At 74.1% G+C, this 115343-nt stretch carries 99 protein-coding genes, 1 pseudogene and 1 riboswitch (2 of these 101 running past the window's edge); of the genes and pseudogenes, 44 read left to right on the top strand and 56 right to left on the bottom strand.

All coding sequences use genetic code 11. The features are described 5' to 3' along the window. Window positions 1-54, top strand: the end of a protein-coding gene (locus tag O7628_RS15845) for a helix-turn-helix transcriptional regulator (protein ID WP_278131495.1). It extends 795 nt beyond the left edge of the window; the window shows 54 of its 849 coding nt (coding positions 796-849); its start codon lies beyond the left edge, outside the window; the stop codon is at window positions 52-54. Between the two features lie 157 nt (window positions 55-211). On the opposite strand, the gene O7628_RS15840 is transcribed toward O7628_RS15845, so the two are convergent. Next, complete coding sequence (locus O7628_RS15840) at window positions 212-1120, bottom strand: trypsin-like serine protease (RefSeq protein WP_278131493.1); 909 nt, start codon at window positions 1118-1120, stop codon at window positions 212-214. 183 nt (window positions 1121-1303) lie between these two features. Between O7628_RS15840 and O7628_RS15835 the strand changes: the two genes are divergently transcribed. Next, the gene (locus O7628_RS15835; protein WP_278131491.1) at window positions 1304-1963 is read left to right on the top strand and encodes a response regulator transcription factor; all 660 of its coding nucleotides are present in this window, start codon (window positions 1304-1306) and stop codon (window positions 1961-1963) included. Next, the gene (locus O7628_RS15830) at window positions 1960-3072 is read left to right on the top strand and encodes an ATP-binding protein (protein ID WP_278131489.1); all 1113 of its coding nucleotides are present in this window, start codon (window positions 1960-1962) and stop codon (window positions 3070-3072) included. Before O7628_RS15835 ends, O7628_RS15830 begins: the two co-directional genes overlap by 4 nt. Before the next feature lie 38 nt (window positions 3073-3110). Here the strand turns inward: O7628_RS15830 and O7628_RS15825 are convergent, their stop codons facing one another. From O7628_RS15825 to O7628_RS15815, 3 genes are all read right to left on the bottom strand, one after another. Continuing rightward, window positions 3111-4286 carry a metallophosphoesterase gene (locus O7628_RS15825; protein ID WP_278131488.1) on the bottom strand — a complete coding sequence of 392 codons (1176 nt, stop codon included), beginning with the start codon at window positions 4284-4286 and terminating at the stop codon, window positions 3111-3113. 188 nt (window positions 4287-4474) lie between these two features. Then, complete coding sequence (locus O7628_RS15820; protein ID WP_278131486.1) at window positions 4475-6070, bottom strand: cellulase family glycosylhydrolase; 1596 nt, start codon at window positions 6068-6070, stop codon at window positions 4475-4477. 273 nt (window positions 6071-6343) lie between these two features. Further along, the gene (locus O7628_RS15815) at window positions 6344-7693 is read right to left on the bottom strand and encodes a hypothetical protein (RefSeq protein ID WP_278131484.1); all 1350 of its coding nucleotides are present in this window, start codon (window positions 7691-7693) and stop codon (window positions 6344-6346) included. Between the two features lie 337 nt (window positions 7694-8030). Here O7628_RS15815 and O7628_RS15810 point away from each other — a divergent pair, with 337 nt between their 5' ends. The 9 genes from O7628_RS15810 (at window position 8031) to O7628_RS15770 (ending at window position 19452) form a co-directional block, all read left to right on the top strand. Beyond that, entirely contained in the window at window positions 8031-9503 is a 1473-nt protein-coding gene (locus tag O7628_RS15810) for an amidase family protein (protein WP_278131482.1), read from the top strand. Between the two features lie 296 nt (window positions 9504-9799). Further along, window positions 9800-10540 (top strand): nucleotidyltransferase family protein, encoded by a 741-nt coding sequence (locus tag O7628_RS15805; RefSeq protein WP_278131480.1) that lies wholly within the window; start codon window positions 9800-9802, stop codon window positions 10538-10540. After that, the gene (locus tag O7628_RS15800; protein ID WP_278131479.1) at window positions 10530-12080 is read left to right on the top strand and encodes a fatty acid--CoA ligase family protein; all 1551 of its coding nucleotides are present in this window, start codon (window positions 10530-10532) and stop codon (window positions 12078-12080) included. The genes O7628_RS15805 and O7628_RS15800 overlap by 11 nt, the downstream gene beginning before the upstream one ends. After that, entirely contained in the window at window positions 12077-13387 is a 1311-nt protein-coding gene (locus tag O7628_RS15795; protein WP_278131477.1) for a nucleotide sugar dehydrogenase, read from the top strand. The genes O7628_RS15800 and O7628_RS15795 overlap by 4 nt, the downstream gene beginning before the upstream one ends. Then, window positions 13380-14339 carry an NAD-dependent epimerase/dehydratase family protein gene (locus O7628_RS15790; RefSeq protein WP_278131475.1) on the top strand — a complete coding sequence of 320 codons (960 nt, stop codon included), beginning with the start codon at window positions 13380-13382 and terminating at the stop codon, window positions 14337-14339. The genes O7628_RS15795 and O7628_RS15790 overlap by 8 nt, the downstream gene beginning before the upstream one ends. Beyond that, window positions 14336-15379 (top strand): glycosyltransferase family 4 protein, encoded by a 1044-nt coding sequence (locus O7628_RS15785; protein ID WP_278131472.1) that lies wholly within the window; start codon window positions 14336-14338, stop codon window positions 15377-15379. The genes O7628_RS15790 and O7628_RS15785 overlap by 4 nt, the downstream gene beginning before the upstream one ends. After that, entirely contained in the window at window positions 15376-16545 is a 1170-nt protein-coding gene (locus O7628_RS15780) for a DegT/DnrJ/EryC1/StrS family aminotransferase (protein ID WP_278131470.1), read from the top strand. Before O7628_RS15785 ends, O7628_RS15780 begins: the two co-directional genes overlap by 4 nt. A gap of 4 nt (window positions 16546-16549) precedes the next feature. Continuing rightward, complete coding sequence (locus tag O7628_RS15775; protein ID WP_278131467.1) at window positions 16550-18406, top strand: cellulase family glycosylhydrolase; 1857 nt, start codon at window positions 16550-16552, stop codon at window positions 18404-18406. Continuing rightward, a complete protein-coding gene (locus O7628_RS15770; RefSeq protein ID WP_278131466.1) occupies window positions 18403-19452 on the top strand; it encodes an alcohol dehydrogenase catalytic domain-containing protein in 1050 nt (349 codons plus the stop codon). The genes O7628_RS15775 and O7628_RS15770 overlap by 4 nt, the downstream gene beginning before the upstream one ends. Here O7628_RS15770 and O7628_RS15765 read toward each other — a convergent pair whose 3' ends face one another. The 3 genes from O7628_RS15765 to O7628_RS15755 all read right to left on the bottom strand — a co-directional run bounded on the left by O7628_RS15765 (window position 19453) and on the right by O7628_RS15755 (window position 22600). Next, the gene (locus tag O7628_RS15765; protein WP_278131465.1) at window positions 19453-20127 is read right to left on the bottom strand and encodes a LuxR C-terminal-related transcriptional regulator; all 675 of its coding nucleotides are present in this window, start codon (window positions 20125-20127) and stop codon (window positions 19453-19455) included. It abuts the gene before it with no gap. A gap of 142 nt (window positions 20128-20269) precedes the next feature. Next, complete coding sequence (locus O7628_RS15760; RefSeq protein ID WP_278131463.1) at window positions 20270-21130, bottom strand: transglutaminase domain-containing protein; 861 nt, start codon at window positions 21128-21130, stop codon at window positions 20270-20272. Between the two features lie 102 nt (window positions 21131-21232). Then, entirely contained in the window at window positions 21233-22600 is a 1368-nt protein-coding gene (locus tag O7628_RS15755) for an aldehyde dehydrogenase family protein (RefSeq protein ID WP_278131460.1), read from the bottom strand. A 672-nt stretch (window positions 22601-23272) separates the two neighbouring features. On the opposite strand from O7628_RS15755, the gene O7628_RS15750 reads away from it, so the two are divergent. Further along, a complete protein-coding gene (locus tag O7628_RS15750; protein ID WP_278131459.1) occupies window positions 23273-25978 on the top strand; it encodes an excinuclease ABC subunit UvrA in 2706 nt (901 codons plus the stop codon). Here O7628_RS15750 and O7628_RS15745 read toward each other — a convergent pair. The 10 genes from O7628_RS15745 to O7628_RS15700 are packed head-to-tail and all read right to left on the bottom strand — an operon-like array spanning window position 25975 to window position 35318. Next, complete coding sequence (locus O7628_RS15745) at window positions 25975-26940, bottom strand: transglutaminase domain-containing protein (RefSeq protein ID WP_278131457.1); 966 nt, start codon at window positions 26938-26940, stop codon at window positions 25975-25977. The two genes, O7628_RS15750 and O7628_RS15745, sit on opposite strands and share 4 nt — an antisense overlap. Continuing rightward, window positions 26937-27221 (bottom strand): phosphopantetheine-binding protein, encoded by a 285-nt coding sequence (locus tag O7628_RS15740; protein ID WP_074475146.1) that lies wholly within the window; start codon window positions 27219-27221, stop codon window positions 26937-26939. Before O7628_RS15740 ends, O7628_RS15745 begins: the two co-directional genes overlap by 4 nt. A 37-nt stretch (window positions 27222-27258) precedes the next feature. Beyond that, entirely contained in the window at window positions 27259-28449 is a 1191-nt protein-coding gene (locus O7628_RS15735) for an acyl-CoA dehydrogenase family protein (protein ID WP_178063150.1), read from the bottom strand. Next, window positions 28446-29135, bottom strand: coding sequence for a hypothetical protein (locus O7628_RS15730; protein WP_278131453.1), 690 nt, complete (start codon window positions 29133-29135; stop codon window positions 28446-28448). Before O7628_RS15730 ends, O7628_RS15735 begins: the two co-directional genes overlap by 4 nt. After that, window positions 29132-30049, bottom strand: coding sequence for a hypothetical protein (locus tag O7628_RS15725; protein WP_278131452.1), 918 nt, complete (start codon window positions 30047-30049; stop codon window positions 29132-29134). The genes O7628_RS15730 and O7628_RS15725 overlap by 4 nt, the downstream gene beginning before the upstream one ends. A 52-nt stretch (window positions 30050-30101) precedes the next feature. Next, window positions 30102-31037, bottom strand: a complete 936-nt coding sequence (locus O7628_RS15720) for a 3-oxoacyl-[acyl-carrier-protein] synthase III C-terminal domain-containing protein (RefSeq protein ID WP_074475150.1) — start codon at window positions 31035-31037, stop codon at window positions 30102-30104. Further along, window positions 31034-32401 (bottom strand): MATE family efflux transporter, encoded by a 1368-nt coding sequence (locus O7628_RS15715; protein ID WP_278131450.1) that lies wholly within the window; start codon window positions 32399-32401, stop codon window positions 31034-31036. Before O7628_RS15715 ends, O7628_RS15720 begins: the two co-directional genes overlap by 4 nt. 1 nt (window position 32402) lies before the next feature. Then, window positions 32403-32675: an acyl carrier protein gene (locus O7628_RS15710; RefSeq protein ID WP_074475152.1), complete on the bottom strand. Its 273-nt coding sequence runs from the start codon at window positions 32673-32675 to the stop codon at window positions 32403-32405. A gap of 25 nt (window positions 32676-32700) precedes the next feature. Beyond that, window positions 32701-33990 carry a type III PLP-dependent enzyme gene (locus tag O7628_RS15705; RefSeq protein ID WP_278131447.1) on the bottom strand — a complete coding sequence of 430 codons (1290 nt, stop codon included), beginning with the start codon at window positions 33988-33990 and terminating at the stop codon, window positions 32701-32703. Further along, window positions 33987-35318, bottom strand: coding sequence for an ATP-grasp domain-containing protein (locus tag O7628_RS15700; protein WP_278131445.1), 1332 nt, complete (start codon window positions 35316-35318; stop codon window positions 33987-33989). The genes O7628_RS15705 and O7628_RS15700 overlap by 4 nt, the downstream gene beginning before the upstream one ends. Before the next feature lie 561 nt (window positions 35319-35879). Here O7628_RS15700 and O7628_RS15695 point away from each other — a divergent pair. The 4 genes from O7628_RS15695 to O7628_RS15680 all read left to right on the top strand — a co-directional run bounded on the left by O7628_RS15695 (window position 35880) and on the right by O7628_RS15680 (window position 40576). Further along, on the top strand, window positions 35880-36887 hold the full coding sequence (locus O7628_RS15695; RefSeq protein ID WP_278131443.1) for a hypothetical protein: 1008 nt from the start codon (window positions 35880-35882) through the stop codon (window positions 36885-36887). A 706-nt stretch (window positions 36888-37593) separates the two neighbouring features. After that, the gene (locus O7628_RS15690; protein ID WP_278131441.1) at window positions 37594-38265 is read left to right on the top strand and encodes a response regulator transcription factor; all 672 of its coding nucleotides are present in this window, start codon (window positions 37594-37596) and stop codon (window positions 38263-38265) included. A gap of 522 nt (window positions 38266-38787) precedes the next feature. Beyond that, complete coding sequence (locus O7628_RS15685) at window positions 38788-39864, top strand: hypothetical protein (protein ID WP_278131440.1); 1077 nt, start codon at window positions 38788-38790, stop codon at window positions 39862-39864. A gap of 34 nt (window positions 39865-39898) precedes the next feature. After that, window positions 39899-40576: an NPCBM/NEW2 domain-containing protein gene (locus O7628_RS15680; protein ID WP_278131438.1), complete on the top strand. Its 678-nt coding sequence runs from the start codon at window positions 39899-39901 to the stop codon at window positions 40574-40576. Window positions 40577-40584: 8 nt separating this feature from the next. Here O7628_RS15680 and O7628_RS15675 read toward each other — a convergent pair whose 3' ends face one another. Genes O7628_RS15675 through O7628_RS15655 form a run of 5 tightly spaced genes read right to left on the bottom strand, consistent with a single transcriptional unit; the run spans window position 40585 to window position 45775 of the window. Further along, complete coding sequence (locus O7628_RS15675; RefSeq protein WP_278131435.1) at window positions 40585-41280, bottom strand: dipeptide/oligopeptide/nickel ABC transporter ATP-binding protein; 696 nt, start codon at window positions 41278-41280, stop codon at window positions 40585-40587. Beyond that, a complete protein-coding gene (locus O7628_RS15670; protein WP_278131433.1) occupies window positions 41277-42272 on the bottom strand; it encodes an ABC transporter ATP-binding protein in 996 nt (331 codons plus the stop codon). The genes O7628_RS15675 and O7628_RS15670 overlap by 4 nt, the downstream gene beginning before the upstream one ends. Next, window positions 42269-43168: an ABC transporter permease gene (locus tag O7628_RS15665; protein WP_278131431.1), complete on the bottom strand. Its 900-nt coding sequence runs from the start codon at window positions 43166-43168 to the stop codon at window positions 42269-42271. The genes O7628_RS15670 and O7628_RS15665 overlap by 4 nt, the downstream gene beginning before the upstream one ends. A gap of 10 nt (window positions 43169-43178) precedes the next feature. Next, a complete protein-coding gene (locus tag O7628_RS15660) occupies window positions 43179-44183 on the bottom strand; it encodes an ABC transporter permease (protein ID WP_278131429.1) in 1005 nt (334 codons plus the stop codon). Next, complete coding sequence (locus tag O7628_RS15655; protein WP_278131427.1) at window positions 44180-45775, bottom strand: ABC transporter substrate-binding protein; 1596 nt, start codon at window positions 45773-45775, stop codon at window positions 44180-44182. Before O7628_RS15655 ends, O7628_RS15660 begins: the two co-directional genes overlap by 4 nt. Before the next feature lie 270 nt (window positions 45776-46045). On the opposite strand from O7628_RS15655, the gene O7628_RS15650 reads away from it, so the two are divergent. Continuing rightward, window positions 46046-47281, top strand: coding sequence for a hypothetical protein (locus tag O7628_RS15650; protein WP_278131426.1), 1236 nt, complete (start codon window positions 46046-46048; stop codon window positions 47279-47281). 136 nt (window positions 47282-47417) lie between these two features. Here the strand turns inward: O7628_RS15650 and O7628_RS15645 are convergent, their stop codons facing one another. The 3 genes from O7628_RS15645 to O7628_RS15635 all read right to left on the bottom strand — a co-directional run bounded on the left by O7628_RS15645 (window position 47418) and on the right by O7628_RS15635 (window position 50866). After that, window positions 47418-48758: a ricin-type beta-trefoil lectin domain protein gene (locus O7628_RS15645; protein WP_278131424.1), complete on the bottom strand. Its 1341-nt coding sequence runs from the start codon at window positions 48756-48758 to the stop codon at window positions 47418-47420. A 370-nt stretch (window positions 48759-49128) separates the two neighbouring features. Then, entirely contained in the window at window positions 49129-50346 is a 1218-nt protein-coding gene (locus O7628_RS15640; protein WP_278131422.1) for a hypothetical protein, read from the bottom strand. Next, window positions 50333-50866 carry a SigE family RNA polymerase sigma factor gene (locus O7628_RS15635; RefSeq protein ID WP_278131420.1) on the bottom strand — a complete coding sequence of 178 codons (534 nt, stop codon included), beginning with the start codon at window positions 50864-50866 and terminating at the stop codon, window positions 50333-50335. The genes O7628_RS15640 and O7628_RS15635 overlap by 14 nt, the downstream gene beginning before the upstream one ends. 386 nt (window positions 50867-51252) lie before the next feature. Here O7628_RS15635 and O7628_RS15630 point away from each other — a divergent pair, with 386 nt between their 5' ends. Next, complete coding sequence (locus O7628_RS15630) at window positions 51253-52563, top strand: cellulose binding domain-containing protein (protein WP_278131418.1); 1311 nt, start codon at window positions 51253-51255, stop codon at window positions 52561-52563. A gap of 50 nt (window positions 52564-52613) precedes the next feature. Here the strand turns inward: O7628_RS15630 and O7628_RS15625 are convergent, their stop codons facing one another. After that, window positions 52614-54203, bottom strand: a complete 1590-nt coding sequence (locus O7628_RS15625) for a glycoside hydrolase family 43 protein (protein WP_278131416.1) — start codon at window positions 54201-54203, stop codon at window positions 52614-52616. A 474-nt stretch (window positions 54204-54677) separates the two neighbouring features. Here O7628_RS15625 and O7628_RS15620 point away from each other — a divergent pair, with 474 nt between their 5' ends. The 6 genes from O7628_RS15620 (at window position 54678) to O7628_RS15595 (ending at window position 63478) form a co-directional block, all read left to right on the top strand. After that, on the top strand, window positions 54678-57614 hold the full coding sequence (locus O7628_RS15620) for a family 43 glycosylhydrolase (protein WP_278131414.1): 2937 nt from the start codon (window positions 54678-54680) through the stop codon (window positions 57612-57614). Between the two features lie 67 nt (window positions 57615-57681). Further along, window positions 57682-60108: a family 43 glycosylhydrolase gene (locus O7628_RS15615; RefSeq protein ID WP_278131412.1), complete on the top strand. Its 2427-nt coding sequence runs from the start codon at window positions 57682-57684 to the stop codon at window positions 60106-60108. Window positions 60109-60148: 40 nt separating this feature from the next. Next, complete coding sequence (locus tag O7628_RS15610; protein ID WP_074475170.1) at window positions 60149-60775, top strand: hypothetical protein; 627 nt, start codon at window positions 60149-60151, stop codon at window positions 60773-60775. 60 nt (window positions 60776-60835) lie between these two features. Beyond that, window positions 60836-61879, top strand: a complete 1044-nt coding sequence (locus O7628_RS15605) for a hypothetical protein (protein ID WP_278131409.1) — start codon at window positions 60836-60838, stop codon at window positions 61877-61879. Window positions 61880-62066: 187 nt separating this feature from the next. Then, window positions 62067-62261 carry a hypothetical protein gene (locus tag O7628_RS15600; protein WP_278131408.1) on the top strand — a complete coding sequence of 65 codons (195 nt, stop codon included), beginning with the start codon at window positions 62067-62069 and terminating at the stop codon, window positions 62259-62261. A gap of 89 nt (window positions 62262-62350) precedes the next feature. Then, window positions 62351-63478 (top strand): glycosyl hydrolase 53 family protein, encoded by a 1128-nt coding sequence (locus O7628_RS15595; protein ID WP_278131405.1) that lies wholly within the window; start codon window positions 62351-62353, stop codon window positions 63476-63478. Between the two features lie 36 nt (window positions 63479-63514). On the opposite strand, the gene O7628_RS15590 is transcribed toward O7628_RS15595, so the two are convergent. Then, window positions 63515-64885 carry a permease prefix domain 1-containing protein gene (locus tag O7628_RS15590; RefSeq protein WP_278131404.1) on the bottom strand — a complete coding sequence of 457 codons (1371 nt, stop codon included), beginning with the start codon at window positions 64883-64885 and terminating at the stop codon, window positions 63515-63517. Beyond that, a complete protein-coding gene (locus O7628_RS15585; protein ID WP_278131402.1) occupies window positions 64882-65256 on the bottom strand; it encodes a PadR family transcriptional regulator in 375 nt (124 codons plus the stop codon). Before O7628_RS15585 ends, O7628_RS15590 begins: the two co-directional genes overlap by 4 nt. A gap of 173 nt (window positions 65257-65429) precedes the next feature. Between O7628_RS15585 and O7628_RS15580 the strand changes: the two genes are divergently transcribed. Then, a complete protein-coding gene (locus O7628_RS15580; protein WP_278131400.1) occupies window positions 65430-67010 on the top strand; it encodes a bifunctional NAD(P)/FAD-dependent oxidoreductase/class I SAM-dependent methyltransferase in 1581 nt (526 codons plus the stop codon). 72 nt (window positions 67011-67082) lie between these two features. Here the strand turns inward: O7628_RS15580 and O7628_RS15575 are convergent, their stop codons facing one another. Next, window positions 67083-68729 carry a cellulose binding domain-containing protein gene (locus O7628_RS15575; RefSeq protein WP_278131398.1) on the bottom strand — a complete coding sequence of 549 codons (1647 nt, stop codon included), beginning with the start codon at window positions 68727-68729 and terminating at the stop codon, window positions 67083-67085. A 270-nt stretch (window positions 68730-68999) separates the two neighbouring features. Here O7628_RS15575 and O7628_RS15570 point away from each other — a divergent pair, with 270 nt between their 5' ends. The 5 genes from O7628_RS15570 to O7628_RS15550 all read left to right on the top strand — a co-directional run bounded on the left by O7628_RS15570 (window position 69000) and on the right by O7628_RS15550 (window position 73237). Beyond that, on the top strand, window positions 69000-69551 hold the full coding sequence (locus O7628_RS15570) for an RNA polymerase sigma factor (protein WP_278131395.1): 552 nt from the start codon (window positions 69000-69002) through the stop codon (window positions 69549-69551). Beyond that, window positions 69548-70351 carry a hypothetical protein gene (locus O7628_RS15565; protein ID WP_278131393.1) on the top strand — a complete coding sequence of 268 codons (804 nt, stop codon included), beginning with the start codon at window positions 69548-69550 and terminating at the stop codon, window positions 70349-70351. Before O7628_RS15570 ends, O7628_RS15565 begins: the two co-directional genes overlap by 4 nt. A gap of 95 nt (window positions 70352-70446) precedes the next feature. Beyond that, window positions 70447-71250 carry an ABC transporter ATP-binding protein gene (locus O7628_RS15560; RefSeq protein WP_278131391.1) on the top strand — a complete coding sequence of 268 codons (804 nt, stop codon included), beginning with the start codon at window positions 70447-70449 and terminating at the stop codon, window positions 71248-71250. Further along, a complete protein-coding gene (locus tag O7628_RS15555; protein ID WP_278131389.1) occupies window positions 71247-72626 on the top strand; it encodes a hypothetical protein in 1380 nt (459 codons plus the stop codon). Before O7628_RS15560 ends, O7628_RS15555 begins: the two co-directional genes overlap by 4 nt. Further along, window positions 72623-73237, top strand: a complete 615-nt coding sequence (locus tag O7628_RS15550) for a hypothetical protein (protein ID WP_278131387.1) — start codon at window positions 72623-72625, stop codon at window positions 73235-73237. Before O7628_RS15555 ends, O7628_RS15550 begins: the two co-directional genes overlap by 4 nt. 93 nt (window positions 73238-73330) lie before the next feature. Here the strand turns inward: O7628_RS15550 and O7628_RS15545 are convergent, their stop codons facing one another. The 3 genes from O7628_RS15545 to O7628_RS15535 form a co-directional block, all read right to left on the bottom strand. After that, window positions 73331-76489: an Ig-like domain-containing protein gene (locus O7628_RS15545; protein WP_278131385.1), complete on the bottom strand. Its 3159-nt coding sequence runs from the start codon at window positions 76487-76489 to the stop codon at window positions 73331-73333. 248 nt (window positions 76490-76737) lie between these two features. Continuing rightward, complete coding sequence (locus tag O7628_RS15540) at window positions 76738-77523, bottom strand: FkbM family methyltransferase (RefSeq protein ID WP_278131383.1); 786 nt, start codon at window positions 77521-77523, stop codon at window positions 76738-76740. 210 nt (window positions 77524-77733) lie between these two features. Then, window positions 77734-79275 (bottom strand): glycosyltransferase family 2 protein, encoded by a 1542-nt coding sequence (locus tag O7628_RS15535; RefSeq protein WP_278131381.1) that lies wholly within the window; start codon window positions 79273-79275, stop codon window positions 77734-77736. Between the two features lie 315 nt (window positions 79276-79590). Between O7628_RS15535 and O7628_RS15530 the strand changes: the two genes are divergently transcribed. The 3 genes from O7628_RS15530 to O7628_RS15520 all read left to right on the top strand — a co-directional run bounded on the left by O7628_RS15530 (window position 79591) and on the right by O7628_RS15520 (window position 81910). Next, complete coding sequence (locus O7628_RS15530) at window positions 79591-80490, top strand: SDR family oxidoreductase (RefSeq protein ID WP_278131380.1); 900 nt, start codon at window positions 79591-79593, stop codon at window positions 80488-80490. A gap of 86 nt (window positions 80491-80576) precedes the next feature. After that, a complete protein-coding gene (locus O7628_RS15525) occupies window positions 80577-81032 on the top strand; it encodes an ATP-binding protein (RefSeq protein ID WP_278131378.1) in 456 nt (151 codons plus the stop codon). 110 nt (window positions 81033-81142) lie between these two features. Then, the gene (locus O7628_RS15520) at window positions 81143-81910 is read left to right on the top strand and encodes a GAF and ANTAR domain-containing protein (protein ID WP_278131376.1); all 768 of its coding nucleotides are present in this window, start codon (window positions 81143-81145) and stop codon (window positions 81908-81910) included. A gap of 15 nt (window positions 81911-81925) precedes the next feature. Here O7628_RS15520 and O7628_RS15515 read toward each other — a convergent pair whose 3' ends face one another. Both O7628_RS15515 and O7628_RS15510 read right to left on the bottom strand, forming a co-directional pair. Further along, a complete protein-coding gene (locus tag O7628_RS15515; RefSeq protein ID WP_278131375.1) occupies window positions 81926-82225 on the bottom strand; it encodes an STAS domain-containing protein in 300 nt (99 codons plus the stop codon). 250 nt (window positions 82226-82475) lie between these two features. Then, window positions 82476-83387 carry a DUF3152 domain-containing protein gene (locus tag O7628_RS15510; protein WP_278131373.1) on the bottom strand — a complete coding sequence of 304 codons (912 nt, stop codon included), beginning with the start codon at window positions 83385-83387 and terminating at the stop codon, window positions 82476-82478. 199 nt (window positions 83388-83586) lie between these two features. On the opposite strand from O7628_RS15510, the gene O7628_RS15505 reads away from it, so the two are divergent. Next, complete coding sequence (locus O7628_RS15505) at window positions 83587-84891, top strand: DUF2786 domain-containing protein (protein WP_278131371.1); 1305 nt, start codon at window positions 83587-83589, stop codon at window positions 84889-84891. Between the two features lie 66 nt (window positions 84892-84957). Here O7628_RS15505 and O7628_RS15500 read toward each other — a convergent pair whose 3' ends face one another. The 7 genes from O7628_RS15500 to O7628_RS15470 all read right to left on the bottom strand — a co-directional run bounded on the left by O7628_RS15500 (window position 84958) and on the right by O7628_RS15470 (window position 90313). Next, a complete protein-coding gene (locus O7628_RS15500; protein WP_278131369.1) occupies window positions 84958-85377 on the bottom strand; it encodes a hypothetical protein in 420 nt (139 codons plus the stop codon). A 23-nt stretch (window positions 85378-85400) separates the two neighbouring features. Next, window positions 85401-85730, bottom strand: a complete 330-nt coding sequence (locus O7628_RS15495) for a helix-turn-helix transcriptional regulator (RefSeq protein WP_278131367.1) — start codon at window positions 85728-85730, stop codon at window positions 85401-85403. A gap of 81 nt (window positions 85731-85811) precedes the next feature. Further along, window positions 85812-86327 (bottom strand): hypothetical protein, encoded by a 516-nt coding sequence (locus O7628_RS15490; protein WP_278131365.1) that lies wholly within the window; start codon window positions 86325-86327, stop codon window positions 85812-85814. A gap of 152 nt (window positions 86328-86479) precedes the next feature. Next, on the bottom strand, window positions 86480-86653 hold the full coding sequence (locus O7628_RS15485) for a CsbD family protein (protein WP_043961622.1): 174 nt from the start codon (window positions 86651-86653) through the stop codon (window positions 86480-86482). 74 nt (window positions 86654-86727) lie between these two features. Continuing rightward, window positions 86728-88986, bottom strand: coding sequence for a heavy metal translocating P-type ATPase (locus O7628_RS15480; protein ID WP_278131363.1), 2259 nt, complete (start codon window positions 88984-88986; stop codon window positions 86728-86730). A gap of 12 nt (window positions 88987-88998) precedes the next feature. Further along, on the bottom strand, window positions 88999-90072 hold the full coding sequence (locus O7628_RS15475) for a hypothetical protein (RefSeq protein WP_278131361.1): 1074 nt from the start codon (window positions 90070-90072) through the stop codon (window positions 88999-89001). 31 nt (window positions 90073-90103) lie between these two features. Further along, on the bottom strand, window positions 90104-90313 hold the full coding sequence (locus tag O7628_RS15470; protein ID WP_178063103.1) for a heavy-metal-associated domain-containing protein: 210 nt from the start codon (window positions 90311-90313) through the stop codon (window positions 90104-90106). Between the two features lie 149 nt (window positions 90314-90462). Here O7628_RS15470 and O7628_RS15465 point away from each other — a divergent pair, with 149 nt between their 5' ends. After that, window positions 90463-90765, top strand: a complete 303-nt coding sequence (locus tag O7628_RS15465) for a metal-sensitive transcriptional regulator (RefSeq protein ID WP_278131358.1) — start codon at window positions 90463-90465, stop codon at window positions 90763-90765. A 209-nt stretch (window positions 90766-90974) separates the two neighbouring features. Here the strand turns inward: O7628_RS15465 and O7628_RS15460 are convergent, their stop codons facing one another. From O7628_RS15460 to O7628_RS15450, 3 genes are all read right to left on the bottom strand, one after another. Continuing rightward, window positions 90975-91664, bottom strand: a complete 690-nt coding sequence (locus O7628_RS15460; protein ID WP_278131356.1) for a DUF305 domain-containing protein — start codon at window positions 91662-91664, stop codon at window positions 90975-90977. 84 nt (window positions 91665-91748) lie between these two features. Then, entirely contained in the window at window positions 91749-92417 is a 669-nt protein-coding gene (locus O7628_RS15455; RefSeq protein WP_278131353.1) for a hypothetical protein, read from the bottom strand. Between the two features lie 143 nt (window positions 92418-92560). Beyond that, on the bottom strand, window positions 92561-94519 hold the full coding sequence (locus O7628_RS15450; RefSeq protein WP_347405236.1) for a heavy metal translocating P-type ATPase: 1959 nt from the start codon (window positions 94517-94519) through the stop codon (window positions 92561-92563). A gap of 462 nt (window positions 94520-94981) precedes the next feature. Here O7628_RS15450 and O7628_RS15445 point away from each other — a divergent pair, with 462 nt between their 5' ends. Both O7628_RS15445 and O7628_RS15440 read left to right on the top strand, forming a co-directional pair. Continuing rightward, window positions 94982-96418: a YibE/F family protein gene (locus tag O7628_RS15445; protein ID WP_278131349.1), complete on the top strand. Its 1437-nt coding sequence runs from the start codon at window positions 94982-94984 to the stop codon at window positions 96416-96418. 166 nt (window positions 96419-96584) lie between these two features. Further along, window positions 96585-96715, top strand: a riboswitch (cyclic di-AMP (ydaO/yuaA leader). A gap of 4 nt (window positions 96716-96719) precedes the next feature. After that, window positions 96720-97745: a hypothetical protein gene (locus tag O7628_RS15440; RefSeq protein WP_178063098.1), complete on the top strand. Its 1026-nt coding sequence runs from the start codon at window positions 96720-96722 to the stop codon at window positions 97743-97745. Window positions 97746-97805: 60 nt separating this feature from the next. Here O7628_RS15440 and O7628_RS15435 read toward each other — a convergent pair whose 3' ends face one another. Beyond that, window positions 97806-98546, bottom strand: coding sequence for a carbonic anhydrase (locus tag O7628_RS15435; protein ID WP_278131345.1), 741 nt, complete (start codon window positions 98544-98546; stop codon window positions 97806-97808). Window positions 98547-98718: 172 nt separating this feature from the next. Between O7628_RS15435 and O7628_RS15430 the strand changes: the two are divergent. Next, window positions 98719-99027 (top strand): annotated as a pseudogene (locus tag O7628_RS15430) (helix-turn-helix domain-containing protein); the annotation flags it as partial. Between the two features lie 134 nt (window positions 99028-99161). Continuing rightward, window positions 99162-100358 (top strand): type VII secretion-associated serine protease mycosin, encoded by a 1197-nt coding sequence (gene mycP / locus O7628_RS15425; RefSeq protein ID WP_278131343.1) that lies wholly within the window; start codon window positions 99162-99164, stop codon window positions 100356-100358. Between the two features lie 19 nt (window positions 100359-100377). On the opposite strand, the gene O7628_RS15420 is transcribed toward mycP, so the two are convergent. The 10 genes from O7628_RS15420 to eccCa form a co-directional block, all read right to left on the bottom strand. Continuing rightward, window positions 100378-101691, bottom strand: coding sequence for a hypothetical protein (locus O7628_RS15420; RefSeq protein ID WP_278131341.1), 1314 nt, complete (start codon window positions 101689-101691; stop codon window positions 100378-100380). 17 nt (window positions 101692-101708) lie between these two features. Next, window positions 101709-102248 carry a hypothetical protein gene (locus tag O7628_RS15415; protein ID WP_278131340.1) on the bottom strand — a complete coding sequence of 180 codons (540 nt, stop codon included), beginning with the start codon at window positions 102246-102248 and terminating at the stop codon, window positions 101709-101711. Window positions 102249-102285: 37 nt separating this feature from the next. Further along, window positions 102286-103635, bottom strand: a complete 1350-nt coding sequence (locus O7628_RS15410) for a S8 family serine peptidase (protein WP_278131339.1) — start codon at window positions 103633-103635, stop codon at window positions 102286-102288. Window positions 103636-103716: 81 nt separating this feature from the next. Next, the gene (locus O7628_RS15405) at window positions 103717-103998 is read right to left on the bottom strand and encodes a WXG100 family type VII secretion target (RefSeq protein WP_074475200.1); all 282 of its coding nucleotides are present in this window, start codon (window positions 103996-103998) and stop codon (window positions 103717-103719) included. Window positions 103999-104026: 28 nt separating this feature from the next. Next, complete coding sequence (locus O7628_RS15400) at window positions 104027-104335, bottom strand: WXG100 family type VII secretion target (protein WP_043961610.1); 309 nt, start codon at window positions 104333-104335, stop codon at window positions 104027-104029. 221 nt (window positions 104336-104556) lie between these two features. Then, window positions 104557-104823, bottom strand: a complete 267-nt coding sequence (locus O7628_RS15395) for a hypothetical protein (RefSeq protein ID WP_278131337.1) — start codon at window positions 104821-104823, stop codon at window positions 104557-104559. A gap of 3 nt (window positions 104824-104826) precedes the next feature. Then, a complete protein-coding gene (locus tag O7628_RS15390) occupies window positions 104827-105552 on the bottom strand; it encodes a hypothetical protein (protein WP_278131335.1) in 726 nt (241 codons plus the stop codon). A gap of 31 nt (window positions 105553-105583) precedes the next feature. Further along, window positions 105584-105877 carry a hypothetical protein gene (locus tag O7628_RS15385; RefSeq protein ID WP_074475203.1) on the bottom strand — a complete coding sequence of 98 codons (294 nt, stop codon included), beginning with the start codon at window positions 105875-105877 and terminating at the stop codon, window positions 105584-105586. A gap of 18 nt (window positions 105878-105895) precedes the next feature. After that, window positions 105896-106315, bottom strand: a complete 420-nt coding sequence (locus O7628_RS15380) for a YbaB/EbfC family nucleoid-associated protein (protein ID WP_178067059.1) — start codon at window positions 106313-106315, stop codon at window positions 105896-105898. Between the two features lie 88 nt (window positions 106316-106403). Then, window positions 106404-110366 (bottom strand): type VII secretion protein EccCa, encoded by a 3963-nt coding sequence (gene eccCa, locus O7628_RS15375; RefSeq protein ID WP_278131332.1) that lies wholly within the window; start codon window positions 110364-110366, stop codon window positions 106404-106406. Between the two features lie 202 nt (window positions 110367-110568). Here eccCa and eccD point away from each other — a divergent pair, with 202 nt between their 5' ends. Continuing rightward, window positions 110569-111966, top strand: a complete 1398-nt coding sequence (eccD, locus tag O7628_RS15370; RefSeq protein WP_278131330.1) for a type VII secretion integral membrane protein EccD — start codon at window positions 110569-110571, stop codon at window positions 111964-111966. Window positions 111967-111978: 12 nt separating this feature from the next. Here eccD and O7628_RS15365 read toward each other — a convergent pair whose 3' ends face one another. Next, a complete protein-coding gene (locus tag O7628_RS15365; protein WP_278131328.1) occupies window positions 111979-113172 on the bottom strand; it encodes a type VII secretion protein EccE in 1194 nt (397 codons plus the stop codon). Window positions 113173-113394: 222 nt separating this feature from the next. Between O7628_RS15365 and eccB the strand changes: the two genes are divergently transcribed. From eccB to O7628_RS15350, 3 genes are all read left to right on the top strand, one after another. After that, the gene (eccB, locus tag O7628_RS15360; protein ID WP_278131326.1) at window positions 113395-114807 is read left to right on the top strand and encodes a type VII secretion protein EccB; all 1413 of its coding nucleotides are present in this window, start codon (window positions 113395-113397) and stop codon (window positions 114805-114807) included. A 160-nt stretch (window positions 114808-114967) separates the two neighbouring features. Further along, window positions 114968-115336, top strand: coding sequence for a hypothetical protein (locus tag O7628_RS15355; RefSeq protein ID WP_278131325.1), 369 nt, complete (start codon window positions 114968-114970; stop codon window positions 115334-115336). After that, window positions 115329-115343: the start of a WXG100 family type VII secretion target gene (locus O7628_RS15350; protein ID WP_278131324.1), read on the top strand. Its footprint extends 1197 nt past the window's final position; 15 of the gene's 1212 nt are visible here — the first part of the coding sequence; it begins with the start codon at window positions 115329-115331; its stop codon lies beyond the right edge, outside the window. Before O7628_RS15355 ends, O7628_RS15350 begins: the two co-directional genes overlap by 8 nt.

Genomic DNA, 115343 nt, shown 5'->3' with positions numbered 1-115343 from the left:
AACGACGACGGAAGCCGCCCGGGTAAGGGCCTGCGGGTCACGAACTCGTCATGAGCCGGGCGCTGCCGAGCTCCGGCAGTCGGTCACCGCGACCTGCCCGGGCGACCAGGGCAGGGGGCCGCGACGCCGGTCGGGCCGGCCCCTGCCCCGGGCTCCCGGCGTCGGGCTCAGCTCGGCGGCACGTCGCCTCCGGCAGGTGTCGGAGCCGCCGTCATGTTCGCCGGCCAGCGCAGGTCGACCCCGCGTCGGCCCCGACCTGCGCGATCGACGGTCGGCGGCGGCCACCCGCGCGGCGGCGACGCCACACCAGGGCCACCGCCAGCAGCGCCACCCCCGCGCCGACGCCGGCCGGCAGCCACCGGGCCGGCCCCGGGGACGGGGCGACCGTGTCGGCGATCCACTCCCCGAGAACGTCGATGCGGGCGCTGAAGTCGGGACCCGGGTGCGGGCATCCCGGGCCGGTGCTGACCACGGCGACCAGGACGGGCGTTCCGTGCGCAGGCTCCCGGAAGTAGGGACCGCCGGAGTCGTGCGGACACGGACTGGTGTCCGCCCGGGGCCGCCGGCCGGACGTCTCGATGACGTCGGCACCTACCCGGCCGACGATGAACTCGCCGGTCCGGAGCCGCTGCGGCGGCGCGGCGGCGTCGGCGGCGGTCAGGCCGTACCCGGTCAACCGGAGGACCTCGCCGGCCACCGGCGGCACGTCGGCGAGGCGCAGCGGCACCACACCGGTGACCGCGGTGTCGAGTTCGACGAGGGCCACGTCGACGCCGTCCGCCTGACGGACCGCGACGACGTCGGCCTCGTGACCGTCCCGGCCGTCGAGGTCCACCCGCCCGACCGTGACGCTGGTCCGCTCCGCCACCACCCGGCTGACCCGCCGGCCGTCCGGGGTACGGAAGCAGTGGCCGGCGGTGATCACCCAACGCGGGGCGATCAGCGCGCCGGAGCACCAACTGTCCCGGGTGCCGCCACCGGCCACCGGCAGACCCGTCATGGTCAGCCGGGCCGAGAACCGGTACGCGCCGTCCGCCGCGTCCTCACCGTGGGCGATCGCCGACGCCGGCCGGGCCCCGAGGGGAACGACGGCAACCGCCGTGGCCGTCAGGGCGGCCATGACACACTGTGTGGCGAGTCGGAGCACGGGTTCACCAGCCTGAACGCAGGGGAGCAGGAACGCACCGATGCTGAGGTACCGGCCGTCCGGGCAGCGTCAGCGGCATCCTTATCGGTTCTTTATGCAGCGGGTGCCAGCCTCGCGGGCGGCCCCGGGCACGGGGAACGACGGAGAGGGGACGGCGTGCGGGTGCTGATGGCCGACGACGAGCGGGTGCTGGCCGACATGGTGGCCGAGGGGCTGCGCCGGTTGTCCATGGCCGTCGACGTGGTCTACGACGGCGACAGCGCCCTGGAACGACTCGCCGTCAACCGATACGACGTGGCCGTCCTCGACCGGGACATGCCCGGTCAGACCGGCGACGACGTGTGCCGGTGGATCGCCCGCTCCGACACCGGCACCCGGGTGCTGCTGTTGACCGCCGCCGCCGGTATCCGGCAACGCGTCGAGGGCCTGGGCCTGGGCGCGGACGACTACCTGACCAAGCCGTTCGCCTTCGCCGAGCTCGTCGCCCGGTTGCAGGCGCTGTCCCGGCGCTCGGCCCCGGCGCTGCCCCCGGTGCTGGAGCAGGACGGCATCGTGCTGGACGTCACCCGGCACACGGCCACCCGCGACGGCATGCCGCTGTCGCTGTCCCCCAAGGAATACGCCGTCCTGCACGTGCTGATGCGCGCCAGCGGCCGGGTGGTCAGCGCCGAGGACCTCCTGGAACAGGCATGGGACGAACACGCCGACCCGTTCACCAACACGGTACGGACCACCGTGATGACGCTGCGCCGCAAGCTCGGGGACCCGCCGGTGATCCACACCGTGCCCCGCGTCGGCTACCGGCTCGGGGCATGAACCTGCCCTCACCGGCCCGGCGGATGCTCCTGGTCGTCGCGGCGCTCCTGCTCGTCGCCCCGTTCGTGCCGACGGCCGCCGACCTGCTGCTCGGGCTGTGGCGGGAGTTCGGCCCGTCCTGGTGCGCCACCCCCGCGTTGCGGGCCCCGGCCGACGACGCCCCGTTCCTCTGCGTCCAGGTGTTCCGGCGGCCGAGCATCCCCCTGGTGATCGCCGTGACGGTCGTGCTGCTGGCCCTGCTGGCCGCCGCCTACCCGGCCGTACGCTGGTGCCTGCGTCCGCTGCGGGACCTCGTCCCGGTGATCGCCGACGTCGGGCCGCAGAACCTGGGCCACCGGCTCAGGCCCGGCCCCGGCCGCGACGAGCTGGCCGTGCTGGGTCGCACCATCGACGAGATGATGGACCGGATCGCGGTCGGGTACGAGGCCCAGCGCCGGTTCGCCGCCGACGCATCCCACGAACTGCGGACCCCGCTCGCCGTGCAGCGCACCCTGATCGAGGTCGGCCTGGCCCGCACCCTCAACGAGGACCAGCTCACGCTGCTCACCGCGCAACTGCTGGAGACCAACGAACGCAACGAGCGCCTGATCGAGGGGCTGCTGGTGCTCAGCGAGAGCGACCGTGGCCTGCTGACCCGCACCCCGCTGCGGCTCGACCGGACAGTCGCCACGGTGCTCGACGCGTACCGCGGCCGGGCCGGGGAAGCCGGCGTCACGATCGTCAGCCGGCTGAGCCCTCGGCTGGTCCTCGGTGAGCAGGTGCTGCTGGAACGGCTGGTCGTCAACCTGGTGCAGAACGGCCTGAAGTACAACCGGCGGGGCGGCACCCTCACGGTGCGGGTGGGCACCGATCCGGCGCTCGTCGTCGAGAACACCGGTGACGACGTCCCCCCGGACGAGGTCGCCGCCCTGTTCGAGCCGTTCCGACGCCGGACCGGCAGACGCATCGACCACAGCGGCGGCGCGGGGCTCGGGCTGGCGATCGTCCGCTCGATCACCCGGGCGCACGAGGGCATCGTCACCGCCTCCTCCACCGGGAAGGACGGGCTGCGGGTGCAGGTCACGTTCCCGACCGTGAACGTCGGCGTGACCGGGACGGACGACGGCTGAACCGGCGGGCCGGCCCCGTGGTTGACGGCCCGTCCGCGCTAACCCGCCCGGAGGGTGAGCAGGGTGATCTCGCTCGGCGCGAAGATCCGGAACGGCGGACCCCAGAACCCGGTCCCCCGGCTCGTGTAGAGCTGGGTCCTGCCGTGCCGGCTCAGCCCCTGCACGACCGGCTGGTCGAGTCGGACCAGGTAGTGGAACGGCCACATCTGGCCACCGTGGGTGTGCCCGGACAGTTGCAGGTCCGCGCCGGCCGCCACCGCGTCGTCGATCTGCTTCGGCTGGTGCGCCAGCAGCAGCACGGGCAGCTGCGGGTCGGCGCCGGCCAGCGCCGCCGCGTGGTCGGCGCGGTGACCGGCGACGCCGGACGAGGCGGCGGTCACGTCGTCCACCCCGGCGACGACGAGCCGGTCGCCACCCCGCTCCACCACGAGATGCCGGTTGTGCAGGGGCTCCCAGCCGAGGGTCCGCATGTGGTCGACCCAGCCCTGTGCCTGGCCGTAGTACTCGTGGTTGCCCGTCACGTACACCCGGGCCAGCCGCGCCTGCACAGCACCCAGCGGCGCCGCCTGCGCCCGACGCTGGTCGACCGTGCCGTCAGCGATGTCGCCCGTGTGGCAGACGATGTCCGGGTCCAAGCCGTTGACCACCTCGACCGTGCGGGCCGACCAGCGGGCCCGGTCGATCGGGCCGTAGTGGGTGTCGGTCAGCAACACCACCCGGACGCCGTCGAGACCCGCTCCCAGCCGGTCGATGGTGACGTCCACCCGCCGGACCCGGGGCACCCGCATCGCCTCGACGTAGCCCCAGACGGCCAGGACGACCGAGACGACCGCCGCGCCGGCCGCCACGTATCGCGACCGCACCGGGTCGGCGACCCCCGCCGCGGCCAGCGGGAGCCGGGCCACATTGCCGATCAGCGCCCAGACGAACAGGATCCACACCAGGCCGAGCAGGGTGTCCCCCGCGCGGGCCGCCGCGTCCAGCCGCCGGCGGCCGTGCCCGAGATACATCAGAACGGGCAACGCGACCAGCGCGACGACGAACACGCTCGTGCCGGCCGCCACCACCGGCGCCGGCCACCGCGCCGCCACCGTCAACGTCCACCACGGCAGGCCGAACAGCAACACCAGGACCGCGACCAGCGTCGCCCCGGACACCAGCGGTCGCAGCGACCGTCGCGCCGGCCTGACCTGTACGGCATCGCCAGCAGTCATCGCCGTCCTCCCGTCGGGTCCCGTGCAGCATGACACGATCCGGGCCGGATCGACCACGCCCGGGAACCGGGACCCACGCCGGGCGCTGGGTGCGACTGGGACGAAGCGCGCCGGCTGGCAGCGGTCGGCCGCCGTGGGGGGCCGGGGCCGGGCGTCCGTGACGCCCGGCCCGCTGGCTCACGCCCTGCTCAGCTCGCCGTGCAGGACAACGACGGCACGGCGTTGGTGCCGCCCGACGAGCCCAGGAAGCCGAAGGTCGTGCTGCCGCCGGCGCTGAGCGAACCGTTGTAGCTGACGTTGCGGGCGGTGACCGTGGCGCCGCTGGTGGTCAGCGTCGCGCTCCACGCCTGCGACACCTGCTGTCCGTTCGCGAACGTCCAGGTCACCGTCCAACCGCTGATCGCCGAGCCGCCGGCGGTCACCCGCACCTCGGCCTGGAAGCCGCCCTGCCACTGACCGGTGACCGTGTACGACGCCGCGCAGGACCGGCTGCCCGTCGGCGGCGGGGTCGTCGGCGGGGCGGTGGTCGGCGGAGCGGTGGTCGGGGGCGGCGTGGTGGTCGGCGGCGTGGTCGGGGTGGTGCTGCCGATGGCGCTCATGATGGCGTCGATGATGCCCTGCTGGGTGACCGTGGCGCTGCTGCGGTTGAACAGCCCGAACCCGTACGCCCCGTTGTAGCCGTTGTCCCAGTAGGCGGTGGCCGCCCCGTATTTCTTGGCGGTGGACACCAGGGTGCGCGCGTAGTCCGCGCGGTACCTGTTGTTCGTCGAGTCGGCCGACGTCTTGTCGACCGAACCGTACTCACCGACGAACACCGGGTATCCGCGCGAGACGAAGGTGTCGCGCACCTTCTTCAGTTGCCCGTCCATGAAGTCCTGCTGTCCCCAGGTCGACTTCCGGGCCGGGTTGGTGGCGGCCGGCCCCCACTGCGTGATGGTGCCGTTCTCCTCGCCGGCGAAGTCCCAGGGGTCGTAGTAGTGCACGGAGATCATGAGTCGCTGCTCGTTGGCGGGGATGGACGACGACCGGTACTGGTCGGTCGGCAGCACGAAGCCGTAGTTGCCCACGGTGTAGTCGATGTTGGTGTTCCAGCCGGGGACGAGCAGCCAGCGCGAGGCGTTGTTCCCGCCGGTCCGCCGGACGGTGTCCACGAAGATCTGGTTGTAGGCGTTGATGTTCGAGTAGCACGGCTGGGTGGGATTGCCGTACTGGCCGTCGAACTCCTCGTTCATGGATTCGAGGATGAGGCGCTCGCCGTAGCTCTGGAACCTGGTCGCGATCTGCTGCCAGACCTTCTGGTACTTGTCCCTGATCGTCGTCTGGTTCGACGAGTCGCAGATCAACCACGAACCGGTGATGGTCTTGTAACCGTCGCCGTGCATGTTGATCAGCACGTACAGGCCGCGCCCGTAGGCGTAGTCCACGATCTCCTGGATCCGGTTCAGCCAGGCGGAGTTGATCGTGTAGTTCGGGGCGGACCCGATGTTTCCCAGATAGGAGACCGGGATGCGGATCGTCTTGAATCCGGCCGCCTTCACCCGGTCGATGAAGGCCTGGGTCACGACCGGGTTGCCCCATGCCGTCTCGCTGGGGATCCCGTTGGCGTTGGCCTCCAGGGCGTTCCCCAGATTCCAGCCCGCCCCCAGGTCGGCGACGAGCTGGGTGGCGTTGAGCTGGGCCATGCTGTCGGCCGACGCGGAACTCGGCAGCACGGCTGCGGTTCCGGCCAGCGCCAGCACGCCGGAGAGCATGGCGAACTGGACCTTCCTGAGGGTGGATCTCACGAGCATCTCCCGTCTTCGAGCCAACCATCACGCTGGGTTGTCGAAGCGATTCGACGACATTCGATTGCCGGCACTGGCAGCCGATGGGCCGCCAAAGGATAGATGCATATTTATCGATGGGGCAAGGTCGCCACCAGCGCTCCCCCACCGAGGGCCCGGGGGCCAGCGGCGGCGACCGGTCGCAGCGACCGCCACCGGCCCGCCGAGGAATCCCGATCGGGGACGCTCCGCCGGCCTCGGGGCGGCGCGGTGGGCCACCCCGGGTGCTCGCGCTCAGGTCAGGTCGAGGTCCCGCAGCCGCGCCACCGGCACGTCGAGATCGTCGACGGCCAGGTCGAGCATCCGCTCGACGTGCGCGATGTAGTCGCGCATGCGGGCGTCGGCGTAACGCCGCCGGTCCCACTTCACCTTCAGCAGCGCCTGATCCATCAGGGTGGACGTGTTGACCTCCATGCCGGCCCCGCCCGCTCCGGCCGGCATGCTGGCCCACTCGTAGTGGTCCGACTGCACCGCGTGCTCCTCGGCGGGCTTGCGGGCGGTGTCCCAGTCCGTCGTCGGCGACTCCCAGTGGCTGAAGGTGAACACCGGGCGTCCGCCGATGCCCGCGGCGTCGAACTCCTCCTCGGCCCGGCGCGGGTCGAACCGGCCGTGCCGCAGGCTCTGCGCGAGGCGCAGCGTGAGCCGGTCGCGCACGGTGCGCAGGGAGTCCTCGGGCCGCAGGGTCTCGCTGAGCGCACCCCACTGCATGGCCAGGCCGACGAAGGACTCCGCCTCGGGGGTCGCCCGGTTGCCGACGACGATGGTGACCCACGCGCCGTCGGTCCCCCGGACCCGGCAGAACGCGATCAGCGCCAGGGCCAGGACGAGCGCGGCGCGGGCCAGGCGGGAGTCCGGTCGGCTGCGGGCCAGGGCCCGCAGGAGCTTGCGGCTGCGCAGCCGGCAGCCGTCCACTGTCGGCTCCGGGGCCGTCCCGCGCGGGTCGCTCAGGCCCCGCTCCTCGGCGCGGCGTGCGGTGGAGACGAGATAGCGGACGTTGCGCGCGGACAGCTCCGCGCCGCGCTCGCCGCGCTCGAACTCGAGGATGTCGTAGCAGGTCCGCTGGATCGGCGCGCCCTGCTGACCGCGCAAAACGGCCAGGAAGGCGGCGACCAGTGCGCCGGCCCCGCTGGCGTCGACGAAGGCGTGCGCGACCGAGATCTCGACGTCGCCACCGGTGTCCACGGGCGGCACCACGATCATCAGGTTCCCCGCGTCGGGGTCGGTCACGAACTGGCCGATCCGCCGGCCGGCGTCGAACAGCGCGTCGGTCACGAAGTCGAAGCACCACACCCCGAGCCGCTGCACCCCGTCCAGCACCACCGGGTCGTCGGGCGCCAACACCTCCTGCCGTAGCTGCCCGTCGACGCCGCGGCGCAGCCGCGACCGCAGCGGCGGGTAGCGGCGCACCAGTTCGCCGGCCACCGCCACCGTGTCGGGCACCGTGAGGCCGGGCCCGACGGGCACCGGGAGGCTGAGCTCGTAGCGCCAGGCGTCGTTCTCGTCCAGCGGCGGCGGACCGGCCATCCACTGCTGCTGGGCCCAGGTCAGCGGGAACTCCCCCGTGCCGGCGTCCGATGGCGACATGTCTGACGACCTCCTGTGTGGGTCGGTGGACCAGGGCGGGGGAAGCGGCCGGCGACCTGTGGCTGGCGCCCGACCAGCACCCGCACCCGGCTCACCGCCCGCGCCCGCCGGTGGGCGGCCCGGCCGCAGTCGTCGCGCCATCTCCCGGACAGTAATCGGCGGTCAGGGCTCAGGTCAGTGCGCAAACGGCCATGCCCGTTCTTCCGGCTCATCTGTCGTGGGACTCCGGCGCAGAACGGTGCACAATTCGCCGGGACCAATGTCGACGGGCGGGTGAAACGGCCGGGAATGCGTCGGGCGTCGCGCACCGACTCGCCGCGGACCGAGCCGAGGTGTGATGGACGACGAGCTGTGCTGGTGGCCGGCCCGACAGGTGGCGCGGGCGATCGCCGACGGGCAGCTCTCCGCCCGGGAGTACCTGCGCGCGCTGCTGGCCCGGATCGACCGCTACGACGGCGCGCTCGGGCTCGTGGTGACCCGCAACGAACGCGCCGAGGCCGAGGCGGCCGCGGCCGACGAGGCGGTGGTGCGCGGCGACCCGCTGCCGCCGCTGCACGGCGTGGCGATGACGGTCAAGGACAGCTTCGCCACCGCCGGGCTGCGTACCACCGGCGGCCTGCTGCCCGACTTCGTCCCCGACGAGGACGCGGCCGCGGTGGCCGGGGCCCGGCGCGCGGGCGCGATCATCCTCGGCAAGACCAACCTCCCCCGCGCCTCGCGCGACCTGCAGGCCTACAACGAGCTGTTCGGCACCGCCCGCAACCCGTGGGACCCGACGCTGACCACCAGCGGCTCCTCCGGTGGGGCCGCGGGCGCGCTGGCGGCCGGGTTCACGCCGCTGGAGATCGGCTCGGACGTCGCCGGGTCCATCCGGATCCCGGCCGGGTTCTGCGGCGTCACCGGTCTCAAGCCGACCTTCGGCACGGTCTCGATGTACGGCCACGTGCCGCCGATGCCGTTCAACCGGGCCCTGCCCGACATCGCCATGGTCGGGCCGCTGGCCAGGGACGTCGACGACCTGGAGATCCTGTTCGACGCGATCAGCGGCCCGGACCCCTGGGACCGGGCCGCCTGGCGGCTGAGCCTGCCCCCGGCCAGCCGGCCGCGCCGGGTGGCGGCCTGGTTCGACGACCCCTACTGCCCGGTGGACGGCGAGGTGCGGGCGGCTGTGGAACAGGCCGCCGACGCCCTCGCCGGGACGGGGGTCGCCGTGCGGGCCACCAGCCCGCTGGGGATCCGGCTCGAGCAGAGCGACCAGATCTTCCGCAAGCTCATCGCGGGCACCGCGATCGACGACATCTCCGGCGAGGAGGCCGAGCTGATCGCCGCCGGCATGCGGCCGCCCACCGGCGTGCTCGGCGGCGAGCACGTCCACCAGAGCCACCGCGACTGGGTCGTCGCCAACGAGCTGCGCACCCGGATGGGCCTGCGCTGGCGGGCGTTCTTCAGTCGCTACGACGCCCTGCTGCTGCCGGTCGCGCCGAACACCGCGCCGGCCCACGACCACCGCCCGTTCGCCCAGCGCACCATCACCGTCGACGGCCGGCCGCGGCCGTACTGGGACCAGCTGGTGTGGGCCGGCGTGACCGGCATGTGCTACCTGCCGTCGGTCGTCGTCCCGGTCCGCCTGGACGCGCGCGGCGTGCCGATCGGGGTCGCGGTGGCCGGCCCCCGCCTGGGGGACCGGACGGTGCTGGAGACCGCCCGGGTGCTGGCCCGGGCGCTGGGTCCGATCGGCCGTCCGGCCCTGGGGTCGGGACCGTCCGCGACGCCACCGGAGGGTGCGCGCCGCGAGCTGACGGCCGGCTGAGCCGCCGTACCATCGCCTGTTCCCCGCCCGCCGACGGGCCGGTCCACCGTGCCCGTCGCGCGGCGCGCCCGGCCGCGTCGACCGCGGCCGGTGTCCTGTCAAGCCCGGTCGGCCGGATCGCCGGCGCACCTTCGGCTATGGCTGGGATGTGCGGTTGTTGGCGCGCCCGGACGAGCATTTCGGGCCGACCGCAGCCGATCGAAAATTGCGTTCGTGCCGAGGCTCGGAAGAACTGCCGACGATCGCTTGCGCTGATCGTCGCCGATTCCCGGCCGACCCGATGAGTGGGAGTTGATGTGCGCGCAATCATCTTCGCCGGGGGCAAGGCGCGGCGCCTGCTGCCGCTCACCGCGGAGCGACCGAAGATCCTGATGGACATCGGGGGCCGGCCGCTGCTCGACATCCTCCTGCGGCAGTTGCGCGGTTGCGGGGTCGAGCGGGTCACGCTCTGTGTGTCGCACCTGCAGACGGCCATCCGCGAGCACCTGTTCGGGGCGATCCCGGCGGGCATGGTGGTCGACTTCTCGGTGGACGCCCAGCCCCGGGGCACCGCCGGCCCGCTGCTGCTGGTCGCGGACTGGGACGAGCCGGCCCTGGTGCTCAACGGCGACGTGCTCACCACCCTGGACTTCGCCGACGTGCACCGGGTGCACCGGAGCAGCGGCTGCGCGATGACGATCGCCTGTCGGCAGACCGAGGTGCCGATCGACTCCGGTGCCCTCGAGATCGCCGACGACCGGGTGTGCCGGGTGACCGAGAAGCCCCGGGTCCGGGTCGACGTCAGCATGGGTGTCTACGTCGTCGACCCGTCCGTGCGCTCGTTCATCGCCGCGGAGTCGGTGGTCGACATGCCCGACCTGATCACCTCGCTGATCGGCGCGGGCCGGCCGGTCGGGGCCTACCGGTTCACCGGCAGCTGGCACGACATCGGCACCCCGGGCCGCTACGAGCGGGCGGTGGCCGAGTTCACCGACACCCCCGAGGTCTACCTGCCCGGCGTCGACCGGGACGAGTTCCGGGTCTCGCATGCCAACTGACCGCCGCCCGGCGTACGCGCCGCACGCCGACCACGACGCCGTCGCCGCGCTGCGGGAGCGGCTGACGGCCCACGCCGACGAGCGCCCGGACGCCCCGGCCGTCCGCTGGCGTACCGCCGCCGGCTGGTCCGGGACGACCTGGCGGGAGCTGGCCGCGACCGCGCGGCGGGTGGCCGCCCGCGCGACCGCCGAGCTGCCCGCCGGCCGCGCGGTCGTGGTGGCGACGGTCAACACCGGCGCGCACGCGGCCGTGCTGCTCGGCCTGCTGGCCGCCGGGTTCGACGTCGTCCTGGTCGAGCACGACAGCTCCTACCTGGCCGACCCGTTGTCCGCGGTGTACGCGGCCCGACCGGGCGCGGTGGTGGCGGCGGTGGACGGCCCGCGGCCCGCGGCGACGGGGGAACTGCGCCGGCTGGCCGTCGAGGACCTGGTCGCCGGCGCGCCGCAGGCGCAGTGGCCGGACCGGACGCCCGGTGCGGCGACCGTGCTGCAACTGACCTCCGGATCGACCGGCGAACCCCGGGTGGCCGCGGTCCCGCTGGGAGCGGCGTTGCGCGGGGGCGCACTCTACCGGGACCTGTTCGGCCTGGACGAGCGGGACACGATCCTGGCCGCCGTGCCGCTCGCGCACTCGTTCGGGTTCGTCGGGGCGCTGTGCGCCGCGGTGCTGTCCGGCGGCACGCTCGCGCTGCTGGTGCGGTTCACCGGGCGCGGCCTGGTCGAGGGGCTCGACGCGGGCGCGACCGCGCTGCTGGCCACGCCGTTCGTGTACGGCCTGGTCCCGGACCTCCTGCACGGGCGGGTCCGGCCGGACCGGCTGCGGGTCGCCCTGTGCTCGGGCGGGCCGCTCACCCCGGCGGCGGCCGGGGCGGCCGGCGGTCGCCTCGGCTGCCCGGTCCGCCAGATCTACGGCTCGACCGAGACCGGGCTGATCGCCTGCCAGTCCGGCCGGTCCCGGCCGTGGCCGGCCGAGGGGGTCGGCGGCTTCGTCCCCGGCGTGCGGTGGCGGGTCGAGCCGGTCCGGGGCTCCGCCGCCGGGCGTCTGCTAGTGCGGACCTCGACGATGTTCACCGGCTACGTCGGCCGGGGCGGGGCCGAGGCGGTGCGCCCGGACGGCTACTACGACACCGGCGACCTGGTCGACGTCGACGACGCCGGAGACGTGACGATCGTCGGCCGCAAGGCGACCTTCATCAACGTCGGCGGCCGCAAGGTCAATCCGCGCAGGCTGGAGCGGCTGATCGGTGAGCTGCCCGGCGTGCGCGCGGTGCACGTCTGCGGGCTGCCGGACGCCCGCGGCAACGAGGAGATCCACGCCGTCGTCGAGCTGACGCCCGGCACCGACCCGGCGGCGGTGGTCGCCGGCTGCCGACAGCGGCTGACCGCCTACGAGGTCCCGCACCACGTCCATGCCGTCGACCGGCTGCCGCGCACCGCGCTCGGCAAGGTCGCCGCCCCCGCGCTGCGGGACCTGATCGCCGGTCGGGGCGCCGGTGCGCCGGGCGGCACCACCGCCACGAGGAGGAGTACCCGAACATGACCACACCCCCGCCAGAGGTCGCCGTCGTCGGACTCGGCTACGTCGGGCTGCCGCTCGCGGTCGCCCTGGCCCGCGCCGGAGTCCGCGTCGTCGGAGTGGACGTCAACCCCGACGTCCGGGACGCCGTGACGCGCGCCCGGCCGCCGTTCTTCGAACCGGGGCTGGCCGAGGCGCTGGCCGCGCTGGACGACGGCGCGCTCACCGTGGCCGACCGGCTGCCCGACGCGACGCCCGACGCGGTGATCATCTGCGTGGGCACCGCGGTCGACCCGGCCACCGGCCGCTGCGACCTGGGCCCGCTGCGGGCCGCCGTCACCGCCGCCACCGCGCGGATCACCCCGGACACACTGCTCGTGGTACGCAGCACCGTGCCCGTCGGCACCTGCCGCGATCTCGTCGAGCCGGCCATGCGACGGGTCACGGCCTCCCCGCTGCTGGCCTTCTGCCCCGAACGGATCATCCAGGGCTCGGCGATGGCCGAGCTGGCCTCGCTCCCGCAGATCATCGGGGGCCTGGACGACGCCTCGGCCAAGCGCGCCGAGGCCCTGTTCGCGGCGGTCTGCCCGGACCGGGTGCTGGTGTCCTCGCTGGAGGCCGCCGAGATGATCAAGCTGATCTGCAACGCGCACACCGACCTGATCTACGGGTTCGGCAACGAGGTGGCGCTGGCCGCCACGGCCTTCGGCCTGGACGCCACCGAGCTGATCGCCTCCGCCAACCTCCGCTACCCCCGGCCCGACCTGTCCCGACCCGGCTTCGTCGGCGGAAGCTGCCTGACGAAGGACCCGTACCTGCTGATGCACAGCGCGGCCACGGCCGGCCACAACGAGATGCCGATGGTCGCCGCGGCCCGGCGGACCAACGAACGCGTGCCCGGCCACGCGGTCGAGCGGGTGGTCGCGGCCCTGACCGACCCGGACCCCGGCCGGCTCGCCGACGCCAAGGTCCTGGTGTGTGGCATCGCCTACAAGGGCCGCCCGGAGACCGACGACGTGCGCGGCAGCGCCGCCACCGAGGTCGCCGCCCTGCTGCGCGGCCGGGTACGCACGCTGGCCGGCCACGACCCGATCGTCCGCCCGGAGCGGATCGCCGAGCTCGGCTACCGACCGGTCGGGCTGGACGAGGGGGTGGCCGACGCCGACGCGGTCGTGCTGCTGTCCGACCACCCCGGCTACGCCACGCTCACCGCGGACAGGCTGCTGGGCCGGATGCGCGGCCGCGGTGTCGTGTTCGACATGTGGGGCCTGCTCGACGCCGAGCTCACCGGCGTCGAGGGCCTCACCTACCTGCGGCTCGGCCGTGGCTGACCGCGCCCTGGTCACCGGCGGGGCCGGATTCATCGGCCTGCACCTGGTGCGACGACTGCTCGACGAGGGCGTGCAGGTCACCGTCCTGGACGACTTCTCCCGCGGCGCCGACGACCCCGAGTTGCGCGCACTCGCCGGCGACGTGCAGCTGGTCCGCCACGACCTGACCACACCGCTGCCCGCGGACCTCGACCGGTGCGACGCCGTCTACCACCTGGCCGGGGTGGTCGGCGTGCAGCGGGTCACCGACCGGCCGGTGCACACCATGCGCACCAACGTGCTGGCCACCGTCTCGCTGCTCGACTGGTGCGCCCGGACCCAGCCGAGCGTGCTGTTCCTCAGCTCCACCAGCGAGGTCGGCGACGGCGCCGCGACCGCGGGGCTGGCCGAGCTGCCGGTCCCGGAGGACGCGCCGTTCGTGCTGGGCGAGCCGCGATCGCCGCGCACGTCCTACGCGTTGAGCAAGCTCGTCGCCGAGTACCTGTTCCTGCACGCCGGCCCGCCGGGCCGGGTGCGGGTGGCCCGCTTCTACAACGTCTACGGCCCACGGATGGGCAACGAGCACGTGGTGCCGCAGCTGATCGAGCGGGCCCTGGCCGGCACCGACCCGTTCCCGCTCTACGGCGGGCAGCAGACCAGGGCGTTCTGCCACGTCGACGACGCGGTCGAGGCGGTGCTGCGGCTGTGCGCGTTGCCTGAGCCGGATCCGCTGGTCGTCAACATCGGCAACGACCGGGAGGAGGTCGAGATCCTCGACCTCGCCCGACGGATCTGCGCCCTCGCCGGGCTGCGCCCCGAGTTCGCCGTGCGGCCGGTCCCCGGCGGCCCGCGCCGCCGGCTGCCCGACCTGACCCGGCTGCGTGGGCTGACCGGCTACGAGCCGGCCGTCACCCTCGACGCCGGGCTGCGGGCGACGTTCGACTGGTACGCGGCGCACCGGAGCGCGTCGTGAGCCGGGTCCTGATCGCCTTCGGCGGCTACGGCGGCGAGTGGAGCGGGGCCGAGCGGATGGCCTGGAAGACCGCCGAGCACCTCGCGGTGCACGGACACACGGGTGCCGTGCTGACCGACTCGCTGCCACCGCAGCCGCCGGACGCCGGCCCGTGGCCGCGCATCGCCGACCCGCGCGAGTTCGGCCGCCCGGACGTGGTCCACGCCTTCGACCTCGCCCGCCCGAAGCAGGTGGCGGTGGCGCTGAGCACCGCCACCGACCTCGGGTGCCCGTTCGTGCTCACCCCGGCGACCGCCGTGGAGCTCTGGCCCGATCCCGAGCTGGGGCGGGCGGCCTGCCGGGCGGCCGCCGCGGTCTACGTGCTGACCAGGGCCGAGGCCGACAACGTCGTCGCCGCCGGAGCGGACCCGGCGGCGATCCGGTACGTCCCGCAGGCCCCGCACCTGGACGGGGCGGTGGACCCGAGCGGGCTGCGGGCCCGCTTCGCGGGGGCCACCGGAACCGTGCTGTTCCTGAGCCGCCGGACCGCGTTCAAGGGCTACCCGGTGCTGCTGGCGGCCGCGCCGCTGGTCCGGCGCAGCCGCCCGGGGACGGCGTTCTGGCTGGCCGGACCGGGTGCGGACGGCCCGGCCACCTCGGCCGCCGACGGGCTGCACGACTTCGGCGTCGTCGACGCCACGGTCAAGCACGAGCTGCTGGCCGCCGCGGACCTGCTCTGCCTGCCCTCGACCTCCGACGTGTACCCGCTGGTCTTCGTCGAGGCCTGGGCCTGCGGCACGCCGGTGGTCAGCGGCCCGTTCCAGGGCGCGCGCGAGGTGGTGCGGCACGGCGTGGACGGCCTGGTGGTCGACGCCGAACCCGGCGCGCTGGCGGAGGCGCTGGTCGGCCTGCTGGCCGACGAGCCGAGACGCCGCGCGATGGGCGCGGCGGGCCGCCGGCGCGTCGGACGGGAGAACACCTGGGCGCAGGTGGCGGCCGCGGTGGCGGCGGGCTACCCGACGGAGTCCGCGCGGCTCCCGGTCTCCGGCGGTGAGCGGTGACGGCGGCGGCGGGCACCGCGACGGATGCCGCGGTGCGGCTGGCCGACCCGGTGATCGGTCAGGAGGAGATCGACGCCGTGGTCGCCGTGCTGCGCTCCGGCTGGCTGTCGGCCGGGCCGGTGACCGAGGCGTTCGAGCAGGAGTTCGCCGCGGCCCACGACGCCCCGCAGGCGGTGGCGGTGAGCAGCGGGACCGCCGCGCTGCACCTGGCCGTCGCCGCGCTCGACCTGGGCCCGGGCGACGAGGTGATCATCCCTGCGCTGGGCTTCGTCGCCGCCGCCGAGGTCGTCGCCCTGCACCGGGCCACGCCGGTGTTCGCCGACGTGCGCGCGGCCGGGGACCCGGTGCTGACCGCGGCCGAGGTGGAACGGCTGATCACCCCCCGGACCCGGGCGGTGATCACCGTGCACTACGCCGGCTACCAGGCCGACATCGCCGCGCTGGCGCAGCTGTGCCGGGCCGGTCGACTGCGGTTGATCGAGGACAGCGCGCACGCGCCGGGCGTGTGCGTGGCCGGCCGGATGCTGGGCACCTGGGGCGACGTCGGCTGCTTCAGCTTCCACGCCACCAAGAACGTCACCGCGGGCGAGGGCGGCATGGTGCTGGCCCGCGACCCCGCGCTGCTCGACCGGATCCGCCGGATGCGCTCGCACTCCATCGGCACCTCGCCGCAGCAGCGGATGACCGGCGGGTCCGGTGGCTACGACGTCGCCGACCTCGGGCTGAACTACCGGCCGACCGACCTGACCTCGGCGATCGGCCGGGTCCAGCTGGGCCGGCTCGGCGTCGACCGCCGGATCCGACGGGCGCTCACCGCCGGCTACCGCGACCTGCTCGGCGCGCTGCCCGGGCTGGTCGTGCCGTTCGCCGACCGGGGGGCCGAGGATTCCGCGCACCACCTGATGCCGGTCGTGCTGCCCGCCGGGACCGACCGCGGGCCGGTACGCGCCGCGCTGCTCGCCGCGGGCGTGCAGACATCGGTGCACTACCCGCCGATGCACCGGCTCAGCTACTACGCCGCCGCGGCCGGCCCGTTGCCGGTCACCGACGCCATCGCCGACCGGCTGCTGTCGCTGCCGCTGCATCGCGGGATGGGTGAGGACGACGTGCGGCGGGTCGTGCACACCCTGGCGGCCGCGCTGCGCACCCCCGCGCGGGAGGGCTGACGCGATGACGTTCCGCCTGCACGAGGGCCGTCTGCTGCGTGACGGCGAGCCGTTCACCGCCCTCGGGGTCACCTACTTCCCGGTGCGTGCCGGCTGCCGGCTGTGGGTCGACTGGGATCCCGACGTCGTCGCGGCCGACCTGCGCCGGATCGCCGACGCCGGCCTCAACACCGTCCGGGTGTTCGTCTTCTGGCGCGACTTCCACCCGGAGCCCGGGCGCGTCGACGCGCAGGCGCTGGCCCGGCTGCGCCGACTGGTCGAGCTGGCCGACGCCGCCGGGCTGAGCTGCGTGCTGTCGGTGTTGACCCTGTTCATGAACGGCCAACTGCTGGACCTGCCGTGGCGGGGCGGGCGCAGCCTGTGGCGCGACCCGGAGATGCTGGCGGCCCAGGAGACGTTCGTGCGAGCGGTGGCCGCCACGGTCGCCGACCGCGCGAACGTCCTCGCGCTCGACCTGGGCGACGAGATCTCCAACGTCGACCCGGGCGAGGCCGCGACGCTGACGTCGGCCGAGGTCGCCCACTGGTACGGACGGCTGGTCGGCGCGATCCGGCAGGTGGCCCCCGAGGTGCTGGTCTGCCAGGCCAACAACGCGCTGACCGTGCTCGGCGGGTCGGCCTTCGGGCCGGCCACCGGCCGGGTCCTCGACCTGCTGGCGGTGCACGGGTTCCCGCTCTGGTCACCCGGGCACATCGAGTCCACGCTGTCGCCGAAGGCCACCCAGCTGCCGGCGTTCCTGGCCCGGCTGGCCGGCGCGTACGGGGTGGCCCTGGTCGACGAGCTCGGGACCTACGGCGCGGGCGACGAGGTCGCCGCGGCGTACCTGCGCGCCTCGGCCGCCTCGGTGCTGGCCAACGGCGCGGCCGGGGTGATCGTGTGGTGCTGGCAGGACAGCACCTCCACCGCCGAGCCCTACGACCGACGCCCGGCCGAGCGCATGGTCGGGCTGCACCGCGCCGACGGGACGCCCAAGCCGGCCATGGCGGCCTACCGGCAGGTCGTCGACGCCGCGCCGGCGCTGGTCCGCACGGCCGGACCGGCCAGGGTCGCGGTGTGGCCGGTGACCGGGCGGCCCGCCGGCGGCGGGTCCTACCTGGACCCCCACCGCGACGCCGTCTCGCCGTTCTTCGCCTACCTGTTGCTCAACCGCCTGCACGTGGACGCGGACGTGGTGGCGGCTCCGGCCGCCGGGCACCGCCTGCTGGTCTGCCCCTCGGTCGACCAGGTGACGCTTGCCGACCTGGAGCACCTGCGGGCCGCCCTGCACCGGGGCACCACCGTGTACTACTCGCTGGGTGACCACCTCCACGGCTTCCCGGGGGCGGAGCTGGTCGGCGCCGAGATCGTCGACTACGACCTGACCGGCCGGGACCGGCAGGAGATCCGCTGGGACGGCGAGGTGCTGCCGGTGGACTGGGCCGTCGCGGGCGCGGTGCCCACCACGCTCCGGGCGACCTCCGGCCGGGTGCTGGCCGCGTACCCGGACGGCACGCCCGCCGTCGTGGTCAACGCCGTCGGCGCGGGCCGGCTGGTGTTCACCAACGTCCCGTTCGAACGCCAGCTCGACGCGGCCGGGCGGTTCGCGCTCGCCCCGTGGGAACGGTTCTACCGGCGGCTCACCGAGCTGGCCGGGGTCGGTCCCGTCGTGCGCTGCTCGGACCCGGAGGTCGAGGTCGTGCCGGTCGACGGCGGCGTCGCCCTGGTCAACCACCGCGACCGCGCGGTGACCGTGCGGGTCGGCCGCGACGGCGACGACCCCGACGCGGATCTGGTCGTCGACCTCATCGAGAAGGGCTGGACCGTGGCACGACTCCCGATGACCCCCCGCAGGGCGGCCTCGACCACGGTGGGCATGGCGTGAGGGGGGTCGTCTACCGCGGCCCACGGCACGTCGAGGTCGTCGACGACCTGCCGATGCCCCGGCTGGAGTCCGAACGCGACGCCGTCGTGCGGGTCACCCGCGCCGCGATCTGCGGCAGCGACCTGCACCCCTACCGCGGCGAGATGCCCGGCTTCGCCCCGGGCACCGTGCTCGGGCACGAATTCGCCGGGGTGGTCACCGAGCGTGGGTCGCAGGTGCCGTTCGCGGTCGGCGAGCGGGTCGTCGCCTCGTACCTCATCGGCTGCGGCCGGTGTCCGCGGTGCGCGCGCGGCTGGCACTACCACTGCCCGTCGGCGACGCTGTTCGGCTACTCCACAGTCGTCGGCGCCGCCGTCGCCGGCGGGCAGGCCGAATACGTCCGGGTGCCGTTCGCCGACGTCGTGCTGGGGCCGGTGCCGGCGGCGGTCACCGACGAGCAGGCGCTGTTCGCCGGGGACGTCCTGGCCACCGCCCACGCCGCGGTCACCGACGCGCACGTCGGGCCGGGCCGCCTCGTCGGGGTCGTCGGGGCCGGGCCGGTCGGGCTGATGGCCGCCCTGTGCGCCGCCGAACTGGGCGCCACGGTCGTGGTCTGCGACGTCGACCCGGCCCGGCGGGAGCGGGCCGGCGCGCTGGTGCCGGCGGTGGTGGAGCCCGAACGGCTCGCCGCGACGATGCAGCGGATGCGCGGCCGGGACGAGGCTGCGGTCGTCATCGAGGCGGTCGGTTCCGGGGCGGCGCTGGCCTGCGCGGTCGACGCGGCGGGGCCGCACGGCACGGTGCTGGTCGTCGGCGCGCACGGCGCCGACGACGTCGCCTTCCCGGCCGGCCGGGCGTTCGTCCAGGAGCTCACCCTGCGGTTCGCGGTGGGGAACCCGATCCGCTCCCGCGACCCGGTGATGGCGCTGCTGCGCGCCGGTCGGGTCGACCCGAGCGCCCTGGTCTCGCACCGGCTGCCGCTGGCCGAGGCGGCCCTCGGCTACGAGCTGTTCGACACGCGGGTCGCCGACAAGGTCATCCTGCTGCCGTCGGCGGACCCGTTCTGATCACCGGACCAGCCCGGACTTGATCGCGTTGACCACGGCCGCGGTGCGGTTCGGCGAGCCGAGCTTGAGCATCAGGCTGGCCACCAGCCGCTTGGCCCCGTGGCTGGAGATGCCCAGGCGTCCGGCGATCTGCTTGTTGCTCATGCCCTCGGCCATCAGCCCCATCGCCTCGCTCTCCCGGGCGGTGAGCCGCGCCGGGTGCGTCGGCGTCGACAGCTCCACCCGGGCCTGGTCCATCAGCTCGCGGGCCAGCCGGTCGGGCACGTGGGTCTGCCCGGTCGCGGTCCGGTGCAGCGCCTCGCCCAGCCCGTCCGGCGTCAGGTCGGCCAGCAGCACGATGCCGTCGGGCGGGCGCGCCGCGACGCCGAACAGCTCCTGGACGCCGCTGCCGTCGTCGACCAGGACCAGGACCCTGGCCCCGCCCCCGGCCACCGACAGCGCCGCCCTGCCGGCCGAGCTGGTGACCAGCAGGACGTCGACCCGTCCGGTCGCGAGCGCAGCCTGGGCCTCGGCCACACCCAGGTGGTAGGAGACCTCGGCGACCCCCGGCAGGTCGGTCAGGATCGACTCGAGACCCCGTCGGGTGACCTCGTTGCCGACCAGCACGGCCACCCCGATCGGGGCCGGGACGTCGGCGGGCCGTACCGTTTGATTGATCGAGTCCGCATTCGCCATGTGACCGTCTCCCGAATCGTGTCGCTCCGGCTTCGACTCATGATCCCGTGACCAGGGTCGCTCTCCGGGCGGCCAACCGGAAGATCCGGACGAGCGCACGGATGACCCTGCGCGAACGGCTATGGCGTCGACCGTCGACGGTTCAGCGCAGCCGGACCACGCGGGGCGGCTGGCCGTAGGGGGAGTACTGGGTGACGGCGTCGCCGGGGTGCAGGCGCGGGTCGTCGCGGTAGCGCCGGGCCAGCTCACGCTCGGCGATGTCGTCGCCGGCGTCGGCCCGCACGAGCAGCTCGGCCAGCTCGTCGACCAGCGGGTCGTCGACCTGGTGCGCCGCGTCGCCCCAGGCGTCCCAGAGCAGCAGCTCGTCCTTCTGCCGGTGGGCGAGCTCGGTGACCACGCAGTCGCGGACGAACCCTGGCCCACCCAGCTCCGACTCCGGGGACACCCGGTACAGCTCGGCGTCGGTCTCCCCCGACCGGTGGGCCAGCCAGACCTGGGCCGCCGTCCGGAACGGTGCGCCCGGCCCGGTGGGCATGTCCTCGACGTCGAACTCGACCGAGCCGGGGGCGAACTCGGGGTCGACGCGACGCCACCGGTCGCCGGCCCGGTACTCCGCGACGACGTGGTCCAGGAAGTAGCCTTCGGCCAGGTAGGAGGCGAACCCGACGCGGCTGCGCGCCGCCACGCCACGGTCGCGCAGCGCGCCGACGACGAACAGCACGTGGTCGCGGCAGCAGCCGGCGACCTTCTCCGCGGTCGCCCTCGGCGTCGTCAGCGGCCCCGGGTGGCGCTCCTGGTCGAGCTCCAGGATGGCCTCCAACCAGCGGCTGTGAATCTCGTCGTGCCGCGCCGGGGGCAGCTCGGGCAGCTCGATGCGATAGTGCGCGATGACGTTGCGCGCGGCCGCGCAGATGCGCGGCACCTCGCCGCGCAGCTCCGCGAACAGCGCCCGGTGGCGGCCGGGATCGGAGTAGACGCTGTGCACGGACCAGCTGCTTGACATGCACGTCCTCGGTCGGCGCGGGTGTTCGGGCGGGCGGGAGCCGCCCCGCCAGGGTAGCGGCCCCACCGCAGCCGAGCCGCCGGTGTCGGATGCGGAGGGGAGTCACCCTCCCGGATGAAGCTCGTGGACGACCTTGATCCGCGTGTATTCGAGCAGCCCCCACCAGCCGTACTCGACACCGGCCCCGGAGCTGCGCACCCCACCGAACGGGGTGTCGTGGCGCAGCGCCCCGTGCGTGTTGATCCAGACGGTGCCGCAGGTCAGCCGGCCCGCCAGCGCACGGGCACGCCCGGCGTCACCCCAGAGCGACGCGCCGAGCCCGTAGCGCGTGCCGTTGGCCCGGGCGATCGCCTCGTCGAGGTCGTCGTAGGCGATCACCGGGATCACCGGGCCGAACTGCTCCTCCAGCTCCAGGTCGGTGCCGGGCGGGAGGTCGGTGACGATGGTCGGCGGATAGAACCAGCCGGGCCGGGGCAGCCGGGCGCCGCCGGTCACCACCCGCGCGCCGGCAGCGGCGGCCTCGTCCACCAGCGCGCTGACGCGGTCGAGCTGGGCCCGGCTCACCAGCGGGCCGTACTCGGTGGCCGGGTCGCCGCCGTCGCCGACGACCGCCGCCGCGGCCAGCTTCGCCAACGCGGTGACCAGCTCGCCGGCCTGCGCGCCGCTGACGTAGATCCGCTTGACGGCCGCGCAGAACTGGCCGCTGTTGACCATCGCACCGGCGAACAGCGCCGGGGCCAGCGCCGTCACGTCGGCGTCGGGCAGCACCACCGCGGCGTCGTTGCCCCCCAGCTCGAGCACCACCGGCAGGAAGCGGCCCGCGGCCTGCTCGGCGATCGCCTGCCCGGTGCCCACCGAGCCGGTGAACGACACCATGTCGATGCCCGGGTGCGTGGTCAGCGCCTTTCCGAGCGCGTGGTCGCCGGAGACGACCGACAGCACGCCGGGGGGCAGGTGCGGCGCGAGCAGCTCGCCCGTCCGCAGCGTGGCGAGCGGCGTCTCCGGCGACGGCTTGAGCACCACCGCGTTGCCCGCCAGCAGCGCCGGTGCCACCTTGCACACCGCCAGGATGATCGGGAAGTTCGAGGGGGCGATCGCGGCCACCACACCGTGCGGCACCCGGCCGATCATGATCGACGCGGCGGGGCCCGCGGCCACCACCTCGTCGGTGCCGGGCAGATCGGCGGTGTGCCCGAACCAGCCGGCGGACAGGTCCACCTCGGCGCGCGCGGCGGCCAGCGGCTTGCCCTGCTCGCGGCTGAGCAGCGCGGCGACCTCCTCGGCGGCGTCGGCGAGCGCCGCCCCGCAGGCACGCAGCCGGGCGCGGCGCTCATCGAGCGGGAGCGCGGCCCACCCGGGAGCGGCCGCCGCAGCGGCGGCGACCGCGGCGTCGAGCTCGGCCGTGGTGCAGGCCGGCGCGGAGGCGAAGACGGCACCGGTGGCCGGGTCCACCACGTCGAGCGCGCTCACGCCGGGCCGTCCCCGGTCACGCCCGCCGCCACGGGACGCCCCGGGCTCAGCCGGCCCTGCTCCCCGGCATCCGCCGCGACGCGTCGCGCCTCGGCCGCATCTCGGTCGTCCATTGCGAGACCTCCCCGCTTTCCGGAGCAGTGGTGAAGTGGGCCGCCGCGCCGGACGCGACGCGCGATTTCGAGATCGTCGGGCCCGGCGCCGCGGTCGGCTCGCTGCTCGCGCGGAGCAGCGCGGCGTCGCCGTCGGCACCGGCACGTCGTGCTCATCGCGCGGAGTGATCGCACGGGACCCCGGAGCTCGCAGAGCTCCTGCGGTGGCCGGCGCAGGGCGTCCGGAGCAGTGCCCGGCAACCGTATCAGGCGTGTCGGGACGGCACGAGGTCGTCAGACCGGCCGGCCCGGGCCCCGATGTGGCAGGCCGGAGGGTATCCCCGAATAGGCACTCGCCAATCGGATCGGCCTCACCTAGGGTTTCCCGATGAGCGCTCGCAGTTCCTTTGTGGACCGTCGGCGGTGACCTCCACGCGCGACGGTGTCGACGGCGGCGGCGACCTCCGCGGCCGTTGCGTGCCCGCCGCCCGGGTGGCGGCAGGGTGACCGTCGCCCGCCCCCGCCCCGCGATGTGCCGGGTGGCCGAGAACGCCCCGCGCAGCACCGGAAAGGACAGGCGATGGGTGAACACGTGCGGGACCCCGGGCGCATCGTGCTCCGCGGCGTCCGCCAGCACAACCTGCGGATCGGGGAGTTGTCGCTGCCCCGGGGCGGCCTGACCGTCCTCACCGGAGTCTCCGGCAGCGGCAAGTCGTCGCTGGCGTTCGACACGATCTACGCCGAGGGACATCGGCAGTACCTCGACAGCCTCTCCGCGCACGTGCGGCGCAGGCTGCCGAAGGTCGCCAGACCCACGGTCGACTGGGTCAGCGGCCTGAGCCCGACCGTGGCGATCGAGCAGCGGACGATCAGCCGCAACCCGCGGTCGAACGTCGGCACGATCACCGAGATCTCCGACCGCCTGCGCCTGCTCTTCGCCCGTGCCGGACGGCACGACTGCCGCAAGTGCGGCACCGGGGTCGCGCCGCTGGACACCGCCGCGCACCTCGCCGCGCTGGCCGAGGCGGCGGCCGAGGAGCCGGTACGGCTGGTGGCCACCGAGCCGGACGGCGGCGAGACCGAGGTGCTGCGGCTGGCGGCCACCCCCGACGCCGACACGCTGGCCGACGCCGGGCTCCTCGTCGAACGGGAGCTGCGGGCCGAGCGGCGGCTGACCGTGCTGCGGGACCGGACGCCGGTGCGGCACCTCGCGGCCGGCTGGGTCTGCCCGCACTGCGGCACCGAGGTGCACGCGACGTCGTCGGACTGGTTCACGCCGAACTCGCCGGCCGGGATGTGCGACCACTGCCAAGGGCTCGGCTTCACCTACCGGGTCGACACCGCGCGGCTCGTCGGCGACGCCCGCGAGTCGGTCCGCTCCGGAGCGCTCACCTTCTACGGCGACCGCCGCCGGGGCAAGAAGACCTGGTGGCCGCAGCGGGACCTGCCGGACCTGCTGGCCGAGGCGGGGGCGGGCCTGGACACCCCCTGGGAGGACCTGCCCGCCGCGGCCGCCGACCGGATCCTGGGCGAGCTGACCGAGCACATCGAGCGGCTGTTCAAGGACGCCGACTCGCCCGAGCGCAAGGCGTTCTACCAGGGCTTCATGGTCCAGCGGCAGTGCGGCTCCTGCGGCGGCACCCGGCACTGCGCGGAGGCGCTCGCCGTGCGCCTGGCCGGCCGCAACATCGCGGAGGTCAACGGGCTGGCGATCTCGCGGCTGCGGGACTGGGTCGGCGAGGTCCGCGCCGAACTGGCCGGCAACTACCTGGCCGCGCTCTCCGCCGAACTGCTCGACCAGGTCGACGCCCGGGTCGAGTTCCTCCTTGAGGTGGGCCTGCACTATCTCTCGCTCGACCGCGCCGCGCCCACGCTCTCGGCCGGCGAGGGCCAGCGGCTCCGGCTGGCCCGGCAACTCGGCTCGGGTCTGGTCGGCGTCGTCTACGTGTTGGACGAGCCGTCGATCGGCCTGCACGCGCGGGACAACGGGCGGCTGATCGGGATGCTGCGCCGGCTGGCCGACGCGGGCAACACGGTGCTCGTCGTCGAGCACGACAGGGAGACGATGGAGGCGGCCGACCACCTGGTCGACATGGGGCCGGGCGCCGGGACGCGCGGCGGCCTGGTCGTCGCGTCCGGTCCGACCGCCGAGGTCGTCGCCCACGGCACGTCGGCCACCAGCGCGTACCTTCGCAACGAGCGGGCGGTGGTCTCGCCCCGGCCGGAGCGCCGCCGCCCGGACGACCGCAGGCTGGAACTGACCGGCGCCCGGCTGAACAACCTGCGCGGCGTCGATCTCACCATCCCGATCGGGGTACTGACCTGCGTCACCGGCGTGAGCGGGAGCGGCAAGAGCTCCCTGATCACCCGGACGCTCCAGCCGGCCGTCGACGCCGCGGTGCGGTGGCGGCGCACCCCCGTCGGCCCGTTCGACCGGCTCCGCGGCGCGGAGCACGTCCGCCGGGTGACGACCGTGACGCAGGACTCGATCGGCGGCTCGTCCCGGTCGACGCCCGCGACCTACCTGGGGGTGTTCGACGAGATCCGCAAGTTGTTCGCCGGCACCGACGAGGCCGTGCGGCGCGGGTACTCCACGGCGATGTTCAGCTTCAACACCGAGGCGGGCGGGCGCTGCGACCGCTGCGCGGGCAAGGGCGCGGTGCGGATCGAGATGCTGTTCCTCGCCGACGTCTCGGTGCGCTGCCCGTCCTGCGACGGCCTGCGGTACTCGGCGCGGGTCCTGGAGATCACCCACCGGGGACGCACGATCGCCGAGACCCTCGCCCTGGAGGTCGGAGAGGCGATCGAGCTCTACGCCGACGCACCGGCGATCTCCGGTCCGCTCCGCACGCTGTCCCAGGTGGGGCTCGGCTATCTGCGGCTCGGGCAGGACACCTGCACCCTCAGCGGCGGGGAGGCGCAACGGCTGAAGCTCGCCCGCGAGCTGCTCCGGCGCGACGAGGGCGGGACCCTCTACCTGATCGACGAGCCCACCACCGGCCTGCACTTCTCCGACGTCCAGGTGCTGCTCGACGTCCTGCACGACCTGGTCGACCGGGACAACACGGTGGTCGTCATCGAGCACAGCGTGGAGTTCGCTGCCGCGAGCGACTGGCTCGTCGATCTCGGACCGGGCGGCGGCGAGGACGGGGGCCGGCTGGTCGCGGCCGGCCCGCCGGAGCTGCTCGCTACCCATCCGGACAGCGCGATCGCGCCCTACCTGGCCCGTCAGCTCGCGCTGACCGCGGCCCGCCGGCCCGCCCCGGAGACGTCGGGGCGTCGCTAGCCGCCCAGTCCGCCGACCAGCTCCACCTCGACGGGGGTCGGCGCGGACGGGCTGTAGCTGAGCACCCGCCGGGGCACGGTGAGCAGCTCGGGCTCCCCCGCGTACAGCCGTCTGGCCTCGTCGAAGGGGACCTCCGGGGTGGTCACCGCGGCCACCCGGTCGAGCAGCGCGGCGTCCGCGGCGCTGATCTCGCCGCGGCGGGTCATGCCCCAGTAGTCCCAGCGCAGCATCTCCACCTTGTTCAGCCCGGCCAGGTCGTCGACCAGGTTGTGCCGCAGGAACGGCCAGCCCTTCGTGAGCCCGTCCTCGAAGTCGGGGTCGACGACGAACGACATCGGGTCGGCCAGGCCGCTGCGGCAGCGCCGCCAGGCGTCGCCGGCGACGATGAAGCGGTCGGGCGGGACGTCCGACGAGCTGAAGCTCACCCCGTCGGTCTCGTCGACGTGCACGTCGGGCAGCTCGACGTCGACCCGACGCCAGCGGCGCTGCCCGGCGTCCCACACCTCGACGAGCTCGTGGTCGATGGTGCAGCCCGGGATGATGTACGAGGCGAAGCCGGCCCGCGCCCTGGCCGGCACACCGGCGTGGCGCAGCAGGGTCAGGTAGAGCACCGCGTAGTCGCGGCAGCTGCCGACCATCCGCCGGTTGGGCGGGCGCTCCTCGACGATCGGCCGGTCGTCGAGCTCGACGATGCGCCGCAGCATCGCCTCGGAGTAGCGCAGGTCGACCTCGGCCAGCCGGCCGGCCGGGATGCCGAGGGCGGCCAGGTCGGTGGAGCGGAAGTGGGTGAACAGCCCGCGTACCACGGCGCGCACGGCCAGCGGGTCGGCCGGCAGGTCGACCAGGCGGGCGGCCTGCGGTCCCGGGTCGGTGACCGGGCTCTGCGCGGCGTAGTAGGCGAGCTCGTCGATCGCGGCGGGTCCGGCCCCGGCCGCCACGTCGTCGCGCGGGGCCGCCGTCACGTCTCCACCTCGACGCCACGGTGGTCGACGATGACCGAGGCCAGCGCGGCGGGGCTGGCGTCGTCGAAGATCGCCGTGAGGAGCTCGGAGCGGAGCCGCTCGACGGCGTCCTCGCCCACCGGCTCATAGCGCTCGATCAGCCGGGAGAGCACCTCGACGGCCCGCATCGAGTCGCCGCCGCAGTCGAAGAAGTCCTCGGTCGGCGCCAGCGGCGCACGCAGCAGCACGTCGCCCATCGTGTGCGCGACGACCGACATCAGCTCGCCGATGTCGTCGGTCATTGTCCCCACCTGTCCTCCGCGGTCGGCATGGGTCGGATCAGCTCTCGGTCGGCAGCCGGGCGGCCTGCAACGGCGGGAAGGCGCCACGCAGCAGGCCGCCGAAGACGCCCAGCCGCTGGATGTTGCTGGTGCCCTCCATGTACTCCACCGAGCCGGCGTCGCGGACCAGCTTGTCCAGCAGCGGGTGTTCCAGCCGGGCCCCGGGGCCGAAGAAGTCGAGGGCCGCCAGCGTCACGCGTTCGGCCAGCCGCGCCGAGGTGGCCTTCGCCGCCGACGCGAGATGCCCGGCGGACGGGTCGTGGTCGACCGCGGCGGCCGCGGCGCGCAGCATCCGCCGGGTGGTGGCGATGGCCCGCTCCATCCGCTCCAGGCGCAGCCGCTCGGCGACCCGCAACGAGCTGCGCTCGGCCAGCACGTACTCGTAGGCGGCGCGGGCGACGCCGACCCCCATGACCGCCACCGCGGGGCGCAGCAGGTTGAACGTGCGCAGCCAGGCGGCCATCCCGCGCCGGCTGGGCCGCAGGTGGGCGCCGAGCACCCGGTCCGGCGTCAGCTCGACGTCGTCGAGGGTGATCTCGCCGAGCCCGGCGCCGCGTACGCCGATGGTCCGCACCGGGGTGGTGGCGAACCCCGGTGCGGTCGCATCGACGAGCACGGCCGCGAACCCCAGCGGACCGGGCCCGGTCCGGGCGAAGACGACGCCGAACTCGGCCCGGCCCGCGTTGCCCACGTAACGCTTGACGCCGTTGAGCCGGGCCGGGCCGTCCGGGTCGGCGGACGGCGTCAGCCTGGTCGCCATGTTCGCGGCGTCCGAGCCGTGCTCGGGCTCGGAGAGGGCGAAGAACGTCCAGGTCGGACGCAGCAGCAGCCGACCGTAGAACCACTCCTTCTGCTCCTGGCTGCCCAGCGCGTCCACCACGACGCCGCTCATGGGACCGCCCGGCGAGCCGAGCATCATGCCCAGGTCGGCGCACGCCCCCTCCTCGAAGAAGACGACCCGCTCGGACGCGCTCATGAGGTAGTAGGTCTGGTCGCCGAGCACCAGCGGCTCCGGGTTGAACTCCGGCGGGATCTGGAGGGCGGCCACCCGGGCCAGCGCCGGCAGGTGCGCCACCCGGGTGACCGCGTCCGGGTCCCGGTCCACCTCGAGGGCGTACGGACGCATCTCCGCGGCCCATTCCCGGGCCTGGGCCTGCAACCGGCGGAGCCGCGGTTCGAGCTCGGTCATTCGTCGAACCCCCCTGGCATCGACCCGGTCCCGGCGCGGTAGGCGTCGGCGAGCAGCTCGGACACGTACACCGTGCTGCCCGGACCGCCCTCGACGTAGCCGTGCGCGCCGAGCAGCCGGACCCCGGCCCGGTCGACGGCGGTGATCTGCGCGTGCAGGTCGGCGACGGCCGGGGCGTCGAGGCCCTCGGGCCCGGCGCCGTCGAGCGCGCAGCGCACCTGCAACTGCTCCATGACGACGTCGGCGACGGCGCTCTTCACCACGCTGTGCTGCAACAGCACCACGTCCCCGGTGTACCGCCGGTCGAGGTAGCGCAGCGCGCCTTCGAGCAGCCGGTAGGACAGGCCGAGGCGCAGCCCGGCCAGCGCGGTGGTCCACGAGCGCGCCTCCGGCACCCGGACGGCGGTCACCGGCCGGCGGGCCCGCAACCCGGTCAGGCCGGGCACGCCGGTGTCCAGGCGCTCGACGGTGTCGGCCGCGGCCCACTCCCACTCGCCCTGGCGCAGCCGGTCCGCGGTCGCGGCCAGCTCGTCGGGCGCCAGCCCGTGACCGGCCGGGCCGAGGACCACGACCCCCGGATCGACGGCGGCGTGCAGCGCCGTGAGCGCCGCCGACCAGCCGCTCGCGTGCGCGACGGCGAGCATCGACGGCCACGCCGCGCCGAGGGCCGTGCCTGTCCTGGTCATCGCAGCTTCTCCTGCTCCTCGGGGTCGACGACGTGCCCGTCGGCACCGGGCTCGACGGGGCCGGCCTCGACGGTGATCGCGCAGTGGGCGAACTGACCCAGCCCGGGGTCGTAGTCGGCGAGCAGCACCCGGCGGCCCGTGCGACGCCAGCCGTCCCACTCGGCGGCGAGCACGGACCAGATGCCGCTGGCCGGGCGTCCGGCGGGCACCGCGACGGTGCCCGCCGGGAGCCGGTCGCCGCAGGCGGCCACCAGGCCGGGCCCGGCCAGCGCGGTGACCGCTGCGGGTCGCTCCCCGGCCAGCAGCGCCGACCAGCGGGCCGCCACCTCGTCGGGCGGCACGGGATACGGTTGCGCCGTCTCGACCCGGTGCGCCGCGTCGGCGTCCAGGACCAGCACGGTCACCGCGTCCTCGGCGACCCGCAGGTGCGCCGGCACCGGTTCGGAGTGCAGCACGCTGGCCTGGTCCAGGGCGAACACCAGGATCCGGCGGGCGTCCAGCCGGCTGCGGTTCTCGGCCAGCCACAGCGCGGTGAACACCCCGAGCAGGCCCAGGTCGGCGACGCCGAAGACCAGCCCGACGTCCGGGACGGCCGAGTCGAGGAAGCACATCGGGAAGCCGGGCTCGGCGTCCGGCGCCGCGCTGGCCATGACGGCGAGGTCGAACCGGTCGCCGTGGCCCTTCAGGTCGGGCAGCACGGCCTCGACCAGGTCGGTGAACGACACCCGCCCGGCCGCCAGCCCCTCCTGGTCGGCCGCCAGCCCGAAGGTGCCGTACAGGTCGCGGAAGTAGTCGTGGTCCTGCGGGCGGAACTCGCGCCGGTCGATCCCGGTGCGCTGGGCGACCGCGGCCAGGCGCAGATCCCGCGGCCCGGCCCGGCCGTTGTCGGCCGGTCGGGAAACCGTGATGTACATGCCGGTGGCTCCTCCTGCGGGCTCGATCGGGTCGGTGCGGCGGCAACCGGGCTCAGTGCTCGAGGACCATGGCCGAGAAGGTCGCTCCCAGCCCCACCGAGGTCATCAGGTAGCGGTCGCCGGGCCGCAGCCGTCCGGCGTCGACCGCGGTCCGGTAGTTGATGAAGCTGTCGGCCCCGAAGCAGTGCCCGCAGCCGGCCAGGTTGTCCATGAACAGCCGATCGGCGCCGCGCACGCCGAGCAGCCGCAGCACCCGCAGCCACGACATCCGGTTGACGTTGTGCGGCAGGATCAGCGCGATGTCGTCGAGGTCGAGCCCGGCGCTGCGCACCGCGGCGTCGATCACCTCGGCAAGCAGCGCCGGGTACTCGTCGTGGAAGGCCGCGGTCAGTTCCTCGTCGAGCCAGGCGCCGCGGTGGAACTTCCCGCAGGTGCGGGTCGCGTAGGCCAGCATCCGGTCCCGGTCACCACCGGCGGCGACCAGGACGGCGGCGGCGCCCTCGCCCATGACGCCGGTGTCGGCCAACACCTTGCCCGCCGTGGTGAACGCCTTCTCCCCGGCCACCAGCAGGGCCAGCGCCTGCGGATCGGGGTCGGCGGCCAGCAGCTCGCCGGCCACCTCGACGGCCAGCAGTCCGGAGGCGCAGGCGTGCTGGGTGAGGCAGATCGCGGTGGCGCCCTCCAGCCCCAGCCGCCGGCACGCCTCGGCGAGCGGGTTGACCGGGTGCGGGGCGACCACCGGCATGGTTCGCGCCTGGATCACGTAGCGGATCCGCGGCCGGTACGCGGCGAAGTCGGGCAGCCCGTTCGCCGCCGCGACCAGCAGGTCGGCCGGGCCGGCCGCCGGGTCGAGCGGGATCCGGTCGAACCCGAAGAACCGCTCGTACATCCGTACCCGCGGCTCGGGGATGCCGTGCTCGCGCAGGAACGCGGCCACCGGCACCGTCGCCTCCGGGATGTGGCTCGCCACCGCGACCAGCGACGTCATCGCGTACCGCCGGCGAGCGGGGCCTCGACCATGGCCACCGGGCGCATCCGGCGCACCCGTCGTACGGCGATCACCACCACGACCAGGCCGACCACGTTGCCCACGGCGGCGGTCGCGTAGAGCGCCGTCGGGTCGTCGAGGGCCCGCGCCAGCACCCCGCCGACGACGACGATCTCGGCGAAGTAGACGACGTTGAGCAGCAGGGCGAGCGTGCCGTTGCCGATGTGCTCCAGGAAGGTCAGCGAGGCCAGCACCGGGCCCTGCGCCAGGTAGGTCAGGGCGACCACGCCGATGTAGAGCCCGACCGCGGCGACCACCCGCGGGTCGTCGGAGACGATCCGCCCGACCGTGTCGCGCAGCAGCCAGATGACCGCCGCCACCACCGCGTAGAAGACGAAGGTCAGCTCCAGGCCGGCGCGCAGGATCTCCCCCGCCCCGTCCACCGAGCCCGCACCGCGCCGTTGGTTGATCACGATCGCGGTCGCCCCGCCGAGCTGGATGCCCGGGATGATGATCAGCGCCTGGAGCGTGGACGCCGCGGCGTAGCCCGAGATCGTGTCCGGGCCGAAGGGCGTCAGCACCCACAGCATGCCCACGTTGAACAGGGAGATCAGCACGTAGGACAGGGCGACCGGCAGCCCGACGCCCCGCAGGAAGCCGGCGACCTCGCCGCGCACCGGCACTCCGGTGAGGCGACCCCACAGCCGGTGGCGACGCATGAACCACATGCCGGGGACCGCCGCGGCCGCGCTCGCCACCGCGGTCGCGATCGGCACGCTGAACAGCCCCAGCCCGGCGCCGAAGCCGAGCAGGCCGACGAGCGCGAACTCGACCGCCGCGCTGGTGAGGGTGACCACCGCGGCCGCCCGGGCGTGCCCGAAGCCGCGCAGCGCCGCCGAGCACAGCGCCGGCAGCACCACGGTCAGGCTGGCCAGTGACGTCCAGCGCAGGAACCGGACGAACTCGGCCCGCTCGGCCGCCGGCACGTCCAGCAACGCGCCCAGCGCGGGGCCACCGAGGTAGAGCACCAGGCACAGCACGACCCCGGTGACCACGAACACCCGCAACAGCGCCACCGCGGTCGGCACCAGGTCCTCCGGTCGTTCGCGGCCCCTGCTGATCGACGCCATGACCTGGTACGTGATGGCGAACGCCGTGCTCATGGCGACGAACAGCAGCAGGATCGGCATCGTCAACGACCGGATGTAGAGCGCCTCGTTGCTGACCCGGCCGAGGAGCGCCACCACGCCGATGATCTCGACGAAGAGCACGACGTCGGCGATCGTCATCGGCAGCGCCAGCCCGGCGATGGCGCGTCGGGTCCCGGACCGGTCGGCCGCGACCGAGCCGCTGCGGTCGGCCATGCTACTCCTGCTCCTCGGCCTGACCGGCCACGTACTCGGTGAGCGTCCCGATCGTTTCGAAGTGACGGGGCTCGAAGGTGTCCGGGTCGAACTCGACCCCGAACTCGTCCTCCAGCTTCATCAGCAGCTCGAGGATGCTCGTCGAGTCCAGACCGAGGTCGTCGACGATGCGCTTGTCGGCGCTCAGCGCGCCGACGTCGCGCCGGATCATCTCCGCGAGCGTGTCGACCACACGGCTGTGCGCCTGCGTCAGGGCGGCTTCGGTGTTCGTCATGCCTGTGCCTTTCCGGAAGGAGGGTTCAGGGGATGGAGGCGGAGGGCACCTCGGGTGCCCGCTCGTACAGGCGCTGGCGGTCGACGATGTCGGCGGGCCGGTCCCGATCCCTGATCAGGTACGGCCGACCGGCATCGACCAGCACCTCGGCCGGATGGCCGTGGCTGAGGAACAGCACCGGTGAGGCACTGGGCCCGTAGGCGCCCGAGCGCAGCACCCCGAGCAGGTCACCGGGGCGCAGCGGCGGCAGCGGGGTGTGCGTGGACAGGGTGTCGTTCGGGGTGCACAACAAGCCGGTGACCCGCCAGTTCGGGGCCGGTTCGGTCGCCTCCCGGCCGAGCAGCCGGATCGGGAAGTCCCGCTTGACGAACGAGCCGACGCCGACCGCCGCCATGTGGTGGTGGGTCCCGCCGTCGGTCACCGCGAACCACTCGCCCATGGACTCCTTGACCTGGCGGACGCGCACCACATAGGTGCCCGACTCGGCGGTGAGGAAGCGGCCGAGCTCGGTGAACAGCCGGGTCCGCGGGTGCCGGGCCCGGAAGGCCGCGAACGCGGGGTTGACCAGGTCGGCGAGCCGGCGCAGGTCCAGGTCGCGTTCGCCGTCGAAGTAGGCGACCCCGAGACCGCCGCCCACGTCCACCGTCTCCAGCTCGAAGCCCAGCCGCTCGGCGACCCGTTCGGCCAGGTCGAGGATGCGGATGGTGTTCTCGGCGGCCACCTCCTCGGCCAGGATGCGGGTCCCCATGTAGACGTGCACGCCGATCAGTCGGACGTTCCGCAGCCCGGCCACCCGGGGCGCAGCCTCCAGCGCCTGTTCCTCGTCGATGCCGAACTGGCGTGGCTTGCCGCTCATCGTGAGCCGCGAACCCTTGACGGTGAATGACGGGTTGATCCGCAGCACGACCCGGGCGACGGTGTCGCGTCGGGCCGCGAGCGCGTCGATCTCGGCCAGCTCGCCCCACGACTCGCAGACGATGGCGTGCACCCCGGTGGCCAGGCAGGCGTCGATCTCTTGGGCGGACTTGCCCGGCCCCAGGAAGATGGTGTCCTCCGCAGCGACCCCGGCCCGGCCGGCGATCAGCAGCTCGGCCAGTGACGACACCTCGGCTCCGGCCCCGAGCGACCGCAGCACCGCGCAGATCGACACGTTCGGGTTCGCCTTCAGGGAGAACAGGATCCCCACCTCGGGGTGCAGCACCTCGCGCAGTTGCCGGTAGCGCTCGCGCAGCACGTCGGCGTCGTAGACGTATAGCGGCGTGCCGAACTCGCGGGCCAGGTCGGTGACGGCCAGGCCGCCGATGGTGTCGGTCATGCCGCACCGCCGACCAGCTCGGCGACGCGCTCGCCCACCCGCCGGTCCAGGTCGGCGACCTCGTCGGCCGAGCGACCGATGACCATGCCGTAGAGCCGACCGTCGAACGTCGGGTGCGCCGCGGCGTCGCGGCCGTCGCCGGGTGCCGGGGCGGCCGCGTTCACGGTGGCGAAGTTGTTCACCAGGAAGCCGACGCCGCTGCGGCGCTCGAACTGCAGTTCGCCCAGCACCGACCGCAGCCGGTGGAAGGCCACCGGCTGGCGCAGCCGCAGCGGATAGTGCCGGGCCAGCGCGATCGCGTCCGGCGGGATCAGCCGCTCCTGGATGCCCACCTGGTAGGTCGACATGTTGTTCCGGGCGTTGATCTCCACCAACGGGTAGAGCCGGCCGTCGGGATCGATCATGGCGTCGATCCCGGCCACGCCGAAGTATCCGTCGCGGTGCAGCCGCGCGCCGACCGCGGCGGCGACCTCGGCCAGCTCGGCGGCCTGCGCCCGGGACAACCGGGCCGGGATGCGGTGGCCCTTGTGGATCCCGCCCTCGGTGATCGCCTCCTTGACGAAGTCGAGGTGGACGGCGCCGTCGCGGCCGACCGTCACCTGGTAGTTGAGGTCGGTCTCCTTGGCCACCCACTCCTCGACGACGACGTCGGCCCGGCTGCAACCGGCCCGTCGTTCCCGGGCCAGGATCATCCGGCACAGCCGCTCGAACCGACGGACGTCGTCCACCAGGGTGATGCCCCGCCCGGACACCCCGAGGGCGTCCTTCACGGCGAACCGGTGGCCGGCGGCGAGCAGCTCGGCGACCGGACCGGCGACCTTCTCCAGCTCGTCGAGCGTTTCACAGGCCCAGCCCGTCGGCTGGCGCAGGCCCAGCTCGTCGCCGACACGCCGGCTGTAGATCTTGCTGTTCACCCGGATGCACAGCCGGGCGTCCGGCGCCCCCAGGGGCAGGCCGGCGGCCTCGGCCAGCTTCTCCTCCACCGCGGAGACGCCGTGCGGCCACAGCCGCGCGCCACCGGCGGCGAGCCGGCGCAGCTCGTCGACCAGCCGGGAGTCGGCCAGCGCGTCCTCGGTGACGGTCTGCTGGGCATCCTGGGAGCCGCAGGCCAGCACCCGCGGCACCGGGAGTTCGAGCTCGTGCAGGTAGGCCAGGTAGTCCGGATCCGGGGCCGCCTTGACGACCACGGTGTCGCCCGCGTCGCCGAGCAGCAGCGCGAACTCGTCCATCCGGTTCACCACGGCGCGGCTGCCCGCCGAGGACAGCCGCGGCAGGCCCGGCTGTTCCCGGGCCCACTGGTCCTCGACCTCGAAGTTGCCGAGCAGCACCAGTGGCCCCGGCGCACCGAGCGCGGACCGAATCCGTCCGAGGAAATCTGGTGGAGTCTCCGCCACGTGTCCCGTCCCGTCTGCGTTCAAGCTGCCGGATGACGCCGATCAACATAGGCACCCGGTGTGATCCGGGGTAAGGACGGGAAGCGCGCGCTTCCGAACCCGGCTGATCGGGTATGGCCGCCGGTCGCGCCGGACCATCGCCCGAATGTGTGCCCCGCACGACCGGGGGTGGTGTCGCCAGCGCTGCGTAGCATGGCCGGGGAAGAGTCGAGCCAATTGGTTCGAGGCTTGCCCAGGATGCCCGAAAGGGCGTCCTCACCGGCCACGGGTGCCTAAAGGCGATACCGATTCCTCGTATCCGGGCGGTCGGCGCACAACCACCAACCGGACGCGGGAGCAATTTCTGTGAATGATTCGGAGAAACGTCGCCTTCGACACGCGCTGGTCCGCGCGAACATTGCCATTCGCGCTGGACGCCCGCTCTACCCCGAATACAACAATGTATTCCTGCGCACCTATCCGGTAACCTTCGGCGCCCCCCGGATCGAATACCAGATGTATCAGTTCTGGTTCCGCACCCGAGGCTGCACGTACGACCGGGCCGGCCAGTGCAGCATGTGCAACTACGGCATCGGCCCCGAAATCCGCCCGGAGGTCGTCGCCCATTCGGTCGAGCGCAAACTGGCCACCGTTCCCGAGGGCGCCTGCCTGTATCTTTCGCCGTCCGGGAGCCTGCTCGACGACCGGGAGGTGCCTGCGGAGATGCGCGACCGGCTGCTACACGCAGCGGCCGCGCGACGCCCGGCCACGTTCGCGTTCGAGAGCCGCCCCGAGGTCTGCGACCGCGACAAGCTCGACCGGCTGCGGCGGCACTTCGCCCCCGGCACGCGGCTGGTGTGCCAGATCGGCGTCGAGTCGTGGGATCCGCAGGTGCGCTCGATGTGCCACCTCAAGCCGACCCGCCAGCAGGCCTACCTGGACACCGCGCGCACACTGCTCGACCTGGGATTCGACCCGATCGCCAACATCACCCTCGGCGGTCTGGGCCTGTCGCCCCGGGAAGCCTACCTGGACACGCTGGCCGGGGTACGCGGTGCGCGGGCGGCCGGGTACCGCACCCAGATGGTCTTCCCGCTGAGCGCGAAGGCCGGCACGCTGCTGGGTTGGGCGCACGACCAGGGGCTGTGGGAACCGCCGACGCTGTGGATGCTGGTCCGGCTGCTCGCCGCGTGCGCCGACGACGCCATCGGCCCCGACGGCTACGGCGACCTCGACATCTCCTGGTTCAACCCGCAGCTGGACGACGTCGTGCAGTCCCGGCCGGACAGCTGCGAGCTGTGCCGTCCGGTGCTGGTCGAGTCGCTGTCGGCGTTCCGGTTGCACCCCCGGGCCGACGCGCTGGCCCCGGCGATGGCGTGGGACGACTGCCCGTGCCCGACCCGGACCGACCGGCTGCTGGCCGACCCCGACCCGCTGGGCCACCTCGATCGACTGGTCGCGGTCGCCTACCGCTGGGCCGGCCAGGGCGACGCGCCGGACCGGCACGGGCTCGGCGTCGGCTGACCGCGCGGGAGCCGCACCGCACCACCGACAGGCGCGGGCGGCCGCCCCGTCGCCGCGCCTGAGACGCGTGTGGCAACCCGCGCCGCGGCGGCCTCGGACGCGGTCGTGAACCGGACCCTTGCCGCCGCCACGCCACCGCGCCCGTCCTCGGACCGTGCGCCGCGGCACCCCCTGCGCGGCACCGCCCGGACGATCATGGATCCCGACCGTCGGCCGACCTGGATAAGGCACTGCGCCAACCAGTCTGAACGCCTCGAAACTCCCCGCAGGGGACACCACGGACGCGCCCGGTCAGCCCACCAGAGTCCTCATCACGCTCGAAACCCGAAACGTTACCCAAAACAGTGACAACAGTCAATTAATATCCCACGTTGTCAAGATCGATACGGCCACTCAGCCGTTTCACATGAGCCAACTGTTGACCAACGGCTCCAAGGGGGGTTGTCTATATAGGACAGAAGCTCGCCGACCGCCGCACGCCACAGCGGGGATAACCGTGGTCGGCTGGTGACGAAGGGGGATCCATAGTGGATTTCGGAAGTCTGCCTTCCTTCGGAAGGCTCAGCAGCGAAGACTCGGGATACCGATCAGGGTTCGGCAACGCCGAATGCGGTCTGGTAACCGCGCTGCCGCTCCCGCCGTTCTCTGCGCACCCGGTCGGCAACCGACTCCGGCCGAACCGCGGCCTGAAGGGAATTCGCAAGCGATGACCCAGATCGGATCGCGGGAAGTGCCGGTCGACCTCCGCCTCACCGTCGCCGTCTGCACCAGCAATGAGCTCGTGCGCCGCGGCCTGAACTCCATACTGGACGACCTCGCCATCGTCGGAGACGATTTCTACTGCGAGAGCTGGGAACATGCCTGCCAGCTCATGTCGGCCACCCCGGTCGACATCCTGATCATCGCGGAGGCCGGCTACGGCGGCTGCCAGCTACCGGACGGCGTCCAGACCAAGGTCCTCGTCCTGGTCGACGCGACCGACCTGCGCACCGCGCTCAAGGACGCGCCCCCGTGGGCCCACGGATTCCTGGCCCGCCAGGACCTGACTCCCACCAGCATCGACGAGGCGGTCCGCCGGGTGGCCCTCGGCAAGAGCCAGATCCCGGCCCGACTCGCGAGCGAACTGATCCGCCGCGCGGCGGCCCCGCTGCCCGCGCGCGCAGCCCGACCGGCCAAGCTGACCAGCCGGGAGAGCGAGACCCTGGCGCTGCTCGCCGACGGGCTCAGCAACAAGCAGATCGCCCGTCGCCTGAGCATCTCCGATCACGGGGCGAAACGACTGGTGGCAAGCCTGCTGCTCAAGCTCGGCTCGCCCAATCGGACGATGGCCGTGGTCACCGCGATCAAGTCGGGGCTGATCGAACCGTCCCTGCTGTAACGCCTCGGTCGCACCGCGTCCACCATGTGAGCGCTCACCTCGCTGGGTTTGCACGGAGCTCCCGACGACGTGCAAACACCAGCGAGGCCACGTGAGCCCCGGCGAACGAGGGCTCCCGCTGGCGCACATGTGCCGTGGTGATACCCGCGCTAGAGGCTGACATGGTCGAGAAGCCACGAGGTCAGCGCTCGCGCGACACCGGACGCGGCGCCAGCGGTCACCACCGGGAACACCTTGTTCCGGAGCACTCGGTCGCGGCCGCTCTCGGCCTCCGCAGGCGCTTTCTGCTGACAGGACTCTGGCGCGAACGACTTGTTGGTGGGCATGAAACCAGCAGGCATCTCGGACCACCCGTCCGACAAGAGTCTCCTTGAGGCTCAGACACCACCGCCGTCCGGTGGCACACCAGCGGTTCAGCCGAGCGACAAAGGCTCGATGTGTCCGACCGGACGCCCGAGCGGGTGCCGGACACACCGAAGGTCGCCAATACTCGGTCGCATCCAGCTTTCCCGGGGAGGGACCATGGCCGACCGCAGCATGGCGTCCGAACTCCAGTCGGTGCAGACGACGGAGGCACTGGCCGGGTGCATCCGGAACCTGTTGTCCTGCAACGGCAATCTGTCCCTGCGGGAGTTGGAGTCGTGGGGGATCGCGCACAACCGCCCGATGCCCCGGGCTTCGCTCGGAGAGGCCCGCGCCGGAGTCCGGCCACCTGGCAGGCAACTTCTGCTCAATCTCCTCGTCGCCTGCGACGTCCGCGACGACCAGGAGGTGTCGGCGTGGCTCGACGCGCTCGACCGCATCCACAAGTCGAAGTCGATCCAGACCAGGCACCGCAGCTTCGGCGATCTGCAGCAGCCCGCCTCCGCCAACCGGTTCTTCGTGGAACAGGACGACCTGATCGAGATCTCCCGCCTGATCCAGGGCGCCCAGGACGAGGTGTGGCTGTGGGGCACGACCCTGTCGATGCACATCCCCTTCCTCGACAATTATCTCGGGCAGGCGCTGGCCCGCGACGTCCGCGTCAAGGTGCTGCTGATCCGCCCCGGCGGAGCGGCAATGTCCATGCTGGCCTTCCGCGCGGGGCCGGCTTGGGGCCTGACGAGGCTGGAGGAACACCTCGCCATCAACCTCGGCCTGCTCGACCGGCGGCTCGATCAGGGCAACGCCCTCGAGGTGCGCCTGGTCGACTACCTGCCCCCGTACACCCTCTACGCCTACGATCCCGGACTGGACGACGGCTCCATGGACGTTCGCCTCGGCTCCTTCGGCGGCCAACACGAACTGCGGCCCACGTTCAGACTGAACCGCAGACGCGAGGGCGAGTGGTTCGACTATTTCTACGAGCAGTTCACCGGCGTCTGGAACGCCGCCAGCCCGTACCGCCAAGGTCAGGCACCCGACGCGCCCACCGCCGGCTCCGCGGCCGCCCGGCGGGCGGCCCCCGATGGCCACACCGACGGACGCCAGGTCGGCAGCGCGCGCTCCGCGCCGGCCCGGCCCGCCGGAGCGCCCCCTCACCCGGACCCTACGGGCGTCGCTGGCACACTTGGCCGGGAGGGTGATGACGATGCCGAGCGACACCCCAACGGGGACTGAACGACCACCGTCCTGGTTGCACCGTGTCCTCGCCATGATCGGCGTGGTGGCGGTCCTCACCGTCATCGGGCTGATCGCCGACCTGATGGGTATCGTCAGCTTCGTCACCGGAAAGAACGGCCCTGAGCTCGTCGCGCCGGCGTCCCCGTCGGCGGGGGTCACCACCCCTCCAGCCCTGGGCGTCACCAGCACTGCGCCGCCCACGGCGTCTCCCCAACCGGAGGCCACCCCGGGGCAGTCCGCCAGTCCCACGGTGGAGGCCGTGTACGCCACTGATCTGGACCTGCTCAACCGTGCGACGGACATCGATGTCGGGTCAGCGGAGATCCGGGGAGCGCACTACGGCCACAGTGTCGTCTACCGCTGCTCCGTGTTCTGCAACAGCCCTCGCGGCACCGTGGAGTTCAACCTCGGCGGCCGATACCGCACCTTCGAGGCCACCGTCGGCGTCCTCGACGACGCCCAGGACGCCGACCAGGTCGGATACTTCGAGGTGTTCGTCGACGGCTCCCCGGTGAAGAAGGTCAGCGCGACCCTCGGGAAGCCCAGGTCGATGAAGATCGACCTTCCTCCTGACGCGGTGCGGCTGAAACTGCTGGCCTACCGGACCGACACCGTCGACAACCCGCTGCAAGCGGGCGCCAACGTCGCGGGCGGCCGGTCCAACGGTCTTCCCGAGTTGGCCTGGGGTGACCCCCGGTTGACCGCGTAGCGCTCCGGTCACGGCGTCGGGAGGTCCACCGCCCGCGTCGCCCAGCGGCGCAGCAGCGCCGGGTCGTGGGTGATGAGCAGGACCCCCGCGCCGGTGCGGCGCTGGTAGTCGCCGACGACGGCGGCGACGTGGGCCTGGGTGGAGGCGTCGAGCATGGCGGTGGCCTCGTCGCAGAGCAGGTAGTCGGGCCGGTGCACGAGGGCGCGGGCGAGGCAGGCGCGTTGCAGTTGCCCGTCGCTGACCGCGTGCGGGCGGCGGGCGAGCAGGTCGGGGGTGAGGCCGACCAGGTCGGCCAGTTCGGCGGTACGAGCGGCCGCCTGGTCGCGGCGGACGCCGGTGGCGCGGAGCGGTTCGGCGACGAGGTCGGCGAGGCTCAGCCGGGGGTCGGTGGCGGCGCGGGGGCTCTGGAACAGGATCGCGACGCGGGTCCGCAGGGCGGCGGGCACCCGGTGCCGGACGCCGGCGACGGGCCGCCCGCCGATGGCGACGTGCCCGCTGTCGGGGGCGTGCAGGAGGGCGAGGACGCGGGCGAGGGTGGACTTGCCGCTGCCGGAGGGCCCGCGCAGTCCGACCGTCTCGCCGGGGGCGACGTGCAGGTCGACCCGGTCGAGGACGCGCTGCCGGCCGTAGCGGACGGTGACCCGGTGCGCGGCGAGCCCGCCGGCTGCGGCCCCGTGCGCGGTGTCGTCGGTCGTCGCGGTCATCCGGGCGCTCCGGGGGTGGGCCGGTGGTGGCAGGCGACCCGCCCCGGGCCGTCGGGCACGAGGCGGGGTGGCGTGCGGCAGGCGTCGCTGGCGTGGGGGCAGCGTGGGGCGAAGGCGCAGCCGTCGGGCAGGTCGGTGAGCATGGGCGGATGACCGGGCACGGGCGTGAAGGCCCGGTCCGGCAGGGCGTCGAGCAGCCCGGCGGTGTAGGGGTGGGCGGGGGCGTCGAACAGGGCGGCGGTGGGGCGGTGTTCGACGATGCGGCTGGCGTACATGACGGCGACGGTGTCGGCGACGCGGCGGGCGGCGGCGAGGTCGTGGGTGATGAGCAGGACGGCCGCGCCGCTGTCGCAGCGGCGGCGCAGCAGGTCGAGGGTGTGGTCGACCAGGGGCCGGTCGAGGCCGGTGGTGGGTTCGTCGGCGAGCAGCAGCGGCGGGTCGGGCGCGAGGGCCAGGGCGGTGGCCAGCCGCTGGGCCGTGCCGCCGGACAGCTCGTGGGGGTAGCGGTCCAGGTCACCGGGGTCGAGTCCGACGGCGGCGGCGATCCGGTCGGCGGCGGCGGGGGCGGCGCGGCGGGCATGCCCGTGGGCGCGCAGCGTCTCCTCCAGCAGCCGCCGGCCGCTGCGCACCGGGGTGAGCGCGGTGGCGGGGCTCTGCGGGACGAGGCCGACGACGCGGCCACGCACGTGGCGGGCGAGGTGTCGTTCACCGGCGTCGACCAGGTCGACGGGACGGCCGCCCGGCGGGTGCAGGTGGGCGCGGCCGGTGACGGTGGCGTTGCGCGGCAGCAGGCCGAGCAGGGCGTGGGCGAGGACGGACTTTCCGCAGCCGGACTCGCCGACGACGGCCAGCAGCTCGCCCGGGTGCAGGGCGAGGCTCAGGTCGGTGACGGCGTGCACGGTGCCGGCCGGGAGGCGGAAGCGGACGGTGAGCCCGTCGACGCCCAGCAGGGCCGGCGCGCGGCGGGTGTCGGTGCGGACGGCGGCGGTCACAGGTGCAGCTCCGCCCGGACGCGGGGGTCGAGGCGGTCGCGCCAGCGGCCGGTGAGCACGGCGAGGGCGAGGGTGACCGCCACGAGGAGGAGGCCGGGGACGATGCTGGCCCACCAGGCGCCGGTGAGCAGGGACCGCTGCCCGTCGTTGATCATGTTGCCGATGGAGGCGAGGTGCGGGGGCAGCCCGAGGCCGAGGAAGGACAGGGCGGTCTCGTGCCAGACGGCGTGCGGCACCATCAGGGTGGTGGCCAGGGCCAGCCGCGGCAGGACGTGCGGCAGCAGGTGCCGGGTGAGCACCCGGGCGCGGGAGGCCCCGCCGGAGATGGCGGCGTCGACGAACGGGCGGGTGCGCAGGCTGAGCAGCTCGGAGCGGACGATGCGGGCGGTGGACAGCCAGTGCGTCAGCCCGATCGAGGCGACGACGGCGCCGAGGCTGGGGCGCAGCATCGCGACGACGAAGATGCCCAGCAGCAGGTGCGGCAGGGCGGCGACGGTGTCGACGACGCGCATGAGGGCCCGGTCGACCCGGCCGCCGAGGGTGCCGGCGACCGCGCCGACGAGGCCGCCGACGACGGTGGCCACCAGGGCGGCGACCGCGCCGACCAGCAGCGACACCCGCAGGCCGTAGAGGCTGCGCAGCGCCACGTCGCGGCCGAGGTCGTCGGTGCCGGCCAGGTGGTCGGGCGAGGGCGCGAGGCGGGTACGGGCGAGGTCCACCGCGCTCTGGTCGAGTGGCCACAGCAGCGGCGCGAGCAGGCACGCGGCCACCGCGGCGGCGAGGACGCCGACGGCCGCGCCCGCGCCGAGGCGGCCACGGCGGGACCGGGCCGACGGGCGGCGGGCCGGGCGGGTGCGGGCCGGGGTGGCGGCCGGCGGCGGGGCGAGGTCAGTCATCGAGCCGTGGTCAGTCATCGAGGCGTACCCGGGGGTCGGCGGCGGCGTAGGCGAGGTCGGTGGCGAGGTTCGCGGCCAGCACCACGACGGTGGTGGCCAGGGTGGTGGCCGCCAGCAGCGGGAAGTCCGCGCCCAGCGCGGCCGCGACGGTGACCGCGCCGAGGCCGGGCAGGGAGAACACCGTCTCCACCAGGACCGCGCCGCCGACGAGCTCGGGCAGGTGCGTGCCGACCAGGGTGAGGAACGGCAGCAGCGCGGTGCGCAGCGCGTGGCCGAACAGGACGGTGCGGCCCGGCAGGCCACGGGCGCGGGCGGCCAGCACGTGATCGTCGCGCAGGCTCTCGGCGACGGCGTCGCGGACGAACAGCACGAACCACGGGGCCTGGGAGACCGCCAGCACCGTCACGGGCAGCACGAGGTGCCGGGCCACGTCGGCGGGGTCGGTGCCGGTGGCGGTGATGTCGGTGAGCCCCCCGGCGGGCAGCCAGCCGAGGGCGAGGGCGAACACGGCGATCGCCGCGAGGCCGATCCAGAACACCGGCATCGACTGCACGGCGTACGCGGCGGCGCGCAGCGCCCGGTCGAACCAGCCGCCGCGCCGGTACGCGGCGAGGGTGCCCAGCAGCACGCTGGCCACCAGGACCAGGGCGAGGGCGGTGCCGACGAGCAGCAGGGTCCAGCCGGCACGGGCGGCCAGCACGGAGGTGACCGGCTCGTGGCGGCTGGTCGACCAGCCCAGGTCGCCGCGCAGCAGGTTGCCGATCCAGCGGGCGTACTGCACGGGCAGCGGGTCGTCGACTCCCCAGTTCGCGCGGAGCTGGGCGAGGTTCTCCTCGCTGGTGGTGAACGCCGCCGCGCCCGCGTACTGCTGGGCGGGGTCGATCGGGGAGGCCGCGCCGAGGGCGAACATGCCCATGCTGGTCGCGGCCAGCACGGGCACGGCGACCAGCAGCCGCCGCCGGACCACCGCCCCGGCCCCGGCCAGCCGCCGACGCCCGGCCGTCGCCGCGGTCACGGCCGCTTCGTCCAGGTGTGCACGTTCCACCAGAGGCTGTTGGCGACGTCGTGCTCGTGCGGCTCCACCCGCGGCGTCACGCCCGTCACGGTGTCCTTCACGACGTAGGTGTGCTGCAGGTAGGTGAGGAACACCCACGGCACGTCGGCGGCGAGCTGCTGCTGGAAGGTGGCGTAGGCGGCCCTGCGGACGGCCGGGTCGGCGCTGTCGCGGCCCTGCTGCAACGCGCGGTCGGTGACGGCGGACCGGTAGGAGCCGGGGTTGAAGAAGCCCTGCCCGGCGAAGGCCGAGCCGAACAGCTTGTAGGAGACGAAATCCGGGTCGTACGGGGTGCCGTAGCCCATCACCAGCGCGTCGGTCTTCATCCGTGGGGTGATCGCGTCCCAGGTCAGCCCCTCCGGGGTGACCCTGATGCCGACCTTCTTCGCGTCGGCGGTGACGGCGAGGGCGAGCTCCTTGCGCAGGCTGTCGGTGGCCGGGTACATCAGCGTGAACGCGGCCTGCCGGCCGTCCCTGACCCGGATGCCGTCCGGGCCGGGCCGCCAGCCGGCGGCGTCCAGGGTGGCGGTCGCGGTGGCCGGGTCGGCGGCGGGCCTGCCGGCGATCGACGGCGCGGCGAACTCCGAGGAGGGCGGCACCGGCCCGAACGCCGGCTCCCCCGCGCCGCCGAGCACGCCGGTCACCATGGCCTGCCGGTCCACCGCCGCGGTCAGGGCCCGCCGGATCGCCAGGTCGCCGGTGACCGGGCCGCCCATGGGCAGCATCACGCCCCGGTAGTCGGCGGTCGGGACCCGGTGCACCCGGTAGCCGCCCTGCCCGTCGAAGCCGGTGGCGAGCCTGGGCGGCAGCTCGGCCGCGTCGAACTCCCCGGCCCGCATCCGCTGGGCGCGCACGTTGTCGTCGGCGACGAACGCCACCACGACACCCGGGTTCTTCGGCCTGCCGCCCCAGTGTTCGTCGTTGGCCGCCAGCACGAGCCGGTCGCCCGGCGTCCACGACGTCACCCGGTACGGGCCGGTGCCGACCGGCTTGCGGTTGAACTCCGCCTTGTTGACGTCCTGCCCGGCGAACGCCTTCGCCGGGACGATGCCCAGCGCCAGCCGTTGCAGGAACGGCGCGTACGGGTGTTTCAGGGTGAACACCACGGTGGCCGGGTCGGGTGCGGCCACGGAGGCGAGCATGTCCAGGTCCGAGCGGAGGGTGGAGTCGACCTTCGGGTCCAGCACCGCCCGGTAGGTGAAGACGACGTCCTCGGCGGTGAGCGGGGTGCCGTCGTGGAACAGCACACCCTCGCGCAGCCTGGCCGTCACGGTCCGGCCGTCCGCCGACACGGTCGGCAGCTCGCGGGCCAGGGCCGGCACCAGCCGGTTGCCGGCGTCCCGGGCGACCAGCCCGTCGAAGATCAACGACGCGCCGTCGACGCCGTAGTTCAGCACCGGGTTGAGGGTGTCCGGCTCACCGGCGGTGGCCACCACCAGCGTGCCGGCGTCGCCCGTCCCGCCGGACGACGTCGCCCCCGACGAGCAACTGGCGACGGCGAGCAGTGCGGCGACGGCCGTCGCCGTCACGCGCGCGGGCAGGGGCCTGACCATGCGGGGCGGCTCCTCGGATCCTCGTCGTGGCACGAACCGGGCGGGCCTCCGGCGATGGTTCGATCATCGCGTCGCCGGAGCACCCGCCCACTGATGCCACTATGGCGCAGTTGCCAACTCTTGGCAACAACCTCATCGAGGCGTCACGCGGGACGGAGACGGCACGACTCGCGGACGGCCCGAACGGACGCGACGGCCGATCGACGAAAGTGAAGCGATCGCCGATAGTGTTCTCAGCCCCACTGCCCGCGCGTTCCGAAGGGTCCTGTCATGAGCCTTGGTCGTCGGCGGCCGCCGCGAACCGTCGCCGCCGCGTTGCTCCTCCTCGCCGGGGTGGCCGTCCCCGCCGCTCCCGCCGAGGCGGCCGGGCGGGGGCCGGACCTCGCGGTCGACGCCTCCGGGACGACGATCCCGCTGGGGGTCGAACGGAAGGTCGCCCACCTGAAGATCAGCAACCTGGGTGACGAGACCCCGGGCGACGTCGTCGTCAGGGTCCGCCAGCCGCAGGAGGGCCCCGACCCCCTGCCGGTCACCCTGATCTGGCACTCGGGAGGGGGCGTGGGCGAGTGCGACGGCGACTTCGGCGGGTTCTACTGCCAGCTGTCGCCGGAGCTGATCCCGGGGCCGGGCGAGACCGTCGACGTCCCCATCGACGCCACCGCCGCGGGGGCCACGGAGCCCTACGCGGGCAGGTTCGAAGTCTCGGTCACCAGCGGGCCGGGCGAGGACGCGAATCCGGCCGACAACACCCGGTGGTTCCCGCTGGAGCTGGTCGACCGGTCCGCCGCCGACCTCTCGGTGGTCGCCCGGGACGTGAAGCAGTCGGTGCGGACCGGGGCTGACGGCACGCCCGAGCCCACCGGGACGCTGCGCCCGGGTGAGCCGGGCGCGGTGCGGCACACGGTCGCCAACCAGGGCCGGAAGGCGGTCAGCGGAGTGCGGGTCACGCTGCGCCTGCCGGAGGGGGTGACCTTCATTAGCCCGCCGACCGAGTGCGTGCTCTCCGACGCCGGGCGGTCGGCGATCTGCACCTACAACAGCCTCACCCTCGTCCCGGCCACCGAGGACACCGACCCGAACGACACGAGCTACTCGGCGGTCGAGCTGTTCAACCTGGTGACGACTGCGGCATCCGCCACCGCCCCGGCGACGTTGCGGGGTGGGACCGTGCAGGTGGAGGGCCTCGCCGAGCGCTCGACGGACGACCGCGCCAAGGCTGCGCGGGCCGAGCTGCCCGCGAACGCCGTCGCCGCGCGGGTGGCCGACACGGACGACAGCGACAACGAGGACGGGTTCGCCGTGGTGCTGGCCGCGAAGAGCGGCGACGGCGGCGAAGGTGGCGGCGAAGGTGGCGGCGGCGGTGGGTTGCCGGTCACCGGGCCGCAGGCCGGGCTGATCGGCGGCATCGGCGTCGCGGCGCTGGCGGCCGGTGGCGTGTTGTTCCTCGCCGCCCGGCGTCGCCGGACGATCCTGGTGGCCCCCGGGGACGAGGGGCCGGCAGCCTGATTGCTCACCGGTGAGCCGGCCGGCCCCGCTCGTCGGACGAGCGGGGCCGGCCGGCGATCGCCACCGCGTCAGACGGTGCGGCCGGGCCCGGCGGCGACAGCCGCCCGGCCCGGCCGGAGCCCGTCGACGACGATCGTCACGCGAGGGGCGTGAGGCTGAACCGCTGGTTGGTCTGCCCGTGGCAGTCGTAGAGCTGGATCTGCGCCCCGTTGGCCGTGCTCCAGACGTCCAGGCAGCGCCCGGACTGCACGCTGCTGATGGTGCCGTTGGAGTTGACGTTCCACTGCTGGTTGGTCTGGCTGTGGCAGCCGTAGATCTGGACCGCCGCGCCGTTGCCCGAACCCGCCGCGTCCAGGCACATGTCGCCGTACACCCGCAGTTGCTTGGTCGAGGTGTACGTCCACGACTGGTTGGACTGCCGGTTGCAGTCGTAGAGCTGCACCCGGGTGCCGTTGGCACGGGAGGCGTTGGGCACGTCGACGCACCGGCCCGACTGCGCGCCGACGATCTGGCTGGCGGCGCCGGGCGGGCTGGTGGGCGGGGGCGTGGTCGGGGTGGTGGTGGGCGTCGCCGTCGGGCTGGTCGGCGGGGTGGGCAGCAGCGGGCACGTGCTGCGGTAGGTGACCACGCCGCTGGAGTCCAGCAGCGGGCAGAGGAACTGGCTGTACCGGGCGTCGTTGTCGATGAAGATCTTGAGGAACGGCAGCATGGTCCGGATCAGCACCGGGTTCGACCGGCCGACCATGAACCCGTGGTCGGCGCCCGCGACCTCCAGATAGGCGCTCTCCGTCGTGGTCGGGAGGCTGTTGTAGAGGCCGGTGGCGTAGGACGGGGTGACCACCGTGTCCGCCTGCCCGGAGAAGACCATCGTGGGCACCCGGTCGGTGGCCAGGTTCGACGACGGCGAGTACGGCGCGATGCCGACCGCCGCCTTCAGCGACGAGCGCCGCATGGCCGCGCTCAGCGCCCCGCCGCCGCCCATGGAGTGACCGGCGACGGCCAGCCGGCTGGCGTCGACGCGGTCGCGTACCGGGCTCTGCTGGGTCAGGTAGTCCAGCGCGGCGAGGAGCTGGGTGCCCCGGGCCGTGTCGAAGTCGTTGCGGCTGTTGGTCTCGATGCCGATGACGACGAAGCCGTGGGAGGCCAGCCACGGCCCCATCCAGGCCAGCTCGACCGAGAACAGCGCGGTGTAACCGGGCGAGATCGCGATGGCGCCGAAGGTGCCCTGGCTGGTGTCGGTCGGGTAGTAGATGCGGCCGCCGTTGAAGCCGTAGCCGGTCGGGACGGCGACCGACGTGTTGGCGAAGGGGCCGTTCTCGGACGCGACGCTGGCCCGGGTGGGGTCCGGGCCCCGCTGGTACGGGTTGTCGGCGGCCGACGCCGAGCCGGTCGCCACCGCGATGGTGAACAGCCCGACGGCGGCGGCGATCCCGGCCGCGGCCAGCTTGGCCAGCCGGCCCCGGAGGCCGGGGGGCACCCGGTCGGTCCTGGTGTTCCCCGGGGGCGGGGGGTGCGCGTGTCCTCGCACTGTCGGTACCTCCTGGTGGTGGGTGGTGTGGTGGGTCCAGCCGGGCCGGGACGGGGCCTGGTCAACGTTCACATCGATCGATGGTTACCTAGGCTGACAGACAACCCCGGGCGTTTCAACCGGTAGTTTCGAACGAGGTGCCCGAAAGTTTCGACCACCGGCCGGACGTCGGCCCGCAACCCGAAACGGCGACAACGGCACTGCCGGTGACGCGCAGTGCCGTTGTCGCCGTGGCGCTCGGGCCAGCTCCAGCTCCCCACCCCCACCCCCGGGGGTCTGCTGTGCCGGGCGGCCGTCGCGGCCCTCAGGTGCCGACCCGCTACGGGCGCAGAGCCTTCGCCGCCGGGGTCCAGGTCGACTCGTCCGTGACGTCGGCGACCGTGATCCCCCGCGCGACCTTCTCCACCTCGGCCAGCGGCAGCCTGTTGCCGAGGCCCTGGCTGCTGACCTGGACGACGACGGTGCCGTCGGCGCTCCAGACGTTGCAGAAGCCACCGCGCGCGGGGCCGTCGGTGCTGCGGTGGCACTTCGTCGTGCCGGGTTCCGGCGACTGGTTCGAGCTGGTGCTCGGCGTGACGAAGATGTGGAACCCGTCCTTGATGGCGCCCTCGGCCTGGTCGTACGGCGCGGTGAGGCCCGTGGTGGGCATGGCCGGCCTGGTGTAGGTCGCGCCGCCGTAGTCACCGGCGCGGGCCGCGGCGATGCCGCTGAGGCCGGGCATGGCGTGCGTGCCGCTCTGCAACGGCACGTAGCCCGCCGGCACGTAGCCCACCGTGAACGGCACCGGGGCCGGCTCCGGCTTGCTGGGCCTGAGGCCCTCGACCAGGCCCCCGAGGTCCTGGAAGCTCGGCGTGGCCTCGTCGCCGGAGACCGACGTGACGGCCGCCCAGGCGTCGTGGGCGTACTCCCAGGCGAAGAGCTTGTTGCCCGCGACCGCCGGGCCCTGCGGGTCGAGGCCGACCGGCAGCGTCGCCTCGACGGCCCGGTGCCCGGCCACGGTGACCGTCCTGCCGTTCCTGATCCCGGCGGGGTCGAAGGCGCCCGGCCGGTAGACGGTCAGGTACGCCCACAGGCTCGGCTTCCCCCGGGCGGCCCGCTTCTTCTGCTCGACGCTGTCGCCCTGCGCCTCGGCCTCCTCCGCCGTGACGGGCTTGTCGTTCGAGGTGTGGAGGTCGGAGTAGACGGAGGCGATCTGGTAGGTGGTGGACGCCACGATCGGGTCCTGCACGTGCAGGATGCCGGCGTCGTACCCCCGGAAGGTGAAGGTGAACGGCGCGGCGGCGGGCCACTTCGCCTCGCCCGGCCGGGCCGCCGCCGGGCCGGCCGGCGCGGTGGCGGTGTTCCGCCCGGCGCCGAAGGCAGGCAGCAGGAACGCGCCGGCGACCGCGACCACGACGAGACCGGCCGCGCCCGCCGAGGCGAAACCGGCCCGGCGCCGCCGCTCCGCCCGCCGCCCGGCCGCGACGATGTCGTCGACGGTACGGACCATCGGCGGCTCCTCACCCGTCACGGCGTCCACGAAATCACGCAACTGCACTGGTCCACTCCTCCATCTGCTTCCCGGTGAGACTGATGTGCTCGCTGGCGAGGGCCTCGCGCAGCTTCGCCAGGCCACGGGAGACCTGGCTCTTGGCCGTGCCGACCGTGCAGTCGAGGACGCCGGCCGTGTCCTCCAGGCTCAGGCCCAGGTAGTGCCGGAGCACGACCGCGGCCCGCTGCCGGGCCGGCACGGCGTCGAGCGCCGCCCGCAGGCGCATCCGCTCGTCGGTCGCGGCGGCCGGGTCCCGCAGCGCGACGTCCGGCATGGCGTCGCCGACCGACCGCTCGCGTCGCCAGGGCCGGCGGGTCTCGTCGATCGCGGCCCGGTAGACCATGGTCTTGACGTAGAGATCGGGCCGTTCCAGCCTCCGCCAGCGGGGATAGAGCTTGATCAGCGCATTGGCCACGGCGTCCTCCGCCGTGTGCCAGTCGCCGCAGGTCATGTACGCCAGCTTGCGCAGCGACGCCATCTGTGACGTCACGAACTCGCGGAACGCTTGTTCGTCATCGGCTTTCAAGTCGCCTGCCTCCTCGTGACGGAGGTAGAACGGAGCCGACCGCCCGGGGAGTTGCACCGCCGGGAGAAGTAGTCGATCAGTCACGCTGCGCGCACGCGCCGCGCCGCGCGTGCGCGCCGCCGACCCAAGATCGAAACTATCGCTTGATGAATCCGCAACTTTCTGAAAACATACGACCATCGATGCGTGAGCGTTAACACGGCTGCACCACTTCCGGCACGCGCGGCACGGTCGCCCCAGGGCAGGGCGACGGGCGGCACGGTCGCCCCCCAGGGCAGGGCGACGCGCGGCAGCGTCACGGCCATGTCGTCCCACGCCACCCCGGCCCCGGCCGGCGATCCGACCCCACCCCACCCGCACAGGACGACCGATGAAAGGAGCCAGGCATGGTGAGGCACTGGAGACACAGATACGTTCTCTCCTCCGTCGCGGCCGCGGCGGCGCTCGTCGTGGCCACCGCCGGCGGCGTGCTGACCGGCGGCCTCGGCGAGGCGGCGGAGGCCGCCACCAACGGCACGCTCGCGGCGACCGCCGGCTGTGGGAAGGCCCCCACGCTGACCAGCGGCACGCGCACGATCTCCAGCAGCGGACAGAACCGCAGCTACATCCTGCGGATCCCCGACGGGTACGACAGGAACCGCCCCTACCGGCTGATCTTCGGCTTCCACTGGCTGAACGGCTCGGCCAACAACGTCGCCTCGGCCGGCTACTACGGGCTGCTGCCGCTGTCGAACAACAGCACGATCTTCGTCGCGCCGCAGGGCATCGACAACGGCTGGGCCAACACCAACGGCCGTGACCTGACCCTGTTCGACGACATCTCCCGGGTGGTCGAGAACGACCTCTGCGTCGACACGACGCAGCGCTTCGCGCTCGGCTGGAGCTACGGCGGGGCCATGAGCTACGCGGTGGCCTGCGCCCGGCCGAACGTCATCCGGGCGGTCAGCGTCCTGTCCGGGGCCAACCTCAGCGGCTGCAACCCCGGCACCCAGCCGGTGGCGTACTTCGGCATCCACGGCATCTACGACAGCGTGCTGAACATCTCGGCGGGCCGGTCGCTGCGCGACACGTTCGTCAGGAACAACGGCTGCACCGCGCAGAGCCCCCGCGAGCCGAGCCGGGGCAGCCTCACCCACATCACGACCCTCTACTCCGGCTGCCGCGCCGGCTACCCCGTGCAGTGGGCCGCCTTCGACGGCGACCACACCCCCAGCCCGGTGGACGGCTCCTCCAGCCCCAACGACTCCCGGACCTGGACCTCGGGCGAGATCTGGAAGTTCTTCAGCCAGTTCGCGTCGACCACGCCCCCGACCACCCCGCCGCCCACCACCGCGCCGCCGACCACGCCCCCGCCCACCACGCCGCCGCCGACCACCCCGCCGCCCACCGGCGAGCCCGGCGCCTGCACCGCCACCTACCGCGCGGTCAACAGCTGGCCCGGTGGCTTCCAGGGCGAGGTCACCGTGGCCAACGGCACCTCCGCCACGCTGAACGGCTGGACCGTGCGCCTGACGCTGGGCAGCGGCCAGGCCATCAGCAGCGTCTGGAACGGCGTCAACACCGGCACCACCGGCAGCGTCACCGTCAAGAACGCCCCCTACAACGGCACGTTGGCCCCGAACGGCTCGACCACGTTCGGGTTCACCGCCACCGGTGACGGACCCGCGCCCAGCGGCGTCTCCTGCACCAGCCCCTGAGCACGGCACGACGCGGGCCCGGAGCCACCCGGCTCCGGGCCCGCCCGCTGTCAGCGCGCCGGTCCGGCCCCGGCCGGCGGCGTCCCGTCCGCGCCCCCGGCATCGCCGGGGGCGTAGTCGAACCAGTCGAAGCGGACGCTGCCGGCCCCGGCGTACATGCCGACGACCCGGCCGGTGAAGCCGCCCGCGACCTCCGTGGACAGGTACCGGCCGTCGAGCTCGCCCAGCACGTCGTACGCGCCGTCGGCCGCCTCGATGCCGAACCGGAGCACGTCGGGCTCCTTGGCCGGGTGCCAGTCGCCGGGCGACGGGGAGACCACGTCGACGCGCAGCCGCACCGGACCGGGCGCGACCGGCCGGGTGGCCACCGTGGACAGCACCGAGCCGATCCGCGCCAGCAGCCGCACCTCGCCGTCGCCCGCCTCGATCTCGTAGTGGTGCCGCTCGTCGAGGCGTACGGCGAGGCCACCGCGCCCCCCGGTCGCGTCGACAAGCGTCCGCACCCGGCACGACAGGTGCTGCTGGCGACGGCCGACGAACGTGACGTCGGGCTCGTCCAGCGACGCGCCGCGCGCCCGCAGCGTGAGCCAGCCCGGCTGTTCCGTGAGCGACCAGCTCCCGGCGGGCCGGGACCGCACCGACACCCAGCGCGGGTGCAGCCCGTCGGCGTCGAAGTCGTCCCGCACGGGCGGGGGCGGCACCGGGCGCGCGGGCCACGACGGGGCCGGCATGACGGGCTCGACCGCGCCCACCACCGGCCAGTCGTCGACCCAGGTCACCGGGGCCAGGAACGTCTCCCGCCCGAGCACGTGCCAGCCGGGGGTGCCGCCGCCGGGGCGTACGCCGAGCAGCACCATCCACCACGTTCCGTCGGCCGCCTCGACGAGGTCGGCGTGGCCGGTGTTCTGGATCGGGCGGTTGGTGCCCCGGTGGGTGAGGACGGGGTTGGCGGGGCAGGGCTCGTAGGGCCCGTCGGGCGCGGTCGAGCGGGCGATCGAGACGGCGTGCCCGCGTTCGGTGCCGCCCTCGGCGATCAGCAGGTACCAGTAGCCGCCGATCCGGTACAGGTGCGGGGCCTCCGGGGCCTGGGCCCCGGGCGCGCCGGACCACAGGCGGCGGGGCGCGCCGAGCGTCCGCCCGGTGTGCGGGTCGATGGGCACCTGCTCGATGCCGGCGTAGGTGCACCAGCAGGTGCCGTCGTCGTCCCAGGCGAGGTCCGGGTCGATGCCGGCGACGCCGGGCAGCCGGACGGGATCCGACCAGTCGCCGGCGGGGTCGGTGGCGGTGCAGAGCAGGTTGCCGCCGCCCTCGGCGCAGTTGGTGACGACGAGCCAGAAGCGGCCGGCGTGGTGGCGCAGCGTCGGCGCGTAGATGCCGGCGGACGACGGCATCGTCGCGGGCAGCACCAGTTGGCTGGGCCGGTCCAGCACGTTGCCGATCTGTTCCCAGTGCACGAGGTCGCGGCTGTGGAAGATGGGCACCCCGGGGAAGTACTCGAAGCTGGAGCAGGCCAGGTAGTAGTCGTCGCCGACCCGGCACACGCTCGGGTCCGGGTGCAGGCCGGCGAGCACCGGGTTGCTGAACGCGCCGTCGCTCCAGCCGGCGGCGCCGGGGGACGGGTGGGCCTGGGCCGGAGTCATCTGCTGCCTCCCGGGGTCGAGGTGGCCCGCGCGGTGCGGGCCGTCTCGCAGTCTGCCCGGCGGCCGGCTGCCGGGTCAGCCCTCCCCGGTGGCGTCCGACGGGCGGCCCGACGCCCCGGAAAATGCAACGGCACATCGACATAACTCATTCTTAATTGCGCCGGTCGGGTGTTTGTGAGGGGACGACACCGCCATTTCGTGACGCCCTGTGGACCGGATCGTGTTAGCGCAAACATCCACGCCCGATATTAGACAATCGACAGCTCTTGCCGGATAGGTCGCACTAAGGCGACTCGTCGGGAAGTGGGCGGCTTGCACCTGATCGCCGCGCGCCTGATCTGCCCCTTCGGGAGCGCTTCCACGCTGCATCACGCCTGTTTCACGAAGATTTCCGGCAAGTCTCGGGAACGTCTTGACAGCGCATGTGAGCGATAACACTATGAGCTTCCCGTTACGTTGGCGGCAGGAGTTCGCATGAAGGTAACCGTGAGTCGTGGTGCCTCCGGAGGGCTACGACGGGTCTCGCTGGCGGCGGTGGGAGCGCTCCTGCTGTGCGCCGGCCTCGTGACCACCGGCACGGCGGCGCAGGCGGCGGACGACTGGTCGCCGGAGTCGTCCCACACATCGACCGACCGGGGCGACGGCAGATATTCCGTGCCGCTGCTGCGCTCCGACGTGCCGGACATCAGCGTCGAGCGGGTCCCGGCCGCCGAGAACGACGAGGGCCGGGACATCTACTACATGATCAGCACGACGATGCACCTGAGCCCCGGTGCGCCGATCATGAAGTCGTACGACCTCGTCAACTGGGAGACGGTCAACTACGTCTTCGACCGGGCCAGCATCGGCGACTCGTTCTCCCTGCGCAACGGCCAGAACTCCTACGGGCAGGGGCAGTGGGCGTCGTCCCTGCGCTACCACGACGGCATGTACTACGTCGCGTTCAACACCAACAACCTCAACGGCGCGTACATCTACCGCACCGACGACATCGAGAACGGCGCGTGGCAGCGCACCGCCCTCGGCCGTGGCCTGCACGACCCGTCGCTCTTCTTCGACGTCGACGGCACGCCCTACATCTTCTACGGCTCGGGCGGCACCAGCGCCGTGCGCCTCAATGCCGGCCTGACCGCGATCGAGCAGGACTACCCGAACATCTTCACGGCGGCCGACTACGCCGGCCAGCCGTTCATCGGCGGCCTGTTCGAGGGCGCGCAGTTCTACCACATCGACGGCTGGTACTACGCCGTCATCATCACCTGGCCCTCCGGCCAGGGGCGTCAGGTCGTCATGTTCCGCTCCAAGGACCTGCTCGGGCGGTACACCTCGGCCGGCGGGGGCAACACCTACGAGGCGCGCGGCGTGCTCAACTCCAACGGCTTCGCCCAGGGCAGCCTCGTGCCGGTCGCGCGCGCCGGCGGCGGGACCGACTGGCACGGGATGTTCTTCCGCGACACGTTCCCGATCGGCCGCATCCCCGCGCTCATCCCGGCCACCTGGTCCGACGGGTGGCCGACGTTCGGCAACAACGGGGTCGTGCCGGTCGACGGCCTGTTCGACAAGCCGATCCGGCTCAGCCCGGCCGAGGAGACCCTCGAACGGCAGAAGAGCATCGTCGCCTCGGACGACTTCGCCAACGACGCGCCGCACAAGGCGTACCAGGACGAGGAGTGGACGATCCCGACGCCGCCCGACCTCGACGAGTCGCTCCTCGGCGTCGAGCTGCTCGGCAACGCCGGCTTCGAGTCCGGCGGCGTCTCGCCGTGGGCCGCGCAGTTCGGGGCCGCCCTCGCCCTCGACCCGGCCGACGCCGCCTCGGGCGCGGCGGCGCTGCGGGTCGGCAACCGCACGCTCAACGGCTCCGGCCCCCACCAGAATCTCGCCGGCAAGCTCCAGCACGGTGTGACCTACACGGTGTCGGCGAAGATCAAGTACACCTCGGGCCCGGCCAGCGTCCGGTTCAACCTGGCCGCCGACTGGGGCTCCGGCGTGCAGGTGATGGCCTTCGGCACCGTCCCGGCCGGGCAGTGGACGACGGTCACCGGCCGGTACACGTTCCCGGCGACGGCGAACCTCGCCAACGTCAAGTTCGCGGTGGAGACGCCGTGGGGCAACCCGCAGCCGGCGTCGTCCAGCGTGGAATACCTGATCGACGACGTCTCGGTAGTCGGGCAGCCGGTGACCACCGAGTACCCGACCGAAACGGAGATCGCCCCGAACGGCTCGCGGCTGGACCTGGCCTGGGAGTGGAACCACGCCCCCGACAACCGGTACTGGTCGCTCACCGACCGGGAGGGCTGGCTGCGGCTGACCACCGGCAAGGTCGTCACCGGCGAGTACGTCTACACGAAGCTGTCGAACCGGGCCGAGCTCGCCTGGTTCGAGGAGGCCCGCAACACCCTGTCGCAGCGCACCTTCGGCCCGCGCCAGTCGGCCGAGACCCGGATGGACATCTCCGGCATGCGCGACGGCGACGTCGCCGGTCTGGCCGCCTACAACCGGGGCTTCTCGTACGTGGCGGTCAAGCGCGTCGACGGCCGGAACACCCTCGGCGTGGTCAACCGGGGGCAGCCGTTCGCGGTCGACCTCGACCAGGCCGCGCTGGAGAGCTTCCTGCCGGGCACGACGGTGCCGCTGGGCGACGCGACCGTGGTACACGTGAAGGCCGACCTGGACTTCGCCGCGCCGGTCGGGCAGCTCTGGACCACCTTCTACTACAGCCTCGACGGGCTCACCTGGACGCAGCTCGGCAGCCGGGTCGGCCCGCAGACGCTCGACGGCAGCCTCGCGCACTTCATGGGCCACCGGGTCGGGCTGTTCAACTACGCGACGCAGACCACGGGCGGGCGGGTCGACTTCGACCACTACCTGCTCAGCGACGCGCTGACCGCGCAGGGCCTGCCGCTGGACACCGACGCGCTCGACGCGGCCATCGCGCACGCCGAGACGCTCGACAGCCGTCACTACCCGGCGGACGCCTGGGCGGCGATGCGCGCCGCCCTCGCCACCGCCAAGGCCGCCCGGGCCGGCCGGTTCGGCACCCAGAACCAGATCGACGCGCCGGAGCGGTCGCTCAGCTTCCAGCTGGCGCGGCTCGGCGTGCTCCGGGCCGCGCCCGAGCTGCCGGTGACGGCGAGCGCGCAGACCCGCTGCGTCGGCGGCCGCGCCTACGTCGCCGTCCAGGCCACCAACGGCCACACCACACCCGTCGACATCACCCTCGAAACCGCGTACGGCACCCGCACCGTCACCAACGTCGCACCCGGCACCAACGCCTACCAGTCCTTCACCACCCGCGCCACCTCCATCCCCGCCGGCACCGCCACCATCCGCGCCACCGGCACCGTCGACGGCACCACCGTCACCACCGAAGTCACCGCCAACCACCCCGCCCAGAGCTGCGGCGCATAGCCGACCGGTCCGAGACGGGACCGGCGTACCACCACCACGTGCACGTCCGAACGAAGGAGCACACCGAGTGAGACAACGCGTGCGAGGGGCCGCCCGGCGACGGGTGACCGCGATCGCGGCGGTCGGCGTCATGCTGGCCGCGGGACTGGCCGCCGCGTCGGCGCCGGCCCAGGCCGCCGAGGAGAACCTCATCGTCAACGGCGGGTTCGAGGCCGGCGTCGCCAACTGGTTCGTGAACAACGGCAACTCGACCGACGGCGCGACGCTGTCGGCGACGTCGGACGCCTACGCCGGGTCGGGCGCGGCGCTCGTCACCGGCCGGGCGACGACCGGCTCCGGGCCGATGCAGGACCTCAGCGGCAAGGTGCAGGCGGGGCAGACCTACGCCCTGACGGCCCGGATCAAGTACGAGAACGCCGCCGGGCCGGCGACGAAGCAGTTCTTCGCCACCATGCACTACGGCGGGTCCACCTACACCAACCTGGTCAGCGTGACCGCGACGAAGGGGCAGTGGGCGCAGTTCAACGGGACGTTCACCATCCCCGCGTCGCAGAACGTGTCGACGGCCCGGATCTTCTTCGAGACGCCGTGGACGAGCACCCCGTCCAGCGACCCGGCCCTGCACCTCATGGACTTCAAGCTCGACGACGTGTCGGTGATCGGCGCGCCGCCGCCCCCGCCGCCGTCGAGGACCATCGAGGTCGTCGGCAAGCTGCCCGGCGAGCACAACCCGTTGATCGGGCACAAGTTCGGCGCCGACGGCTTCGGCTTCGTGCACGACGGCCGGGTCTACCTGTACCTGACCAACGACACCCAGGGCTACGCGCCCGACCCGGTCACGGGCATCTCGCCGAGCATCAACTACGGCAACATCAACCAGATCACGCTGATCTCCTCAGAGGACCTCGTGAACTGGACGGACCACGGCGAGATCCAGGTCGCCGGCCCGAACGGCGTCGCGCCGTTCACCGGCAACTCGTGGGCGCCCGGCATGGCCAAGAAGATGGTGAACGGGAAGGAGAAGTTCTTCCTCTACTACGCCAACGGCGGCGGCTCGAGCAACGTCATCACGGGTGACTCGCCGCTCGGCCCGTGGACCAGCGAGCGGACGAGCACGCTGATCAACGGCAGCACCCCCGGCGCCGAGGACGTCGCGTGGAAGTTCGACCCGGCCCCGCTGGTGGACGACGACGGCCAGGCCTACCTCTACTTCGGTGGCGGCCCCGCGTCGACGAGCATGCCGGCCGCCGAACGCTTCAACAACCCGAAGAACATCCGGGCGATCAGGCTCGGCGACGACATGGTCTCGACCCAGGGCTCGGCCGTGGTGGTCGACACCCCGGTCTCGTTCGAGGCGGCCCAGGTCTTCAAGCGCCAGGGCAAGTACTACCTGTCGTACTCGTCGCACTTCGGCGGGGCGGACTTCGGCGGCAACCAGACCCCGCTGCCCGGCTACCCCGGCGGCGGCCAGATCGGCTACCTGATCTCGGACGACCCGATGTCCTGGCCGAAGGAGACCTACGCGGGCGTGCTGTTCCCGAACCAGTCGCAGTTCTTCGGCGCCGGCACCGGTGGCAACAACCACCAGTCGGTGTTCGAGTTCGGGGGCAAGTACTACTTCACCTACCACGCCCCGACGCTCAACAAGCGCATCAACGGCAACACCACGCAGGGCTACCGCAGCCCGCACATCCAGGAGCTGACGTTCAACCCGGACGGCACGATCCAGCAGGTCGTGGGCACCTACGCGGGCGTGGACCAGGTCCGGGACTTCGACCCGTACCGGGTGTTCGAGGCGGAGACGTTCGGCTGGAGCAAGGGCATCGCGACCGCGAAGGTCGACGGCGGCTCCGCCCAGTTCGGCACCTCCGCGCCGAACCTGGCGGTGCGTGACATCGACAACGGCGACTGGACGGCGCTGTCGTCCGTCGACTTCGGCACGGCCGGCGCGGCGAGCGTGACGGCCAAGGTGCGGGCGCTGGCCGCCGGCGGCCGGATCCAGGTGCGCCTGGACGACGTGGCGGGCCCCGTGGTCGGCACGGTCGAGGTCGACTCCCCCGTCGGCGAGTGGGCCGAGGTGACCGCCGCGCTCCAGGGCGTCAGCGGCGTGCACGACGTCTACTTCACCTACTCGGGCCCCACCGGCACGGACCTCTTCGAGCTCGACTCCTGGAAGTTCGCGGCCGCGACCGCCCAGCCCGAGCTGCCGGTGACGGCGAGCGCGCAGACCCGCTGCGTCGGCGGCCGCGCCTACGTCGCCGTCCAGGCCACCAACGGCCACACCACACCCGTCGACATCACCCTCGAAACCGCGTACGGCACCCGCACCGTCACCAACGTCGCACCCGGCGCCAACGCCTACCAGTCCTTCACCACCCGCGCCACCTCCATCCCCGCCGGCACCGCCACCATCCGCGCCACCGGCACCGTCGACGGCACCACCGTCACCACCGAAGTCACCGCCAACCATTCCGCCCAGAGCTGTGGCGGATGATCATCAACCCCCACCCACCACGGACGTCAACGGAGATCGCATGAACACATGGAAGCGTAAGCGGCTGTACGCGGCGGGCGCCGCGGCCGCCATCCTGGCCGGAGCGGCGGCACTGCCGGCACCGGCCCTGGCGGAGGACGGCGCCGACGTCCGGGTGACGGTCGACATCGAGGAGATCCGGGAGCCGGGCGTGCTCGCCCTGTCGGTCGCGGGCGACTCGGTGGCGCTGTCCGAGGACGGCTCGACCCTGCTGGTGCGCCAGTTCGTCGGCACCCTGCCGACGGTGACGGTCACCGACACCCGCACCGCCGACGAGGTGCCGGCCGGCGCGGCCTGGGCCGTGGTCGGCAGCGCGAGCGACTTCGTCGGCAGCTCGGGGCAGGCCCCGATCAGCGCGGGTCACCTCGGCTGGAAGCCGCGGCTGATCGACGGCGGCGCCACCGGCTCGGTGACCGAGGGCGAGGAGGTCGTGACCGTCCTGGACGAGCCGACCCAGCCCGGCAACAATGTCGGCCTGGCCGACCAGGAGCTGCTGATGTCGACGTACGACTCGGGGGCGGTCGCCGGTGACTCGTACTCGGTCAACGCCGACCTGTACCTGCGCACCCCGGCGGACGTCGCCGCGGGCGCGTACACCTCGACGTTGACCCTGTCCCTGTTCGAATGACCGCGCGCGGGGGCGGGGCCGGCAGCGGTCCCGCCCCCGCACCCCGCCGGAGGACGCCCGATGATCCGTTCCGTGCCGCAGGCGCTGCCGAGGCTGCTCGCCGTGCTGGCGGCGGTGCTCGTCACCGTGCCGGTCGCGCCCGCCGACGCCGGCGCGGAACCCGCCGCGCCGAAGCTGACCTGGGCGGTGCAGCCGGCCGACCCGGACGGCCCGGACGGCCGGCGGTGGATCGAGCGCACCCTCGACCCCGGCCAGGTGGTGACGGAACACCTGGCCGTGCGCAACTTCAGCGCCGCCGCCGCGGTCTTCCGCCTCCAGGCCGCCGACGGCTACCTCACCGACAAGGGCCGCTTCAACATGCTGCCCTCGACCGAGACGTCGAAGGACGGCGGCACCTGGATCTCGGTGCGCGACACGGTCACCGTCGGCGCGAACGAGACGAAGGTGGTGCCCTTCACCATCACCGTGCCCGCCGACGCCACGCCGGGCGACCACCCGGCGGGCATCGCGGCGTCGGTCACCAGCACCGGCGGCACGGTCGCCGTGGAGAGCCGGGTCGGCTTCCGGGTCATGCTGCGCGCCAGCGGCACGGCCACGGCGGCGCTGGCCGTCGACGACCTCACCGCCACGTACTCCCGGTCCTGGAACCCGTTCGCGGCGGGCACGCTGCGCCTGCGGTACGCGGTGACCAACGGCGGCAACGTGTGGGCCGCCGGCACGGGCCGGGTGACCGTCTCGGAGGCGTTCGGCCTCGCCGGGCGGGACGGCACGGTCGAGGTGGCGGAGCTGCTGCCCGGCGGCAGCCGCGTGGCCGAGGCCAGCGTCGGCGGCGTCTGGGGGCTGGGCCCGCTGCGCACGACCGTGGCGGTGACCCCGGCGGCACTCGGCGACGCGACGGTCGCCGACGTCCGGCAGGCCACGGCCACCGTGACGGTCTGGGCGGTGCCGTGGCCGCAGCTCGCCCTGCTGGCCGTTCTCGTCGCGGCCGCCCTGGCGCTGCGGGTCGTCCGTCGGCGGCGGCAGCGGCGGCTCGCCCTGCTGCTCGACCGGGCCCGGCAGGAGGGCCGGGCGTCCGCGACGACGGTGGGAGCCTCGACGGATTGAGGCCGGCGACGTCCGGCCGCCATGGATGGGGGCGTCGCCGGGTATGGTGCGGGGTGACGGTGTCGGCAGGAGGTCCCTCCGCAGCCGGGCATCGTGATCGGGCGCCGATGTGAGCGCCGACTGGGGCGCAAGCGGCAGCACCATCCGCAGCCGCCCAGGTTCTCCTCTTTAGAAACGGGACTCCCGCATGACTCTCCACGACGACGACCGCTCGGCCCTGTTCCTCGTCACGCCGACCGCCGACGACCGCGACGACCGGGGCGTGACCTTCGACGGCAGCGAGGAGGCGATGCGGCGGCTGCGGCACCCGTTCGCGGTGGGCCCGGTCGACCAGGCTGCCGCCCCGACGGCGGCGGGCGACCACCCGGAGCGGAACGCCTGACGGGCCCGCCACCTGTGGTATATATTGACATCGATTGATGTCCGGCGGTGCCGCGCCCCGGCCCCGCGCCCGCCACCGAGGAGGTCGGGATGACCCGGCGCCGCTCCCGCCCGCACGCCTGGATCGCCGCGTTCCTCGCGCTGGTCGCCCTGCCGGCCGCCCTGCTCGTGCCGCCCGCGCCGGCGTCGGCCGCGAACACGCTCACCATGCTGGGCGCGGACGTCTCCAGCGTGCAACGCAGCCTGGACCTCGGCGCGCGCTACTACGACGCCGCCGGCACGGCGCGGGACCCGCTGGACATCCTCAAGGGCCTCGGCGTCAACTACGTCCGGCTCCGGGTCTGGAACAACCCCGCCAGCGGCTGGAACAACAAGGCCCGGGTGCTGGCGTACGCGCGGACGGTCAAGGCCAAGGGCCTCAAGCTGATGGTCGACTTCCACTACTCGGACACCTGGGCCGACCCGGGCAAGCAGTACAAGCCCGCCGCCTGGGCCAGCCACGGCATCGGCCAGTTGCAGCCGGACGTCTACAACTACACCTACGACGTCTGCGCGAGCCTCAAGGCGCAGGGCACCACGCCGGACAGCGTGCAGATCGGCAACGAGATCAACGTCGGCATGCTGTGGAACGACGGCAAGGTCGTCAACAACGACTTCACCAACCTCAGCCTGCTGCTCAAGGCCGGCTACCAGGCGACAAAGCAGTGCAACGGCGGCACCCAGGTGATCGTCCACACCGCCAACGCGGACAGCATGGCCAACGCGCGCTGGTTCTACGACGGCATCCGGGCCAAGGGCGTCCAGTGGGACCTGACCGCCCTGTCCTACTACTGCATGTGGCACGGCAGCCTGGCCAACCTCTACAACGTCATCACCGACGTGCGGACCCGCTACGGCAGGCCCGTCGTGCTCACCGAGACGGCGTACCCGTTCACCGCCGCGAACGCCGACGGCGAGCCGAACTCGGTCAACGGCGGCGAGCCCTGCGCCGGCCACCCCGCGAGCTGGAGCGGGCAGGCCACCGAGTTCTCCTGGGTGCAGAACACCGCCCGCGACGCCGGTGCCGTCGGCGTCTTCTACTGGGAGCCAACCTGGTACGCCGTCCCCGGCAACGGGTGGGACCCGGCGAACATCAACGGCACCGGCAACCAGTGGGACAACATGGCCATCTTCAACTGGACCGGCCAGGTGAACCCCGGCATCCGCTGGACCCCGTGACCCGCCCCGCCGCAGTGGGCGGGGCGGCGCACGGGGTCAGGCGAAGTCGAACACGAGCGGGAAGGCCAGGACGACGACCCAGGCCCAGCCGGCGTACACGGCGAGGTAGCGGGTCTGCCAGCGTTCCAGGCGGGCGAAGGGGGTGCGGCCCCGGACGAAGCCGAGGAACAGCCACGCCGACCAGGCCAGGTTGGTCAGCAGCACGATGTTCTCGCCCAGCGCCGCCGTCTTGTTGGGGCTGAAGCCCCACTCGGTGATCCGGCCGGTGATCGCCACCAGCACCAGGACGTCGATGACCAGGGCGCTGACGACGAGCGCCAGTTGCAGGCGGTCGAACGGGCCGGGCCGGGCCACGGCGTCGCGGGCGGAGATGGCATACAGCAGCAGGCCCAGCACGACGACGAGCAGCAGGTCGAACAGGATGAGCACGTCGCGCTCGACGTCGATGCCGCTGGTGGTCCAGGCGACGGCGGCCAGGAACGCCACCAGGGTGGCGGCGAACAGCGGGGTGAAGACCCGGGTCAGCACCGGGGCCATGTTCTCGATGACGCTCTGCTTCGCCTCCACCAGCCACGCCGACACGACGACCGCCGCCATCGCGCCGCACGGCAGCAGCCACGAGCTGATGAAGCCCTCGGCGTCGATGCCGATGGCCCGGAAGGTGCCGGCGGTGAAGGCCGTGAGCACGCCGCCGCCCAGGGCGAGGAGGCTGAAGTAGATCACCCACTCGCCGGTGAACCGGATGAAGTCCATCCGGCGCCGCTCGGAGCGCCAGTCACCGCCCACGTAGGCGACGCCGACGACCAGCCACAGCGCGAGCGGCAGGTGGATCGCCGTGAGCCCGAAGGACTGCGAGTCCGCGGCGAGCGGGTACGCGTTGGCGGCGACCGCGCCGAGGGCGAACAGCGCCGCGAGCGCCCCGACGACGCGGACGCCGACCCGGCGCTGCCAGGCGAAGTACGCGGCCAGCGCCGGCAGCGCGAAGAGGCTCAGGTTGCGGGCGTAGAAGGCGGCGTCGTCGTCGGCCAGGTCCAGCCCGAACCAGCTCGGCACCTTGATCGCGAGCGCCGCGAGGGCCGCGCAGAGCACCATGACGGGCAGTTCGCGGCGGGTGCGGGCGGCGGCGGGCGCGTCCGGCTCGCCCGGCAGCACGAGTTGCTTCCACAGCCGCTCGGAGTGCTCGCGGGCGAACTCCCGCGACAGTTCGTCGAGGCTGCCCATGCGCTTGACGGCGATGAGGAACGCCTCGTCGGTGCGCAGGCCCGCCTCGGTCAGCTCGGTGATCCGGCTGCGCAGGTGGTCCTCCAGCTCCTCGGTGTCGGCGTGGTGCAGCTCCCGGCGGCGGCGCGTGTAGGCCCGCCACTGCGCGATCTGGCCCTCCAGGTCGCTGTCGCTGTCGAGGGTCATCGTCCCGCCTCCCAGGCCGGCGCCGCGATCGGGTTGATGGACCGGGTCGTGTTCCAGACGCCGCGCAGCGCGTCGACGACCGCGGCCCACTGGCGGTGCTGCTCGACCAGCTCGGCCCGGCCCTGGTCGGTGATGCGGTAGTACTTGCGGCGACGCCCCCCGGGCGGGGTCTGCCAGTACGACTCGACGTGCCCGAGCCGCTCCAGGCGGTGCAGCAGCGGGTAGAGCAGCCCTTCGGTCCATTCGAGCTGCCCGCCCGACAGGTCGTTGACCTGCTTGAGGATCGCGTAGCCGTAGCTCTCGCCCTCGGCGAGGATCCCCAGCACGAGCGGCGTCGCCGAGGCGGCGACGAGGTCCTTGGTGATGTGCATCCGACCCCCTATCCCTAGAACTGCAATGCATAGTAGTTCTAGGTAAAGCGGCCCCGCAATCCCCTCGGCGGGGTCGCCCCGCCCGGTCGGAGTTTGCCGTTTCGGCAACTTCTCTTGTCGATTCGGCCGGGTGCGCGGCACGGTGGGCGCACGACGAGCGGAGGAGGCGCGCGGTGGACGAGGCGTACGACGTGGTGGTGGTCGGCGGGGGCGCGGCCGGGCTGAGCGGGGCCCTGGCCCTCGTCCGGGCGCGGCGGTCGGTGCTGGTGGTGGACGCCGGGCAGCCGCGCAACGCCCCGGCCGGGCACGTGCACAACTACCTGGGCCGGGAGGGCACCCCGCCGGCCGAGCTGGTGGCGGCCGGGCGCGACGAGGTGACCCGTTACGGCGGCGAGATCGTCGCCGGCCGGGTCGAGGCGGCGGCCCGGGAGGGCACCGGCTTCGTGGTCACGCTGGACGGCGGGCGGGCCGTGCGGGCGCGGCGGCTGCTGGTGGCGACCGGGCTCGTCGACGAGCTGCCCGACGTGCCGGGGCTGGCCGAGCGGTGGGGGCGCGACGTGCTGCACTGCCCGTACTGCCACGGCTGGGAGGTCCGGGACCGGCGCATCGGCGTCCTGGCCACCGGGCCGACGGCCGTGCACCAGGCGGAGCTGTGGCGGCAGTGGAGCCCGCACGTGCTGCTCCTGCTGCACGACGCGACGCTCGCCGCCGAGGACGCCGAGCGGCTCGCCGCCCGGGAGATCACCGTCGTGGCGGGCCCGGTCGCGGCGGTCGAGGTCGCCGACGACACGCTGACCGGGGTACGGCTGGCCTCCGGCGAGGTCGTCGCGCTCGACGCGGTGGTCGTCGCGCCCCGGTTCACCGCCCGCGCCGCGGTGCTGGAGTCGCTGGGGTGCAAGCCGGTCGACGTCGAGTTCGACGGGCAGGTGATCGGCAGCCAGGTGCCGGCCGACCCGACCGGGGCCACCGCCGTGCCCGGGGTGTGGGTCGCGGGCAACGTGGCCGACGTGCGCGCCCAGGTAGTCTCCTCCGCCGCGGCGGGCCTGACCGCCGGCGCGGCGGTCAACGCCGACCTCGTCGCCGAGGAGGGCCGGGCCGCCGTCGACGCCTACCGGGAGCGGCTGCGGACGATGTTCGAGGAGGCCGCCTGGGAGGAGCGCTACCGCGCCCGGCCGACGGTGTGGAGCGGGCGACCGAACCCCCAGCTCGTCGCGGAGGTGACCGGGCTGCCGGCGGGCCGGGCGCTCGACGTCGGCTGTGGCGAGGGCGCCGACGCCGGCTGGCTCGCCGGGCGGGGCTGGCGGGTAACGGCGGTCGACATCTCCGCCACCGCCCTGGAGCGGGCCGCCGCCCACGCCGCGGCGGCGGGCCCCGAGGTCGCCGACCGCATCGAGTGGCTGCACGCCGACCTACGCGTCCGGCCGCCGGCCGAGGGCGCGTACGACCTGGTGTCGGCGCAGTTCATGCACCTGCCGGGCGTGGCGCGGCGGGAGCTGTTCGCGCGGCTCGCCGCGGCGGTCGCGCCGGGCGGGACGCTGCTGATCGTCGGGCACCACCCGCGCGACCTGCGCACCACCGCCCACCGGATGCACCTGCCGGACGCGATGTACACCGCCGAGGAGGTCGCCTCGGCCCTCGACCCCGCCGCCTGGCAGGTGCTGACCACCGAGACCCGGGCCCGGAACACGGTCGACCCGGAGGGCCGCGAGGTCACCATCCACGACGCCGTGCTGGTCGCCCGCCGCCGGGCGTGACCGGCCCCGCCCGGTGCGACGCACGCGCGCACCGGGCAGGGCCCGGCGTCAGGCTCGGGCCGTCACGCTCCCTCAGGGGCGGGAGCAGGGGCTGCCGTTGAGGGTGAAGGCCGCCGGCGCGGCCGAGTCGCCGGTGTGGTTGGCCTGGAAGCCGATGGAGACGGAGCCGCCGGGCGGGATCGTCGCGTTGTAGCTGACGTTGGTGGCGCTGACCTGCCCGCTGGTCGGGGCGTAGGTGGCGTTCCAGCCGCCGGTGATGCTCTGCCCGGCCGGCAGGGTGAACGTCAGGGACCACCCGTTGATCGCCGAGCTGCCCGTGTTGGTGATCGTGATGTCCTCGGTCAGGCCCGTGCTCCACGCGTTGACGGTCGCGCCGACCCGGCACCCGGCCGCCGGCGGGCCCGTCGTGGGCGGCGGGGTGGGCGAGGGCGGGGTGGGCGGCGGGGTCGTGGTGGGGGGCGGGGTGCTGCCCGGGCCGCTGACCCGGTAGACGACCGTGCCGTGGCTCGGGACGCTGGCCGAGATCGTCCCGTTGGTGGTGGTGCTGGTGCCGTTGGTCCACGCGTCGCGCAGGGTGAGGGTGCTGCCGCTCATGCCGATCGCGGGGGCCGTGGTCGAGATCGTCGTGGTCGCGCTGCCCTGGTTGAACAGCGCCACCGCCACGTCGCCATCGGCCAGCTTCTTCGCCAGCACCCGACGGGTGCCGTCGTTGGACACCTGCACCCCCTGGAGGCCGAGGGGGTCCTGGTTGATCGCGATCAGGTTCTGGTTCTTGAGGATCGTCTGCGTCGCCGCGTTCATCGACCGGATGTCGTTGCCCGCGATCAGCGGGGACGCCATCATCGCCCACATCGCGAAGTGGCTACGCATCTCCGTGTCGGTCATCCCGCCCCGACCGACCTCCATCATGTCCGGGTCGTTGAACGCCCCCGGCCGGGCGTACGACGCCAGCGGCACGGTCACGTTGATGATGTTCTGGATACCCATCGGGTAGCCGTTGGTCTGCCCGGTGTTCCACGCGTTGGTGATGTCCTCCGTGGTCCGCCACATGTTCGCCACGTCGCCCCAGTTGCGCTGGGGACCCGTCTTCGCGTGGATGCTGTTCGGGTTGATGCTGTAGACGATCGGCCGGCCGGTCGCCGCCAGCGCGTCGCGCATCTTCGCGAACGTCGCCACCTGGTCGTTGATCGAGCCCTCCGGGGAGCACCAGTCGTACTTCAGGAAGTCGACCCCCCAGGCGGCGAACTGCCGCGCGTCCTGGACCTCGTGCCCGCGGCTGCCGGTCGCCCCCGGGTAGCCGCCGAAGTACTGCGCGCAGGTCTTGTCCACCGGCACCTGGTAGATGCCGAACTTGAGGCCCTTGCCGTGGATGTAGTCCCCCAGCGCCTTCATCCCGCTGGGGAAGCGCCCCGGATCGCCCTGGAGGTTGCCGGCGGAGTCCCGGTTGGGGTTGAACCAGCAGTCGTCCACCACCACGTACTGGTAGCCCAGGTCCCGCATGCCGGTGCTGACGATCGCGTCCGCCATCTGCCGGATCAACGCCTCGTTGATGTTGCAACCGAACGTGTTCCAGCTGTTCCAGCCCATCGGCGGGGTGCGGGCCACCCCGTTCTCCAACGCCTGGCCCGCCGGGGCGTACATGCCCACGGCGGCGCCGACCAGCAGGGACCCGGCCGCCAGGGCGGTCACCCACCGGCGGCGGGAAGTGGCACGTCTCATCGTTGTCTCCTCTTCGGCGGCGGAGCCGACCGCCGCGGACGCCGGACCGGGCACCCCGGGCCGGATAACTATCGGCGTCTATGTTATCGATAACAGCACCGCCGCCGGGGCATCCGCTCCCCGACCCCGCCGACCCGGGCCACCCCACCGCAACCCGGCGATGGACCGGCGGGGCGGACCGGCGGCGGACCGGCGGCGGTACTCGGTGGCTGTGACGTGCCTCACTGCGTTTGGGAAACCGGGGCGGCACCGGGAATCGTCTTGCCTGTTGTGAGACAGAGCTTGGAGACCCTCGACGAGGGTGCGCTGCTGCGCCGCGTCGCCCGGGGCGACCGGCGGGCCTTCGACGAGCTGTACCGCCGCACGTCGCCCTGGTTGACCGCCCGGCTGCGGCGACGCTGCTCAGACGACGACGTGGTTGCCGAGGTGCTCCAGGACACCTACCTCGCGGTGTGGCGGTCGGCCGCCAGCCAGGCCCAGCACTCGGGCGGCGGCAGCGCCGTCGGCTGGCTCTGGACGATCGCCGCGCACCGGCTGGTCGACGCGTTCCGCGCCCGCGCCCGCGCCGCCCGGGTCCCGGCGGTGCAGACCTTCGCCACCGTCGCCCCCGCCGCCGAGGAGGAGGCGCTGGCCGGCGGGATGGACGCCGACCTGGAGCAGGCCCTGCTGGCGTTGCCGCCCAACCTGCGCCGGGTGCTGCGCGCCATGGTGCTCGACGGGCTGACCACGCGGGAGACCTCGGTGCTGCTCGGCATGCCGGAGGGCACCGTGAAGACGTACGCGCGGCGGGCCCGCATCGCGCTCCGGGAGGCGCTGTCATGACCGACCACCCCACCCCCGCCCTCCTCTCCCGGTACGCCACCGGCGACGACGGCGACGACGGCGTCGACGACGTCACCGTCTGGGCCGTCGAGGCGCACCTGGAGTCCTGCGCCGGATGCCGGGCGCTGCTGGCCGGCGCGGTCGACCCGGCCGCCCGGCAACTGCTGGACCGGGTGGCCGTCGGGATCGCCGCCGGCCTCGACGCCGGGCCCGGACCGGTGCGTCGTCGGCGGCTGCGGCGCACCGGTGTCGCCGCGCGGCTCCTGCCCTGGCTGGCCACGGCCACCGCGCTGGTGCTCGTCGCGGTCCTGCTGGAGCTGGTGTCGGTACGGATGCCGTCACCGGTGCTGCTGGTCGCGCCGCTGGCGCCGCTGCTGATGGTGGCCGCCGCGTGGAGCCGACGCACCGATCCGGCCTGGGAACTGATCGCCACCACGCCCCGCGCCGGGCTGTCGCTGCTGCTGCGCCGGGCCCTCGCGATCCTGACGGCGGTCGTCCCGGTGCTGGCCGTGGCGGGCTGGTGGACCGGGCACGCGCCGGCGGTGTGGCTGCTGCCGTGCCTGGCCTTCACCGCGGGCGCCCTGGCGCTGGGCGGGCTGGTCGGGGTGGACCGGGCAGCGCTCGGCCTGGCGGTCGCCTGGTCCGCCGGCGTGATCACCCCGAGCCTGGTCGGCCAGGAGCTGCCGATCCTCCTCGAGAACCGTAGCTGGCCCGGCTGGGCGCTGGCCACCGTCGCGCTGAGCGCGGCGGTGCTCCTGCGGGCCACCGACCACAGCCGGCTGCGCGCAGACCGGAGCTGACCGGCCCGGGCGGCACCGGCGACCCCGGCCGCCCGGGCCGGCGCCACCCTTCTCCGTCGGCGGACACCGCCGACGACACGACGAACGGAGAGATGATGATGCGTGCCGTCAGCGCGGCGGAGACCGCACCGACCACGTACGCGTGGACCGTACACGCCGACAACCTGGCGGTCCGCGCCGGCCGACGCCTCGCGGTCAACGGACTCGACCTGGCGCTGGGCACCGGTGTGCACGGGCTGCTCGGCCCGAACGGCGCCGGCAAGACCACCCTGATGCGGGCGCTCGCCACCGTGGTGAAGCCCGCCGGCGGGCGGCTCGACCTGCTGGGCGAGGACGTCAGCGGCCGCGCCGACCTGCGGCGGGTCCGCCGCAGGCTGGGCTACCTGCCGCAACACTTCGGCTTCTACCCGCGCTTCACCGTCCGGGAGTTCGTCGAGTACATGGCCTGGCTCAAGGAGATGCCGAAGGCCGACATCCCCGGCGCGGTCCAGCGGGCCGTCGACCGGGTGGGCCTGACCGACCGGGCCGACGCCAGGATGAAGACGCTCTCCGGCGGCATGGTGCGCCGCGCCGGGATCGCCCAGGCGATCGTCAACGACCCGGAGCTGCTGCTGCTCGACGAGCCGACCGTCGGCCTCGACCCCGAGCAGCGGCTCGACTTCCGCGAGTTGCTCCGCGACATCGGGTCGGACAGCTGCGTGCTGGTCTCCACCCACCTGGTCGAGGACGTCGCCGTGGCCTGTAGCGACGTGGTGCTGGTCCACGAGGGCCGGCTGGTGTGGCAGGGCACCACGGCGCAGCTCGCCGAGCAGGGCGGCACCGGCGACGCCGGGGACAGCGCGGCCGAACGCGGCTACTCGGCGCTGCTGCGCACCCACCGGGAGCAGGTGGCGGCATGACCGGGCGGATCATGCGGATCGAGGTACGCCGCTCGGCGGTCCCCGGCATCGCCCTGCTGCTGGTGATCGTCGGCGCCGCGCTCATGCTGACCGTCACCGGTGGGTACGCGGGGCGGTGGACGCAGTTGGCGGTGTACGCCCGGTCCACGCTGATGATGCTGATGCCGCTGGCGCTGGCCGGCGGCGCCTGGCTGGGACGCCGCGACCGACGGCACCGGGTCGACGAGCTGTTCGGCACCACCGTCCGGTCCCGGTGGCGGCGCAGCCTCCCGCTCGCCGCCGGATACGCGCTCGCGCTGGTCGCCGTCTACCTGCTGACGTTCCTCCTCGGGATCCCCTGGGTGGCGCCGAGCGCCGGATACTTCCCCGTCTCGACGATCCCGATCACCGCGGTCGGCGCGCTCGCGCTGGTCGCCGCCGGCTGGCTGGGCATGGCCGCCGGCCGGGCGGTGCCCCGGGTGGCCACCGCCCCCGTCCTCGCGGTGGTCGCGTTCGCCGTGCTGACCTTCGTGCCCGACTACGTCTCGATGTCCGGCTACGACGAGAACTTCACGAAGGTCCGGCCCGACCCGGCGGCGCTGCTGCTGGCCCCCGGCATCAATTCGTTGAACGACTTCATGACGGTCCCGTCGTCGGTCAGCCTGCTCCAGGCGCTGTGGCTGGCGGCCCTCGCCGCGACCGGGCTGCTGCTGCTCGGCGCGGTCGGCCGCCGCGCCGTCGCGCTGGCCGTGCTGCCGGCCGTGGTCGGTGCCGCCGTCGCGGTGCCGTTGCTGCCCACCGGCGGATACTCCGGGTCGGCCGTGCTCGATCCGGTCGCCGTCGAGCTGGTCTGCGACGACGACGGCCCGCAGGTCTGTGTGACCCGGGCGCACGCCGCGCTGCTGCCCGAGGTCGTCGGCCCGGCCCGGGAGGCGCTGGCCCTCATCGACGCGAAGCTGCCCGGCACCGCACCCACCCGCGTGGAGGAGGGCCGGCAGCTGCTCGACAACACGGTCCGGGCGGACGCGAGCCACGTCCGCGACGACGGAACCCTGGTCTTCGACGCCCTGTCGATCGGCTGGACCGGCTTCTCCGACGTCTCGCCCGAGGAACTGTCGGCAGCGCTGCTCGACGCCGCCTGGTGGCGGGAGTGCGAGACCGAGCACCCGACCTTCCTGGCCCGTGCGGTCGCCGTCGCCTGGCTCACCGGCGGGCAGCCGGACCTCGGTCGGGGGTCGTCGGCCCCCGAGGAGCGGGAGAAGGCGGACACCGCCCTGCGGGAGCTGCGGAAGCTGCCCTCCGACGAGCAGCGTAAGCGGGTGCAGGCGGCCCGGGCCGCCGCGCTCGGCTGCGAGATCGGCCGGTTCCACTCGCTGCTGTTCCTGGCGCAGCCGTGAGGTGGCTCCGGCTGTACCTGCGGGCCCGCCGGGTCCCCCTGGCGCTGGCCGGCACGGTGTGCGCGATCGGATCGCTCTGGGCGAGCTGGCCGCACTTCTCCGACGGGCAGACCGTCAACGCCCGGGTGGTCAGCGCCGCCGCGCTGATCGCGGCGGTCGCCGTCGGCACCACGCTCGGCGGCGCCGACGACGCGCTCGACCACACCGCGTCGGTCAACTGGCCCGCCCGCCGCGCCGGGCACGTGCTGGCGGCCGCCGCCGCGGTCGTCGCGCTGCTCCTGGTCAGCACGCTCACCGACGTGCGGTTCGAGCCGCTGGGCGTGGTGGCGCGCAACACCGCCGGGCTGCTCGGGCTCACCGCGCTCGGCGCCGCGCTGCTGGGCGCCGCGCTGTCCTGGATCGCCCCGCTGATCTGGACCCTCGTCGCACTCCTGCCGTGGCTGGGGCCGAGCGACCAGGTGCGGTTGCAGATCGCCGCCTGGCTGGTCCAGCCGGCCGGCACCACCGCCGCGACGGCCTGCGCGACGCTCCTCGCGGTGGTCGGGCTCGTCGCGTACGCCCTGCGGGGGTGCCCCCGTCGCCCGGCCGCGGAGACGGCCCCCGACCGGTGACGTGGCCCGCTCCCGGTCGGGCGGCCGGATGCGGGCCGGGCCGCGTCGGGGCGGAGATCGCCCCGACGCGGCCCGGGTGAAACCGACGTCAGCTCAGCTGACGGTCACCGAGATGGTGGTGGGCGGCTGCTGGAGCTGCCCGTAGTTGTCGACCGCCCGCACCGAGATGGTGTACTTGCCCGCCGGCACCACCGGCGACGTGTAGGCGAAGTTCGACCCCGGCGAGCCCGGGCTGGTGAGGAACGTGGCGATCCACGGGGCGGAGCCGCCACCGAACGTGCCGGAGGAGCTCATCCCCTGGCCCGCGCCGTTGACGATCTGCACCTCCACCTTCGACATGCCGACGTCGTCCACCGCGCGCCCGGTCACCACGATCCGCGAGTCGCCGAAGACCGCGCCGTTGGTCGGGCTGAGGCTCGGCTCCAGGCGCGGGTCGAGGTCGCCCGGGTAGACGAGGTACTTGGCGGTGGCCCCGGAGGTCGAACTGTCCTGCTGGCCCGACGTGTCGACGGCCCACGCCTCGACGCTGTACTCGCCCTTGGTCGGCAGGTCGATCGACAGGGTGAAGGCGGTGCTCTTCGCGCCGGGCGCGGCGAGCGTGGCGTTCACCGTGGCGAAGCTCGCCGCCATCGTGCCGTTGGGCTGCACGTAGCGGCCGGTGTCCAGGTCGCGCAGCGCCACCCGGACGGCCTGCACGCCCTTGTCGTCGGTCGCGGTGCCGGCCAGGTCGAGGTGCAGCTGCTCGACGTTCTGGTCGGTGCCGGTGAAGTTCAGCTTGCCGTTCGGGAAGGCGTCGCCCGGCACCTGGGCGGTGACGCTCAGCTTGCCCAGGTCGGCGTTCGTCGTGACCAGGCCCAGGTTGTCGGTGGCGCGGACCCGGAAGTCGTAGATGCCCGGGGTGAGCGACGCCGTGGTGAACGACCAGTTGTACGACGCGGCGTTGAGGTTCGTCGGCGACACCCGGTGGTACGCCGCGACCGCGTCCACGCCCCACGTGCCGTCGGCGGCCAGCGACTCGCGGGTGGTGGTGTTGCGCAGGTAGACCTCGACCGACTTCAGGGTGCCGTCGTCGCTGGCGGTGCCGGAGAAGGTGACCGGGCTGCCAGGGGCGACCGTGATCGGCGCGGCGGCGGTGGGCGGGTTCATCGCGGCGGGCGCGGTGATGGCCACCGTCGGCGCCACCCCGTCCTCCGCGATGATCCAGTCGCGGACCTCGCCCTTGAGGTCGGCCTGGCCGGCGGTGTCGACGGCGGTGGCGGTCATCCGCCACTCGCCCTCGGTCGGCAGGGTCACCTCGACCTGCCAGGTGGTCGACACCGCGCCGATCACGTCCGGCTCCGTGCGGAACGTGTTGTAGACCGGCGCGACCGTGCCGTCGTCCTGGAGGTAGTGGTTGTCCGGGGTGCGGAACGAGTAGGTCAGCGCCTCGACGCCCTTGTCGTCGGTGGCGGTGCCGGTGGCCACGAAGGTCTTCGTGGCGAGCAGGCCGGCGGCCGGCGCGCTGATCTTCGTCGTCGGGGGCAGGTCGTCGAAGCTGAACGTCTCGATCTTCTTGACGGCCTTCGTCGCGTCGGTCTCGCTGCTGGTGCGACCGAACGTCTTCGCCTGGATCTGGTATTCGCCGACGGGCAGCGAGACGGCCAGCGACCACATGGTCGAGGTGGCGTTCGGGCTGGCCAGGGTCGACACGATGACGGCGGACGAGCCCCACGTCTTCAGGTCCGGCTGGAGGTACTTCTTGGAGCCGCGGTTCTGGATCTCGACCTGCACCTTCTTGACGCCGGACGGCGCGGTCGCCTGGCCCTCGATGGTGAACGAGCCGTTGGCGGGCTTCACCCGGCCCTCGATGGGCGTGTCGATCGTCGTCTCCACCGCCGAGGGCGCCGGCACCCGGCCCAGGTCGAAGAAGCCGACCCGGCCCACCGTCTGGCCGCCCTTGGTGTTGCCGTCGCCGCCGACGAAGAGGCCGCGCGGGGTGGCCAGCATCGCCTTCTCGCCCTCGTAGGAGCTGGAACCCGGGTTCCACTCCAGGGCGGTGCCCGTCGCCGGGTCGAGCGCGCCGAGGTGGTCGCGGCGGACCACCTGGTCGCCGAGGCCGTAGCCGCTGAGGCCCTGGCCCGTGCCGTACCCGACGTTGTCCAGGCCCGGCCACGGGACGTTGGCGGTCGGCGACTCCTGCCAGCTGAAGTGGCCGCCGACGTACACGGCCGCCTCGGTGACGGCGACCGAGTAGATGCTGTCGAAGTGCCGGGAGATCCAGATCGGCTCGACGTTGTCGCCGCCGGCCACCGGGAACGCCATCGCGGTGTCGTTGATCGGCGGGCGGTCGCCGCCCGAGCCGCTGGTGACCACGAAGTACGAGTCGTCCGGCGCGATGTCGCCGCCGAAGGCCCGCTGGATGCCGCCGACGAACGAGAGGTTGTCCTCCCACAGCCGGGTGCGCCACGGCAGCAGGGTCTTGGCGGCGGTGTCGATCAGGCCGACGCCGTAACGGTCCTGGCCGGCGATCTGCCGGCCGGTGTGGACGACCATCAGCTTCGCGCCGTCGTGGGTCAGCTTGAGCTGCTGCACGGTGAGCATGCCGCCGACGCCGATGCCGCCGGACAGTTGCAGGTCGAAGCCGGTGTCCACCGCTCCCGTCGTCGGGTTGAGCGCCGCCAGGCCGGTGCGGTTCGTGCTGTTGATCTTGGTGAACTGGCCGCCCACGTACACCGCGTCGTTGGTCACGGCCAGGGCGGTCCCGCGGCCGTTGCCCTGCGCGGTGAAGCCGGCGACCGGGGCGCCGGTCACCGGGTCGAGCCGGGCGACCTTGCGCTTGGTGAGCCCGCCGACCGTGTTGAACGTGCCGGCCACGTAGAGCGCCGAGCCGTCGGGCGACGCCTCGACCGACTCGACGGCCCCGTCGAACGTCGGCCGGAAGGCGGTGTCCACCTTGCCCGTGTCGATGTTGTACGACGCCAGCCACCGCTGCGCCAGCGCGGTCTGCCCGACGTTGGCGATCCCGGTGAACGAGCCGGCGATGAAGACCCGGTTCCCGATCACCTCGATGTCGGTGACCTCACCGTCGGTGATCCTCGGGACGTCGTTGCGCGGTGCGCTGGGCACCAGCCCGGTGTGCCCCGGCCTTTCCACGACGAGCGCCTTGGCGGCAAGACCCGCCTGCCAGGCAGACACCGCCGCGATGACCGGTTGGCCGATCAACACGACAGTCCCGGCCACCAGACCCGCGATGACGCGGCTCCGAACACGCATCGAGACAACCCCCTGTAAGCGCCCGCATCGCGCCACCGGGTCGGCCCCGGCAGCGTCCACCTGCCGGCATGCCGAGGACACCGTAAGAGGCGCAACCGCCTCACCACCCCGCGCCCCGCCGGAATCCGGCCGATCGCCATCAGACATGATCCCGGCGACGGAACGCACCACCATCGGAGCGAATCTCACTCCACCGAACGGATCGGCCGGCGGTTACGTTCCGTGCTGACCCCGCTCCGGGGCCGGCCTCAGGCCCTGCTCAGCCGGGCGTAGACGTCGCCGGAGCGGCCCGCCGGGCGGAACCGCTCCAGCAGCCGCACCAGCCCGGCCGCGTCGAGCCACTCCTCGCTGGCGTAGCGCATCGTCTCCACCGGCGAATAGTTGTAACGGTACCCGCCGGCCATGCCGCCCAGTCGGTCCACGATCGCCAGCGCGGCGAGGGCCGCGTCGTGGGCCGGGGGAAGATACTCGAAGGACAGCGCGGGCAGGGCCCGGCTGAGCCCCGACAGCACGTCCACCTCGAAGCCCTCGACGTCGATCTTGCAGAACGCGGGCACGCCGTGCGCCGCGACGAGGTCGTCGAGGGTCACCACGTCGACCTCGACCGACCGGTCCCAGCGGACCCGGGAGAAGCTGTCGTCCGCCGCGACCGACTCGATCCAGTCGGTCGACATCGTCGAGACCGTCGGGGTGGCCGTGGACAGGGCGAGCCGCGCCGTCCCGGCGTGCGCGCCGACGGCCTCGGGCACGATCGTCACGTCCGGGTCCCGGCCGAAGAAGAGGCGCAGGGCCCGCAGGCAGTCGGGTTGCGGCTCCACCGCGACCACCCGCGCGCCCAGCCGCCGCCAGGTGCGCACCCGGCCGCCGACGTGGGCGCCGATGTCGAAGCCGACGTCCCCGGGCCCGAGGAACTCCCGGTAGAGCTCCAGCGCCCGGCGGTGCTTGTGCGGTTGGCCGTGGTAGATGGCCAGTGAGCGGGTGAGCCCCCAGGCCCGGCGCAACGTCCGTCGTCCGGGCCGCGGGTCGCTGGTCATGGTGGTCCTCCCGTCGCCCCGCCACCGGGACACCTCGGATCGTCGACGCCGCGCCCGTCGCCCCGCCGCCCAGCCGGACGCCGCACGGCGCTGACGATGACTACGCGGGCAGCGGCGAAACGGTTCATCCGCCCACGGGATGCCCTCCGGTCCACGAAGAGGTGAGAGGGGAACCCTGCTATGCCGAATGCGTTAACAGGGGGCCCTTCCTTACCGGCCCAGCAGCCGCCTGGCCACCCGGCGCAGGCGGTTGCGTACGCGCTGGTGCAGGGCGGGCTTCTGCTTCGCGGCGGGGACGACCCGTGCCGGCGGGGCCCCGTCGGCGGCGCACCGGAAGGTCAGCGGGAGCCGCGTGTCCTCGGTCCACCCGTTCTCGGTGAGGCGGGCCTTGAGCAGCCAGGTGCCCTCGGTCCGGCCCCCGTTCAGGGTGGCGAAGTCCACCGTGGCGGTGGCGTGGTGCACGAGATGCACCCGCCCCGGCCCCGCGTCGGGGACCGGTTCGTCCTCGACCCGGAACTCGACCGGCAGGAAGCACTCCTCGCCGCCCTCCTTGCGCCGGGCCACCACGTCGAGCCGGGTCATGGCCCGGCGGGCGGTGACGTCGAGGACCTCCGGGTCGAGGTCGACGGGCAGGACGATCTCGTAACGCCCGTCGGAGGCGGTGAGGGTCACCGGCTGGTCGCCGGACGCGAGGTGCGCGGTGACGTCGACGGTGAGGACCGTCCCGTCCACCCGGTGCCCGTCGACCCGGGCCCGGACCCGGACGCCCGTCTCCCACTCGGCGAGCTCGCGCAGCCCGGCGAGGTCGTCGGCCGCGGCGAGGGCCGTGATCGCCCGTTGCAGCGGCGGGAGCCCGGCGGCCACGCCCGGCGCGAAGCGCTCCCGGATGATCTTGCCGCACTCCAGCGCCACCTGCTCCACCCAGTCGGCCGGCTCGCCGAGGAACCGCTTGCCGCGCAGCCGGCTGACCATCTCGTTGCGCAGCCAGCGCCGGTGCAGCCTGTCGCGCAGCGGCCCCGGCTCCGTGTGCGCGTCGACGACGTCCAGCACGTCGCGCAGGTTGGCGTAGTAGCCCGCCGGGTCCAGCCCCTGCGCCGTCACGTTGCCGGCGTCCTGCCGGCGGATGTGGTGGTAGCAGACGTAGTTCGACAGCACGGAGGTGCGCTTGGACAGCAGGAAGGCCCGCACCACGAAGAGGTGGTCCTCCAGCCGGCGCTTCTCCTCCACGAAGCGGATCTCGTGCCCGTCGAGGAAGGACCGGCGGAACAGCTTGTGCGCCGTCAGGCTGTCGATCAGCGGCGCGTTGTCCAGCGTGGCGTCGGGGCGGTCCCGGCGGAACAGCTCACGCGGCACCGAGCGCCCGTGGCCGGCCATCTTGCCGATCACGATGTCCGCGTCGTTCTCGACGGCGTACGCGTAGAGACGCTCCAGCGCCTCGTCGCCGAACCAGTCGTCATCGTCGGAGAAGAAGACGTACTCGCCGCGGGCGTTGGCCACGCCGACGTTGCGCGGCCGCGACGGCCAACCGGAGTTCTCGATGTGCACCACCCGGATGTGCGGGTGCTCGGCGGCCAGCTCGTCCAGCCGGGCCCCGGTCGAGTCGGTGGAGCCGTCGTCGACGAAGACCGCCTCGAACTCCCCCGGCGGCAGCGACTGGCGCAGCAGCGAGGCGATCAGCCTCTCGATGTGCGGGCCCGAGTTGTAGGCCGGCACCACCACGCTGACTTTCGGAGCATTCGTACTGGCGGTCATCGTCTTCTTCCCCGTCGGGTCCGTGAACCGGTGTCTGCACAACCGACGAACATCATGGACCCGGAGGCGCACCCTGCGGTGCCCCACGTGTGTCCACGCCGTTACGCCGGTCGACCCGTCCCGCTGCCCCTGGACTTGCCTCGCCCCGGCCGGAACACGGAACACGGTAGCGGTCCGGACGACGGCGGGTGAGCGCCCCCCTGCCGCCCGGGCCGCCCGGCCGGACCGCGATTGTCATCAGGTGAGGTGATTGGGCGTGTCCGACCGGGGAAGTCCAGTGGTGTACCACCGGCCCCGGAGGAAAGGGATGCGGCCGTGACCCACGACCAGTACGACAGGCAGGACCCCCAGGAGCAGTTTCCCGCCCCCGACGAGCAGACCGGCGGACAGCAGTCGGCCCCCGGGCGGACCGGACGGATGCCCGACACCCCCGACCACGGCGAGGACAGCTACCGGGGCACCGGCCGGCTGACCGGCAAGCGGGCCGTGATCACCGGCGGGGACTCCGGCATCGGCCGCGCGGTGGCCATCGCCTTCGCCCGGGAGGGCGCGGACGTGCTGATCACCTACCTGCCGGAGGAGAAGGACGACGCCGAGGAGACCGCCCGCCTCGTCCGTGCCGCCGGCCGCACCGTGGTCACCGTGCCCGGCGACATCCGCGAGGAGGAGCACTGCGCGGAGATCGTCCGGCGGGCCGTCGACGAGCTGGGCGGGCTGGACATCCTGGTGAACAACGCCGCACACCAGATGGCGCAGGAGGGCGGCATCACCGACATCACCACCGAGCAGTTCGACCGGGTCCTCAAGACCAACCTGTACGCGCTGTTCTGGCTCTGCAAGGCCGCCGTGCCGCACCTCGCGCCCGGCTCCACGATCATCAACACCGCGTCGATCCAGGCGTACCAGCCCTCCCCGCAGCTGCTCGACTACGCCACCACCAAGGCCGGCATCGTCAACTTCACCAAGGGGCTGGCGCAGAACCTGGCCGACCGGGGCATCCGGGTCAACTGCGTGGCGCCGGGGCCGGTCTGGACGCCGCTGATCCCCGCCACCATGCCGGAGGAGGCCGTCGAGTCGTTCGGCCAGGACGTCCCGCTGGGCCGGGCCGGCCAGCCGGCCGAGCTGGCCCCCGCGTACGTCTTCTTCGCCTCGCAGGAGTCCAGCTACGTCACCGGCGAGGTGCTCGGGGTGACCGGCGGCAAGCCGCTGGCCTGACCGCGGCCCCCCGGCCGGGCCCGTCGGGCGACGGGGCCCGGCCGGGGGGCCGTGTGAACGACGAGCACGCAGGGTACTGCCCGGTCATGGGATCGCTGCGGACGTCGCCGCCACCGCCCCGGGCCGTCGAGATGCGGACCTGGGCCCTGGCCAGTGGGGCGGAGCTGCGCGGCCTGCGCGCCTCGCTGCACGAGGCGTTGACCGGCCACGCGCTCGCCGAGGGTGAGGAGCTCGACGACATTCCCGAACGGATCGTGCTCGTCGCCACGGAACTGGCCACGAACGCCCTGCTGCACGGGCTGCCGCCCACCACCGTCCGGCTGCTCCGCGACGACGACCTGTTCATCCTCGACGTCGCCGACCACGACCTGACCACCGTGCCCGAGCTGGCCGACACCCGCCCGCTGGGGGCCGGCGGCCGCGGCCTCCAGCTCGCCCGGGCCTTCTCCCTGGACGTCGGCTGGTACGCCACCCACGACACGAAGCACATCTGGGCGTCCTTTCCCCGGCGGGAGGCCGGGGAGGCGGGCGGCGCCCGCTGACGCCGACGGGCGTCCGCCGGCGGTGGGTCGCCGGGGATTGGCCGGACGGCCGCCCGGGTATCGGTCCGGGGCCGTCGGCGCGGAAGGAAACGGCGGCGGAAGGGGTCGTCGTGAACGTCGAGAGCCGCCCGGACCCGGTCCGGCCACGCCGGATCAGGGCCACGTCGAGCCGTCGACCCCGCGCCACCGGCCCGGACGACGCCCTCGCCGCCCGCCTCGCCGAGGCCGCCCGCGTCCTCCAGGACGAACCCGGCCTCGACGCCACCCTCGACGGGATCGTCCGGTGCGCCGTCGGGACCGTGCCGGGCGCCTGGCACGCCGCGATCACCGAGGTCGAGGGCCGGCACCGGGTGGTGACCAGCGCGGCGACGGGCAATCTGGTACGCCGGGTCGACCAGGCGCAGTACGACACGGGTCAGGGGCCCTGCCTGACGGCTCTCTTCGAGCACCGCACCGTGCGGATGCCCGACGTCGCCGCGGAGACCCGCTGGCCGGAGTTCGTCCGCCGGATCGACGGGCTGGGCGTGCGCAGCATGCTGTCGTTCCAGCTCTACCTGGCCCGGGACAGCCTCGGCGCACTGAACCTCTACGCGCGTGAGCCGGGGGCGTTCACCGACGAGTCGGAGCGGGTCGGGGTGCTCTTCGCCGCGCACGCGGCGGTGGCGATGGGGAACGCCCGGAAGCTGGCGCAGCTCTCCCAAGCGCTGGACGTGCGGGACCTGATCGGCCAGGCGAAGGGGATCCTGATGGAACGGCACCGGCTCACCGGGGAACAGGCGTTCGCGCTGCTCGTGCGGGCCAGCCAACGGCTCAACGTGAAGCTGCTCGACGTCGCCCGCGACCTCATCGAGACCGGCGAGCTGGTGGACGTGCCCTGACCGGGCGTCGCGCCGTCAGCGGGCCGGCGTGGGGTCGTCAGCGGCCTCGGCGGAGACGCCCAGGCCGAGCAGCTCCAGCACCCCGGTGATCTCCAGCACCCGGTGGACGGTGGGCCGCACGTCGGCGAGGGTGAGCCGGCAGCCCAGGTCGGCGGCCCGGCCCTGGGCCCGCAGCAGCACCAGGATGCCGGAGGAGTCGAGGAACCGGACGCCGCCGAAGTCGAGCTCCAGGGCGGCCGGCGGCGCGCCGTCGAGCAGCGCGGCGAGGACCACGGCCAGCTCGCCCGAGGTGGCGATGTCGATCTCCCCGGTCACGACGAGTCGTCCCCGGCCGTCGGCGACCGTGAGCGGGCCGATCGACAGGCCACCGGGGGGCGGTGGCGAAACGGGCAGTGGTGTGACGGGGCCCAACGGGAACTCCCCTGATCGGCCGCCGGCAGCGATCCCTCGTAGCAGAAGGCAGGTGCCGGTCGTCCCCCAGCGTAACGGGCATCCCCGCCGATCGCACTCACCCACCGTGGCGGCGGTACGCCCGCCCGGCGGACGGCCGCCGGGGCGGACGCCGTCACCAGCCGGCCGGCACCGGGTCGTCGTACTGGCCGGGCGGGCCGGTGAAGACGGCACCGTCCACCTCGGGCCAGGGATTGGGGAGGCAGCCGTGCAGGCCCAGGGTCTGCTGCTGCATCACCGGGGCGGGACCCCCGGCGCCCGGGCACAGCTCGTGCCCCCGGCCGAGCCGGTGGCCCACCTCGTGATTGAGCAGATACCGGCGGTAGGAGGCCAGGTCGCCGTCGAACTGCGGCACGCCGCCCGCCCAGCGCGCCACGTTGATCACCACCCGGTCGCCGTTGCGGCAGGACGTGTAGTGGTCGGTGACGTCCCCGCAGAGGACGCCCCGGGTCACCGGGGTGGTGAGCGCGACGGTGAAGTCGGCCGGGTCGCCCGGGCCGACGCGTTGCAGCCGCCACCGGCCCGCCCCGGTCCACCCCCGGGGGTCGGCGAGGATCGCGCCCACCTCCCGGCCGAACCGTTCCACGTCGACGCCGTCGATGCCCTCCTCCACGGTCACCCGGTACCGCAGCAGCTCACCGGAGCGCCCGGCGACGGCCCCCCGCAGGGTGGCGGCGCGGAAGTCGCCCGTACCCCGGGGTGGGAAGGTGATGTCGGCCGGCGCCTGCGCGGTCGGGGTCGCGGACCGGCCCGGGGCCCGGGTGGTCGGCGCGGCGAGGGTGGGCGCGGCGACCCCCGCGGCGGCGACCGGCCGGCCCGCCTGGTCCGGCCCGCCCCGGCGGACGGCCCCGGCGCCGGCCGTCGCCAGCGCCACCACGGCCAGGGCGACGCACGCGACCAGCGGCCCGTTCCGGGTGGCGGCGCGCCGCCGGCGGTGCCCGCCCGGGCCGGACCTGCCATGGGTACGACTCGACAACTCGCGCTCCGTCCCGTCGATCCGCTGTCGGCGCACGGGCGGATTCCGCACCCGTGCACGGATGGATACGGACGGCGACCCGCTGCGGATGAGGCGTCCGGCGGTCATTTCACCGGCGGTGGGGCGCTCCCGCCCGGCCGGCGCTGCTGCGGCGGTACGGTTTCCCGGCGGACCGGTTCCCGGCCGAACCTGTCGACCGGCTCCGCCCCGGCCAGCGGACGTTGCGCCACCCGACCCTGAGGAGCAGCTCGTGCCGGACGCCAACGCCCTGGACGCCGAGGCCCTGGTCGCCGACGCCCTCGCGGCGGCGCGCGGCACCGACGTGCGCGCCGCCGAACGGCAGTTGGACCGCCTGGTGGTCGGCGGCGGCGTGCCGGACGGGCCGGCGGCCGTCGACGCGGCCCTGACCGCGCGCCTGGTGCGCGGCGTGGGCCGGCTCTGGCCCCGGGGCTGGCAGCCCGTCGACCTGGTCCGCATCGCGACCCGCCGGCTCGGCCCGGCGGCCGGGCGGCTCGTGGCCGACCTGGCCGCCGCCCAGCGCAGGGTCCAGCCCGAGCCGGTGCCGCTCTGGTGGGACGACCAGCTCGCCGGCCTCGACGCGGCCGTGTGGTGGGACGACGACCGGCGACACCTGACGGCCTGGGCGGCCCGGGAGGGCACCGACCGGATCGCCGCCCTGCGCGCCGCCGTCGACGTGCTGGCGCTGGTGGAGGGGCTGCCGCCGATCGCGGTGCTGCGCCCGCCGCCCGGCGTGACCGCCCCCGCCGCGGCCGTCGGGCGCGGCGGCAGCGGGTCGCGGATGCTCGACCGGGTGCGGGCGCTGCTGGCCAAGGCCGAGTCGACGACCTTCCCGGCGGAGGCGGAGGCGCTGACCGGCAAGGCGCAGGAGCTGATGGCCCGGCACAGCATCGACGCGGCCCTGGTCGAGGCGGCGGCCGAGCGGGGCGACGCGCCCGGCGGCGTGCGGCTGGGCACCGAGCCGCCGTACCCGGGGGCGAAGGCGCTGCTGGTGCAGGAGGTGGCGGCCGCGAACCGGTGCGAGTCGGTGTGGTCCGACGACCTGGGCTTCGCCACGGTGCTCGGTTTCCCCGCCGACCTGGCCGCCGTCGAGCTGCTCTACACGTCGCTGCTGGTGCAGGCCACCGCCGCCATGCTGCGGGGCCGCACCGAGCGCCGGACGCGCGGCGGCAGCCGGCGCACGAAGGCGTACGACGAGTCGTTCCTCAACGCGTTCGCGCTGCGCATCGGCGAGCGGCTGCGGGCCGCCGCCGACGAGGCGGGCCGGGAGGCCGCCCGGGAACAGGGTGGGGAGCGGCTGCTGCCGGTGCTCGCCTCCCGCGCGACCGCCGTGCGGGAGCGGCTGGACGACCTCTTCCCCGGGGTGACCAGCAAGCGGCTCACCGTCGCCGACGAGGAGGGCTGGGCCTCCGGCACCTCCGCCGCCGACCGGGCGACGCTGCACCCGGGCGGATCCGCCCCGGCCCGGGTGTCGGGCGCGGCGCACCGGCCCCGGCCCCCCGCCGGGACGCGCCGGCGGGGCCCGGCCGACAGGTGAGGCGCACACCGGGCAACACCTACTGCTGGAGTCGGCCGGGGACCGGGCCGCAACCGAGCGGCGGCACTACATCTCAGACATGTACACCCGCACCATCTCAGCCAACAGGTGAAGCACGGGAGGCCAATCTGGCCAAGGGGATAGCGCGGTTATCGCCGACCCCGGGCTACCAAGAACGAACCCGATGCCGCAGGCACCGGCGGCGATCAACGCCGATGAGGCAAGACGGACAGCAAAGCTCGGAGCTGCCAACCGCTTGACAAGACCAAGGGACGAGCGCAGAGCACCCACAGCCAGAAAATGGAATGCCGTCACAAGCTTGAGAAACCCGCCAGGCTGGCTTTCAACGATCGACTGCCATTCCTCGACGTATACGGCGCGACTCTCGGCATCGCAGGTCCACAAGCGCGCGGCGAACGGAACGAGTCGCCACGCCAACCAGGCTGACAGAGAAGATGCTCCGTTCACAATCAGGCTGAGAACCATTGCACTTACGATCTCCCGAAGGCTCACGCTTGACACCCGAAGGCAGGGCGGGGGTATGCGTTGGAGGGCCGCGGCCGACGGGATGCCAGAAGGCTGCGCGCCTCGACGACTCCCAAGGGGGTCAACCGATAGAAGCGCCGTCGAGGCCTGCTCTCGTCGGACCGGAGCACCTCCCACCGGCCCTCGACCCACTCGGAGGCCGCTAGACGCTCCAGAATCTTGTAGATGGTTGGTCCAGACCTTCGCGTAGCCTTCATGATCGCCCAGCCGTGGAGATCATGATCCTCGGCGACAAGCAGGACTTCGAGAACGTCCAACAGCGGCTGGGTCACCCTGGTCGGTCCATGTGACATGGCTTAACGATACTAGGTGAAATAAGCCCGCGTACAGAGAAGCCTAGCGGCCACCCAACGTTCTTCCTCCCTAGGCCGACGTCAGGCGTGGCACTCCCGGGCCAGCTTCGGCGGGATGTCGACGAACGTCTCCCCCAGCCACTTCGCCGGGCTGGCGGCCTTCGCGCCCCCGTCGAGCTGCTTCGCGACGTCCCCGATCAGCTTCTCGATCTCCGGGTCCTCGGCGCGCGCCGCCTGCCTGCGGACGTCGCCGGCCAGCCCCGCGATGGTCCGCTTGAGCCGGTCGTTGAGCTCGTCGGGGGTGGTCTCCTTGTCCTTGGTGGCGGCGGCCGAGTCCGTGGCGAGCTTCTTGCTGCCGGCGAGGATCAGCCGGTCGACCTCCCCGCACACCTCGGCGGTGTTGGCGGCGGTCACGGCGGGCGTGGACGCGGACGGCGTCGAGGTGGCGGCGAACGGCTCGACGGAACCGGTCGGGGCGTCGGCGGTGGGCGCGGCGGTGGCGGGACCGGCCGCCGGATCGTCTGCGGTGTCGTCGGACTGGCAGCCGGCGGCCAGCGCGAGCAGGGCCACCAGGGCGGCGGCGCGGAGCGTGGTCACGGCAGGACGAGACATGTTCTCCCCGTTCGGTGGTGGGACCGTCCCAGCATGCCGGTCGCCGTCCACCCCGGGCGCACCGGCTCGCCGCAGCACAGACGCGCGCCGGGCCGGCAGGAGGGGCCGGTCCGGCGCGCGCGACGGGACGTACGGAATCAGCTCTTGAAAGCGTCCTTGATCTTCTCGCCGGCCTGCTTGAGGCTGGCCTTGGCCTGGTCGTTGCGGCCCTCGGCCTCCAGGCGCTCGTCGTCGGTGGCCCGCCCGGCGCCCTCCTTCAGCTTGCCGGCGGCGTCCTCGGACGCGTTGGCGATCTTGTCGTCGAAACCCATCATGAACCTCCAACGTCCTGGTCACTGGGGTGGTGCAACACCCATCCAGTACCCCGACGTGGCCCGCCAAACCCTCAACCGACGCGGGCCGGCCGGAAGCGGCGCAGGCGGAGGCTGTTGGCGACGACGAAGACCGAGGAGAACGCCATCGCCGCCCCCGCGATCATCGGGTTGAGCAGGCCGGCGACGGCCAGCGGGAGGGCGGCCAGGTTGTAGGCGAACGCCCAGAACAGGTTGCCCTTGATGATCGCCAGGGTGCGGCGGGACAGCCGGATCGCGTCCACGGCGGCGGTCAGGTCGCCCCGGACGAGGGTCAGGTCGCTGGCCTCGATCGCCACGTCGGTGCCGGTGCCCATCGCCAGGCCCAGATCGGCCTGGGCGAGGGCGGCGGCGTCGTTGATCCCGTCGCCGATCATCGCCACCGTCCGGCCGGCGGCCTGGAGCTGCTTCACCACGTCGACCTTGTCGGCGGGCAGCACCTCGGCGGTCACCTCGGCGATGCCGACCTCGGCGGCCACCGCCCGCGCCACCGTGGCGTTGTCGCCGGTGAGCAGGATCGGCGTGAGGCCGAGGGCGCGCAGTCCGGCGACGGCCGCCGCGCTTGTCGGTTTCACCACGTCGGCCACCGCGAGCATCCCCCGGGCCCGGCCGTCCCAGCCGGCCAGCACGGCCGTCCGGCCGGCGGCCTCCGCGCCGGTCACCGCCCGTTCGATCTCCTCCGGTACGTCGAGTCCGCGCTCCCGCAGCAGCCGGGGCCGCCCGACGGTCAGCTCGCGGCCGTCGACCGCGCCGGTGACGCCGAGCCCCTCCACGGTGGCGAAGCCGGTCACCGGGGCGAGCGGGCCGGCGTCGGCGGCCCCGGCTGCCACGGCGCGGGCGACGGGGTGCTCGCTCGCGGCCTCCAGCGAGCCGGCGAGCCGGAGCAGCGCGGCCCGGTCCTCGCCGTCGGCGGCAACCACGTCGACCAGGGCCATCCGGCCGGTGGTGACGGTGCCCGTCTTGTCCAGCACCACCGTGTCGACCTGCCGGGTGGATTCCAGCATCTCCGGGCCCTTGATCAGGATGCCGAGCTGCGCACCGCGCCCGGTGCCGACCAGCAGGGCGGTCGGGGTGGCCAGGCCGAGGGCGCACGGGCAGGCGATGATCAGCACCGCCACGGCGGCGGTGAACGCGGCCGCCGGGCCGGCCCCCGCGCCGAGCCACCCGCCGAGGGTGCCGGCGGCGAGCGCGATCACGATCGGCACGAACACCCCGGAGATCCGGTCGGCCAGCCGCTGCACGGCCGCCTTGCCGGTCTGGGCCTGCTCGACGAGCCGCGCCATCTGGGCGAGCTGGGTGTCGCCGCCGACCCGGGTCGCGGTGACCACCAGTCGGCCCCCGGCGTTCACGGTCGCGCCGACGACGGTGTCGCCGGGACCGACCTCGACCGGCACGGACTCGCCGGTGAGCATGCTGGCGTCGACGGCCGAGGTGCCCTCGTCGACCACCCCGTCGGTGGCGATCTTCTCGCCGGGGCGGACCACGAACCGGTCCCCCACGGCGAGCCGGTCCACCGGGACCCGGGTCTCCACGCCGTCGCGCAGCACGGCGACGTCCCGCGCGCCCAGCTCCAGCAGGGCGCGCAGCGCGGCGCCGGCGGTCCGCTTGGCGCGGGCCTCGAAGTAGCGGCCGGCGAGGATGAACACCGTCACCCCGGCCGCCGCCTCCAGGTAGATGTTGCCGGCCCCGTCGGTGCGGGTGATGTCGAGCCGGAACGGGTGGGTCATCCCCGGCTGGCCGGCGTCGCCGAGGAACAGCGCCCACAGCGACCAGCCGAACGCGGCCAGGGTGCCCAGCGACACGAGGGTGTCCATGGTTGCCGCGCCGTGGCGCAGGTTGACCAGCGCGGCCCGGTGGAACGGCAGTCCGCCGTAGACCACGACCGGGGCGGCCAGGGTCAGCGACAGCCACTGCCAGTAGTCGAACTGCCAGGCCGGGATCATGGCGAGCACGACCACCGGCACGGCCAGGGCCACGGACACCCAGAGCCGGGTACGCAGCCCGCGCAGCTCGTCGACCGGCTCGGCGACGGTGGTGGCGGGCGGCTCGGGCGGGGGCGGCAGGGCGGCCGTGTAGCCGGTCTTGGTGACGGTCGCGATCAGGTCGTCGGGGGTGACGTTGCCGGGGTACGAGATGGTGGCCTTCTCGGTGGCGTAGTTGACCGTGGCGGTCACGCCGTCCATCCGGTTGAGCTTCTTCTCGATCCTCGCGGCGCAGGACGCGCAGGTCATGCCGCCGATCGCCAGCTCGATGCGGTTCGGTGCGACCGGTAGCGGTCGCGTGGGCGAGCTCATCGCTGCCTCCCGTCAGTCGTGCCCGTGCCCGGGGACGCCGTGGCCGGCGTCGGCGGTCGGGGTGCTGGTGGCGGCCGGTGTGCCGGTCGCCGTCGGTGTGCCGGTCAGCGTCGGCGCGCCGGTCGCCCTCGGTTCACCGGTCGTGGCCGGTGCGCTGGACGCCGTCGGTGCGCCGGTCGCCGTCGGTCCGCCCGACGCGCCGGGGCCGGCGGGGGTGTCGGCGACGACGGTGAACTCGGCGGTGCGCACCGCGTCGCCGTGCCGGAAGTCGAGGTAGAGCCGGTAGGTCCCGGCCGAGGGGAACTCGGCGGAGAACGTGACCGCCGGCCCGGCCGCGGTCACCCCGTCGCCGGGCGCGCCTGCCGGATGCACGTGCAGGTACGCCAGGTCGCCCTGGCGCAGGGCCACCAGGTGCCCGTACGCGCCGAGGTACGGCTGGAGGTCGGTGACCGGCGTGCCGTCCCGGCTGACGGTCAGGGTGAGCCGGCTGGCCCGGCCGGGCTGGGCCGTGCCGGCCAGGGTGACGGTGTAGCCGTCGACGGTCGTGGCGGTCGTCGGCGGCGGCAGCGGCCGGGCGGCGAGCGCGCCGGGGACGGCGACGTCGACGCCGAGGGTCAGCGCCGGCCCGCCGGCCGGGGTGAAGTCGGCGAACGCCCGCCAGACGCCGGGGCCGGCGAGCGGGGACGTCACCCGCCAGGTGCCGTCCGGCCCCGCCTCGGGGTGGACGTGCCGGAAGCCGGAGAGGTCCCGCCGGGCGACGATCAGGTGCATCCGCTTGTCGTGCGCGACCTCGTAGCGGGTGACCGGCCGCCCGTCGGGGCCGGTGATCCGGAAGGCGAACTCGCCAGCCGGCGCGGCCAGCGGGGCGAGGGTGTAGCCGCGGTCGGAGACGAGCAGCCCGCCGGGCAGGTGGGCGGTGGGGGCGTCCCCGGTGTCGGCCCCGGTGGTGCCGCTGGCGTGGTCGGCGTCGTGGCTTGTGTCGGCAGCGGGGGTGACGGGGCCGACCACCTGGCCGACCCCGTACGCCGCGCCGAACACCGCGGCCAGGCCGAGGGCGAAACCGCTCAGCTTCGTCGCCGTGTTCATCGGGTGCCTCGTTCTCTCCGCAGGGGCGGCGTCACGCGCCGACGAGGGTGTATCCGGCCTCGTCGACGGCGGCGCGCACGGTTTCGGTGTCCAGCGGGTTGTCGCTGGTGACGGTGACCCGGCCGCCCTCCAGGTCGACCTTGACGTTGGTGACGCCCTCGATCGCGCCGACCTCGGTGACGACCGAGCCGGCGCAGTGCCCGCAGCTCATCCCCCGCACCTCGTACGTCGTGCTGACCATCGCTCTCTCCTTCCGCTGCACCTCACGTTACCCCCGGGGGGTAATCGGGAGGCGGGCCGGTCGCCTTCGAAACGCCGGCGATACCGGGTGGGGGTATCTGGCGCAGGGAACCGTACCATACCCCCAAGGGGTATGCTAACCTCGGCCGCATGACCGGACCCGCGCCCACCCCGACCCGGGGGTACACCGCCAGCAAGGACCAGTTGCTCGCGCGGCTCCGCCGCGTGGAGGGTCAGGTCCGTGGCATCGAGAAGATGGTCGACGAGGACCGCTACTGCATCGACGTGCTCACCCAGATCTCCGCGATCCAGGCGGCCCTGGACAAGGTCGCCCTCGGCCTGCTCGACGGGCACGCCCGGCACTGCATGCACGAGGGCGCCGTCGAGGGCCGGGCCGACGCGATGGCCACCGAGATGATGGCCGCCGTCGGCCGCCTCATGAAGCGCGGCTGAACCCGCCCGGCCCGACTGACTGACGCCCCCGGCCCTGCTGGCCCCGCACGCCCCACTGACCCCGCCCGGCCTGATTGACCCCGCCCAGCCCGGCTCGGGGCTCGCCCCGCGCGCCGGCAGGCGCTTGATCGACTTCATGTCGGCGACATGGGGGCATCCCGAGCTGCGGATACCCCCACCTCGCCGGCATGACGCGTGGTGCCCGGCCGTCAGAGCCCGGCGAGGATCTTCCTCATCTGGTCGATCTCGCCCTGCTGGCTGGTGGCGATCTGCTGGGCCAGCGCCTTGGCAGCAGGGTTCGTCCCCGCAGCCAGTTCCTCCCTCGCCATGGCGATCGCGCCCTCGTGGTGGGCGATCATCATGGTCAGGAACTGCCGGTCGAAGTCGACGCCACGCGCGCCGGCCAGCTTCGTCATGGCCGCCTCGGACATCATCCCCGGCATCTCGTGGTCCATCTCCGGCATGCCGTGCCCGTGCCCCGGGGCGGGCGACGGGACCGGCCGGCCCCACCCGGTCAGCCAGCCGGTCATGGTGGCGATCTCCGGTGCCTGGGCGGCCTTGATCGCGGCGGCGAGCCGCTTGACCTCCGGGTGGGCGGCGCGGGTCTCGGCCAACTCGGCCATCTCCACGGCCTGCCGGTGGTGCGGGATCATCATCTGGGCGAACATCACGTCGGCGTCGCCGAACGCAGCCGCCCCGCGCGTCGGAGTCCCGGCGGCAGTGGCACCAGCCGTGGTGGTGCCGGCCGTGGTCGTGCCGGCGGTGGTCGTGCCGGCGGCGGCCGGCTCGTCGTGGCTGGGCGAGCCGTGCTCGGTGGAGCCGCAGGCGGCCAGGCCGAGGACGGCGGTCAGGGCCACGCCGGCAAGGGCGACGCGGCGCGCGAACATACGAGTAGTCATGGTGGATCCTTCGGTCTCGGTCACGTACGTGGGCAGGACGGAGACACGGGTCACCGGCGGAGCCGGGCACCGCGCCGGGGCGTCCTACGTACGCGACACCGAGACCTCGGCAAGCCGAAGGCCGAGCGGGCGGGGTGGCGGGGCGCGCGGTCCGGCGGGCCCGCCATCGGGCCGCCTGCCGGGCGGACCGGCCGCCCGGGCCCCGGTCAGCAGGAGCACGGCGACGAGCAGGGCCGCCCCGAGCGCGCCGAGCACCGCCAGGCAGGCGCTCCACCCGGACGGCCCGTCGGCGCGACCACCGTCCGGCAGCAGCCGGGCGGACGCGCACCCACCAGCCGGACAGCCGGCGCGGGCACCCAGGGCGACGACGGCGACCACTCCACCGACGCGGACGGCCACTCCACCGACGGGGACGGCCACTCCATCGGCGAACGCCCGGAGCGCGTCCGCGCCCCCGGCAAGCGCCACGGGAACAGCCGCGCCGCCGGCGAGCGGCACAGGGACAACCGCGCCGCCGGCGAGCGCCACAGGGACACCCATTCCGTCGGCGAGCGCCACGGCCCCACCCGCGCCGTCGGCGAGCGCCGCCGGGGCCGGGTGGGCGTTGCGCGGGGTGGCCCCGTCGTGGCCGGAGTGGGTGCCGCCGGAGTGCGCGCCGTGGCCGAGGGTGTGCATGGCGGCGAGGCCGATCAGGGTGCAGAGCAGCAGCGCCAGGCGGCCCCACCGCCCGCCCGCCACCGCCCTCGTCCGCACACCACCACGCTAGAGCCTCGGCTGAGGTCGACCCACGCCGCCTCGCGGATGCGGGCGCGGAAGGTGACCCGGCACCACGAGCCGGGCCTGTGCCCGGCACTCCACTCACCAACACTCGTTGAGGCCCTCACCCCTGCCCGGCATCAGCAGGGGGTGAGGCGGACCCGGCGGAGCAGTTGGGCGTTCAGCGCCACCACGATCGTGGAGGCCGACATCAGGATCGCCCCGACCGCCGGGCTCAGCGCCACCCCCGCCCAGGCCAGCACCCCGGCGGCCAGCGGCAGGGCCACCACGTTGTAGCCGGCCGCCCAGGCCAGGTTCTGCACCATCTTGCGGTAGGAGGCCCGGGAGAGCCGGGCGACCGCCGCCACCCCGCGCGGGTCGGACGAGGCGAGCACCATCCCGGCGGACTCGATCGCCACGTCCGTGCCGGCCCCGATGGCGATGCCCACGTCGGCGCGGGCCAGCGCCGGGGCGTCGTTGACCCCGTCGCCGACCATCGCCACCGTCAGCCCGCGTCGTTGCAGCTCGGTCACCTTTCCGTCCTTGTCGGCCGGCAGCACCTCCGCGAAGACCTCGTCGACCCCGGGACGGAAGCCGAGGTCGGCGGCGACCGTATCGGCCACCGCCCGGGCATCCCCGGTGATCATCGCGATGGTCCGGATGCCCTGGGCGCGTAGCTCATCGATCGCCTCGCGGGCCTCGGGGCGTACTTCGTCGGCGAGGGCAAGCACGCCCAGCACCGTGCCGGGGAGGCGGACGAGGTGCAGCACGGCGGCCCCCCGCCCCGCCCAGCCGGCGGTGGCCTGCTCCAGCTCGGCGGGAAGGCCCGCGCCCAACTCGCGCAGCAGCGCAGGCCCGCCCACCGCGTATTCCGTGCCGTCGATCGTGGCCCGCACCCCACGGCCCGGCAGGGCGCGGAAGCCGGTGGCGTCCGGGTGCCCGCCGCGCTGCTCGGCGGCGGCGACGATCGCGCGGGCCAGCGGGTGCTCGCTGTCCGCCTCGACGCCGGCGGCCAGCCGCAGCAGCTCGTCCTCGCTGGTGCCCTCGGCGGCCGCGACGCCGGTCACGGCGTGTTCGCCCCGGGTCAGGGTGCCGGTCTTGTCGAACAGCACCACGTCGACGGTGCGCATCCGCTCCAGCGCGAGACGGTCCTTCACCAGGATGCCGGAGCGTGCCGCCACCGCCGTGGACAGCGCGATGACCAGCGGGATCGCGAGCCCCAGCGCGTGCGGGCAGGCGATGACCAGCACCGTGACGGTCCGCACGACGGCCTCGTCGGGGTCGCCCAGGGCGGACCAGACCACAACCGTCAGCACGGCGGTGGCGGTCGCGACGTAGAACAGCCAGGCCGCGAAGCGGTCGGCGAGCACCTGGGCCCGGCCGCTGGAGCGCTGGGCCTCGGCGACCATGCGCTGGATGCCGGCGAGGGTGGTCTCCTCTCCGGTGGCCTGCACCTCGACCCGGATCGCCGAGTCCGTGGCCACCGTGCCCGCCACCACCCGGTCGCCGGCCGACCGGTCGACCGGGCGGGACTCGCCCGTGATCATGGATTCGTCCAGCTCGGCGGCCCCGCCGACGACCCGGCCGTCGGCCGGCACCCGACCGCCGGGCCGGACCAGCAGCACGTCGCCGACGCGCAGCGCGGCCACGGGGACCCGCTCGGTGCCGCCGTCGGGCCCGACCCGCTCCGCGTCGTCGGGCAGCAGCGCGGCCAGCGCCGCGAGGGCGCCCCGGGCCTGGCCGATCGCCTTCATCTCCTGCCAGTGCCCGAGCAGCATGATGGTGACCAGCGCCGCCAGCTCCCACCAGAAGTCCAGGTCGAACGCGCCGGCGCTGGTGGCCAGCGACGCGGCGTACGCCACGCTGATCGCCATCGCGATGAGCAGCATCATGCCCGGTGCCCGGTCGCGCAGCTCCCGGACCGCGCCGACCAGGAACGGCCACCCGCCCCACCAGAAGACCGCCGAGCCGAGCACCGGGCCGACCAGGGCCCGGCCGGGGAACTCCAGCGAGTAGCCGAACCAGTCCATCACCATGTGGCTGGTGACGACGATCGGCAGGGTCAACGCGAGGCAGACCCAGAACCGGCGGCGGAACATCTCCGGGTCGTGCCCGGCGTGCTTGTCGTGCCCGCCGTGCCCGGCGTGGTGGTCGCGCTCGGCATGGATGGCGTGCCCGACCTGGGTGGGGTGCCCGGTGCGATCGGCGTGCGCGTCGTGGGCCATGTCTCCAACATGCCCTGCCGCCCGTCGATCCGGCGGCATGTCGGCCATGTGGCGGTATCACGGCGGCCGGAACACCGCCATGTCGCCGACATGGTGTCGGTCGACCTGCGTTCGCAGGTGAGGGTGGCTACGATTCCGGGCGGTGGGACGCGGGATGCCGCTCCGGACGGCCGGCGGAGCGGTAGACCGGGGCCGACGGAGAGGGAGACCAGGGGCCGGAGGAACGGAAGGCCGGGCGGCGGGAGCCGGGCGTCCGGCGCCGACCGATCGCCCGCCACGCTGAACCGTCCGGGCCGCCGGGCCGTATCCCGCGCTGACACCGTTTGGAGATCGTCGATGGGCGCCGACCACAACCGACCCGCCCCGCCCACCCCGCCGGGGGTGCGGCGGGTCCTCGTCGCGACCGTGGTGCCCCTCTTCGTGATCACCGTGATCGCGGCGGTCGTCCTGTGGCCCCGCGCCGGCGGCCCGGAGGTCGACGGCGGTTCGCCGGTGCCCCGCTACCACGGCACGGTGACCCGGGTGGTCACCGAGGAGTGCCCGCCGCAGCCCGAGACGCCGGAGGGCGGCGGGCCGGGCGTCGCGGACGGCCCGTGCGGCACCGTGACCGTCCGGGTGGAGCAGGGGCCGGACGCCGGGCGGCAGGTCGAGACGCCGGTCCCGACCGGCCCGGGCGCGCCCACCGTCGCCGTCGACGACCGGATCGTGCTGGTGAAACTCACCGATCCGGCGGACCCGACCGCGAGCGCCTACAACATCGCCGAGCACCAGCGTGGCGCCCCGCTGATCTGGCTGGCGGTGGTGTTCGCGCTGGCGATCGTCGCGTTCGGCCGCTGGCGGGGGGTGGCCGCCCTCGCCGGGCTCGCCGCCACCTTCGCCATCCTGCTGACCTTCGTGCTGCCCGGCATCGGCGCGGGCGGGTCGCCGCTGCCGATCGCCGTCGTCGGCTCCGCGCTGATCATGTTCGTGGTGCTGTACCTCACCCACGGGGTCACCGCGCAGACGTCGGTGGCCGTCCTCGGCACCCTCGGCAGCCTGGTGCTCACCGGCCTGCTGGGCACGCTGGCCACGGCCGCCACCCACCTCACCGGGTACGGCAGCGAGGACGCGACCACCCTGTCGATGTTCCGGGGCGACGTGGACCTGCACGGCCTGCTCCTGGCCGGCATCATCATCGGGTCGCTCGGGGTGCTCGACGACGTCACCGTGACCCAGGCGGCCACCGTCACCGAGCTGGCGCACGCCAACCCGGGGCTGTCCCGGTTGCAGCTCTACCGGGCGGCCACCCGCGTCGGCCGGGCGCACATCGCCTCCACGGTCAACACGATCGTGCTGGCGTACGCGGGCGCGTCGCTGCCGCTGCTGCTCCTGCTCACCGCCGACTCCCGCCCCGTGACCGAGATCCTGACCAGCGAGTTCCTCGCCCAGGAGATCGTCCGCAGCGCGGTCGCCACGCTGGGTCTGATCGCCGCCGTGCCGCTCACCACCGGGCTGGCCGCCGTGGTCACGGCGGCAGGGCGCACGGCAGCGGGTCCCACGACGGCGGGACCCACGGCGGGGCACGGGGCCGCGCCCCGGACCCGCCAGGCGGGCGGCGGGGACGTGCCGGCGGCGCGTACCCACGGGGGCGGGCGGCGGACCGCGGACCGCGATCTCGCGCTGGAGGCGCTCGGCGGCGGCCGGGCGGCCGAGGGATTCCCCGACGACCACGCCCCCACCCACCCCCCGGCCGGACGGCCGCACCGAGAAGGAGGCACGGAGACCGCATGGTGACACTGCGCAGCGTGACCGGCGGCGGCATCCGCCCTGAGAAGCGCATCACTGATTACCGACGGCGATTACGAAATGACGCTTTTAGTCGGCATCCGGACGTAGCTCCCCGCATGTGCTCTCGGGTAACCTCGCTGCCGGTCACCGCCGAAGGCGCGAAGCGGCGCCTGCGGTGCCGCCGCCCAATCGCCGCGAGGCGAGCCGGGGAACCAGGTGCCCGGGGTGAATCCGCGCGAGCGGTAGGGGCCGCTTCCGCCCCGAACCCGTCAGCTAACCCGGTCGGCGGTCGATGGAAGGGAACACTGTGACGGCACCCCTGCACCGCTGGTTGACACCCGTGGTGGCCGTGCTCGCTGCCCTGGCGGTCGTCGCCGGGCCGGCCGCCCCGGCGCTCGCCCTGCCCGCCGCTGCCCCCCAGCCCTCGGGGCACGAGGAGGACGACGAGCCCCAGCTCATCACCGACGTGATCGAGGCGACGAACCGGGACTACGTCCAGGCCAAGTCGAAGCTCGAAAAGTCCAAGAAGCGCCAGGCCCAGCTCGCCGACGAGGTGCGGAAGGCCCAGGAGGAGCTGGACGCGCTCGCGCCGCAGGTCGGCGAGATGGCCGCGCAGTCGTACCGGACCGGGCGGGTCGGTGCGATGGCGATGCTGCTGGAGAGCAACAGCCCGGACTCGTTTGTCAAGCGCGCCTCCGCCCTCGACGAGCTGAACATGGTCAACGCCAACAAGCTGGCCGAGGTCAGCGCGGCGAAGAACCGCGCCGAGCAGGCCAAGCTCGCGCTCGACGCCGAGGTGCGCGAGCAGCAGAAGCAGGCGTCGGTCATGGCGAAGAAGAAGCACGACGCCGAGAAGGCGCTCGCGCTGGTCGGCGGCAAGGGCTTCACCGGCGGCCTGGTCAACGCCACGTCCCCGGTCGCGCGGATCGCGCCGGGCCGGACGTCGGACGGCACCTGGCGGCCGGAGTCGTGCAGCGAGAACGACCCCACCACCTCCGGCTGCGTGACGCCCCGCACGCTGCACGCCTACAAGGAGGTCAAGCGGGCCGGCTTCAACCGGTTCGTGGGCTGCTACCGGCCGGGCGGGCCGTGGGAGCACCCCAAGGGTCGGGCCTGCGACTGGTCGCTCCAGAACAGCGGCTTCTCCCCCTGGCACAACAACGACACCCGGATGTACGGCAACAACCTCGCCGCGTTCCTCATCCGCAACGCCGACCGGCTCGGCATCTACTACGTCATCTGGAACCGGCAGATCTGGTTCCCGGCGAACGGCTGGAGTTCCTACAGCGGACCGTCCAACCACACCGACCACGTGCACATGTCGCTGCTCTGACGCGGCGCGCCGCGCACGACGAGAGGGGCCGTCCCGCTACGGGGCGGCCCCTCTCGCGTCTCAGGCGGCGGCGGCCGCCGGGGTGGGGTCCGTGGCCATGGCGGCCGGCACGGCGGCCACCGTCCGCACCCCGCCGGCACTGAGCCGGTACGACATCCCGACTACCGCGCACCGGCCCGCGTCGACCTCGGCGGCCAGCACGGGCGACCGGTCGAGCATCGCCTCGACCGTGCACGCGATGTGGATGTCGACGATCTCGTCGATGCTCTCGACGCCCCGCTCGGCGGCCCGGTGCAGGCTGGGCACCACGGCGTCGACCACGGCCCGCAGGTTTCCGGCGGGCTCGCTGCCGGTGCCGGTCGCCGCCTTGGCCGCCTGCACCGCCCCGCAGGAGTCGTGGCCGAGCACCACCACCAGGGGGGTGCCCAGCACGGTCACGGCGTACTCGACGCTGCCCAGCACCTCGGGGCCGACGGTGTGCCCGGCGGTGCGCACCACGAAGAGGTCACCCAGGCCGCGGTCGAAGATGATCTCGGCGGCGAGGCGGGAGTCGGAGCAGCCGACGATCACCGCGAACGGGTTCTGGCCGTCGGCGACGGCCGCCCGGTGACCGGCGTCCTGGTTGGGGTGGCGCGGCGTCCCGGTGACGAAGCGGTGGTTGCCGGCGTGCAGCTCGGCGAGGGCCCGGGCCGGGGTGCAGCGAGCACCCGGGGTGCCCGGTTCGCCCGGTCGCCCGACGGACGTGCGGGGATCGAGCTGCCCGGAGCCCGCCTGAGCCATCGACATGCTGGACTGCTCCATGCCCCATCACCTCGTCATTCACGCGCACGACCAGTTCCCCCACGGTCACACGCAGCAAAAGGCACGTCAAGCGTTACGTGATACACATTTCCTGCGTTGGGAAGGGGTTGCGCAGGCCCGCGCCTCGGTCCGCGCAGGCCCAGGAGCGTGGGCGTCGTCGCCGAGCCCTAACATGTCGGACATGGCGACGACAGCAGGCGGGAACGGGAGCACCCGGAACTGGACGTTCCTCACCAACCACGGTCACGTCCTGCTCGCCATCGCCCGCAACCCGACCGCCCGGCTGCGGGACGTCGCGGACGAGGTGGGCGTGACCGAGCGTGCGGCCCAGGCGATCGTGGCCGACCTGGAGGCCGGCGGCTACCTGCGGCGGACCCGGGTCGGCCGGCGCAACGAATACACGGTCAACCCCAGCGGCCACTTCCGCCACCCGGCCGAGGCGGACCGCCAGGTCGGCGACCTGCTCGCCCTCTTCACCACCGAGCAGGCCGAACGGCGCACCCCGGACCAGGCCGAACGACAGGCCCCGGACCAGGCCGAACGGCGCACCCCGGACCAAGCCGGGCGGCAGGCCCCAGGCGGGCACGCCCCGGGCCAGGCCGGGCGGGACGCCGGGTGACCGGGCGGGCCGGGCTGCGGCGGGTCGCGCCGCCCGCGCTGGCGGCGCTGCTCGCCGCCGCCGTCGTGCCGCCCGCCCCGGCGTCGGCCGCCCCGACCTGCGGGCCGATCGGGAACCCCGCGCCCACCGAGGCGCCCTGGGCGCTGACCCGGCTCGACCCGGCCTCGGCCTGGCGGGTCACCCGGGGCGAGGGCGTCACCGTGGCGGTCGTCGACTCCGGCGTGTCGGCCACCCACCCGCTGCTACGCGGCCAGGTGCGCCCCGGCCGGGACTTCAACGCGCTGCCCAGCAACGCGGGGCAGTGCGACGCGGCCGGGCACGGCACGATCGTCGCCGGCATCATCGCCGGCCGGGAGGGCACCGGCTCGCCGTTCACCGGCATCGCGCCGGCCGCCCGGATCCTGCCCGTACGCGTGCTGCCGGACACCCGGCGCACCAACGACGAGGGCCTGCCGGCACAGATCGGCCTGGCCATCCGCTGGGCCGTCGACCAGGGCGCCGACGTGATCAACCTGTCCCTGGTCACCCTGCCCCGCCCGGAGCTGGCCGCCGCCGTCGAGTACGCCCTCGCCAAGGGCGTCGTCGTGGTGGCCGCCGCCGGCAACCGTCAGGAGCAGCAGCAGGACCTGCCGGCCTACCCGGCGGCGTATCCCGGGGTCATCGCCGTGGCCGGCGTCGACGCGCAGGGCGGCCACGTCGGCAGCTCGGTCAGCGGGGACTACGTGGACATCGCCGCCCCGGGGCTGGACATCATCGGCCCCGCGCCCCGGGGGCAGGGCTACCTCGCCGAGCCGCAGGGCGGCACGAGCTTCGCCGCCGCGTACGTCTCGGGGGTGGCCGCGCTGGTCCGCGCCGCGCATCCGGATCTCACGCCGGACGGGGTGGCCTACCGGCTCACCCGCACGGCGGACAACCCGCCGGACGGGCACAACGCCGAGGTCGGGTACGGGGTGGTGAACCCCTACCGGGCGGTGACCAGCGTGCTCGGCACGCGCAGCGACCCGCCGCCCGGGGCGCTGGCCGCGCCCGCCCCGCCGCGCGACCCGCTGGGCTGGCAGCGGGCCGTGGCGGTCTGGGTGGCGGCGGTCGGCGCGGTCCTGGCCGGCGCGCTGCTGGCCGTCAGGCCGATCCTGGCCCGGGGACGGCGTCGGGGGTGGCGGCCGGGCCGCCGCCCCACCACCGTCGAAAGCTGACCCCGGCCGCGCCGCAGCGTCAGCGCAGGATGCCGGGGGTGGCGTCGCCGCCCGCGCCCCAGACGTCCTCGTCCTCCTCCAGCCAGGTGTTGCGCACCTGCTCCTCCTCGCCGTAGCCGGCCCCGCCCGCCGCACCGGCCAGGCCGCCCCGCCCGGCCGTCGCGCCGCCCGGCCGGCCGGCGCCCGCCGCGCCCCGGCCGCCCGCGCCCCGGGCACCGGCGCCGCCGGCCGCGCCGGGGGCCACCATGCCGCCCATGCCCGGCTTGCCCGCGCCCAGCCGACCGCCCGCGCCCCGGCCCGCGGCCCGGCCCGCGCCGGCCGCGCCGCCGCCGAGCATCGGCGGCAGCCCCGGGCTGACCGTCTTGCCGAGCGCACCGCCGCCGGGAATGCCGCCGCCCGCGCCGCCGGTCGACAGGCCCGCGCCGCTGCCGCCGCCCAGCCCGCCCCCGCCGAGGCCGGTGGTGGCCGGCCCGCCGGCACCGGCCAGGCCCGTCCCGTAGTCGTCGTCCAGCCCGCCCGGGTCCACGGACCCGGTGTCGGGAAGGTCGGCGACGGGGGTGAGGTCCGGGTGGGTCGTCGACCCGAAGTCGGGCTTGCCGTCGCCGACCTCCGGCAGGGTGCCGATGCCGCCCGGGGAACCGCCGCCGACGCCGCCGGTCGACGGCATGCCGCCCACCGACGGGACCCCACCGACGCCACCGGCGCCCGGGCCGCCGCCGAGGTCCGGCACCTCCGTGGGGCCCGTGCTCAGGCTGCTGGGGGTCACCGAGCCCGGCGCCTCCATCGTGCGGTCCCTGAAGTTGCCGTTGACCTCGTCGTAGACCTTGCGGGCGTCGCCCTCCTGGTCGGAGAACCAGCCCGTGACCCAGTCGCCCACCTTGCCGAGCTGCTCGACGGGCCAGCTGCCCATGACCTCCGCCGTGACCCGGGTCTCGAACAGCCCCACCCCGAGGGTGATCTCGCCGTTGCGGGCCGCCAGGACGTCACCGACGCAGGCCGCCGGGATCGGCATCTTGTTCTGGGCGTCCTCCAGCTGGCTGGCGGCCGTCTCCAGGGTGGTCACGATGCTGACCTTGCCCCGCCCCGGGTTGTCGATGTCGTCGACCATCGACTTGGCGTTCTTGGCGAGCCCCTCGATGTGCGTCTTGAACGCCTCGTAGGCCGGGCCCTTCCAGACCACGCCGAGGTCCTTGACGTTCTTCTCCAGGCTCTCCCGGACCTGATCGACGTTCTTGATCAGCTCCTTCCAGCCCAGCGCGGCGCTCTGCACGTCGGCCGGGCGGCCGTCGACGAGCACCTCCCGGGCCATGTCCTCCCAGCTCTTGTCGCCCACGTTCCGCTCCCGTCGATCTAGCTGCCGCCGCGGGCGGCGTCGGTGAAGGCCTGCTGCATCTCCTGCGCGGTCATCTCGTTGGCCCCCTCGGCGGTCTCGTAGTTGCGCTTCACGGTGCGCAGCGCCTCGGCCGCCGAGTAGAGGTTCTCCGAGAGGGTGCGCAGCCCGCTCTCGGTGCCGCTGTAGACCTGCTGGTGCCGCTGGGCGAGTTGCAGGGCGTACGGGAAGCCACCGAGCGGCCCCTTGCCGGCGACGGCCTCGCCGCCGCCGAGCTTGTCGGAGATGTCGGCCATCTCGTAGGAGAGCCGGTTGAGGTAGCTGGCGTGCGTCTCCAGCCAGGTGATCGCGGAGTCGAGGCTGCCGGCGTCCCACTCCGTCTCGACGCCCTTCTCGCCCTCGCCGGCGACCAGCCCGCTCGGCGTCTCGGCCTGGTCGACGCCGGTGCGGTCGAAGCTGATCCCCCGGATGTCGACCATCCCCGGGTAGGCCGCGTTGACCGGCAGCGGCACGGGCAGGTCGATCTCCACCCGGTCCGGATCGTGCTGTTCGTCGCTCATGATGCCCCTCCCTGGCCCCGTTCCTCAGGTGTCGGTGTCAGCGCGGCTGCGGCCCCGCCGGGCCGGGCGGCCGTGCCTGCGGCGGCGGCCCCGGCGGGTACGGCCCGGGCGGGTGCGGCGGTGGGACGCCGAGCGGTGGCCCCGGCGGATACGGCCCGGACGCGTAGGGCCCCGGCGGGTGCGGGCCGGGCGGGACACGGCGGCGCGCCGCCCGGCGGTTGACCACGACCAGCCCCACCACCAGCGCGCCGGCCAGGAGCACCACGAGCAGGCAGAGCGCCAGCCGGAACGGGGCGTTGTCGCCCAGGCTCACGGAGACCGCCGGCCGCCCGTCGGCGGGGTCGTCGCCGTCGTCGGTCGCGGCGGGGCCGCCCGGCTTCGCGGACGCGCTGGTCAGCAGCGGGTTGCCGGTCACCTCGGGCACGGCGGCGGTCAGCGCGGCCAGCACGTCGACGCCGCCGAAGCCGTACTCCGGGTCGCGGCCCGGGGCGCCCCGGTCCCGCGCGGTGCGGATCAGCCGGTTGACCACGTTGGCGGCGTCGAGCCGCGGATAGCGGGACCGCACCAGCGCGGCGACCCCGGAGACGATCGCCGACGCGTTGCTGCTGCCGTCGCCCACGCCGTAGCCGTTCGGCGACACCGGCGGCGGCACCGTGCTGATGATCCGTTCCCCGGGCGCGGCGATCCCCACCTCCGGGCCCGTGACCGACCCGCTCCACCGCGAGCCGTTCTTCCCGGTGCCCGCGACCGCGAGCACGCCGGGGACGTTGGCCGGCGTCGGCACGCCCTGGCTGGCGGCGCGGTTGCCGGCGGCGGCCACCAGCACCGCGCCCTTGCCGAGAGCGTATTCGACGGCCTCGGTGACCTGGGGGTCGTCGCCAGGGGTGCCGACGGACAGGTTGATCACGCCTGCTCCGGCGTCGGCCGCCCAGCGGATGCCGCCCGCGATGTCCCACTCGCGCGGCTCGCCGAGGGCTACCGGCAGGATCTTCGCCTCCGGGGCGATGCCGAGCAGCCGCATGGACCCGCCGCCCCGGCCGGCGATGATGCCGGCCATCGCGGTGCCGTGGCCCTTCTCGCGGTCCGGGTCGGCCTGGCCGTCGGCCCGCACCCCGCTGGACCGCGAGGTGCCCCTCAGGACCTGCCCCCGCAGGTCGGGGTGGGCGGCGTAGACCCCGCCGTCGATCACCGCGACCGTGACGCCCGCGCCCCTGGTCAGCTTGTGCGCCTCGGGGATGCGCAGCGTGTCGAGGTGCCACTGGAGGCCGCGCACCGTGTCGGCCGCGCGCGCCGGGGCGGGCGCGGTCAGCAGGCCGCCGGCGACGGCGGCCAGCGCCAGCATGGCGGCGGACCGCCGCAGCGGTCGCCGGTGTCCCCCCGTGTGCATCTTCTCCCCCGGCCCTCGTCGACCGTCACGCAGAACGGCTCCGGGCCGGTCGAGCCGGACCGGAGCCGCGTCGGCGTCAGCTCAGCTGTTCCACACCCGGGAGTTGCTCATCTCCGTGGTGACGTAGTTCTCGCGGGCGATGCCGACCGCGCCACCGATGTCGTTCAGGATCTTGTTGATGTCCCGGACGGCGGCGTCCCACTGCGCCTGGTGCTGCTCGTAGGCGGTGCGGTCCTCGCCTTCCCAGTGCAGCTTGCTCAGCATGGAGCGCAGCGTGTCGAGCTTCTCGTCGATGGTCCGCGAGATCGCGGTCATCTGCTGGTGGCTGCTTTCGAGGACCGCGTAGTCAACCTTGATGCTCATGATTTCCTCCCCTACGCCTGGCTGCCGGTCACGGGTTCAGCGCAGCGTGGAACTTGTCCAGCATCTGCTGCTGCTCCTCGTCGTTGACCTGGTGGGTCGTGCCGGACTTGTCGAGCAGGTCGGCGATGTTGTCCATCGCGGTCAGCAGCTTGGCGGTGTCCTCGTTCCACCGCAGCATGAGCTGCTGGAAGCCGGAGGAAGCCTGCCCCTTCCAGGCCATCGCCAGGTCGTCGACCACGTTCCACAGCTTCTTCAGCTCACCGTCGACATCGCCGCGCGTGGACCGCACGTCATTCGCCGCGGTATGCAGAGTCGATGCGTCGACCTCGAACGCCATGCTTCACACCCTTCCGTCATCGTTGTGGCGGCGGAACTCTGCCGCGCCCCTCCCCCGTGGCAAGGCGACCAACCCCACCGACGGACATTCAGGATGCACCGTAACCGACCTCGTCCAACCCGCGCAGCCCTGCCGCGGCGTCGTGGCCGCCCGAACAGGGTCTCCCCGGAGGGATCGCCCCAGCGCGGACCGTCCCCAGCGGACCCGGGTCGCGCCCCGGCTCAGGAGGGCCGACGGTACGACCGCACATGCAGCGCCACGCCGAACACCAGCAGCGCGGCCAGCAGCACCACGGCCGCCCAGAGCACCGGCTTCTCCAGGGCCCGGTCCAGCACCACCGGCAGCAGCGCGGCGATGCCGACGAGGACCGTCGCCTCGCTGGCCCGCTTCGCCCAGGTCGCCCGCGTGAGCTGCGCGACCAGCCCCAACACGAGGAAGACCGGGATGGTGACCAGGGCCAACACGAAGAGCGTCACCACGTCGCCCACCTCTCACTGGTAGAAGTTGGAATCCTTGACCCAGTCGATCTTGATGTCCTTGATGTCGGGGTCGGTGCCGGTGGCCGCCCAGCCCGGGCGGGAGTCCGACACGAAGGCGAACCGGTTGTTGTGCTGGAACCCCGCCATCACGGTGGTGAACAGCGCGCTGATGTCGCCGAAGACCAGGGCGAGGATCGCCACGCTCACGGTCAGCCCGGCCACCCCGATCGCCTCGGCGATGGGGGCGGTCGGCGGGAACGCCTGGAGGGCGACCGACGCGATCACCGCGATCAGGATCGGGATCAGCGCCTCGACCAGCGCGTCGACGGCGTCGTTGAAGGCGTCCCGGGCGGCGGTGAGGCTCTCCTTGTTGGCGTTGAACGCCTCGGCCAGCGAGTTGATCTCCGCGCCCAACTTCCGGAGGAACAGCTCGAACGCGTCCCGGTCGTCGAAGTCCCACTCCTCCGCGGACGGCGGCACCTCGCCCAGGGCCGCGCCGAACTGGTCCGCGCCGAGCAGGCGGGCGGCGTCGCCCCACTCCTTGATGGACTTGTTGACCTCGTCGTTGTCGAACGTCTCCAGATAGGCGATCATCACGCCCAGGAAGCCCGCGCCGACCAGCCACATCCAGTTGGCCCGGGCCGCCGGGAGCAGGCCCCGCACCGGGGCCGTCGTCGCGGCGACCGTGTGCGTGCCGGTCACCGCGCCGGACGCGTTGGCGATCAGGATCTCCGTCATCGGTGCTGCCCCCCGTCGCGCCCCCGGCCGGTCACTTGACCACCCAGGGCTGATCCGACTTCTCCCAGTTGTTGGCGGTCTGTTCGAGCTGCTGGGCCGCCCGGTGCAGGTGCTCGATGCCGGTCTTCACGTTTTCCAGGTGGCCGTCGACCGAGGCGTTGTGCGCCTCGACGGTCGCGCCGCCGAAGAGGGTCAGCGACCCACCCGGCAGCTTCACGCTCTCCAGCAGCGACTGCACGTTGCGCAGGTACTGGATCGGGCCGTCCGGGGCGTCGAGCTTCTGGCCCGCCCTGCGGATCGCGTCGACGTCGACCGTGTTCGCCATCGTGTCCCCCTGCCGGACTCAGCGGCGCAGGCCGCGGAACGGGTCGCCCAGGTCCACCCCGAACCGGCGGAACCAGTCCTCGGGCGTCAGCGTGCCGGCCTGGGCCTGCCGGACCAGCTCGGAGCCGCCGAGCATCTCGGTGAGCAGCTCCTGCTGGTGCTCGCCGAAGGCCGCGTACGCCGCGTCGATCGCCGCCTGGAGCGACTCCGCGAGGGAGAAGCTGTCCAGCCGCATCGCCCGCGCGTTGATCTCGATGTCGCCGACCTTCATCTCGCCGTCGACCGTGACGCTGACCAGGCCGTCCGGGCTCTCCCCGGTCACCCGCAGCTCGGCGCGCTGCCGCTGGAACTCGGCCAGCCGACGCTGCTGCTCCTGCGCCTGACGCAGCATGCTCTCGACGGCGCCGTTGAGGCCGCCGTATCCCCCCGAGGTGCTCACCACGGTCCCTTCTGCACAACCGACGATCGGCCCGACGCTACCGGACCGGGGCACCCGGCGTCCGTCCCCGGCCGTGCCGGACCGTGGCCTAGGCCGGTTCGGACCAGGCCGTCTGGACGAGTTGCTGGCCGTCGCGCCGCCGCACCAGCGTCCCCCGGCCGGGCGGCTGCGGGCTCGGGCGCAGCGTGCCGAAGACCGGCCCCTCCTCCCGCGCGCCGGACATCAGCAGGCCGGGCGAGTCCAGCTCGCGCAGGCGTTGCAGCACCGGCTCGTACAACGCCCGCGCCACGCCGCCGACCCGGCGGGCGACGATCAGGTGCAGGCCGATGTCGCGGGCCTGCGGCAGCAGCTCGTGCAGCGCGCTGAGCGGGTTGTTGCCGCCGGAGGCCACCAGGTCGTAGTCGTCGACCAGGAGGTAGAGGTCCGGCCCCTTCCACCAGCTCCGGTCGCGCAACTGGGCGGTGGTGACGTCCGGGCCGGGCAGCCGGTTGGACAGCGCGCTGCGGATCGACGCGAGGCCCTGGGCGAAGACCTGGTTGGACGGGGCGTAGTCGAGCAGGTGCTCGCCCTCGACCGCGCCGAGCAGGCCGCGCCGGTAGTCGGCGATGACCAGGCGGGCCTGCGCCGGGGTGTAGCGCTCGACGATCCCCCGGGCGATCACCCGCAGCAGGTTGGTCTTGCCGCACTCGGCGTCGCCGAACACGGTCAGGTGCGGCTCGCTGGCCAGGTCCAGGTAGACCGGCGCGAGCGTCGACTCGTCGACCCCGATCGGCAGGCCCGGCGCGGTGCGGTCGGCCACCCGGGCCAGCTCGGCCAGCGGCAGCCGGCGCGGCAGCAGCCGTACCTTCGGGGCGGGGGTGCCCGGCCACGCCCGCGCCACGTGCCCGGCCAGGGCGACCGACGCCTCGGTCAGGTCGTCGACGTCGCGGCGGCCGTCGATCCGCGACACCGCCGCCAGGAAGTGCAGCTTGTCGCGGGTCAGGCCGCGGCCGGGGGTCTTCTCCGGCACGTTCTGCGCGGCCCGCCGGTCGATCTCCGACTCGGCCGCGTCGCCGAGGCGCAGCTCCAGCTTCGTGCCGAGCAGGTCGCGCAGGTTGATCCGGATCTCCGCCCAGCGCACCGCCGTGATCACCACGTGGATGCCGAAGCCCAGCCCCCGGTTGGCCAGGTTGGTGATGGTCTGCTCCAGCTCCTCGTACTCCTGGCGCAGCGTGTTCCAGCCGTCCACCACGAGGAACACGTCGCCGAACGGGTCGTCGGCGAACTCGCCGGCCGCCCGCCGACGCCGGTACGCGGCCACCGAGTCGATGCCGTGCCGGGCGAACCGCTGCTCCCGCTCGTCGATGATCCCGACCACCTCGGCGACCGTGCGGCGGACCGCCTCGGTGTCCCGCCGACCGGCCACCCCCGCCGTGTGCGGCAGCCCCTCCAGGCTGCGCAGCGCCCCGCCGCCGAAGTCGAGGCAGAAGAACTGCGCCTCGCGCGGGGTGTGGGTGAGCGCCAGCGAGGCGAGCAGCGACCGCAGCAGGGTGCTCTTGCCGGACAGCGACGCGCCGACGATCACCACGTTGCCGCCCGCCCCGGCCAGCTCCACCATCATCGGGTCGCGGCGCTGCTCGTACGGGCGGTCGACCACCCCGACCGGGACGGTGAGCCGGCCCCGGCCCGCCCAGCCGACGGTGGTGAGCCCGCACGTCGGGTCGACGGCGAGCGGGCCGAGCAGGTCCGCAAGGCTCGGCGGCTCCGACAGCGGCGGCAGCCACACCTGGTGGGCGGGGCGGCCCTGGCCGGCGAGCCGCCCGGTCAGCACGTCGAGCATGGACACGGCCTTGCCCTCGGCCGGCTGCTCCGGCTCGGCCACCGGCTCCGCCGCCAGGTCCGGGGCGGGCGCCGGCACGAACTCCGTGCCGTACGGCACGATGCGGCGGCGCACCGACGCCTGCGCCGAGCGCGCCTGCTCGCCGGGGGCCCGGTACGGGCCGGACACGTACGCCGCGCGGAACCGCAGCATGGTGGCGGTGTCGGTCTTGAGGTAGCCGTGGCCGGGGGCGCTGGGCAGCTCGTAGGCGTCGGGCACGCCGAGCACGATCCGGCTCTCCACCGCCGAGAAGGTGCGCAGGCCGATCCGGTACGACAGGTGCGTGTCGAGGCCGCGCAGCTTGCCCTCCTCCAGCCGCTGGCTGGCGAGCAGCAGGTGCACGCCCAGCGACCGGCCCAGCCGGCCGATCATCACGAACAGGTCGATGAAGTCGGGCTTCGCGGCGAGCAGCTCGCTGAACTCGTCGCAGATGATGAGCAGGCTCGGCATCGGCTCCAGCGCCTCGCCGGCGGCCCGCGCCTTCTCGTACTCGTAGCGGGAGACGTAGTTGCCGGCGGCCCGCAGCACCTCCTGGCGGCGGTTCATCTCGCCGGCCAGGGCGTCGCGCATCCGGTCGACCAGCGGCAGCTCGTCGGAGAGGTTGGTGATCACCGCGCTGGTGTGCGGCAGCGCGTCCAGGGAGGCGAACGTCGCGCCGCCCTTGAAGTCGACCAGGACGAAGTTCAGCTCCTCCGAGGAGTGGGTGACGGCGAGGGCGGCGACCACCGTACGCAGCAACTCGCTCTTGCCGGAGCCGGTCGCGCCGATGACCAGGCCGTGCGGGCCCATGCCCTCGTGGGCGGACTCCTTGAAGTCCAGCTCGACGACGGTGCCGTCGGGGCCGACGCCGAGGGGGATGCGCAGCCGGTCGCGGTGGCTGCGCGGCCGCCACGTCTGCCGCACGTCGACGGTGGCGGCGTCGCCGACGCCGAGCAGGTCCGGCAGCTCGGTGCTGCGGGCCAGCGGCTCCTCCGCGCCGGCCTGCTGCTGGGAGAGGCGGTAGGGGGCGAGCTGCCGGGCCAGCCCCTCGGCCGCGGCGGCGGTGAGCCGGTCGGGGCGGCCCAGCCGGGTGCTGGTCGCGCCCCGGACCAGGTCGACGGCGGTGCCGTCGCCGACGTCGAGGCAGAGCAGCCAGCGGCCGGCGTCGCGGGGGACGGCCCCGGAGAGGTCCACGACGGTGGTGCCGAGCAGGCTCGGCCCGGTGAGCTGGCAGGTGGCGGCGACCTCGCCGCCGTCGACGACCACCACCAGGTGCGGCGCGGTGGTCAGCGGCTTGGCGTCCGGGCTGAACCGGGCCCGGCCGGCCAGCTCGTCGGCGAGGGACTCCTCGGCCTCGGCGAGGGTGGCGAAGACGAGGCGGCGGGCCCCGGCGGCGTCGGTGCGGCCGGGGTGCTGGGCGTGCGGCAGCCACTTCACCCAGTCCCAGGCCGGCTGCCGGTCGTCGGCGGCGACCACGACGACGACCAGGTCGTCCGGGGCGTGGAAGGTGGCGAGCTGGCCGATCGTCGCCCGGGCCAGGTCGAGGACCGGCTCCCGCTCGCCGCGCAGCACCACCCGGGAGAACGCCCGCACCGACAGCGCGGTGGGCAGGTCCGGCACCGTGGAGTGGGCGCGGACGAACCGGCGCAGCGCGATCGCGCTCATCGGCTCCAGGTCCTCCACCGGCTTCGTCTCCGGCGGCACGATCTCCACCGCCAGCCGCTGCGGGCCGACCGCGATCCGCGCCTCGCCGAAGTCGTCCTCGGTGACCCGGCGTTCCCACAGCCGGCGGGACGCGGCGATCGACCAGAGCGCGTCGGGCTCCGGGTGCCGCCACGTCATCGCGGCCCGCTGCTGCTCGGCCGCGCGCCGGGTGCGCTTGCGCATCTGGGCCAGGTAGCGCATGTAGTCGCGGCGCTCGGCGTTCAGCTCGGCCTTGTCGTTGCCGCCGTTGCTCAGCGAGCCGACCGCCATGCCGAGCATGGAGACCCCGAAGAGCCCACCCGCGACGTACGTCATCATGCCGCCGCCCCGGCCGGCGTAGAGGAACGCCATCGCGCCGACGCCGCAGACCATCGGCAGGATCATCAGGAGCTGGCCCATGCCCCGGGGGGTCGGCTCGGGCAGCTCCGGCGGGGATTCGAGCAGCACCTCGCCGCGCGGCAGGGCCGGCCCCGGTTGACGCGGAAGCCGACGGAACACGACGGTGCTCACGGCGTTCTCCTCCCCCAGAAGCGGCCCGGACGCCGGCCGGCGCGGCGTGACGTGCGGCCGGGGTGGCGCGACGACCGGGCGCGGGCCGTCGGGTGGGCATCGTACGTGGGGGTCATCGTAGGTAATCTCCCGTGGGCGTCGGGGACCCGCTTCGGCGGCGGCCCGGGCCGGGTGCAGCGCAGGCGAATGCGAGGAGGCCACAGTGGCGACGAGGACGGCGACCGGCGGCCTGAGCCGGGTCACCATCGTGGCGCCCCGGACCAGGATGGACCTCGCCCTCCCCGCCGACGTGCCGTTGGCGGACCTGCTGCCGACCCTGCTGCGGTACGCCGGCGAGGACCTCGCCGACGAGGGGGTGCGGCACGGCGGCTGGAGCCTGACCCGGCTCGGCGGGCAGCCCCTCGACGGTGGTCGGACGGCCGCGCAGCTCGGCGTCCGCGACGGCGAGGTGCTCTACTTCAACCCCCGCGCGGCGGCAGCCCCGGAGATCGTCTTCGACGATGTGGTGGACGCCGTGGCGACCGCCACGAACCAGCGCCCGGGAAGCTGGCAGGTGAGCACCAGCCGGGCGTTCGCGGTGCTGTTCGCGGCGGCGGCGCTGTCGGCCGGCGCGCTGGCGGCGCTGTTCGCGGGCCCGCCGCAGCTGCCCGGGGCGATCGCCGCCCTGCTGGTGGCGGTCGCCCTGCTGGTCGGCGCGGCCGTGCTGTCCCGGGCGGCCGGCGACAGCCGCACCGGCGCGGTGCTGGCCCTGGTCGGCCTCGGGTACGCCGCCGTCGGCGGCCTGCTGGTGCTGGCCGGCGACCGGGGCCTGGGCGAGCTGGCCGCCCCGCACGTGCTGCTCGCCGCGACCGCCGTGGTGGTGTTCGGCGCGGTCGCCGCGCTGGCGGTCGGCGACCGGCTGCCGCTGTTCTTCGCCGCGGTCGCCGTCGGCGGGGCGGTCGGCTTCGGCGCGGTGGTGGGCCTGGCGTTCTCGGTGGGCGCGCCGGCCGCCGCCGCGGTGGTCGCCACGGTCGCGTTCGCCACCCTGCCGGCCCTGCCGATGGCGGCGTACCGGCTGGCCCGGCTGCCCGTGCCGTCCATCCCGACCGGCCCGGACGACCTGAAGACCGACACCGAGACCGTCGACGGCCGCAGCGTGCTGCGGCGCAGCGAACGGGCCGACGAGTTCCTCACCGGCCTGCTGTGGACGGTCGCCCTGCTGGTGCTGGGCGGGGAGGTCGTGCTCGCTCTCGACGGCCGGCTGCCGGCGGTGCTGCTCTGCCTGGTGCTGGCCCTGCTGTCGCTGCTGCGCGCCCGGCCGTTCCTCGGTCGCGCCCAGCGCGTGCCGGTGCTGCTGGCCGGCGGCCTCGGGCTGGGCCTCACGGCGGCGGCCACCTTCGCCGCGGGCGGCGCGGCCGTCCGGCTCGGCGTGGTCCTCGGCGGGCTGGTGGTGGCGGCCGTGGTCAGCCTGGTCTACGGGCTGACCGTGGCGGGCAAGCGGATCTCGCCGGTGTGGGGGCGGCTGCTGGACATCGTCGAGGTGCTGCTCATCATCTCGCTGGTGCCCCTGGCGGTCTGGGTCTGCGGCCTCTACGGCTGGATCATCAACCTCCGCCCCTGACCCCGTCGCGGTTCAGTCGGGGCGGTGGTCGAGGACGCGGCGGGCCGTCGGGGCGGTGGCCCAGGCGGCGGGGCCGTGCTCGCCGTCCAGCGGCCGGGCCGGGGCGCCCGCCCGGCGGGCGACGTCCCGGACCACCTCGACCAGCGCCTCGACGTGGTCGGCCGGGGCGGCGACGCGCAGCAGCGGCGGGCCGGGCCGGTCGCCGGGGCGGACCACCGCCGCGAAGGTGTGTGACGGGGCGGCGGTGGCGGTGACGGCGTCCACCAGGGGCCCCCAGGCGGCACCGGCGCGGGGGCGCAGGGCCAGGCAGCGCTGGGTCCAGCCGCCGCCGCGCAGCCCGGTCCAGGTCTCCGCCTGCGGCTCGGGCGTCAGGTCCAGCCCGGCCGCCGAGAGCAGCGCGGCGCGCAGCTCGTCCCGGCCGAGGACCCGGTGGCCCAGGCCGGCGGCGTGCAGCGCCTTGCCGAGGCGGCCGACCGCCGCCGCGACGGTGCGGTGCACGCCGAGCGTCCCGCCGCCCCGGGTCACCGCCTCGGTGCGGGCGTCGCGCACCGACAGCCGCACGGCCACCCAGACGGTGCGGTGGGCGGCCGGGGGCGCGCCCGGGGCCGGGTACCAGACGAGGGTGTGCGAGACGACCTGGGCCAGCGACACCGGCGCGGTGAAGTCGGCGAGCACGGCCAGGGCCCGGTCCACCGTCGCCGCGTCGACCGAGCCGGCGGGCGCGCCGGGGGGCGGGTCCAGCGCCACGGCGGCGAACCAGCCCCGGACGTCCTGGCCGACGCCGAGGCGGGTGCCGCGCTCGGTCAGCTCGACCATGGTCAGCTCGGGGGCGACGACGGCCAGCCGGGTATCGCCCGGGTCGCCGCCGGCCGCCGCCCGCGCCTCCTCCCGGCGCAGCCGCAGCCGGCGGCGCAGCAGCAGGTCCTCGTACCACCAGCGGCCGCCCCGGCGGGCGAAGGCGGCGGCGACGGCCGCCACCGCGACGACCCCGACGACGGCGGCCAGCCACGTGGGTCCGCCGAGCGCGGCGTAGCCGGCCACGGCGGCCAGCTCCGCCACGACGAGCTGGCCGACGACGACCGGGCCGAGCCGGCCCCGGCTGCGCCGGTCGGCGGGGACCACCGCGCGGTCGGGCGGCGCGGGCCGGGCGGGCGGATCGGCCGGGCCGGCGGCTGGGCGACCGGGTGGCGCCTGGACCTGCGTCATCGGTGGCGTCCCTTCTCGACAGCGGGTCTGCTGGCAGCCGGCGCGATCCGTGCGCCCCGTCCCGGACGGGCGGCGGGGCCCGTCCCCGGGCGGTGGCCCCGGTGACCGGCCGGCGGCCCCTTATCGTAGGGAAGCCCGTGGCGACGCTCGGACCTGATCGCCACGGCCCACCCCGTCGTCGGGCTCGATCGTCGCGGCCCGACCCGCCGCCGGAGGTAGCCCATGCGGACCCGCCGCGACCAGGTGCAGGCGTACCGCTTCGTCACCCGCCGGATCGTCTCCGCGCTGCTCTCCGGCGACCCCGAGACGACGAACCTGCCGATGCGGCGGCTCGGGCTGGCGGTGGTCGGCAGCGTGGTCGCCGCGGCGGTGGTGCTCGGCGGCGTCGGCGCGTACGGCCAGCTCACCGGCAACGCCGCGCCGCTGGAGGCGAACACGCTGGTGATCGAGCGGGAGACGGGGGCGACGTACGTCTACGTGGACGGCCTGCTGCACCCGACCCTGAACTACGCCTCGGCCCGGCTCGTCCTCGACGCGGCGGACCCGACGGTGCGGACCATGTCGCGGGCGTCCATCGCGGACCGGCCGCGCGGGCGCACCATCGGGATCGTCGGCGCCCCGGACGCGCTGCCCGACCGCAAGGCGCTGGTCGGGCTGCCCTGGTCGGTCTGCGACGTGCCGGACCCGGCCGCCCCCGACCGGTCGACCACCCACCTGGTGATCGACCGGCCGCTCGCCGGCGGCACGCCGCTGGGCGACCGCGCGGTGCTGGCCACCGTGGACGGCCGGCGTTACCTGCTCACCGGCGACGCCCGGCTGCGGATCGCCGGCGGGGACCCGGCGACCGCCGCGCTGCGGATGGCCGGGGCCACCACGCTCACGGTCGGCGAACAGCTGCTCAACGCGGTGCCGGCGGGGCCGGTGCTGCGCGAGCCGCAGCTGCCCGGCGAGGGCGAGACCGGCCGGCAGGCCGTGGGCGACGGGCCGGCCCGGGTCGGCGACGTGTTCCGGGCCGCCGGCCAGCACTACGTGCTGACCCGGGAGGGGCTGGCGGCGATCGGCGAGGTCAGCGCCCTGCTGCTGCTGCGCGACGGCGGCCGGATCACCGACATCACCCCGGACGAGGCCGGCCGGCTGCTGACCCGGCAGCGGGTGGAGGCGGAGGGCACGCCGCGCACCCTGCCGGCGCTGCACCCGGTGCAGGCGGGCCGGACGGTGCTCTGCGCCACCTACCGCCGGTCGGCGGCCGACGCGCCGCCCACCACCACGCTGGAGGTCTTCGACCGGGCGCCGACCGAGCTGACCGGCCCGGCCGGGAACCCGGTCCGGCAGGGGGCCGGCGACGCGGTCCGCACCGCCGAGCAGGTGCTGCTGCCGGGCGGCCGGGGCGTGCTGGTCCAGGCCGCGCCGGGCGCCGGGGAGGGCGGCGCGGGCGCGCCGGGCTCGACGGTCTACCTGGTCACCGCCCAGGGGGTACGTCACCCGCTGGGCACCCGGTCGGGCGACGCGCTGACCGCCCTCGGCTACGGCGGGGTGCAGCCGCTGGCGGTGCCCGCGTCGCTGCTGGCCCTGATCCCGACGGGTCCCGCCCTGGAACGCCAGGACGCGCTGGCCTACTTCGCCCCGGGCACGTAGCCGCCGCCGACGGGCGCGTAGCCGCTGCTGGCGGGCACGGCGGCGCTGCCGCCCGGGCGCGCAGGGGCCGCCGGGGGGCGTCGTCACGGGTCGCCCGGTCTGGTCGCCGTCCACTAACCTGATCCTCGCCAACGGTTATCGACGACGTACGGGGAATGCCATGACCGGGCGCACGACAGTCGACGTACTGTCCCTGGAGGACTTCCAGCGACGGTTGGCCGCGCGGCTCAGCGAGGCCGAGGCCGTGCTCAGGAAGCTCACCACCGAGTTGCAGTGCCGGCCGCCGGATCTGGGCACGTTCGCCGACGCGACCAGCAACGCCCGCCGCTACTCGGCCCTCCAGACGAGCTACGCGCAGCGGGTCGAGCGGCTGCGCGACGCGGTGCGGGCGGCGCAGAGCGCGACCGGCACGATCCTGACCAACTACCGGACCACGGAGGCACGCAACGCGGCCAACGCCGCCGACATCGCCGCCGCGCTCACCGGCGTCGACGACGCGCTGAACGGGAGGGACGACCCTCGTGTCTGAATACACC

It is taken from the genome of Micromonospora sp. WMMD956 (assembly GCF_029626125.1).
Lineage (GTDB): Bacteria > Actinomycetota > Actinomycetes > Mycobacteriales > Micromonosporaceae > Micromonospora > Micromonospora carbonacea.
This window is presented reverse-complemented; position numbering and strand designations above follow the sequence as displayed.

Excerpts from the sequence above, each read along its gene's own strand:
- O7628_RS15840 (WP_278131493.1), bottom strand. The coding sequence starts at position 1,120 with ATGGCCGCCCTGACGGCCACGGCGGTTGCCGTCGTTCCCCTCGGGGCC.
- O7628_RS15830 (WP_278131489.1), top strand. The coding sequence starts at position 1,960 with ATGAACCTGCCCTCACCGGCCCGGCGGATGCTCCTGGTCGTCGCGGCG.
- O7628_RS15825 (WP_278131488.1), bottom strand. The coding sequence starts at position 4,286 with ATGACTGCTGGCGATGCCGTACAGGTCAGGCCGGCGCGACGGTCGCTG.
- O7628_RS15815 (WP_278131484.1), bottom strand. The coding sequence starts at position 7,693 with ATGTCGCCATCGGACGCCGGCACGGGGGAGTTCCCGCTGACCTGGGCC.
- O7628_RS15810 (WP_278131482.1), top strand. The coding sequence starts at position 8,031 with ATGGACGACGAGCTGTGCTGGTGGCCGGCCCGACAGGTGGCGCGGGCG.
- O7628_RS15800 (WP_278131479.1), top strand. The coding sequence starts at position 10,530 with ATGCCAACTGACCGCCGCCCGGCGTACGCGCCGCACGCCGACCACGAC.
- O7628_RS15795 (WP_278131477.1), top strand. The coding sequence starts at position 12,077 with ATGACCACACCCCCGCCAGAGGTCGCCGTCGTCGGACTCGGCTACGTC.
- O7628_RS15775 (WP_278131467.1), top strand. The coding sequence starts at position 16,550 with ATGACGTTCCGCCTGCACGAGGGCCGTCTGCTGCGTGACGGCGAGCCG.
- O7628_RS15765 (WP_278131465.1), bottom strand. The coding sequence starts at position 20,127 with ATGGCGAATGCGGACTCGATCAATCAAACGGTACGGCCCGCCGACGTC.
- O7628_RS15760 (WP_278131463.1), bottom strand. The coding sequence starts at position 21,130 with ATGTCAAGCAGCTGGTCCGTGCACAGCGTCTACTCCGATCCCGGCCGC.
- O7628_RS15750 (WP_278131459.1), top strand. The coding sequence starts at position 23,273 with ATGGGTGAACACGTGCGGGACCCCGGGCGCATCGTGCTCCGCGGCGTC.
- O7628_RS15740 (WP_074475146.1), bottom strand. The coding sequence starts at position 27,221 with ATGACCGACGACATCGGCGAGCTGATGTCGGTCGTCGCGCACACGATG.
- O7628_RS15735 (WP_178063150.1), bottom strand. The coding sequence starts at position 28,449 with ATGACCGAGCTCGAACCGCGGCTCCGCCGGTTGCAGGCCCAGGCCCGG.
- O7628_RS15730 (WP_278131453.1), bottom strand. The coding sequence starts at position 29,135 with ATGACCAGGACAGGCACGGCCCTCGGCGCGGCGTGGCCGTCGATGCTC.
- O7628_RS15725 (WP_278131452.1), bottom strand. The coding sequence starts at position 30,049 with ATGTACATCACGGTTTCCCGACCGGCCGACAACGGCCGGGCCGGGCCG.
- O7628_RS15720 (WP_074475150.1), bottom strand. The coding sequence starts at position 31,037 with ATGACGTCGCTGGTCGCGGTGGCGAGCCACATCCCGGAGGCGACGGTG.
- O7628_RS15715 (WP_278131450.1), bottom strand. The coding sequence starts at position 32,401 with ATGGCCGACCGCAGCGGCTCGGTCGCGGCCGACCGGTCCGGGACCCGA.
- O7628_RS15710 (WP_074475152.1), bottom strand. The coding sequence starts at position 32,675 with ATGACGAACACCGAAGCCGCCCTGACGCAGGCGCACAGCCGTGTGGTC.
- O7628_RS15705 (WP_278131447.1), bottom strand. The coding sequence starts at position 33,990 with ATGACCGACACCATCGGCGGCCTGGCCGTCACCGACCTGGCCCGCGAG.
- O7628_RS15695 (WP_278131443.1), top strand. The coding sequence starts at position 35,880 with ATGTATCAGTTCTGGTTCCGCACCCGAGGCTGCACGTACGACCGGGCC.
- O7628_RS15690 (WP_278131441.1), top strand. The coding sequence starts at position 37,594 with ATGACCCAGATCGGATCGCGGGAAGTGCCGGTCGACCTCCGCCTCACC.
- O7628_RS15685 (WP_278131440.1), top strand. The coding sequence starts at position 38,788 with ATGGCCGACCGCAGCATGGCGTCCGAACTCCAGTCGGTGCAGACGACG.
- O7628_RS15680 (WP_278131438.1), top strand. The coding sequence starts at position 39,899 with ATGATCGGCGTGGTGGCGGTCCTCACCGTCATCGGGCTGATCGCCGAC.
- O7628_RS15675 (WP_278131435.1), bottom strand. The coding sequence starts at position 41,280 with ATGACCGCGACGACCGACGACACCGCGCACGGGGCCGCAGCCGGCGGG.
- O7628_RS15665 (WP_278131431.1), bottom strand. The coding sequence starts at position 43,168 with ATGACTGACCTCGCCCCGCCGCCGGCCGCCACCCCGGCCCGCACCCGC.
- O7628_RS15655 (WP_278131427.1), bottom strand. The coding sequence starts at position 45,775 with ATGGTCAGGCCCCTGCCCGCGCGCGTGACGGCGACGGCCGTCGCCGCA.
- O7628_RS15650 (WP_278131426.1), top strand. The coding sequence starts at position 46,046 with ATGAGCCTTGGTCGTCGGCGGCCGCCGCGAACCGTCGCCGCCGCGTTG.
- O7628_RS15630 (WP_278131418.1), top strand. The coding sequence starts at position 51,253 with ATGGTGAGGCACTGGAGACACAGATACGTTCTCTCCTCCGTCGCGGCC.
- O7628_RS15625 (WP_278131416.1), bottom strand. The coding sequence starts at position 54,203 with ATGACTCCGGCCCAGGCCCACCCGTCCCCCGGCGCCGCCGGCTGGAGC.
- O7628_RS15620 (WP_278131414.1), top strand. The coding sequence starts at position 54,678 with ATGAAGGTAACCGTGAGTCGTGGTGCCTCCGGAGGGCTACGACGGGTC.
- O7628_RS15610 (WP_074475170.1), top strand. The coding sequence starts at position 60,149 with ATGAACACATGGAAGCGTAAGCGGCTGTACGCGGCGGGCGCCGCGGCC.
- O7628_RS15605 (WP_278131409.1), top strand. The coding sequence starts at position 60,836 with ATGATCCGTTCCGTGCCGCAGGCGCTGCCGAGGCTGCTCGCCGTGCTG.
- O7628_RS15600 (WP_278131408.1), top strand. The coding sequence starts at position 62,067 with ATGACTCTCCACGACGACGACCGCTCGGCCCTGTTCCTCGTCACGCCG.
- O7628_RS15595 (WP_278131405.1), top strand. The coding sequence starts at position 62,351 with ATGACCCGGCGCCGCTCCCGCCCGCACGCCTGGATCGCCGCGTTCCTC.
- O7628_RS15590 (WP_278131404.1), bottom strand. The coding sequence starts at position 64,885 with ATGACCCTCGACAGCGACAGCGACCTGGAGGGCCAGATCGCGCAGTGG.
- O7628_RS15585 (WP_278131402.1), bottom strand. The coding sequence starts at position 65,256 with ATGCACATCACCAAGGACCTCGTCGCCGCCTCGGCGACGCCGCTCGTG.
- O7628_RS15575 (WP_278131398.1), bottom strand. The coding sequence starts at position 68,729 with ATGAGACGTGCCACTTCCCGCCGCCGGTGGGTGACCGCCCTGGCGGCC.
- O7628_RS15565 (WP_278131393.1), top strand. The coding sequence starts at position 69,548 with ATGACCGACCACCCCACCCCCGCCCTCCTCTCCCGGTACGCCACCGGC.
- O7628_RS15560 (WP_278131391.1), top strand. The coding sequence starts at position 70,447 with ATGATGCGTGCCGTCAGCGCGGCGGAGACCGCACCGACCACGTACGCG.
- O7628_RS15555 (WP_278131389.1), top strand. The coding sequence starts at position 71,247 with ATGACCGGGCGGATCATGCGGATCGAGGTACGCCGCTCGGCGGTCCCC.
- O7628_RS15545 (WP_278131385.1), bottom strand. The coding sequence starts at position 76,489 with ATGCGTGTTCGGAGCCGCGTCATCGCGGGTCTGGTGGCCGGGACTGTC.
- O7628_RS15540 (WP_278131383.1), bottom strand. The coding sequence starts at position 77,523 with ATGACCAGCGACCCGCGGCCCGGACGACGGACGTTGCGCCGGGCCTGG.
- O7628_RS15535 (WP_278131381.1), bottom strand. The coding sequence starts at position 79,275 with ATGACCGCCAGTACGAATGCTCCGAAAGTCAGCGTGGTGGTGCCGGCC.
- O7628_RS15525 (WP_278131378.1), top strand. The coding sequence starts at position 80,577 with ATGGGATCGCTGCGGACGTCGCCGCCACCGCCCCGGGCCGTCGAGATG.
- O7628_RS15500 (WP_278131369.1), bottom strand. The coding sequence starts at position 85,377 with ATGGTTCTCAGCCTGATTGTGAACGGAGCATCTTCTCTGTCAGCCTGG.
- O7628_RS15495 (WP_278131367.1), bottom strand. The coding sequence starts at position 85,730 with ATGTCACATGGACCGACCAGGGTGACCCAGCCGCTGTTGGACGTTCTC.
- O7628_RS15485 (WP_043961622.1), bottom strand. The coding sequence starts at position 86,653 with ATGGGTTTCGACGACAAGATCGCCAACGCGTCCGAGGACGCCGCCGGC.
- O7628_RS15480 (WP_278131363.1), bottom strand. The coding sequence starts at position 88,986 with ATGAGCTCGCCCACGCGACCGCTACCGGTCGCACCGAACCGCATCGAG.
- O7628_RS15475 (WP_278131361.1), bottom strand. The coding sequence starts at position 90,072 with ATGAACACGGCGACGAAGCTGAGCGGTTTCGCCCTCGGCCTGGCCGCG.
- O7628_RS15470 (WP_178063103.1), bottom strand. The coding sequence starts at position 90,313 with ATGGTCAGCACGACGTACGAGGTGCGGGGGATGAGCTGCGGGCACTGC.
- O7628_RS15465 (WP_278131358.1), top strand. The coding sequence starts at position 90,463 with ATGACCGGACCCGCGCCCACCCCGACCCGGGGGTACACCGCCAGCAAG.
- O7628_RS15460 (WP_278131356.1), bottom strand. The coding sequence starts at position 91,664 with ATGACTACTCGTATGTTCGCGCGCCGCGTCGCCCTTGCCGGCGTGGCC.
- O7628_RS15450 (WP_347405236.1), bottom strand. The coding sequence starts at position 94,519 with ATGTTCCGCCGCCGGTTCTGGGTCTGCCTCGCGTTGACCCTGCCGATC.
- O7628_RS15445 (WP_278131349.1), top strand. The coding sequence starts at position 94,982 with ATGGGCGCCGACCACAACCGACCCGCCCCGCCCACCCCGCCGGGGGTG.
- O7628_RS15435 (WP_278131345.1), bottom strand. The coding sequence starts at position 98,546 with ATGGAGCAGTCCAGCATGTCGATGGCTCAGGCGGGCTCCGGGCAGCTC.
- O7628_RS15415 (WP_278131340.1), bottom strand. The coding sequence starts at position 102,248 with ATGAGCGACGAACAGCACGATCCGGACCGGGTGGAGATCGACCTGCCC.
- O7628_RS15410 (WP_278131339.1), bottom strand. The coding sequence starts at position 103,635 with ATGCACACGGGGGGACACCGGCGACCGCTGCGGCGGTCCGCCGCCATG.
- O7628_RS15405 (WP_074475200.1), bottom strand. The coding sequence starts at position 103,998 with ATGAGCATCAAGGTTGACTACGCGGTCCTCGAAAGCAGCCACCAGCAG.
- O7628_RS15400 (WP_043961610.1), bottom strand. The coding sequence starts at position 104,335 with ATGGCGTTCGAGGTCGACGCATCGACTCTGCATACCGCGGCGAATGAC.
- O7628_RS15390 (WP_278131335.1), bottom strand. The coding sequence starts at position 105,552 with ATGACGGAGATCCTGATCGCCAACGCGTCCGGCGCGGTGACCGGCACG.
- O7628_RS15385 (WP_074475203.1), bottom strand. The coding sequence starts at position 105,877 with ATGGCGAACACGGTCGACGTCGACGCGATCCGCAGGGCGGGCCAGAAG.
- O7628_RS15365 (WP_278131328.1), bottom strand. The coding sequence starts at position 113,172 with ATGACGCAGGTCCAGGCGCCACCCGGTCGCCCAGCCGCCGGCCCGGCC.
- eccB (WP_278131326.1), top strand. The coding sequence starts at position 113,395 with ATGCGGACCCGCCGCGACCAGGTGCAGGCGTACCGCTTCGTCACCCGC.
- O7628_RS15355 (WP_278131325.1), top strand. The coding sequence starts at position 114,968 with ATGACCGGGCGCACGACAGTCGACGTACTGTCCCTGGAGGACTTCCAG.